This is a genomic window from Hydrogenophaga sp. ANAO-22 (assembly GCF_042466645.1).
In the GTDB taxonomy this organism is placed as follows: Bacteria; Pseudomonadota; Gammaproteobacteria; order Burkholderiales; family Burkholderiaceae_C; genus Hydrogenophaga.
This window is the reverse complement of sequence record NZ_CP159956.1, coordinates 5,561,788-5,669,854: the sequence shown is the minus strand read 5'-3', so window position 1 is coordinate 5,669,854 and position 108,067 is coordinate 5,561,788. Positions and strand designations below refer to the sequence as shown.

At 67.1% G+C, this 108,067-nt stretch carries 113 protein-coding genes, 2 tRNA genes and 1 pseudogene (2 of these 116 running past the window's edge); 57 read left to right on the top strand and 59 right to left on the bottom strand.

The window, feature by feature from the left end:
- On the bottom strand, positions 1-388 hold the start of the coding sequence (locus ABSY19_RS27585; RefSeq protein WP_382157639.1) for a zinc-binding alcohol dehydrogenase. It extends 617 nt beyond the left edge of the window; 388 of the gene's 1,005 nt are visible here — the first part of the coding sequence; its start codon is at positions 386-388; the stop codon falls past the left edge of the window.
- Positions 389-482: 94 nt separating this feature from the next.
- On the opposite strand from ABSY19_RS27585, the gene ABSY19_RS27580 reads away from it, so the two are divergent.
- From ABSY19_RS27580 to ABSY19_RS27550, 7 genes are all read left to right on the top strand, one after another.
- Positions 483-806, top strand: a complete 324-nt coding sequence (locus ABSY19_RS27580; RefSeq protein WP_382157637.1) for an ArsR/SmtB family transcription factor — start codon at positions 483-485, stop codon at positions 804-806.
- Between the two features lie 19 nt (positions 807-825).
- Positions 826-1,329 carry an arsenate reductase ArsC gene (locus ABSY19_RS27575; RefSeq protein ID WP_382157635.1) on the top strand — a complete coding sequence of 168 codons (504 nt, stop codon included), beginning with the start codon at positions 826-828 and terminating at the stop codon, positions 1,327-1,329.
- 6 nt (positions 1,330-1,335) lie between these two features.
- Entirely contained in the window at positions 1,336-2,622 is a 1,287-nt protein-coding gene (locus tag ABSY19_RS27570) for an arsenic transporter (protein WP_382157633.1), read from the top strand.
- A 16-nt stretch (positions 2,623-2,638) separates the two neighbouring features.
- On the top strand, positions 2,639-3,358 hold the full coding sequence (gene arsH, locus ABSY19_RS27565; RefSeq protein ID WP_382157630.1) for an arsenical resistance protein ArsH: 720 nt from the start codon (positions 2,639-2,641) through the stop codon (positions 3,356-3,358).
- A gap of 84 nt (positions 3,359-3,442) precedes the next feature.
- Positions 3,443-4,222 carry a CDP-alcohol phosphatidyltransferase family protein gene (locus ABSY19_RS27560; RefSeq protein WP_382157628.1) on the top strand — a complete coding sequence of 260 codons (780 nt, stop codon included), beginning with the start codon at positions 3,443-3,445 and terminating at the stop codon, positions 4,220-4,222.
- Between the two features lie 3 nt (positions 4,223-4,225).
- Positions 4,226-4,831 carry a YceI family protein gene (locus ABSY19_RS27555; RefSeq protein WP_382157626.1) on the top strand — a complete coding sequence of 202 codons (606 nt, stop codon included), beginning with the start codon at positions 4,226-4,228 and terminating at the stop codon, positions 4,829-4,831.
- Positions 4,828-6,522: a sulfatase-like hydrolase/transferase gene (locus tag ABSY19_RS27550; protein WP_382157624.1), complete on the top strand. Its 1,695-nt coding sequence runs from the start codon at positions 4,828-4,830 to the stop codon at positions 6,520-6,522. Before ABSY19_RS27555 ends, ABSY19_RS27550 begins: the two co-directional genes overlap by 4 nt.
- Positions 6,523-6,528: 6 nt before the next feature.
- Here the strand turns inward: ABSY19_RS27550 and ABSY19_RS27545 are convergent, their stop codons facing one another.
- Positions 6,529-7,287, bottom strand: a complete 759-nt coding sequence (locus ABSY19_RS27545; RefSeq protein WP_382157622.1) for an FkbM family methyltransferase — start codon at positions 7,285-7,287, stop codon at positions 6,529-6,531.
- A 103-nt stretch (positions 7,288-7,390) separates the two neighbouring features.
- Positions 7,391-7,624, bottom strand: a pseudogene (locus ABSY19_RS27540) (OmpA family protein); the annotation flags it as partial.
- Between ABSY19_RS27540 and ABSY19_RS27535 the strand changes: the two are divergent.
- A complete protein-coding gene (locus ABSY19_RS27535; protein ID WP_382157620.1) occupies positions 7,566-7,691 on the top strand; it encodes a hypothetical protein in 126 nt (41 codons plus the stop codon). The pseudogene ABSY19_RS27540 and the gene ABSY19_RS27535 overlap by 59 nt on opposite strands.
- A 647-nt stretch (positions 7,692-8,338) precedes the next feature.
- On the opposite strand, the gene ABSY19_RS27530 is transcribed toward ABSY19_RS27535, so the two are convergent.
- The 9 genes from ABSY19_RS27530 to ABSY19_RS27490 all read right to left on the bottom strand — a co-directional run bounded on the left by ABSY19_RS27530 (position 8,339) and on the right by ABSY19_RS27490 (position 16,632).
- Positions 8,339-8,653, bottom strand: coding sequence for a hypothetical protein (locus ABSY19_RS27530; RefSeq protein ID WP_382157618.1), 315 nt, complete (start codon positions 8,651-8,653; stop codon positions 8,339-8,341).
- Between the two features lie 336 nt (positions 8,654-8,989).
- Positions 8,990-9,493: a GNAT family N-acetyltransferase gene (locus ABSY19_RS27525; RefSeq protein ID WP_291117186.1), complete on the bottom strand. Its 504-nt coding sequence runs from the start codon at positions 9,491-9,493 to the stop codon at positions 8,990-8,992.
- A complete protein-coding gene (locus tag ABSY19_RS27520) occupies positions 9,490-10,698 on the bottom strand; it encodes a PP2C family protein-serine/threonine phosphatase (protein WP_382157616.1) in 1,209 nt (402 codons plus the stop codon). Before ABSY19_RS27520 ends, ABSY19_RS27525 begins: the two co-directional genes overlap by 4 nt.
- Positions 10,679-11,575, bottom strand: a complete 897-nt coding sequence (locus ABSY19_RS27515) for a patatin-like phospholipase family protein (protein WP_382157614.1) — start codon at positions 11,573-11,575, stop codon at positions 10,679-10,681. Before ABSY19_RS27515 ends, ABSY19_RS27520 begins: the two co-directional genes overlap by 20 nt.
- A complete protein-coding gene (locus ABSY19_RS27510; RefSeq protein ID WP_382157612.1) occupies positions 11,572-12,369 on the bottom strand; it encodes an anti-sigma factor antagonist in 798 nt (265 codons plus the stop codon). Before ABSY19_RS27510 ends, ABSY19_RS27515 begins: the two co-directional genes overlap by 4 nt.
- Positions 12,366-13,706 (bottom strand): ATP-binding protein, encoded by a 1,341-nt coding sequence (locus tag ABSY19_RS27505; protein WP_382163964.1) that lies wholly within the window; start codon positions 13,704-13,706, stop codon positions 12,366-12,368. The genes ABSY19_RS27510 and ABSY19_RS27505 overlap by 4 nt, the downstream gene beginning before the upstream one ends.
- A 2-nt stretch (positions 13,707-13,708) precedes the next feature.
- Positions 13,709-14,089: a response regulator gene (locus ABSY19_RS27500; RefSeq protein WP_291117197.1), complete on the bottom strand. Its 381-nt coding sequence runs from the start codon at positions 14,087-14,089 to the stop codon at positions 13,709-13,711.
- A gap of 22 nt (positions 14,090-14,111) precedes the next feature.
- Complete coding sequence (locus tag ABSY19_RS27495) at positions 14,112-15,500, bottom strand: ATP-binding protein (protein ID WP_382157610.1); 1,389 nt, start codon at positions 15,498-15,500, stop codon at positions 14,112-14,114.
- 142 nt (positions 15,501-15,642) lie between these two features.
- Positions 15,643-16,632: a Bug family tripartite tricarboxylate transporter substrate binding protein gene (locus ABSY19_RS27490; RefSeq protein ID WP_382157608.1), complete on the bottom strand. Its 990-nt coding sequence runs from the start codon at positions 16,630-16,632 to the stop codon at positions 15,643-15,645.
- Between the two features lie 50 nt (positions 16,633-16,682).
- Here ABSY19_RS27490 and ABSY19_RS27485 point away from each other — a divergent pair, with 50 nt between their 5' ends.
- Positions 16,683-17,729: a LacI family DNA-binding transcriptional regulator gene (locus ABSY19_RS27485; protein ID WP_382157606.1), complete on the top strand. Its 1,047-nt coding sequence runs from the start codon at positions 16,683-16,685 to the stop codon at positions 17,727-17,729.
- A 13-nt stretch (positions 17,730-17,742) separates the two neighbouring features.
- Here ABSY19_RS27485 and ABSY19_RS27480 read toward each other — a convergent pair whose 3' ends face one another.
- Entirely contained in the window at positions 17,743-18,645 is a 903-nt protein-coding gene (locus tag ABSY19_RS27480) for a LysR substrate-binding domain-containing protein (protein ID WP_382157604.1), read from the bottom strand.
- A gap of 131 nt (positions 18,646-18,776) precedes the next feature.
- Between ABSY19_RS27480 and ABSY19_RS27475 the strand changes: the two genes are divergently transcribed.
- The 4 genes from ABSY19_RS27475 to ABSY19_RS27460 all read left to right on the top strand — a co-directional run bounded on the left by ABSY19_RS27475 (position 18,777) and on the right by ABSY19_RS27460 (position 22,207).
- Positions 18,777-19,763: a Bug family tripartite tricarboxylate transporter substrate binding protein gene (locus ABSY19_RS27475; protein WP_382157602.1), complete on the top strand. Its 987-nt coding sequence runs from the start codon at positions 18,777-18,779 to the stop codon at positions 19,761-19,763.
- The gene (locus ABSY19_RS27470) at positions 19,760-21,049 is read left to right on the top strand and encodes a hypothetical protein (protein ID WP_382157600.1); all 1,290 of its coding nucleotides are present in this window, start codon (positions 19,760-19,762) and stop codon (positions 21,047-21,049) included. Before ABSY19_RS27475 ends, ABSY19_RS27470 begins: the two co-directional genes overlap by 4 nt.
- A gap of 64 nt (positions 21,050-21,113) precedes the next feature.
- A complete protein-coding gene (locus ABSY19_RS27465) occupies positions 21,114-21,650 on the top strand; it encodes a dihydrofolate reductase family protein (RefSeq protein ID WP_382157598.1) in 537 nt (178 codons plus the stop codon).
- Positions 21,647-22,207 carry a TetR/AcrR family transcriptional regulator gene (locus ABSY19_RS27460; protein ID WP_382157596.1) on the top strand — a complete coding sequence of 187 codons (561 nt, stop codon included), beginning with the start codon at positions 21,647-21,649 and terminating at the stop codon, positions 22,205-22,207. The genes ABSY19_RS27465 and ABSY19_RS27460 overlap by 4 nt, the downstream gene beginning before the upstream one ends.
- An 11-nt stretch (positions 22,208-22,218) precedes the next feature.
- On the opposite strand, the gene ABSY19_RS27455 is transcribed toward ABSY19_RS27460, so the two are convergent.
- Positions 22,219-22,998, bottom strand: coding sequence for an IclR family transcriptional regulator C-terminal domain-containing protein (locus ABSY19_RS27455; protein ID WP_382157594.1), 780 nt, complete (start codon positions 22,996-22,998; stop codon positions 22,219-22,221).
- 217 nt (positions 22,999-23,215) lie between these two features.
- Between ABSY19_RS27455 and ABSY19_RS27450 the strand changes: the two genes are divergently transcribed.
- Together ABSY19_RS27450 and ABSY19_RS27445 are read left to right on the top strand one after the other, a co-directional pair.
- A complete protein-coding gene (locus ABSY19_RS27450) occupies positions 23,216-24,100 on the top strand; it encodes a tripartite tricarboxylate transporter substrate binding protein (RefSeq protein ID WP_382157593.1) in 885 nt (294 codons plus the stop codon).
- 11 nt (positions 24,101-24,111) lie between these two features.
- Positions 24,112-25,305: an FAD-dependent monooxygenase gene (locus ABSY19_RS27445; protein WP_382157592.1), complete on the top strand. Its 1,194-nt coding sequence runs from the start codon at positions 24,112-24,114 to the stop codon at positions 25,303-25,305.
- 54 nt (positions 25,306-25,359) lie between these two features.
- On the opposite strand, the gene guaA is transcribed toward ABSY19_RS27445, so the two are convergent.
- Positions 25,360-26,976 (bottom strand): glutamine-hydrolyzing GMP synthase, encoded by a 1,617-nt coding sequence (guaA, locus tag ABSY19_RS27440; RefSeq protein WP_382157590.1) that lies wholly within the window; start codon positions 26,974-26,976, stop codon positions 25,360-25,362.
- A 156-nt stretch (positions 26,977-27,132) separates the two neighbouring features.
- Positions 27,133-28,602 carry an IMP dehydrogenase gene (gene guaB, locus ABSY19_RS27435; protein WP_291115661.1) on the bottom strand — a complete coding sequence of 490 codons (1,470 nt, stop codon included), beginning with the start codon at positions 28,600-28,602 and terminating at the stop codon, positions 27,133-27,135.
- A gap of 172 nt (positions 28,603-28,774) precedes the next feature.
- On the opposite strand from guaB, the gene ABSY19_RS27430 reads away from it, so the two are divergent.
- Positions 28,775-29,347, top strand: coding sequence for a DUF4124 domain-containing protein (locus ABSY19_RS27430; protein WP_382157588.1), 573 nt, complete (start codon positions 28,775-28,777; stop codon positions 29,345-29,347).
- Here the strand turns inward: ABSY19_RS27430 and ABSY19_RS27425 are convergent.
- Positions 29,341-29,670, bottom strand: a complete 330-nt coding sequence (locus tag ABSY19_RS27425) for an RnfH family protein (RefSeq protein ID WP_382157586.1) — start codon at positions 29,668-29,670, stop codon at positions 29,341-29,343. The genes ABSY19_RS27430 and ABSY19_RS27425 overlap by 7 nt on opposite strands.
- Positions 29,671-29,680: 10 nt before the next feature.
- Positions 29,681-30,127, bottom strand: a complete 447-nt coding sequence (locus tag ABSY19_RS27420) for a type II toxin-antitoxin system RatA family toxin (RefSeq protein WP_382157584.1) — start codon at positions 30,125-30,127, stop codon at positions 29,681-29,683.
- Between the two features lie 48 nt (positions 30,128-30,175).
- Here ABSY19_RS27420 and smpB point away from each other — a divergent pair, with 48 nt between their 5' ends.
- The 4 genes from smpB (at position 30,176) to ABSY19_RS27400 (ending at position 32,543) form a co-directional block, all read left to right on the top strand.
- Positions 30,176-30,670 (top strand): SsrA-binding protein SmpB, encoded by a 495-nt coding sequence (gene smpB, locus ABSY19_RS27415; protein ID WP_291115673.1) that lies wholly within the window; start codon positions 30,176-30,178, stop codon positions 30,668-30,670.
- Positions 30,671-30,760: 90 nt separating this feature from the next.
- Entirely contained in the window at positions 30,761-31,138 is a 378-nt protein-coding gene (locus ABSY19_RS27410) for a hypothetical protein (protein WP_382157582.1), read from the top strand.
- 39 nt (positions 31,139-31,177) lie between these two features.
- A complete protein-coding gene (locus ABSY19_RS27405; protein ID WP_382157580.1) occupies positions 31,178-31,711 on the top strand; it encodes a sigma-70 family RNA polymerase sigma factor in 534 nt (177 codons plus the stop codon).
- A gap of 16 nt (positions 31,712-31,727) precedes the next feature.
- Positions 31,728-32,543, top strand: coding sequence for an anti-sigma factor family protein (locus tag ABSY19_RS27400; RefSeq protein ID WP_382157578.1), 816 nt, complete (start codon positions 31,728-31,730; stop codon positions 32,541-32,543).
- Between the two features lie 10 nt (positions 32,544-32,553).
- On the opposite strand, the gene ABSY19_RS27395 is transcribed toward ABSY19_RS27400, so the two are convergent.
- The 14 genes from ABSY19_RS27395 to ABSY19_RS27330 all read right to left on the bottom strand — a co-directional run bounded on the left by ABSY19_RS27395 (position 32,554) and on the right by ABSY19_RS27330 (position 49,699).
- Positions 32,554-33,654, bottom strand: coding sequence for an enoyl-CoA hydratase/isomerase family protein (locus ABSY19_RS27395; RefSeq protein ID WP_382157576.1), 1,101 nt, complete (start codon positions 33,652-33,654; stop codon positions 32,554-32,556).
- Between the two features lie 22 nt (positions 33,655-33,676).
- Positions 33,677-34,684 (bottom strand): DMT family transporter, encoded by a 1,008-nt coding sequence (locus ABSY19_RS27390; RefSeq protein WP_382157574.1) that lies wholly within the window; start codon positions 34,682-34,684, stop codon positions 33,677-33,679.
- A gap of 54 nt (positions 34,685-34,738) precedes the next feature.
- Complete coding sequence (gene typA, locus ABSY19_RS27385; RefSeq protein ID WP_382157572.1) at positions 34,739-36,565, bottom strand: translational GTPase TypA; 1,827 nt, start codon at positions 36,563-36,565, stop codon at positions 34,739-34,741.
- Positions 36,562-37,557 carry a tRNA pseudouridine(55) synthase TruB gene (truB, locus tag ABSY19_RS27380; RefSeq protein ID WP_382157570.1) on the bottom strand — a complete coding sequence of 332 codons (996 nt, stop codon included), beginning with the start codon at positions 37,555-37,557 and terminating at the stop codon, positions 36,562-36,564. Before truB ends, typA begins: the two co-directional genes overlap by 4 nt.
- A gap of 2 nt (positions 37,558-37,559) precedes the next feature.
- The gene (gene rbfA / locus ABSY19_RS27375) at positions 37,560-37,931 is read right to left on the bottom strand and encodes a 30S ribosome-binding factor RbfA (RefSeq protein ID WP_291115695.1); all 372 of its coding nucleotides are present in this window, start codon (positions 37,929-37,931) and stop codon (positions 37,560-37,562) included.
- Positions 37,932-37,934: 3 nt separating this feature from the next.
- The gene (gene infB, locus ABSY19_RS27370; RefSeq protein WP_382157567.1) at positions 37,935-40,802 is read right to left on the bottom strand and encodes a translation initiation factor IF-2; all 2,868 of its coding nucleotides are present in this window, start codon (positions 40,800-40,802) and stop codon (positions 37,935-37,937) included.
- Positions 40,803-40,833: 31 nt separating this feature from the next.
- On the bottom strand, positions 40,834-42,333 hold the full coding sequence (gene nusA, locus ABSY19_RS27365) for a transcription termination factor NusA (protein WP_382157565.1): 1,500 nt from the start codon (positions 42,331-42,333) through the stop codon (positions 40,834-40,836).
- Positions 42,334-42,384: 51 nt separating this feature from the next.
- On the bottom strand, positions 42,385-42,984 hold the full coding sequence (gene rimP, locus ABSY19_RS27360) for a ribosome maturation factor RimP (RefSeq protein ID WP_291115704.1): 600 nt from the start codon (positions 42,982-42,984) through the stop codon (positions 42,385-42,387).
- Positions 42,985-43,131: 147 nt separating this feature from the next.
- Positions 43,132-43,353, bottom strand: coding sequence for a DUF2788 domain-containing protein (locus ABSY19_RS27355; RefSeq protein ID WP_291115707.1), 222 nt, complete (start codon positions 43,351-43,353; stop codon positions 43,132-43,134).
- A 3-nt stretch (positions 43,354-43,356) separates the two neighbouring features.
- Positions 43,357-44,100 (bottom strand): DUF2189 domain-containing protein, encoded by a 744-nt coding sequence (locus ABSY19_RS27350; protein WP_382157563.1) that lies wholly within the window; start codon positions 44,098-44,100, stop codon positions 43,357-43,359.
- Positions 44,101-44,177: 77 nt separating this feature from the next.
- The gene (locus ABSY19_RS27345) at positions 44,178-45,785 is read right to left on the bottom strand and encodes an ABC transporter ATP-binding protein (protein ID WP_382157561.1); all 1,608 of its coding nucleotides are present in this window, start codon (positions 45,783-45,785) and stop codon (positions 44,178-44,180) included.
- Entirely contained in the window at positions 45,782-46,816 is a 1,035-nt protein-coding gene (locus ABSY19_RS27340) for an ABC transporter permease (RefSeq protein ID WP_382157559.1), read from the bottom strand. Before ABSY19_RS27340 ends, ABSY19_RS27345 begins: the two co-directional genes overlap by 4 nt.
- Positions 46,816-47,847, bottom strand: coding sequence for a microcin C ABC transporter permease YejB (locus ABSY19_RS27335; RefSeq protein WP_382157557.1), 1,032 nt, complete (start codon positions 47,845-47,847; stop codon positions 46,816-46,818). Before ABSY19_RS27335 ends, ABSY19_RS27340 begins: the two co-directional genes overlap by 1 nt.
- A gap of 16 nt (positions 47,848-47,863) precedes the next feature.
- Positions 47,864-49,699, bottom strand: coding sequence for an extracellular solute-binding protein (locus ABSY19_RS27330; RefSeq protein WP_382157555.1), 1,836 nt, complete (start codon positions 49,697-49,699; stop codon positions 47,864-47,866).
- Between the two features lie 38 nt (positions 49,700-49,737).
- On the opposite strand from ABSY19_RS27330, the gene fabI reads away from it, so the two are divergent.
- Positions 49,738-50,535, top strand: coding sequence for an enoyl-ACP reductase FabI (gene fabI, locus ABSY19_RS27325; protein ID WP_291115724.1), 798 nt, complete (start codon positions 49,738-49,740; stop codon positions 50,533-50,535).
- Positions 50,536-50,599: 64 nt separating this feature from the next.
- Here the strand turns inward: fabI and ABSY19_RS27320 are convergent, their stop codons facing one another.
- Positions 50,600-52,876, bottom strand: a complete 2,277-nt coding sequence (locus ABSY19_RS27320; RefSeq protein WP_382157553.1) for an Orn/Lys/Arg decarboxylase N-terminal domain-containing protein — start codon at positions 52,874-52,876, stop codon at positions 50,600-50,602.
- A gap of 221 nt (positions 52,877-53,097) precedes the next feature.
- Here ABSY19_RS27320 and ABSY19_RS27315 point away from each other — a divergent pair, with 221 nt between their 5' ends.
- The 6 genes from ABSY19_RS27315 (at position 53,098) to ABSY19_RS27290 (ending at position 56,589) form a co-directional block, all read left to right on the top strand.
- Positions 53,098-53,523 (top strand): NfeD family protein, encoded by a 426-nt coding sequence (locus ABSY19_RS27315; RefSeq protein WP_291115730.1) that lies wholly within the window; start codon positions 53,098-53,100, stop codon positions 53,521-53,523.
- Positions 53,524-53,582: 59 nt separating this feature from the next.
- On the top strand, positions 53,583-54,500 hold the full coding sequence (locus ABSY19_RS27310) for an SPFH domain-containing protein (RefSeq protein WP_382157551.1): 918 nt from the start codon (positions 53,583-53,585) through the stop codon (positions 54,498-54,500).
- Between the two features lie 32 nt (positions 54,501-54,532).
- Entirely contained in the window at positions 54,533-54,925 is a 393-nt protein-coding gene (locus tag ABSY19_RS27305; RefSeq protein WP_382157549.1) for a DUF2237 family protein, read from the top strand.
- Between the two features lie 32 nt (positions 54,926-54,957).
- Positions 54,958-55,047: transfer RNA gene (locus tag ABSY19_RS27300), tRNA-Ser, on the top strand.
- A 127-nt stretch (positions 55,048-55,174) separates the two neighbouring features.
- The gene (locus tag ABSY19_RS27295; protein ID WP_382157547.1) at positions 55,175-55,633 is read left to right on the top strand and encodes a hypothetical protein; all 459 of its coding nucleotides are present in this window, start codon (positions 55,175-55,177) and stop codon (positions 55,631-55,633) included.
- Positions 55,634-55,827: 194 nt separating this feature from the next.
- Positions 55,828-56,589, top strand: a complete 762-nt coding sequence (locus ABSY19_RS27290; RefSeq protein WP_382157545.1) for a hypothetical protein — start codon at positions 55,828-55,830, stop codon at positions 56,587-56,589.
- Between the two features lie 57 nt (positions 56,590-56,646).
- Here ABSY19_RS27290 and ABSY19_RS27285 read toward each other — a convergent pair whose 3' ends face one another.
- From ABSY19_RS27285 to ABSY19_RS27275, 3 genes are all read right to left on the bottom strand, one after another.
- Entirely contained in the window at positions 56,647-58,161 is a 1,515-nt protein-coding gene (locus tag ABSY19_RS27285; RefSeq protein WP_382163701.1) for an IS66 family transposase, read from the bottom strand.
- An 81-nt stretch (positions 58,162-58,242) separates the two neighbouring features.
- Entirely contained in the window at positions 58,243-58,575 is a 333-nt protein-coding gene (gene tnpB, locus ABSY19_RS27280) for an IS66 family insertion sequence element accessory protein TnpB (protein WP_382155582.1), read from the bottom strand.
- Positions 58,572-58,922, bottom strand: coding sequence for a transposase (locus ABSY19_RS27275; RefSeq protein ID WP_382155579.1), 351 nt, complete (start codon positions 58,920-58,922; stop codon positions 58,572-58,574). Before ABSY19_RS27275 ends, tnpB begins: the two co-directional genes overlap by 4 nt.
- Positions 58,923-59,230: 308 nt before the next feature.
- Here ABSY19_RS27275 and ABSY19_RS27270 point away from each other — a divergent pair, with 308 nt between their 5' ends.
- A complete protein-coding gene (locus tag ABSY19_RS27270; protein ID WP_382157543.1) occupies positions 59,231-59,800 on the top strand; it encodes a hypothetical protein in 570 nt (189 codons plus the stop codon).
- Between the two features lie 651 nt (positions 59,801-60,451).
- On the opposite strand, the gene ABSY19_RS27265 is transcribed toward ABSY19_RS27270, so the two are convergent.
- Positions 60,452-60,676 (bottom strand): hypothetical protein, encoded by a 225-nt coding sequence (locus tag ABSY19_RS27265; RefSeq protein WP_382157541.1) that lies wholly within the window; start codon positions 60,674-60,676, stop codon positions 60,452-60,454.
- Between the two features lie 199 nt (positions 60,677-60,875).
- Positions 60,876-61,223 carry a hypothetical protein gene (locus tag ABSY19_RS27260; protein WP_382157539.1) on the bottom strand — a complete coding sequence of 116 codons (348 nt, stop codon included), beginning with the start codon at positions 61,221-61,223 and terminating at the stop codon, positions 60,876-60,878.
- A gap of 112 nt (positions 61,224-61,335) precedes the next feature.
- Here ABSY19_RS27260 and ABSY19_RS27255 point away from each other — a divergent pair, with 112 nt between their 5' ends.
- The 4 genes from ABSY19_RS27255 (at position 61,336) to ABSY19_RS27240 (ending at position 62,849) form a co-directional block, all read left to right on the top strand.
- Complete coding sequence (locus ABSY19_RS27255; protein ID WP_382157537.1) at positions 61,336-61,527, top strand: hypothetical protein; 192 nt, start codon at positions 61,336-61,338, stop codon at positions 61,525-61,527.
- 136 nt (positions 61,528-61,663) lie between these two features.
- Positions 61,664-61,801 (top strand): hypothetical protein, encoded by a 138-nt coding sequence (locus ABSY19_RS27250; protein ID WP_382157535.1) that lies wholly within the window; start codon positions 61,664-61,666, stop codon positions 61,799-61,801.
- Between the two features lie 11 nt (positions 61,802-61,812).
- The gene (locus ABSY19_RS27245; protein WP_382157533.1) at positions 61,813-62,505 is read left to right on the top strand and encodes a hypothetical protein; all 693 of its coding nucleotides are present in this window, start codon (positions 61,813-61,815) and stop codon (positions 62,503-62,505) included.
- Complete coding sequence (locus ABSY19_RS27240; protein ID WP_382157531.1) at positions 62,502-62,849, top strand: hypothetical protein; 348 nt, start codon at positions 62,502-62,504, stop codon at positions 62,847-62,849. The genes ABSY19_RS27245 and ABSY19_RS27240 overlap by 4 nt, the downstream gene beginning before the upstream one ends.
- Before the next feature lie 7 nt (positions 62,850-62,856).
- On the opposite strand, the gene ABSY19_RS27235 is transcribed toward ABSY19_RS27240, so the two are convergent.
- The 6 genes from ABSY19_RS27235 to ABSY19_RS27210 form a co-directional block, all read right to left on the bottom strand.
- Complete coding sequence (locus ABSY19_RS27235; protein ID WP_382157529.1) at positions 62,857-64,089, bottom strand: MFS transporter; 1,233 nt, start codon at positions 64,087-64,089, stop codon at positions 62,857-62,859.
- A gap of 64 nt (positions 64,090-64,153) precedes the next feature.
- The gene (locus ABSY19_RS27230) at positions 64,154-64,603 is read right to left on the bottom strand and encodes a hemerythrin domain-containing protein (protein ID WP_382157527.1); all 450 of its coding nucleotides are present in this window, start codon (positions 64,601-64,603) and stop codon (positions 64,154-64,156) included.
- Between the two features lie 56 nt (positions 64,604-64,659).
- A complete protein-coding gene (locus tag ABSY19_RS27225; RefSeq protein WP_382157525.1) occupies positions 64,660-64,926 on the bottom strand; it encodes a hypothetical protein in 267 nt (88 codons plus the stop codon).
- Positions 64,927-65,138: 212 nt separating this feature from the next.
- A complete protein-coding gene (locus tag ABSY19_RS27220; protein ID WP_382157523.1) occupies positions 65,139-66,323 on the bottom strand; it encodes a branched-chain amino acid ABC transporter substrate-binding protein in 1,185 nt (394 codons plus the stop codon).
- A 200-nt stretch (positions 66,324-66,523) separates the two neighbouring features.
- Positions 66,524-66,958, bottom strand: a complete 435-nt coding sequence (locus ABSY19_RS27215; protein ID WP_382157521.1) for a DNA polymerase III subunit chi — start codon at positions 66,956-66,958, stop codon at positions 66,524-66,526.
- A gap of 14 nt (positions 66,959-66,972) precedes the next feature.
- A complete protein-coding gene (locus ABSY19_RS27210) occupies positions 66,973-68,463 on the bottom strand; it encodes a leucyl aminopeptidase (RefSeq protein ID WP_382157519.1) in 1,491 nt (496 codons plus the stop codon).
- A gap of 25 nt (positions 68,464-68,488) precedes the next feature.
- Here ABSY19_RS27210 and lptF point away from each other — a divergent pair, with 25 nt between their 5' ends.
- From lptF to ABSY19_RS27185, 5 genes are read left to right on the top strand one after another with little or no spacing between them, the layout of a single operon-like run.
- Positions 68,489-69,610 (top strand): LPS export ABC transporter permease LptF, encoded by a 1,122-nt coding sequence (gene lptF / locus ABSY19_RS27205; protein ID WP_382157517.1) that lies wholly within the window; start codon positions 68,489-68,491, stop codon positions 69,608-69,610.
- Positions 69,607-70,725, top strand: coding sequence for an LPS export ABC transporter permease LptG (gene lptG / locus ABSY19_RS27200; RefSeq protein ID WP_382157515.1), 1,119 nt, complete (start codon positions 69,607-69,609; stop codon positions 70,723-70,725). Before lptF ends, lptG begins: the two co-directional genes overlap by 4 nt.
- A 5-nt stretch (positions 70,726-70,730) precedes the next feature.
- Positions 70,731-71,096, top strand: coding sequence for a sirohydrochlorin chelatase (locus ABSY19_RS27195; protein WP_382157513.1), 366 nt, complete (start codon positions 70,731-70,733; stop codon positions 71,094-71,096).
- Positions 71,093-72,037 (top strand): CysB family HTH-type transcriptional regulator, encoded by a 945-nt coding sequence (locus tag ABSY19_RS27190; RefSeq protein WP_204734862.1) that lies wholly within the window; start codon positions 71,093-71,095, stop codon positions 72,035-72,037. Before ABSY19_RS27195 ends, ABSY19_RS27190 begins: the two co-directional genes overlap by 4 nt.
- Positions 72,038-72,041: 4 nt before the next feature.
- Positions 72,042-73,220 (top strand): pyridoxal phosphate-dependent aminotransferase, encoded by a 1,179-nt coding sequence (locus ABSY19_RS27185; RefSeq protein ID WP_382157511.1) that lies wholly within the window; start codon positions 72,042-72,044, stop codon positions 73,218-73,220.
- 3 nt (positions 73,221-73,223) lie between these two features.
- Here ABSY19_RS27185 and ABSY19_RS27180 read toward each other — a convergent pair whose 3' ends face one another.
- A complete protein-coding gene (locus ABSY19_RS27180; RefSeq protein ID WP_382157509.1) occupies positions 73,224-73,940 on the bottom strand; it encodes a (2Fe-2S)-binding protein in 717 nt (238 codons plus the stop codon).
- A gap of 199 nt (positions 73,941-74,139) precedes the next feature.
- On the opposite strand from ABSY19_RS27180, the gene ABSY19_RS27175 reads away from it, so the two are divergent.
- On the top strand, positions 74,140-75,081 hold the full coding sequence (locus ABSY19_RS27175) for a FecR domain-containing protein (protein WP_382157507.1): 942 nt from the start codon (positions 74,140-74,142) through the stop codon (positions 75,079-75,081).
- A gap of 16 nt (positions 75,082-75,097) precedes the next feature.
- Here ABSY19_RS27175 and hrpA read toward each other — a convergent pair whose 3' ends face one another.
- The gene (gene hrpA, locus ABSY19_RS27170; protein ID WP_382157505.1) at positions 75,098-79,030 is read right to left on the bottom strand and encodes an ATP-dependent RNA helicase HrpA; all 3,933 of its coding nucleotides are present in this window, start codon (positions 79,028-79,030) and stop codon (positions 75,098-75,100) included.
- Positions 79,031-79,050: 20 nt separating this feature from the next.
- Here hrpA and argA point away from each other — a divergent pair, with 20 nt between their 5' ends.
- On the top strand, positions 79,051-80,391 hold the full coding sequence (argA, locus tag ABSY19_RS27165; RefSeq protein ID WP_382157503.1) for an amino-acid N-acetyltransferase: 1,341 nt from the start codon (positions 79,051-79,053) through the stop codon (positions 80,389-80,391).
- Positions 80,392-80,415: 24 nt separating this feature from the next.
- On the opposite strand, the gene ABSY19_RS27160 is transcribed toward argA, so the two are convergent.
- Entirely contained in the window at positions 80,416-80,934 is a 519-nt protein-coding gene (locus ABSY19_RS27160; RefSeq protein ID WP_382163962.1) for a disulfide bond formation protein B, read from the bottom strand.
- 91 nt (positions 80,935-81,025) lie between these two features.
- Positions 81,026-81,796 carry a ferredoxin--NADP reductase gene (locus ABSY19_RS27155; RefSeq protein ID WP_291118977.1) on the bottom strand — a complete coding sequence of 257 codons (771 nt, stop codon included), beginning with the start codon at positions 81,794-81,796 and terminating at the stop codon, positions 81,026-81,028.
- 278 nt (positions 81,797-82,074) lie between these two features.
- Between ABSY19_RS27155 and ABSY19_RS27150 the strand changes: the two genes are divergently transcribed.
- Both ABSY19_RS27150 and ABSY19_RS27145 read left to right on the top strand, forming a co-directional pair.
- Positions 82,075-82,356, top strand: coding sequence for an oxidative damage protection protein (locus ABSY19_RS27150; RefSeq protein ID WP_291118974.1), 282 nt, complete (start codon positions 82,075-82,077; stop codon positions 82,354-82,356).
- 14 nt (positions 82,357-82,370) lie between these two features.
- Positions 82,371-83,531, top strand: coding sequence for an FAD-dependent oxidoreductase (locus tag ABSY19_RS27145; protein ID WP_382157501.1), 1,161 nt, complete (start codon positions 82,371-82,373; stop codon positions 83,529-83,531).
- Between the two features lies 1 nt (position 83,532).
- Here the strand turns inward: ABSY19_RS27145 and ABSY19_RS27140 are convergent, their stop codons facing one another.
- Complete coding sequence (locus ABSY19_RS27140) at positions 83,533-84,345, bottom strand: hypothetical protein (RefSeq protein WP_382157499.1); 813 nt, start codon at positions 84,343-84,345, stop codon at positions 83,533-83,535.
- A gap of 166 nt (positions 84,346-84,511) precedes the next feature.
- On the opposite strand from ABSY19_RS27140, the gene ABSY19_RS27135 reads away from it, so the two are divergent.
- The 8 genes from ABSY19_RS27135 to ABSY19_RS27100 all read left to right on the top strand — a co-directional run bounded on the left by ABSY19_RS27135 (position 84,512) and on the right by ABSY19_RS27100 (position 92,166).
- Positions 84,512-85,303, top strand: coding sequence for a sulfite exporter TauE/SafE family protein (locus ABSY19_RS27135; RefSeq protein WP_382157497.1), 792 nt, complete (start codon positions 84,512-84,514; stop codon positions 85,301-85,303).
- Positions 85,304-85,325: 22 nt separating this feature from the next.
- On the top strand, positions 85,326-87,101 hold the full coding sequence (locus tag ABSY19_RS27130; RefSeq protein ID WP_382157495.1) for a nitrite/sulfite reductase: 1,776 nt from the start codon (positions 85,326-85,328) through the stop codon (positions 87,099-87,101).
- Between the two features lie 11 nt (positions 87,102-87,112).
- The gene (locus ABSY19_RS27125) at positions 87,113-87,505 is read left to right on the top strand and encodes a DUF934 domain-containing protein (protein WP_382157493.1); all 393 of its coding nucleotides are present in this window, start codon (positions 87,113-87,115) and stop codon (positions 87,503-87,505) included.
- A 19-nt stretch (positions 87,506-87,524) separates the two neighbouring features.
- A complete protein-coding gene (locus tag ABSY19_RS27120) occupies positions 87,525-88,274 on the top strand; it encodes a phosphoadenylyl-sulfate reductase (protein WP_382157491.1) in 750 nt (249 codons plus the stop codon).
- Positions 88,271-89,230 carry a sulfate adenylyltransferase subunit CysD gene (gene cysD / locus ABSY19_RS27115; RefSeq protein WP_382157489.1) on the top strand — a complete coding sequence of 320 codons (960 nt, stop codon included), beginning with the start codon at positions 88,271-88,273 and terminating at the stop codon, positions 89,228-89,230. Before ABSY19_RS27120 ends, cysD begins: the two co-directional genes overlap by 4 nt.
- Before the next feature lie 112 nt (positions 89,231-89,342).
- Positions 89,343-90,653 carry a sulfate adenylyltransferase subunit 1 gene (locus ABSY19_RS27110; protein WP_382157487.1) on the top strand — a complete coding sequence of 437 codons (1,311 nt, stop codon included), beginning with the start codon at positions 89,343-89,345 and terminating at the stop codon, positions 90,651-90,653.
- 102 nt (positions 90,654-90,755) lie between these two features.
- The gene (gene fdxA / locus ABSY19_RS27105) at positions 90,756-91,085 is read left to right on the top strand and encodes a ferredoxin FdxA (protein WP_382157485.1); all 330 of its coding nucleotides are present in this window, start codon (positions 90,756-90,758) and stop codon (positions 91,083-91,085) included.
- 7 nt (positions 91,086-91,092) lie between these two features.
- The gene (locus ABSY19_RS27100) at positions 91,093-92,166 is read left to right on the top strand and encodes an NAD(P)/FAD-dependent oxidoreductase (protein ID WP_382157483.1); all 1,074 of its coding nucleotides are present in this window, start codon (positions 91,093-91,095) and stop codon (positions 92,164-92,166) included.
- Between the two features lie 80 nt (positions 92,167-92,246).
- Here ABSY19_RS27100 and ABSY19_RS27095 read toward each other — a convergent pair.
- Positions 92,247-92,322 (bottom strand) — tRNA-Asn (locus tag ABSY19_RS27095).
- Positions 92,323-92,360: 38 nt separating this feature from the next.
- On the opposite strand from ABSY19_RS27095, the gene ABSY19_RS27090 reads away from it, so the two are divergent.
- The 4 genes from ABSY19_RS27090 (at position 92,361) to ABSY19_RS27075 (ending at position 95,156) form a co-directional block, all read left to right on the top strand.
- Entirely contained in the window at positions 92,361-92,717 is a 357-nt protein-coding gene (locus ABSY19_RS27090; protein ID WP_382157481.1) for a VanZ family protein, read from the top strand.
- Between the two features lie 30 nt (positions 92,718-92,747).
- On the top strand, positions 92,748-93,518 hold the full coding sequence (gene aat, locus ABSY19_RS27085; RefSeq protein WP_382157479.1) for a leucyl/phenylalanyl-tRNA--protein transferase: 771 nt from the start codon (positions 92,748-92,750) through the stop codon (positions 93,516-93,518).
- Positions 93,515-94,252: an arginyltransferase gene (locus tag ABSY19_RS27080; protein WP_382157477.1), complete on the top strand. Its 738-nt coding sequence runs from the start codon at positions 93,515-93,517 to the stop codon at positions 94,250-94,252. The genes aat and ABSY19_RS27080 overlap by 4 nt, the downstream gene beginning before the upstream one ends.
- A 103-nt stretch (positions 94,253-94,355) precedes the next feature.
- Complete coding sequence (locus tag ABSY19_RS27075; RefSeq protein ID WP_382157475.1) at positions 94,356-95,156, top strand: IclR family transcriptional regulator; 801 nt, start codon at positions 94,356-94,358, stop codon at positions 95,154-95,156.
- A 61-nt stretch (positions 95,157-95,217) separates the two neighbouring features.
- On the opposite strand, the gene ABSY19_RS27070 is transcribed toward ABSY19_RS27075, so the two are convergent.
- From ABSY19_RS27070 to ABSY19_RS27040, 7 genes are all read right to left on the bottom strand, one after another.
- A complete protein-coding gene (locus ABSY19_RS27070; protein ID WP_382157473.1) occupies positions 95,218-96,378 on the bottom strand; it encodes a serine hydrolase in 1,161 nt (386 codons plus the stop codon).
- A gap of 177 nt (positions 96,379-96,555) precedes the next feature.
- Complete coding sequence (locus ABSY19_RS27065; protein WP_382157471.1) at positions 96,556-98,097, bottom strand: 2-isopropylmalate synthase; 1,542 nt, start codon at positions 98,095-98,097, stop codon at positions 96,556-96,558.
- Between the two features lie 44 nt (positions 98,098-98,141).
- Positions 98,142-99,830 (bottom strand): 2-isopropylmalate synthase, encoded by a 1,689-nt coding sequence (gene leuA / locus ABSY19_RS27060; protein WP_382157469.1) that lies wholly within the window; start codon positions 99,828-99,830, stop codon positions 98,142-98,144.
- Positions 99,831-100,003: 173 nt separating this feature from the next.
- Positions 100,004-100,816, bottom strand: coding sequence for a CDP-diacylglycerol--serine O-phosphatidyltransferase (gene pssA / locus ABSY19_RS27055; protein WP_382157467.1), 813 nt, complete (start codon positions 100,814-100,816; stop codon positions 100,004-100,006).
- 165 nt (positions 100,817-100,981) lie between these two features.
- On the bottom strand, positions 100,982-101,998 hold the full coding sequence (ilvC, locus tag ABSY19_RS27050) for a ketol-acid reductoisomerase (RefSeq protein WP_291118923.1): 1,017 nt from the start codon (positions 101,996-101,998) through the stop codon (positions 100,982-100,984).
- Between the two features lie 142 nt (positions 101,999-102,140).
- The gene (gene ilvN / locus ABSY19_RS27045) at positions 102,141-102,632 is read right to left on the bottom strand and encodes an acetolactate synthase small subunit (RefSeq protein WP_291118919.1); all 492 of its coding nucleotides are present in this window, start codon (positions 102,630-102,632) and stop codon (positions 102,141-102,143) included.
- A 117-nt stretch (positions 102,633-102,749) separates the two neighbouring features.
- A complete protein-coding gene (locus tag ABSY19_RS27040; protein WP_382157465.1) occupies positions 102,750-104,525 on the bottom strand; it encodes an acetolactate synthase 3 catalytic subunit in 1,776 nt (591 codons plus the stop codon).
- Between the two features lie 279 nt (positions 104,526-104,804).
- Between ABSY19_RS27040 and ABSY19_RS27035 the strand changes: the two genes are divergently transcribed.
- The 3 genes from ABSY19_RS27035 to ABSY19_RS27025 are packed head-to-tail and all read left to right on the top strand — an operon-like array spanning position 104,805 to position 106,368.
- Positions 104,805-105,359 (top strand): RDD family protein, encoded by a 555-nt coding sequence (locus tag ABSY19_RS27035; protein WP_382157463.1) that lies wholly within the window; start codon positions 104,805-104,807, stop codon positions 105,357-105,359.
- A gap of 12 nt (positions 105,360-105,371) precedes the next feature.
- Positions 105,372-105,761: a diacylglycerol kinase gene (locus tag ABSY19_RS27030; protein ID WP_382157461.1), complete on the top strand. Its 390-nt coding sequence runs from the start codon at positions 105,372-105,374 to the stop codon at positions 105,759-105,761.
- 19 nt (positions 105,762-105,780) lie between these two features.
- Positions 105,781-106,368: a TIGR00730 family Rossman fold protein gene (locus ABSY19_RS27025; protein WP_382157459.1), complete on the top strand. Its 588-nt coding sequence runs from the start codon at positions 105,781-105,783 to the stop codon at positions 106,366-106,368.
- An 18-nt stretch (positions 106,369-106,386) separates the two neighbouring features.
- Here ABSY19_RS27025 and ABSY19_RS27020 read toward each other — a convergent pair whose 3' ends face one another.
- On the bottom strand, positions 106,387-106,725 hold the full coding sequence (locus ABSY19_RS27020) for a P-II family nitrogen regulator (RefSeq protein WP_066265986.1): 339 nt from the start codon (positions 106,723-106,725) through the stop codon (positions 106,387-106,389).
- 104 nt (positions 106,726-106,829) lie between these two features.
- On the opposite strand from ABSY19_RS27020, the gene ABSY19_RS27015 reads away from it, so the two are divergent.
- On the top strand, positions 106,830-107,852 hold the full coding sequence (locus tag ABSY19_RS27015) for an asparaginase (protein ID WP_382157457.1): 1,023 nt from the start codon (positions 106,830-106,832) through the stop codon (positions 107,850-107,852).
- On the opposite strand, the gene ABSY19_RS27010 is transcribed toward ABSY19_RS27015, so the two are convergent.
- A protein-coding gene (locus ABSY19_RS27010; RefSeq protein ID WP_382157455.1) for an NAD+ synthase crosses the window boundary here: on the bottom strand, positions 107,849-108,067 show its 3' portion. 1,461 nt of this gene lie beyond the right edge of the window; the window shows 219 of its 1,680 coding nt (coding positions 1,462-1,680); its start codon lies off the right edge, out of view; it ends in the stop codon at positions 107,849-107,851. The two genes, ABSY19_RS27015 and ABSY19_RS27010, sit on opposite strands and share 4 nt — an antisense overlap.

Genomic DNA, 108,067 nt, shown 5'->3' with positions numbered 1-108,067 from the left:
CGGGCACCCCGGCGGGCAGCGGCACCAGCACGGACGCGGGCACCTGGAACACGGTCTGGTGCGGGTAGAGGCAGAACACCTCGCGCCCGAGCAGCTCGGGTGGCCCGGCTTCGACCACACCCACGTTCACGTAACCGTACTTCACCGGGCCGGGGAACTCGCCCGCCTGGAACGGCGCGCGCATGCGCTGTGCCTCGCTGGCGGGCACCTCGCCCCGGAACACCAGGCCCTCGGTGCCCCGGCTCACGCCGGTGTGCAGGGTGCGCACGCGGGCGAAGCCTTCGGGAAGCGGTGGCAGGGTTTCGTCGCGGATCTCGGCGAGGCCGGGGCTGACCACCCAGCAAGCCTGGGCGGAAACGGCGGCGGACGGATCGGAGGCGATGGGCATGGGCGAAGGGCGGAACGCGGTGTCGGCGGGGTGGGCGTAGTGTGACCCATGGCCAATATTTCCACATTAATCGAAATGTCGTATGATTCAGCGCATGAACGAAACCGATGTCGTCCGCGCGCTCGGCGCCCTGGCCCACCCCCTTCGCCTGCGGGTGTTCCGCGCCCTGGTCGTCAATGGCCAGGCCGGCCTCACACCCGGCGTGATGAGCGAGGCCCTGGAGATCCCCAACACCACCCTGTCGTTCCACTTGAAGGAGCTGACTTCGGCCGGCCTGGTGACGCAGGAGCGGTCCAGCCGGCACCTGGTCTACCGCGCCGCCTACGAGCAGATGAACGGGCTGCTCGGTTACCTCACCGACAACTGCTGCCAGGGTGCGGAATGCGCCGTGGACAGCACCTCCTCCTGCCAATGCTGACCCTTCATTGCCCGCCACCATGACCACCCCAACGCCCCTGAACGTGCTCTTCCTGTGTACCCACAACTCGGCCCGCAGCATCCTGGCCGAAGCCACGCTGAACCACCTGGGCCGAGGCCGCTTCAAGGCCTTCTCCGCCGGCAGCAGCCCGCGCGAGAACCAGCAGCCCCACCCGCTGGCCCTGGAGGTGCTGCAGCGCGCCGGCATGGCCACCGAGGGACTGCGCAGCAAGAACTGGGACGAATTCGGCCAGCCGGACGCGCCCCACATGGACCTGGTCATCACGGTGTGCGACAACGCCGCCGGTGAGACCTGCCCCTACTGGCCCGGCCAGCCCGCCACGGCCCATTGGGGTTATGCCGACCCGTCCGAGGTCAAGGGCACGGCCGAGCAACAGCTGGAGGCTTTCCGCGAAACCCTGCTCGCCATCCGCCGGCGCCTGGAGTTCCTGGTCAGCCTGCCGCCGGCCAGCGTGGATCGGCTGGCGCTCCAGAACATGGCACGCGAACTGGCCCAGCGCTGAGCCGGCATGTTCGCGGCCGTCCTGATCTTTGCGTTCACGCTGCTGCTCGTCATCTGGCAACCCCGGGGGCTGGGGATCGGCTGGAGCGCGCTGCTCGGCGCGGTGGTGGCTCTGCTGGCGGGTGTGGTCCAGCTGTCCGACATCCCGGTGGTCTGGCACATCGTCTGGAACGCCACCGCCACCTTCGTGGCGGTCATCGTCATCAGCCTGGTGCTGGACGAGGCGGGCTTCTTCGAATGGGCCGCCCTGCACTTCGCGCGCTGGGGCGGTGGCCAGGGACCCCGGCTGTTCGCCCTCATCGTGCTGCTGGGCGCGGTGGTCGCCGCGCTCTTCGCCAACGACGGGGCGGCCCTCATCCTCACGCCCATCGTCATGGCCATGCTGGTCGCGCTGGGTTTCTCGCCCGCCACCACGCTGGCCTTCGTCATGGCGGCCGGGTTCATCGCCGACACCGCCAGCCTGCCCCTGGTGGTGTCCAACCTCGTGAACATCGTCTCGGCCGATTTCTTCGGCATCGGCTTCAACCGCTACGCCGCCGTCATGGTGCCGGTGAACCTCGCGTCGGTGGCCGCCAGCCTGGTGGTGCTCTACCTGTACTTCCGCCGCGACCTGCCGGCGACCTACGACCTGCGCCAGCTGAAGGCGCCCGCCGCCGCCATCCGCGACCTGAACACCTTCCGCGCCGGCTGGGCGGTGCTGGGCCTGCTGCTGGTGGGCTTCTTCGGGCTGGAGCCGCTGGGCGTTCCCGTGAGCGCGGTGGCGGCGGCGGGCGCGGTCCTGCTCCTCGCCGTCGCGGCCCGGGGCCACGTCATCGGCACCCGCAAGGTGCTGAAGGAAGCACCCTGGCAGATCGTGGTCTTCTCGCTGGGCATGTACCTGGTGGTCTACGGCCTGCGCAACGCCGGGTTGACGGGCCACCTCGCCGCGCTGCTGGACCGGTTCGCCCAGGGCGGCGTCTGGGGCGCGGCCATGGGCACGGGGTTCCTGGCGGCCGCGCTGTCGTCGGTGATGAACAACATGCCCACGGTGCTGGTCGGTGCGCTGTCGATCGAGCAGTCCACGGCCACCGGCGTGGTGAAGGAGGCCATGGTCTACGCCAACCTCATCGGCTGCGACCTGGGCCCCAAGATCACGCCCATCGGCAGCCTGGCCACGCTGCTGTGGCTCCACGTGCTGGCCCGCAAGGGCACCACCATCGCCTGGGGCTATTACTTCCGGGTCGGCGTCGTGCTGACGCTGCCCGTTCTCGCGGTCACGCTGGCGGCCCTGGCCCTCCGCCTGGGCGCGACTTGACAACCCGCCCCTTCACATGACCCTCGAAATCGATCAGCCCCCGCTCGACCCTGCCGCGTTTCAGCCGCTGGATGTCGAGCGCCTGTTTCCCAGGGAGCGGGTGACCCATGCGCCGCGCATCCTGCTGCTGTACGGCTCGCTCCGAGAGCGGTCCTACAGCCGCCTGCTCACCGAGGAAGCCGCCCGCCTCCTGCAAGCCATGGGCGCCGACACACGCATCTTCAACCCCAGGGACTTGCCGCTGCCCGACGCGGCGCCGGAGGACCACCCGAAGGTGCGCGAGCTGCGCGACCTGGCCCGGTGGTCCGAGGGCATGGTCTGGTGTTCGCCGGAACGCCACGGCGCCATGACCGGCATCCTGAAGGCGCAGATCGACTGGATTCCGCTGTCGGAGGGCTCGGTGCGGCCGACGCAGGGCAAGACCCTGGCGGTGATGCAGGTCTCGGGCGGCTCGCAGTCCTTCAACGCGGTGAACCAGCTGCGCGTGCTGGGCCGCTGGATGCGCATGTTGACGATCCCGAACCAGTCTTCCGTCGCCAAGGCCTATCAGGAGTTCGAGGAGAACGGCCGCATGAAGCCGTCGTCGTACCACGAGCGCGTGGTGGACGTGATGGAAGAGCTGGTGAAGTTCACCGTGCTCACCCGCGACAGCGCGCCCTACCTGGTGGACCGCTACAGCGAGCGGCGGGAGAGCGCCGAAGCCCTGTCCCGGCGGGTCCAGCTGCGCAGCATCTGAAAGCGGCCACCCGGCGCCGGTGAACGAATCGGCGGATGTGGTGTCGGAAGGAGGCGCGTGCCATGATCGCCGGAACCGCCCACCATGAAGACCACCGGAGCCCCCCTCGCCTCAGCCCCGGGCCTTGCCGGCCTGCGGCGTGACGCCGCGCGCGATCTGGCGGTGGTGGCGGCCCTGGTGGGCGTGCTCGCCAGCGCGCTGGGCGCGGCGGGCGACCTGGGCCTGGACTACATGGCCAAGACCTGGCTGGTGTATGGCCTGGGCGCCTGGCTGGTGTGGCGTGCCCTGGCCCACCACCCACATCCGCGCTTCGGCCCCGCCAACCGCGTGACCCTGGTGCGGCTGGGCTCGATGGCCCTGCTCGCGGCCCTGGTGGGCGAGGCCCTGCCCCGCCCGCCCCTGACTTCGATGGCCCCGGCGGCCTGGTGGCTGGTGGTGATCGCCACCGCCACGGCCCTGCTCGACGCGGTGGACGGCGCGCTGGCCCGGCGCAGCGGCCTGGCCAGCGCCTTCGGCGCCCGTTTCGACATGGAGACCGACGCGGCCTTCACCCTCGTGCTGTGCGCACTGGTGCTGCAGGCCGGCCAGGCCGGCCCCTGGGTGCTGGCGTCGGGGCTGATGCGCTACGCCTTCGTGGCCGCCTCGAAGCCCTGGCCCTGGCTGGCCGGTGCCCTGCCGCCGAGCAAGCGCCGCCAGACGGTGTGCGTGGTGCAGATCACCGCGCTCATCATCTGCCTGGGGCCCATCGTGCCGCCCTGGCTGGCGGCCTCGCTGGCCGCCTTCAGCCTGGCCCTGCTGAGCCTTTCGTTCGCCGTCGACATCCGGACCCTGGCGCGGCAGCGCCCCACCCTCACGGAGACCTGAGCCATGCGCACTTCCACCGCCCTTTTCCTTCCGCTGGCGCTTTGCGCCCACCTGCTGGCCAGCTCGCCCGCGCACGCCCAGGCAGCCAAATACGAGCTGGACCCGGACCACATCACCATCGCGTTTCTGGTGGACCACATCGGCTACGCCAAGGTGCTGGGCCTGTTCCGCTCGGCGCGCGGCAGCTACCGCTTCGACGAGGCCACGGCCACGCTGTCGGACGTGCGCATCGAGGTGGAGACGGCCAGCGTCTTCAGCAACCAGCGCAAGCGCGACGAGCATCTGAAGGGCCCGGACTTCCTGAACAGCGGCGAGTTCCCGCGCATGGTGTTCACCGCCAGCAGCGCCAAGCGCACCAGCGAGCGCAACTTCGAGATCAGCGGCCAGCTGGAGCTGCTGGGCAAGTCGCAGCCGCTCACGCTGCAGGCCACCTGGAACAAGAGCGCCGAGTCGCCCATGGGCGGGCCGCTGCGCAAGCCCTACACCATGGGCGTGTCCGCGCGCGGCAGCTTCAAGCGCAGCGCCTACGGCATGAACTACGCGGTGTCCAACGGCTGGGTCGGTGACGAGGTGCCGCTGATCATCGAGTTCGAAGCGGTGCGCCAGTGAGCGCCGCGCCGCCGCGGTGGCTGCCGTGGCTGCTGCGCTTCGGCCTGGCGTTCGCGCTGCTCAACGCGCTGTGGACCTTCGAGAACCGCTGGCCGGGTTTCGGCGTGCGCACCATGCCGCGCCTGTCGTTCGAGCTGTGCCTGGCCGTGGTGGCGCTGATGGGCTGGGTGCGCTGGCGCGGCCGGCTCTCGGCGCGCGCGGCCACCGCGTGGTCCCTCGGCTTCGTCTTTCTCGTTCTGGTGCGCTACGCGGACGTGACGGCCCCGGCCGTGCTGGGCCGGCCGGTCAATGTGTATTGGGACGGGCGCCACGCCGCCGAACTGCTGCGGCTGGCCGCCCAGACCCTGCCCGCCTGGCAGTTGCTGGGCCTGGCGCTGGCGCTGCTGCTGGGCGCGGTGCTGCTGGTGGGCCTGGTGCGCCGCGCGATCGTGGTGCTGGCGCGGTGCCTGGCCTGGGAGCGCCCCCAGCCCTGGCTGCTGGCCGCCGTGGCCGCGTGCACGCTCAGCTTCGCCGCCTACGTGCCCGGTGAGCGCGACACGCGCTGGTTCTTCTCGCTGCCGCTCACACCCACGCTGGTGCACCAGGGCCAGTTGCTGGCGCGCGTGGCCTGGCCGGCCTCGGCCGAGTCGGTGCTGGGCGCGGGCCCGGCCTTCGACGGCGATCTCTCCGGCCTGATCGGGCCACAGGGCCCGGCGGACGTGCTGCTGGTGTTCGCCGAGTCCTACGGCACGGTGAGCTTCGACCGGCCCGAGCAGGCCGCCGGGCTGGTGGCGGCGCGCGCGGCGCTGGACGAGGCCATCCACGCCGGCGGCCGCACCGTGGTCAGCGCCCGCGTGACCGCACCCACCTTCGGCGGTGCCTCGTGGCTGTCGCACGCCGCGCTGCTGGCCGGCGTGGACACCAGCGACCCGGGCGACCACGACCTGCTGCTCGCCAGCGACCGGCCCACGCTGGTGCGCCATTTCGCGCGCCACGGCTACCGCACCGTGGGCTGGATGCCGGGCCTCAAGCGCCCCTGGCCCGAGGGCGCCTTCTACGGCTTCGACCGCCTCGCGAAGGACGCCGACATGGGCTACACGGGCCCCGACTTCGGTTACTGGCGCATCCCCGACCAGGCGGCGCTGGCACTGCTGCACACGCAGGAACTCGCGCCCACCACGGATCGCGCGCCGCGCTTCGTGGTGTTCCCGACCACCAGCACGCACGCCCCCTTTCACCCGCTCGCGCCCTTCGTGCCGGGCGGCTCGCTGCGCACCGGCCCCCAGACCTACAGCGCAGCGCAGGCCACGGCCGCGCAGGCGGCGCCGCTGGCGGTGCGCGAGCCCCTGCCGCCCTACCTGGAGAGCCTGCGCTACCAGCACGCCTGGCTGGCGGACTACCTGAAGCAGCGCTCGGCCCGGCCGCTGGTGATGGTGGTGGTGGGCGACCACCAGCCGCCCGCGCTGGTGAGCGGGCCCGCGGTGTCGTGGGACGTGCCGGTGCACGTGATCAGCGAGGACCGCGCCCTGCTGCAGCGCCTGCTGGGCAGCGGCTTCGCGCCCGGGCTCACGCCACCGGCGGAGGCGCTGGGGCCGATGCAGCGGCTGACCGAGGTGCTGCTGGCGGTGTTCAACGCGCCCGGGGCGCACGAGGTGCAGGGCTTCGAGCACGTGGGCGCGCCCGCGAGCAGCCCGCCGCACACCGGGTCCTGAGGCGGCTCAGGCCACGAGCCAGGCGTGCACGTCGCCCGAGGGCGCGTCCGCCGGCAAGGCGCGCAGCCAGCCGCGCATCGCCTCGGCGCCCTCGCCTTCGGGCTGGAGCAGGTGCTGCCGCTCGCCCAGCGACACCGCATAGCGGTAACGCCCGGGCCCGGCCAGGGCTTCGAGCCGGTCGATGCAACCCAGCGCCACGTCGCGCACGGCCGGCACGAACTCGAAGGACAGCGCCGGCAGGGGCTGGCTCAGGCCCATGAGCACCTCCAGCTCGAAACCCTCCACATCGATCTTCACGAAATCGGGCCGCCCGTGCGTGGCGATCAGCGCGTCCAGCGTGGTCACGGGCACCAGTGGCCCGGCTTCCCAGCGCACACCGCGGAACGACGGTGCCGCGCCCGCGCGCTGCACGAAATCGGTGGAGAGCGTGGCCACGGTGGGCGTGCGCGGGCTGGCCATCAGGCGGGCTTCGCCGGGCGCGCGGCCCAGGGCCTGCGGCAGCAGCGCCACCTGCGCATCGTGGCCGAAGCGTCGCCCCAGCAGCCGCACGAAATCGGGCTGCGGCTCCAGCGCGACCACGCGCGCGCCGAGCTGGCGGAACGCCGCCACGCGGTTGCCGGCGTGGGCGCCGACGTCGAACGCCAGACCACCCACCGGCAGGAAGCGGCGGTAGAAGCGCCGCAACTGCGCGCCGCGCCAGGGGATGGCGCGGTACACGAGGAAGGAGCGCAGCAGGCCGAGCGGACGGTCGATCGCGCGGCTCATCGCGGGCGCTGGGGGGCAAGGGGATGAGGACCATCTGGACGGTCCGGTTGGCCGGGTTCTCGGTGTCCTGCGCCGTCAGCGCCGGCAGGTCCTTCTTCGCCAGCGGGGCCACGAAGATGCGGGCCGCGCCAATGCCGCCCTGCTCGCGCAGCAGCTCGGCCACGCTGCGGGCGCGGCGCATCGCGAGCGCGTCGTTGAGCGCATCGCCCCCGACCGTGTCGGTGTGGGCCACGATCAGGATGCCCACGTCGGGGTGCGCGCGCAGGTGGTCGCGGGCCTTGTCGATGTCCGCCGCGGCCTGCCGCGAGAGCTCGGCCTTGCCGGTCGCGAAGAGCACCGGCGGCAGCACCGGCAAGGGGTCGGCCACCGCCACCGGCGAGGGGCTCGACGGCAGCACCACGTAGACCGTGGGCGCGCTGGCCGTCTCCTTCTTCGGCGCGTTGGAGGCCACCGCGAACACGGCGATGGAGATGATCGCCGCCAGGCCGGCCCAGAAGACGGTGTCGGTACCTCTGGACACGCGCACGTGCAGGCGCGTGAACGCGCTCCAGTGGTTGACGGCCGCCAGCGCGTCGGCCAGGCGGTCGTACTCCTCCTTGCGATCGACCTTCGTGGTGTCGGCCTGGTAGTGCTCCCAGGCCAGGCGCTTCTCTTCGATCAGGCGGCTCACCGAATCGATGCGCGGGCTGTTCGGGTCGTTGGGGTTGCGCTTGGGCAGCAGCTCGTCCTTGCGCCGCGCGAACTCGGCCTGCACGGCGAGGATCTCGGCGTCCTGGGTGGTGTCGATCAGCAGGTTGGTGTACGCCAGATCGGGCGTGAGCACGAACAGCAGGCGGCGCACGGACCAGCCCAGCAGCAGCAGCGACACGAGCAAGGCCAGCGAGGCCACGATCCAGCGCGGGCTGAACAGTTCGAGCGAGCCGTAGCCGGAAAACGGCGCACCGGCCAGCAGCACGCCGGCGATGCCGCCGAACACCGCGATCAGCGTCTTGACGTTGTCGCGCAGGCTGGCCTTGGCGACGACATAGGGATCGGCGGCGGCCATGGCGCCCTACTCCAGCGGATCGTTGTGCCAGAAGCGCAGCACGTCCAGGCCCAGGTCCGGCTCCTTCAGCAGCTTCTGCAGCCGGCCCAGTTCATGGCTGGCGTCGGGCGACGACAGGGTGCCGACGTCCACGTCCAGCACCGTGATCGCGCCGAAGCGCAGGGGCTTCACGCGCGTCACCCGCTGGCGCACCAGGCGCTGCAGGCTCTCCGGATCCAGGCCCTTGAATTCGGCGAGCTTCCAGCGCTCGATGCCGGCGACCTCGACCACGAAGAGTTCGCGGGCGTCAAACGGCTCCTGCGTGCTGGATTCGATGAACATCACCCCCGGCGGCGTGGCCGGTTCGGGTGCGGGCGGTCGGGGCGGTGGTGGCGAGGGGGATGCCACCGGCGAGGGCGCGGGGGCCGGGCTGGCGGCAGGGCTGGGTTTGGCGCTGCCCCGCCATCGCCGCCACCGGGGAGCTTCACTTCGATCCAGTCCCGTCCACACTGGATCTGGATCGTGCCGTACGGTGTGAAGGTGTATTCGATCGACATTCCGCGTCCCTCCTCAGGCACTGGAAGTCACGGGGATCCCGGCCGCCGGGGTCCCCTGACACAGCCTGTCGCAGAATATCACCTTCGTTTGCAAATGCCCATCCAGGGCGGCCGGCAGACCTCAGGTCAGCAGACAGCTGACCCGCTCCACGCCCCGGTCGGGCGGCTCGTCGAAACCGGCCTCCAGGCCGTGCTTGCGCATGAAGGCGAGCATGCGCAGGTTGATGTCGAGCACGTCGCCGTAAAGATGGCGCAGGCCGGCCTCGCGCGCGCCGGCGATGAGGGTGGTCATCAGGCGGCTGGCCACCCCGGAGCCTTGCCAGCCGTCGAGCACGCTCAGGGCCAGCTCGGCGCTGCCTTGTTCGGCATCGACGACGAACCAGCCCGCCTCGCCGATGATTTCCTCGCCGTCCGGGCCCCAGATGCAGGCCACCCAGGCCGCGTGCCGCACGCCGTCGGCGTTGACGAGGTAGGCGATCAGCTTGGGCGAGGCGCCGTTCACGCTGCCGTGGAAGCGGTTGCGGCGCGAGGAGCCGCTGAGCCCCAGCACGAAGCCCTGCATGGTTTGCGAGTCTTCGGTGCGCACGCGGCGCACGAAGACGGGCGGCCGGGCGGTGGGCGTCATGGGCCGACCTCTTCCGTGGTTTCGCGCGCCAAGCCGAACAGCGTCACGTCGTCGTGCGGCTCGAAGCTGCCCACGTGGGCCGCCAGCCGCGCGCGCACGGCATCGACCAAGGCCTGCGCCGAGCCGGTTTCGTGGGCCAGCACCTGCCCCAGAGCCGCTTCGCCCAACGGCCCCGACGCGCCGAGCGCGTCGCTGGCGCCGTCGGTGTACACGAGCAGCCGGGCGCCGGGCCGCAGGGTGAGGGTCTGCACGGTGCAGCGCCGGCCGGCCTCCAGCCCCACGGCCGGGCCGGTGGTGTCGAGGCGCACCGGGGCTTCACCGGGCGCCTGCTGGACATAGGGCGCCTCATGGCCGGCATTGAGGTAGTGCATGCGCCCGCTGCCCGGCTCCAGCAGCGCGAAGAACACGGTGGCGAACATGTTCTCGTGCCCGTGCACGGTGGCGATGTAGTCGTTGACGAAGGCCACGCTGCGCACCAGCGTCTGCGGCAGTGGCTCATCGGGCGCCGCCTGGGTGGCCATGGCGCGCAGCAGCGTGCGAAAGAGCGCCATGTAGAGCGCGGCGCCCACGCCCTTGTCGCACACGTCGGCCACCACGCAGGCGAGCGCGCCGCCGGGCAGCGCGTAGGCGTCGTAGAAGTCGCCGCCGACCTGGCGGGCCGGCGTGCAGCTCGCGCCCAGCGACCAGCCCGGCAGGCTCGGCAATGCCATCGGCAGAAAGCCCAGCTGGATGCGCTGGCCGATCTGCAGCTCGCGCGACAGGGCCTGCAGCAGCTGGCTCCTGTGGTCCTGCAGGCGCTTCTTGGCCAGCGAGGACTCGATGCGCGCCTGCAGCACCACCGGGTTGAAGGGCTTGGGCAGGTAGTCGTCGGCGCCCAGCTCCAGGCAGCGCACGACGCTTTCGGTCTCGTCGATGGCCGAGACCATCACCACGGGCAGTTGCGCCGACTGCGGGCTGGCCCGGATGCGGCTCAGGGTTTCGTAGCCATCCATCTCGGGCATGGTGATGTCCAGCAGCACCAGGTCCCAGTCCTGCCGCTCGAGCTGGTCCAGCGCATCGCGCCCGTTGACGGCGATGCCCGCCTCGTGGCCCAGGCGCTGGATGCGGCGCGCCAGCAGGTCGCGGTTGAGCGCCAGGTCGTCGACCACCAGGATGCGCATGGGCCGCTCCAGCGGCGCCTGCGGCTCAGGCCGCGAGGGGTTCACGGCGTTGGCGCTCCGCGTCGAGCAAGGCATGGAGGTACGGCAGCTGCTGCAAGGCGGCCTGCTCGCCCTCCTCGATCAGGTAGGGCACCTTGGCGGTGTCGAACAGGCCCACGCGCTGCTTGAACTCCGGCAGGATCAGGATCATCTCGGAATGGTGGGCCGCGCTCTGGAAGGCCAGGCGCGACTTGAGCAGGTTGTTCGCGAGGATGGCGCTGAGCTGCGCCGCGAAACGGCCCGCGCTGCGGATGTTGTTCTGGTACGGGCTCTCGAAGCCCACCGCCACGATCACGCGGCCGCCGTTCTTCATCGCCACGCTGACCGGCAGCGGGTCGGCCATGTAGCCGTCGATCAGCAGCCGGTCGCCCAGCTTCACCGGCGCGAACGCCAGCGGCAGCGAGGCGCTCGCGCGGATCGCCTCGACCAGGTCGCCGCGCGTGATGTCCACCAGCTCACCGTTCAGGAAGTCGGTGGCGGTGATGTGCAGCGGGATGGGCGTGTCCTCGATGCGCTGTTGCCCGAAGACGGCGCGAAAGGCGGCGAGCATCGGGGCGTCGTCGCGCAGGCCGAAGCTGTCGGGCCGGAAGCCGAACAGCCGGGGCGCCAGCAGGCGCAGAAAGCCCATGTGGTTGCGCTTGGAAGTGATCTTGCGGGTCCAGGTGCGCACGGTGATGTCGGCCATCTTCGCGGCGTCGAACCCCATGGCCACCCCGGCCGCGAACAGGGCGCCGCCGCTGCAGCCGACCACGCGCTCGATGCCGATGCCGGCATCGGCCAGCGCCTTGACCACGCCGATGGCGGCGGCGCACTTGACGCTGCCCGAACCGATCACCAGCGTGACCACCGGGCCCTGGGTCGATGGCGCGGCGCGCGGCGTCATGCGGCCTCCTTGAAGCTGTCCACCGCGTGGCGCACGTCGGGGAAGATGTTGAGGATGCTGGTGAAGCCGGCGATCTCCAGCACCCGGTTCACCTGGGGCTGCACGGCGGCCACGCGCAGGTCGCCACCGGCGAGGCGGCAAGTTTTCACCGCGCCCAGCAAGGACCTCAGGCCCGCGCTGCTGGTGTAGTTCACCAGCGAGAAGTCGGCCACCAGGCGCACATGGCCCTGGTCCATGGCCTGCGCGAAACGCTGGGTCAGCTCGTCGGCATTGAGGCTGTCGATGCTGCCCGTGATGGCCAGCACGGCAATCGTGTCGTGGGGTGTGAGGGTGATCTGCAAGGGGTTCTCCAGGGGTCGGTGGGGTGCGGGCGGCACCAGGTCTTTTTCGATGGTGAAGACGTTGCCCAGGCGCGGGTGGCGCTGGTAGCGCTGGCGGTGCGAGAGTTGCCGGATCAGGTGCACGCCCAGGCCACCTGGCGCGCGGGCCTCGGCGGCGGCCGTGGTGTCCGGGGGCGCCACCGACAAGGGGTCGAAGGGCCGGCCCTGGTCTTCCAGGGTGAGCACGATGCGGCGGGGAACACCGTCCTGCACGACGCGCGCCTCCAGCGCGAGCGGCCCGGCCTGCCCCGCGGGATAGGCGTGGTGCATGACGTTGACGCAGGCCTCTTCGACGATGAGCTGAAGGTCGTGGCAGGTGGCGTCGTCGATGCGCTCGCGCTGGCACAGGTCCGTCACCAGGGCCAGCAGCGCCGGCAGCTGGGCCGGTTCCGCCGGGCACTCGAGGCGGCTCATGCGCCGTGCTCCGGTGGCGGGACCGGCTGGGGCAGCCAGGCGGTGAAGCACGACCCCTGACCCGGTGTGCTGGTGACCTCGATGTCGCCCCCCATCAGGCGGCACAGGCGGCGGCTGATCACCAGCCCCAGGCCGCTGCCGCCAAAGGCGCGCGTGGTGCCTTCGTCGGCCTGCAGGAAAGGTTGGAACAACTGGCCGATCTCTTCGGCGCTCAGGCCGATGCCGGTGTCTTCCACCTCGAAGCGCAGCACGGGCGCGCCGGGCTCGCGCTCGCGCGTGAAGACGCGCAGCCGAACCTGACCCTGGGCCGTGAACTTCGCGGCGTTGGACACCAGCGCGATCAGCACCTGCCGCAGGCGCAGCGCGTCCGCATGCACCAGCACCAGGCCGGGCTGCACGTCCACCTGCAGTCGGTTGCCGTTGGCGCTCAGCAGCGGCTGCACGGCCGCCTCGACGGAGGACAGCAGGCCGCGCAGATCGGCGTCCTCCAGGTTGAGCCGGATCCGGTTGGCGTCCAGCCGCGTCAGGTCGAGCACCGCGTTGATCATCGCGAGCAGGTCCTTGGCCGACCGCGTGATGCGCCCGAGGTCGGCGCGGGCCTCGGGGGTCGTGCTGTCGGCCAGCTCTTCTTCGAGCAGCTCGGCATAGCCGATCACGGCATTGAGCGGTGTGCGCAGCTCGTGGCTCATGTTCGCCAGAAAGGCGCTCTTGGCCTTGTTGGCCTGTTCGGCTTCCTGCCGCGCCTGTTCGAGGTGCACCGCCTGGGCCTCGATCTCGCGGTTGCGCTCTTCCAGCGCCGCGCGCGTGCGGGCGGTGCGCTGGGATTCGGCGTGGATCGCGTGCCCGAACAGCGAGAGGTAGATCGCCGCGGCCACGGCCGACAGCGCAATCGTCGTCAGCGAGGTGTCGGGGCGGAACTCGAAGCCGTTCGCGGCCGCGCCCGCCGCGATGCCGATCACCATGGCCACCACGCCACGCACCGCGTGGCGACCGCCGCCCGAGCCGAGGTTGGACGCGTGCATGGCGCCACCCAGCGCGACGATGATCCAGGGGTTCAGGCCCGAGAGCCCGCCATAGACACCGATCAGGAAAGAGTCGATCAGCAAGGCGCGCATCTCGCTGCGCCGGCTGTCGCCGGAACGGCAGCTCAGCCAGTAGGCGATGTGGGGCCAGGTCAGCATGACCGCCAGCGCCCACCACAGCGTGGCCGGCGGCTGCATCGCAAAGACCGAACCGAGCAGCAGGCCGGCGGCCAGGTGCGCGCCGATGCGCACCGGGTAGTTCACGCGCACCCCGCCGTACAGGCGCCGGGGCTCGGACAGGCCCGGCAGCGCCATCGTCACAGCGGCCCCTCGATCCGCGCCAGCAGCGCGTCGATCTTGCCCAGCAGGCGGTCGAGTTCGATCGGCTTGGTGTCGAAGTCGTCGCAACCGGCGTCCAGCGCGCGCTGGCGGTCCCCTTCCATGGCGTGCGCGGTGAGCGCAATCACCGGAATCGCGCCCAGCTCGGGGTGGGCCTTGAGGCGGCGCGTGGCCTCCCAACCGTCCATGACGGGCAGGCTCATGTCCATCAGGATCAGCGCTGGCCGGGTGCTCGCGGCGGTGCTCAGGGCATGCGAGCCATCGAAGGCCATCACCACCTCGTGGCCGCGCCGCAGCAGCCGCCGCGACAGCATGTCTCGGTTGAGCTCGTTGTCCTCGACCAGCAGGATCCTGGGCATGGGCGTCTCCAGTGCTTGTGGGTCAATCCGTGGCGGAGGTTTCGGCCAGAGGCAGGCGGGCGACCACGGTCGCGCGGAACAGGCTGCCCTCGCCCGGCGTGCTGGTGGCGGTCACGTCGCCCCCCATCAGCCGGCACAGGCGGCGGCTGATGGCCAGGCCCAGGCCGGTGCCGCCGTACTTGCGCGTGGTCTCGGCATCGGCCTGCACGAAGGGCTGGAACAGGCGGCCCAGTTGCGAAGGGGTCATGCCGATGCCGGTGTCCCGGACCTCGAACACCACCAGGGCGCCGCCCTCTTCGTCCAGCCCGCGGGTGGTTTCGATGAGGATGCGGCCGTCCTGGGTGAACTTGGCCGCGTTCGACACCAGGTTGATCAGCACCTGCCGCAGCTTGGTCAGGTCGGACTGCATGCGGCCCAGGCCCTGCGCGCAATGCACCTGCAAGGTGTTGCGGTTGGTGGCCAGCAGGGGCTGGGTGGTCGAGACCACCTGGTCCAGCAGCTCGGCCAGCTCGAAGGACTCGACGTGCAGTTCGATCTTGCCGGCCTCGATCTTCGAGAGGTCGAGCACGTCGTTGATCATCTGCAGCAGGTGCCGCGCGGCGCCCTTGATGCGGCCCAGGTCGGCGAGCTCGGCGTCGAGTTCACCCCGGTCGGAGAAGTCTTCCTCCAGCATCTCGGTGTAGCCGATGACGGCGTTGAGCGGCGTGCGCAGCTCGTGGCTCATGTTCGCCAGGAACGCGCTCTTGGTGAGGTTGGCGGCTTCGGCCTGCTCCCTCGCCTGCTCGGCCGCCAGCCGCGACTGCTCCAGGTCCCGCTTCTGTTGCTCGATGACCTCGTTGCGCGCGCGAAGCTCGCGTTTGGCGCCGATGGCCTGGCGCGTCTGGAAGTGGGAGGCCAGGCCGAACGCGGCGGTGTAGGCCACCACGGCCAGCGCCGTCATGGCCTGCGCCAGCAGCGACACCGGCAGCACCTCGAAGCCCGCGCCCGCCCCCGCCACCAGCACGCCGAGCACGAAGCACCCGGCGCCCATCAGCCCCAGGCGCAGCCCGCCGATGCTCAGGTTGGCCGCGTTGATGGCGGTGAACGAGACCACGCCGATCCACAGATCGAGGCCGGCGAGCAAGGTGAACACACCCATCAGGAAGCTGTCCACCAGCAGGTTGCGCTGCTCGGCGCCCTTGCTGTCGCGCGAGCGGCTGGCGATCGCATACGCCAGGTGCGGCCACAGCACGGCAATGGTGCAGATCAGCGCGAGGGTGCCGGCGGCGATGGGCCGCAGCTGCAGCACCGACAGCGCCACGGCGGCACAGAAGCCATGCCCGCCGATGCGCAGGCCGTAGTCCAGGCGCACCGTGGGATGCACGCGCTGCGTCGGCTCGGAGATCGGCAGTTCTGGCGAGACGGTGCTCAAGGCGAAGCCCGGTGGTTCATGAAGCGAAACCCTCCCTGCCCTGCGAGAGACAGGGTCGGCCGGGATTGTAATACGTATTATGTCTGGGCTTCAACCGATTGCCCGGCGATCGGTGCGCCGCCCGTTGAAACGGGTTCGACGTTTACAGGGGCTTCACGCGCGCGGCCTGGGCCAGGGCCTGCAACTTCACGGTGTCGGCCGCGTAGAAGCGCGCGGCCTCCGGCAGCGACATGCGGGGTGGCACACGCCCGCCGACGGCCTGCACGGCCTGGCCCACGTCCGCGCTGCCCAGCGCCTCCACGACGACGCGGTGCAGGCGCGCGCTGAGGTCTTCATCCATCTCGGCGGGCACGAGCACGCCCACCCAGATGCTGGGGTGGCCCACGTCGGGCGCCAGCCGGCTTTCGTCGAAGGTCGCGGCGGTGGGGAACCGGTCCAGCCGCTGCGCGGACAACACACCCAGCACCTTCATGCGGCCATCGGCCACCAGGCTGCCCAGCAAGGCGTCCACGGGCAGCACCGTGAAATCGATGGCGCCGCTGCGCAGATCGGCCAGCATGGGCATGCCGCCGCGGTAAGGCACGTGCGTGGCCTGGATGCCGGCGCTGGACAACAGCCGCTCCGTCACGAGGTGGAACAGCGAGCCCTGCCCCGTGCTGCCATAGCTCATGGGCCGCTCGCCACCCTGGCGCGCCAGGGCCACGAGCTCGTCCAGGTTGTTGGCCGGCAGGTCGGTGCGCGCGTACAGCGCCAGCGGCGAATCGTTGACCAGGCCCAGCAGGCGAAAGTCCGTGGGCTTGTAGCGGACGGCGCGCAGCGTGAGCGGCGCCAGCACGGTCTCGGAGGGCGACCCGATGAAGAGCGTGGAGCCGTCGTGCGCGGCCGCCAGCAGGCGGTTGGCGGCGATGGAGCCACTGGCGCCGGTGACGTTCTCCACCACCGCGGCGCGCCCGAGCCCCCGGCCCAGCGCCGGGGCCACGGCGCGGGCGAAGGCATCGGTCACGCCGCCGGCGGGTTGCGCCACCAGCACGGTGAGCGGGTGCGCGCGCGCCTGGGCCACCCGTTGCGGCATCGCGGCGAGCGAAGCCGCCCCCATGCCCGAAAGAGCGAATGCGCGGCGCGAAAGGTTCATGGGGAATGGCGTGCAAAAATGGCAACAAGCATTATGGATGGCAACCCAACATGAAGAAGCCCAAGAACGGCCCGTCAGCGCCTGCGGCTCCCCAGAAACGGCCGACGCAGCGCGACATTGCGCAGGCCACCGGCCTGTCGCAAACCTCCGTGTCCCTGGTGCTCAACGGCGTGGAGCCGTCCACTGTGTCGGCGGAGGCGCGCGAACGCATCCAGGAAGCGGCCAGGCGGCTCGGCTACGTGCCCAACCGCATGGCCCGCAACCTGCAGTCCGCGCGCACGCGCACGCTGGCCTGCATCGTTCCCGACATCACGAACCCGACCTATCCGGCCCTGATCCGCGGCTTCCAGTCCGCCGCCGACGCGGCGGGCTACGACACCATGATCTTCGACACCGACGGCACGCCCGAGCGCGAGCAGCGGGCGCTGCAATGGCTGTCGCAGGGGCATGTGGACGGCGTGATGGCGGTGTTCTTCCACGTGCAGGAAACCGAGCTGCTGAAGGCCACGCGGGGACGCCTGGCCGTGGTGCAGATCGAAAGCCAGGCGCACAAGCCATCGCGCACCATCGACAAGCTCTATATCAACAACGCGGCGGCGGCGCAGGCCATGACGCAGACCCTGATCGACAAGGGCCACCGGCGCATCGCCCTGCTGTCCGCCCCGCTGGGCCCGGGCGCGCAGCGGCAGCGCGGCTTTCGGGCCGCCATGCGGCAGGCGGGGCTGACGGCCCGCATCATCGCCGTCGACGACTTCACCCAGGCCGCCGGTGCGCGCGCGATGGTGGCCGAACTGGCAGGCGGCGACTTCCGCTGCAGCGCCGTCTTCGCCGCCAACGACCTGCTGGCCATCGGCGCCATGTCGGCCCTGCGCGCGGCGGGGCGGCGCATTCCCGAGGACGTGGCCGTGGCGGGCTTCGATGACATTCCCGCGGCCCAGTTGCTGCAGCCGCCCTTGACCACGGTGCGCCGATCCGAGCTGTCGATCGGCCGCATGGCGGCCGAGCTGCTCATCGGCCGGCTGAACGGTGCCGAGGCGGCCGAGGGGGGCCGCAATGTCGAATTGCCTTTCGAACTCGTGCTGCGCGACTCGGCCTGAGGCCGCGGCGGCGTCAACCGCGAGGAAATTTCTGCAGATCGGCCACCATCAGGCCCGTGAACTCTTCGGTCATCCGAGAGCGGCTGACGTGCTGCGGGTAAGCCATGAGCACCTGCACAGGGCAACGCGGCGCGAGGGGCGCCACGTGCAAGTCCCGCGCGAACACCGAAGCCACATAGGGATTCACGATGCCGATGCCCGCCCCCTCGGCGGCCATCAGGCAGATGGTGAACGAGTAGCTGGTGGCCACCCGCGCGGCGACGTCCACCCCGTGCGCCTGCAGCAGGCGCTGGACCTGGACCTGCGATTCGTCGTCGGCGTTCAGGGTGAGCAAGGATTGCCCTTTCAGGTCGCGCACATGCACGCGCGGCCGCTGGGCCAGCGCATGGCCCGGCGGCATCACGCACACCATCGGGGCCTGGTGCAGCACGGTGCCGTCCAGCTCGGGATGGGCCTGGGCGGCCGTGGACAGCACGGCGTCGAAGTTCCCGTGCAGCAAGCCCTCGCGCAGCTGGTGGGCGCTGGTGGTCTGCAGGTCCACATGCGCGTGCGGGTGGCGCCGGCAGAACTCGCCGATGACGCGCGGCAGGACGCTGAGGCCCAGCGCGGGCGTGCAGCCGATGCGCAGCGAACCGGAGCCGGACTTGCGCAGCTGGGCCACATGCTGCTCCACCCGGTCCAGGCCCAGGAACTGGCGCTGCACGAAGTCGAACAGCTCCCTCGCCTCCTTGGTGGGCACCAGCCGGCCCTTGGTGTGGTCGAACAGCTTGAGGCCGGTGGCCATGCCGACCTGGGACAACAGGCGGCTGACCGAAGGCTGGGTGGTGTTGAGCACGGCGGCCGCGGCCGTGGTGGTGCCGGTCTGCATGACGGCGCGGAAGGCTTCGATTTCGCGGAAATTGAGGGGTCTTGGCATGGCGGAGCGTCAGATCCACCCTATACCCACAGCGCATAGGGTGCTCGCAAGAATGAATTATTCGGAATGATGCCCGATCCCTAGACTTTCTCCCAGGCCCCACCCCGAGGGCCCTCACAGGAGCACCACCCATGACCACCCGCATCCCCCGCCGCACCCTCGCCGCCGCCGGCCTGGCGGCCCTGGCCCTCGGCCCGCTGGCCGGCACCGCCGGGGCACAGGACTTCCCGAACCGCCCCATCCGCATCATCGTGCCGTTCACGGCCGGCGGCAGTTCCGACGTGCAGGGGCGGCTGCTCGCCGACCACCTTGGCAAGCTCTACAAGCAGTCCGTGGTCGTGGAAAACCGGCCCGGCGCCGGCGGGCACATCGGCGGCAAGGCGGTGGTTGACGCGCCCCCCGATGGCTACACGCTGATGCTCGGCTCCATTGGCCTGCATGCCACCTATGGCGTGTACAGGAAGCTGCCCTACAACCCCGCCACCGACTTCAAGGTGCTGACCATCCTGGCGGAAATGCCGCATGTGGTGGTGGCCAATGAAGCGCTGGCCGTGACGGACCTGAAGTCGCTGATCGCCCTGGGCCGCAAGTCGCCCGACGCGCTCAACTTCGGCTCGGCGGGCGTGGGGTCGTCCGTGCACATGATCGGCGAGCTGTTCAAGGCCTCGGCCGAGGTGCCCATGACCCACGTCGCCTACAAGGGGAGTTCCGCCGCGTTGAACGACCTGATGGGCGGGCAGATCCAGCTCATGTTCGAAAACCCGCCCACCGTGCTGGCCCATGTGCGCAACGGCCGGCTGAAGGCGCTGGCCGTCACGGGCAAGACCCGTTCCCCGGCCCTGCCCGACGTGCCCACCGTGGCGGAAGCCGCCATCCCGGGGTTTCTCGCGACCTCCTGGACCACGGTGGCCGTCGGTGCCCAGGTGCCGGATGCGCTGGCGAACAGGCTGAGCAACGACATCCGGGCCATCGTCTCCTCGCCGGCGTTCACGCAGGCGCTGGCCGCGCAAGGCATGACGCCCGTGGCCAACACCCGCGAGGCGGCCACCCGCTTCGTCGCGGCCGAAAAACAGCGCTGGGACGGCATCATCGACAAAGCGAAGCTGGTGGCCGAATGACGAGCCATCCGCAGGCACCCTGCGCGGTGCGCCGGGTCGGATCGACCGATCAGCATTACTTTTTCGGCTACTACAACAAGAGCAACTGGCACCGCGGCGGCCGCTACCTGCTGGCGCAGCAGGTGCCGTTCAAGGACGCACCGCTCACGCCCACGCTGGAGGCCGGGATCGGCTATTTCGATCTGCAGGAGGGGGCGCGATTCCGCGAGCTGGATCGCACCCGCGCCTGGAACTGGCAGATGGGCAGCCAGCTGCAATGGCTGGATGGCCTGGGCGGGCGCCAGCTGATCTACAACGTGAGGACCACCGAGGCCGAGGCCCGCTACCCCCACTTCGGCGCGGTCATCCTCGATGCCGACACCGGCGAGCGGCGCAGCCTGCCGCTGCCGGTCTACGTCGTGGCGCCGGACAGCCGCTACGCCCTGTGCGTGGACTACCGCCGGCTCTACCTCACCCACGAGACCATCGGCTACAGCGAGCCGGGCGCCCCCTTCGACCTGCCACGGGCTCCGGCCGAGGATGGCATCCACCGCATGGATCTGGCGACGGGCGAATCGCGCCTGCTGGTGAGCTACCGGCAGCTGCGCGACTTCCATCCGAAGCCATCGATGGACAAGGCCATCCACTGGGTCAGCCACATCGAGGTCAATCCCTCGTCCACGCGCGTGCTCTTCCTGCACCGCTGGACCGAGCGGATCAAGGACGAGACCTGCTTCCTCCACCGCCTGATCACCATGAACCCCGACGGCAGCGGCATGCGGCTGCTGGAATGCTCGGACCACCCGCTGCCGCAACTGGACGAGGCCTTCGACCCCAGCGCCGTGGGCACCTTCGACTATGAGAAGTCCGAGTACCAGATCTCGCACCCGCTGTGGCGCAACGACCGCCAGGTCATCGTGTGGGGGCCGCATGCCGGCGAGATTCACTACCACCTGTACGACGACGCCGAGGGCGGCGCGGTGCAGGTGGTCGGGCGCCACGTGCTGACGGAGAACGGCCACATGACCTTCTCGCCGGTGGACGACCGCTGGTTGTTGAGCGACACCTACCCGGACGCGCGCACGCACGAGCGGATCCTGTTTCTCTACGACATGCGGACGGGCGCCCGCCACGACCTGGGCTCGTTCCACGCGGACCCGGCCCTGAGCAAGGAGAACCGCTGCGACCTGCATCCGCGCTGGAGCCGGGACGGCCGCCAGGTCTGCATCGACTCGGTGCACGGGGAAGGCCGGCAGATGTACATCGTGGACGTCGGTCACCTGACGGGGGTGGGCCCAGACCGGTGAGGGTGTGCCTTGTGTTCGATCCGTGTCCGGACAATAATATACGACGTATAAATAAGGACACCGAATGACCACCGCACACGTTTTCATCGCCACCAGCCTGGACGGCTTCATCGCGCGCCAGGACGGCGACATCGACTGGCTGCTGCAACGCGACGATCCCGCCGAGGACCACGGCTACACCGCGTTCATCGCCGACAAGGAAATGATCGTGATGGGCCGGGGCAGCTTCGAAAAGGCACTGAGCTTCGACACCTGGCCCTACGACCGGCCCGTGATGGTGCTCTCCAGGCAGTTGGCCGACGCGCCCGTGTCCGAGGCGCTGAAGGGCAAGGTCCGCTTCTCCGGCCTCGCGCCCCGGGACGCAATGAAGCACCTGGCCGAACAGAACGTGCGCCGGGTCTATGTGGATGGAGGGCAGGTGGTGCAGTCCTTCCTGCGCGAGGGTTTGATCGCCGACATGGTGGTCACCACGGTCCCTGTGCTGATCGGGTCGGGAAGGCCGCTGTTCGGCGCGTTGGCACAGGACGTGGCCTGGCGCCTGGTGGCCAGCCGCAGCTTTCCTTCCGGCCTGGTGCAATCCACCTACCGGCTCGCCCCATGAACCGACCACGGGGGCGCCCGGCCCAGGGGACGGGGGTGGCCCGCGACGACATCCTGACGGCGGCGCTGGCGCTGCTGGATGAAAGCGGTGGGCAAGGCTTGACGATGCGCGCCCTGGCCACGCGGCTGGGCGTCACGCCGATGAGCCTCTACCACCACGTGGAGAACCACGCCGGGCTGCTGCGGGCGCTGTCGGATCGCGTGTATGCCGAGGTGCTGGAGGGTGCGCCAGGGCTGGCCGCCCCTCGGGCAGAGCTGCAGGCGATCCTGACCCGCTACCACGGCGCCGTGGGCCGCCATCCGCAACTGACGCTGGCCATCTTCGCCACACCGGAGGCCTTTGCCGGGGTGACGCGCCAGATCACCGATCGCCTGGGCCTGCTGCTGGCGCAGATCACGGCCGAGCCCGACCTGTGGCGCGACGTGCTGGTGGACCATGCCCACGGCAGCGGCCTGGCCCTGGCCTCGGCCCACGGCGATCCGAAGCGGGCCCTGGCCCTGCAGGCGGACTACCGGCTGGCCCTCGACCGCCTGCTGGACCGTTTGACGGCGCCCTGACGGCGCCGGGCTCAATCGAAGGTCACTGTCGCCCTCAGCTCGTCCCTGGCTTCCCGGATCGCGGCCAGGTGCGCGGCCCGAAAGGCTTCCATCGACATCCGCTCCGCGCGCACCGACAGGCTCACCGCGGCGATTGTCTTGTCCGAGATGCTGGAGATCGGCACCGCGATGGAGCGCACGCCCAACTCCAGCTCTTCGTCGCACTCGGCCCATCCGAAGGTCCGGCAATGCTCCACCTGGCCCGTCGCGGAGGCGATGTCCTGCACCGTCTTCGGCGTCCAGGGGTCCAGGGGGGTGGTCGCGAGGTAGCTCACCACCTCCTCGCGGGGCAGCGTCGACAGCACCGCCCGGCCCAGCGCGGAGCAGAAAGCCGGCAGGCGCGACCCGATGCCCAGCCCGGTCGACAGCGTGCGCCGGCCCGTGGACCTGGCAATGATGAGGACCTCGTGGTCCAGCAGCAAGCCCAGCGAGGCGGACTGGCGCGTGCGATCGGCCAGCTTGTCGAGCACCGGTTGCGCCACCTGGGGCGCCGGTCTCGACATGAGGTACGACCTGGCCAGCAGCAAGGTGCGCGGCGCCACCCAGAAACGTTTGCCATCGCTGTGCAGGTAGTCGAGTTCGTGCAGCGTCAGCAGAAGCCGGCGCGCCGTGGCCGGTGTGTAACCCGTCAGGCGCGCCACTTCGGACAGGTTCAGCTTGGCGTGCTTGCGCTCGAAGCAGAGCAGGACCTTCAGCCCCTTCTCCAGGGACGCGATGAAATCGCGCGGGTGCGATCGTTGGGCGTCGGTCATGGGCGCATTATTGCGCAATGCGCAAAACCGGATTGCTTCAGAACGGCCCTGTCGACAGAATTCGCTGGCTGTTCCGATGCCTCGCCCGACCCGGTGGGCACCGGGCAGGCTCCCCCAACTTTCAGAGCGCCCAACCATGATCAAGAGACGACAACTTCTAGGCATCGCACCGCTGCTGGCGGTCCCCCTCCTCTCGCGTGCGAACGACTATCCCCGCATGCCCATCAACCTGGTGACGCCGCTGGCCGCGGGCGATGCGGCGGACCGGGCCGCGCGCCTGATGGGGCAGGAGCTTTCGAGGTTGCTGGGCACCGCCGTGACGGTGGCGAACCGCCCCGGTGCCGGTGGCTCCCTAGGCACCCAATCCGTGATCCGCGCGCCCAAGGACGGCTACACCCTGCTCTACGCGCAGAACAGCCCGCTGACCATCCGGCGCGTGATCGAACCGGATGCCGCCAACTACGATCCCTTGAAGGACCTCGTGCCTCTGGCCTTGACCACCCGCAGCCCTTCGGTGCTGGTGACCTACAAGGACGCGCCCTTCAAGACCGTGAAGGAAATGATCGAGCAGGCGCCCAAGAGCGCCCACGGCATCCGCATCGGCAACGCCGGTCCCGGCTCCGTCGGCGAAATCAGCGTGCAGTTGATGAACGCGGCCACCGGCGCCTCGTTGAGCTCCGTGAACTACAAGGGCGCGGCACCCGCCGTCACCGACCTGCTCGGCGGCCACATCGATGCCGTCGTTCTCGCGCTGGGGGCGGTCAGCGCCCACATGCGCACCGGCGCGTTGCGCGCCCTGGCCATCTCTTCGCCCTTCCCCGAGTTCCCCAACGTGCCCACGCTGCGCCAGGCGGGCTACAAGGCCGATCTTCTGGGCGTGTGGTTCGGCTTCTTCATGCCCGCCGGCGTTCCCAAGGACGTGCTGGACAAGATCGTCCCCGCCCTGGAAGAGGTCGCCCGCAACGCCAGCATCTCGGCGCAACTGCTGCCGGCGGGGATCGTGCAGGAATGGGGCTCCGCCAGGGCCCTTTCCGAAGAAATCACCAACGAATACCGGGCCGTCAGCGAGTTGCTCGGCCCGGCTTCCAAGAACACCAAATGAAAGCGGTTGTGATGTCAAAGGGTATTCATGTGGCCATCGTGGGCGGTGGCATCGGCGGTCTCGCCGCCGCGGTCGCGTTGCGCCATCGGGGGATCAGCGTCGCGGTGTACGAACAGTCGGGCGTGTTGCGTGAGGTCGGTGCGGGCATCTTCGTCTACCCCAACAGCCTGAGGCAACTGGAGCGCATGGGCCTGGGCGATGCCCTCGCCCGCGTGGGCGCCAAGGTCGGCGCCGGGTCCGAGTACTACCGCATGGACGGCACGGTCGTGGGCAAGATCCTGACCACCGACTCCAGTGGCTGGAGCGGCATGTACGGCATGCACAGGGCCGACATCCTGAAGGCGCTGGCCGACGCGCTCCCACCCAGCTCGATCCACACCGGCCATCGGTGCGTCGACTTCAGCCAGGACGAGCACGGCGCCCGCCTGGTCTTCGAGAACGGCCATGTGGCGAACGCCGATGTGGTGATCGCTGCCGACGGCATCAACTCGGTCTTGCAGAAGCACGTCGTCGAGCCGTCCGCCCCCGAGTACGCCGGCTTCCGGGCGTACCGGGGCCTGATCTCCGCGGACAAGCTCCCCGAGTGGCGGCGCGAGGCGCACCAGGTCTGGATGGGCGATGGCAAGCACTTCATGGTGTTTCCCGTCCGAGGTGGCGAACTGGTGAACTACGTCGGCTTCGTGCCGACGACCAGCGAGACCGCCGAGTCCTGGTCCGCCATCGGCGACCGCGACGAACTCGCGGCCTCGTTCACCGGCTGGGATCCCCGCGTGACCGGCCTGCTGGACAAGGTGGAAACGTGTTTCTGGTGGGGCCTCTACGACCGCAAGCCGCTGGGACAATGGGTGAACGGACGCCTGGCACTGCTGGGCGATGCCGCCCACCCCATGCTGCCCCACCTGGGCCAGGGCGCGAACCAGGCCATCGAAGACGGCACGGCCTTGGCCGTTCTGCTGCAGACCTGCGCCGAAGGCCGCTCCGTGGAGGACGCGCTCAGGCGCTACGAGGCGCTGCGCCGCCCGCGCACGTCCATGGTGCAGGCGGAAGCCCGCAAGAACGGCATGCGCTACGACTCCAAGTACGCGGACCTGGGCCAGCGCGATCGGGAGATCGCGAACTCCGCCACGCTGCGCAAATCGCTCTACGACCACGACATCGAGAAGGAAGCCCTCGAGTCCCTGAGCCTCGATGGGGTGTCGGCCTGAGCACCCAGGCGTCGCATCGCCGCCTCCATTCGGGGGCGGCGTTGGCGACGACGCTTACTCCCACTCGATGGTCGCTGGCGGTTTGGAGCTCACGTCGTAGGTCACGCGGTTGATGCCGCGCACCTCGTTGATGATGCGGCCGCTGACCTTCTTGAGCAGCGCATAGGGCAGCTCGGCCCAGTCGGCGGTCATGAAGTCGCTGGTCTGCACCGCGCGCAGCGCCACCACGTAGTCGTAGGTGCGGCCATCGCCCATCACGCCCACGCTCTTGACCGGCAGGAACACGGTGAAGGCCTGGCTGGTGAGTTCGTACCAGGTCTTGCCGCTGTGCGGGTCGACGGTGGAGCGCAGTTCCTCGATGAAGATGGCGTCGGCCCGGCGCAGCAGGTCGGCGTAGTCCTTCTTGACCTCGCCCAGGATGCGCACGCCCAGGCCCGGCCCCGGGAACGGGTGGCGGTAGACCATGTCGTGCGGCAGGCCCAGCGCCACGCCCAATTCGCGCACCTCGTCCTTGAACAGGTCGCGCAGGGGTTCGAGCAGTTTCAGGCCCAGTTGCTCGGGCAGGCCACCCACGTTGTGGTGGCTCTTGATGGTCACGGCCTTCTTGCTCTTGGCCCCGCCGGATTCGATCACATCCGGGTAAATAGTGCCTTGTGCCAACCACTTGGCGCCTTTTGTTGAAGCACCACTTGAAATGAGTTTGGCGGCTTCCGCCTTGAACACCTCGACGAATTCGCGGCCGATGATCTTGCGCTTGGCCTCCGGGTCGCTCACGCCGGCGAGGTGGCCGAGGAACTGGTCGGCCGCGTCCACCCGGATCACCTTGGCGTGCAGCTTGCCGACGAACATGTCCATCACCATGTCGCCTTCGTTCAGGCGCAACAGGCCGTGGTCGACGAAGACGCAGGTGAGCTGGTCGCCGATGGCGCGGTGGATCAGGGCGGCCGCCACCGAGGAATCGACCCCGCCGGACAGGCCCAGAATGACCTCTTCATCGCCCACCTGCTGGCGGATCTTCTCCACCGCCTCGGCGATGTGATCGCGCATCACCCAGTCGGGGTTGGTGCCGCAGATCTCGAGCACGAAGCGCTCCAGCAGTGCCCGGCCCTGCACGGTGTGCGTGACCTCGGGGTGGAACTGCACCGCGTAGAAGCGGCGCTCCTCGTCGGCCATGCCGGCGATCGGGCAGCTCGCCGTGCTGGCCATGAGCTTGAAGCCCGGGGGCAGCTCGGTGACCTTGTCGCCGTGGCTCATCCACACCTTGAGCATGCCGTGGCCTTCGGGGGTGGTGAAGTCGGCGATGTTCTTGAGCAGCGCCGTGTGGCCCCGGGCGCGCACTTCGGCGTAGCCGAACTCGCGCGTGTGCGAGCCTTCCACCTTGCCACCCAGCTGCTGCGCCATGGTCTGCATGCCGTAGCAGATGCCCAGCACGGGAATGCCCAGCTCGTACACCGCCTCGGGCGCCTTGTCGTCCACCTCGTACACGCTGGCGTGGCTGCCGGAGAGGATCACGCCCTTGAGCTGGCCGTCGGCGGCGAACTCGCGCACCCACTCGCTGCTGACGTCGCAGGGGTGCACTTCGCAGTACACGTGGGCTTCGCGCACGCGGCGGGCAATCAGCTGGGTGACCTGGGAACCGAAATCTAGGATGAGGATTTTCTGGTGCTGCATGGCTTGACGGGGGACTTCAGAAAAAAACAAAGGTCGCCCCGAAGGACGACCCGTTGAGCAAGCGGCCACCCCGTCCAGGGGCACCGCGGAACCGGCTTTGCCGGGCCGCTGGTGCCGCCCCCCGGGGGGTGACGCCGCAGGCGGCGCGGGGGGAACTCATTCAGCCCGGTAGTTCGGGGCTTCCTTGGTGATCTGCACGTCGTGCACGTGGCTTTCGCGGATGCCGGCCGAGGTGATCTCGACGAATTCGGCCTTGTCGCGCATGTCCTCGATGCTCGGGCAACCGCAGTAGCCCATGGCCGCGCGCAGGCCGCCGGCCATCTGGAAGATGATGGAGACCACCGAGCCCTTGTAGGGCACACGGCCTTCGATGCCCTCGGGCACCAGCTTGTCGGCGTTGGGGTTGCCGGTGCTGCTTTCCTGGAAGTAGCGGTCGGCGCTGCCCTGCTGCATGGCGCCGATCGAGCCCATGCCGCGGTAGCTCTTGTAGCTGCGGCCCTGGTACAGCACGATCTCGCCCGGCGCCTCTTCGGTGCCGGCGAACATGCCGCCCATCATCACGGTGTTGGCGCCGGCCGCGATGGCCTTGGCGATGTCGCCGCTGTAGCGGATGCCGCCGTCGGCGATCATCGGCACGCCGGTGCCCCGCAGCGCGGTGGCCACGTTGTCGATCGCCATGATCTGCGGCACGCCCACGCCGGCCACGATGCGGGTGGTGCAGATCGAGCCCGGGCCGATGCCGACCTTGACCGCGTCGGCACCGGCTTCCACCAGGGCCAGCGCGGCGGCGCCGGTGGCGATGTTGCCGCCGATCACGTCGATCTGCGGGTAGTTCTGCTTGACCCAGCGCACGCGGTCGAGCACGCCCTTGCTGTGGCCGTGGGCGGTGTCGACCACGATGGCGTCCACGCCGGCCTTGACCAGCGCTTCCACACGTTCCTCGGTGCCCTCGCCCACGCCCACCGCCGCGCCCACGCGCAGGCGGCCGGCGGCGTCGCGCGCGGCGTTGGGGAAGTTGAGCTGCTTGGTGATGTCCTTCACCGTGATCAGGCCCTTGAGCTCGAAGGCGTCGTTCACCAGCAGCAGGCGTTCCAGCTTGTGCTTGTTGAGCAGCTTCTTGGCCTCGGCGGGCGTGGTGCCGTCGGGCATGGTGACCAGGCGCTCGCGCGGCGTCATGATCTCGCTCACCGGCAGGTCGTAGCGGGTCTCGAAGCGCAGGTCGCGGCCGGTGACGATGCCCACCACCTTGCCGGCGTCGACCACCGGGAAGCCGGAGACGCCCAGGTCGTCCGAGAGCTTCATGACCTGGCGGATCGTGGTCTGGGGAGAAATCACCACCGGGTCGCGCAGCACGCCCGACTCGTAGCGCTTGACCTTGGCCACGTGGGCCGCCTGCTCCTGCGCCGTGAGGTTCTTGTGCACGATGCCGATGCCGCCTTCCTGGGCGATCGCGATCGCCAGACGGGCTTCGGTGACGGTGTCCATGGCCGCGGAGACCAGGGGCAGGTTCAGCTGGATGTTGCGGGAGAACTGGGTGGCAAGCGAGGCGTCCTTGGGCAGGACCTGGGAGTACGCTGGCACCAGCAACACGTCGTCGAAGGTGAGCGCTTTGCCGAGGAGGCGCATGGGTAAAGCTCCAAAAGCGTCGATTGTAGCCGGCCGACCTTCGGGCAAACCCGCACACCCCGTCCCACCCCGGGTACCGCTCAGGCTCGAAAAGCTACCGCTCCTGCGGCTTGTGGCCGATAAAACCGCAGATGCCACCATGCGCGCAGGGGCCCGCCGCTAAACTCCGCCAATGCCTCAAAAACGCCCTTCGACGCCGTCCTGGCGAGCCCCTCTGGCGGCGGGATTCCTGCTGCTGGCCTGCTCGATCGCCTCCGCGCAATGGGTCTGGAAGGAAGGTGATCGCAAGGTGTTCAGCGACACCGCGCCCCCCGCCAGCGTGCCCGACAAGAACATCCTCAAGCGCCCCGGCGGCGGCAGCGCCCCGATGCCCGCGCCGGCCGCGGTTGCGCCCGCCAGCACCGAGACCGGCGCAGCGTCCCCTGCGGGTGCGGCGCCTCAGGCGGCCGCCCCTCAACTGCCCACGGTCGACAAGGAACTCGAGGCCAAGAAGAAACAGACCGAACAGACCGAGGCCGCTCGCCAGAAGGCCGAGGAGCAGCGCGTCGCGCAGGCGCGCACCGAGAGTTGCAACCGCGCCAAACAGGCCAGGGCCACCCTGGATTCCGGTGTGCGCCTGGCCACCACCAATGCCAAGGGCGAGCGCGAGATCATGGACGACAAGGCCCGCACCGCCGAGGCCAAGCGGCTCGATGACGTGATGCGCGGCAACTGCGGGCCGATGCCCAAGTCCGGCCCTCAGTAACCGGCCTTCGACCCCGGGCGCCGGCGGGCGAAAAGCCCCGTGGAGCGCGCGCCCTGCCCCATGAAGCGTTCGCGGCGCGCCACCTTCGGGTCCACCCGCAACCCACGCACCACCTCCACCCGATCGCCCTCGCGCAACAACCGGTCCCAACCGGCCTTGCGCCCCCAGATGCCGAGCGCCAGCGGTTCGGCCTCGATGTCGGGAAAGCGCTGCAGCCAACCCGCCTGATCGAGTGCCTGGCGCAGCGTGCACCCCTCGGGCACGTCGAGCACCTCTTCCACCACCTCGCGGGGCGCAGGAGCGTGCATCAGTGTGATCTTCATGGGGTGGTGATCAGTCCGCGCCGTATACCTGGTCGGCCCGCTTCACGAAAGCGTCCACCAGGCTGCCGGCGATCTTGTCGAACACCGGGCCGACCAGGGCCGCCAGGGCCGAACTGGCGAAGCCGTAGCTCAGCTTGAAATCGACCTTGCAGGCACGCTGGTCACCCTCACCCAGAGGGGTGAACTCCCACACACCATCGAGCTGGGAGAACGGCCCGTCCACCAGCTCCATGTGCACCTTGCGGTCGGCCTCGTGCGTGTTGCGGGTGGTGAAGCTCTGGCGCAGGCCGCTGATGGCGATGCCCACGCGGGCCACCATGCCCGCTTCGTTTTTTTCCAGCACCTGGCCCTGATCGCACCAGGGCAGGAACTGGGGGTAACGCTCGATGTCGGTGACCAGCGCGAACATTTCGTGTGCGCTGTGCCAGAGCAAAACGGACTTGTGAATGGTTTTCATACAATCCAACTCATTGTATTGGCCTGAAACGGCCGCACCTTCCGCTTCATGTCCACCAAAAGCAGCAAAGAATCTTCCACCAAAGGCGTTGACAGCCGCATCGCCGAGAACCGCAAGGCGCTCTTCAACTACGCGATCGAAGAACGCTTCGAAGCGGGCATGGTGCTGGAAGGCTGGGAGGTCAAGGCCCTGCGCGAGGGCAAGGTGCAGCTCACCGACGGGTATGTGGTGATCCGCGAGGGCGAGATGTTCCTCATCGGCTGCCAGATCAACCCGCTGCACACCGCCTCCTCCCACGTGAGCCCGGACTCGGTGCGGACCAAGAAGCTGCTGCTGCACAAGGAGCAGATCCGCCGCCTTGTCGGCAAGGTCGAACAGAAGGGCTATGCCCTGGTGCCGTTGAACCTGCACTGGAAGACCGGCAAGGTGAAATGCGAGATCGCGCTGGGCAGGGGCAAGGCCGAACACGACAAACGCGACACCATCAAGGACCGCGAAGGCAAGCGCGAGGTCGAGCGTGCGATGAAGTCGCGCAGCCGCTGAGGTTTTTTCGCGGCGCGGGAATAAACCCGCCACAGCCGGCGTTCATCCCTGTGCAGAGCCTGTCTGCCCATACCTTCAACGGAGAACGCCATGAAATTCCTGATTCCCCTGACCCTGGCAGCGGCCCTGCTGGGTGGCTGCGCCTCGATGTCGTCCGCCCCGGCCCCTGCCATGGCCAGCGATGGCGTGCTGGTCGGCCCCAATCGCATGACCCTCTACACCTTCGACCGCGACGTGGCGGGCAGTGGCAAGTCGGTCTGCAACGGGCCCTGCGCCACCAACTGGCCGCCGCTGATGGCCGGTGGGAACGACAAGGGCAACGGCGACTACACCGTCATCACGCGCGATGACGGCCAGAAGCAGTGGGCCCTGAAGGGCAAGCCGCTGTACCACTGGGCCAAGGACACCAAGCCCGGCGACAAGACCGGTGACGGCTTCAACAACGTCTGGCGCGTGGCCAAGCCCTGAGCCGCCTCCAGCCCACCACGGCCACTGCCGCGCCGAGACATGAGACGCGCCGAACTGATCGACCAGATTCCCGGTCTGCGCCGCTATGCGCGCGCGCTCACCGGCGACCCCTGGGCGGCCGATGACCTGGTGCAGGACACGCTGGAGCGGGCCTGCGCCAAGTGGCGGCTCTGGACGGTCGGCACGGATCTGCGGGCCTGGCTCTTCACGCTCATGCACAACCTGCACGTCAGCGGCCTGCGCCGGGTGCAACGCCGCGAAGGCAGCGGCCTGCCGGTGGACCCGGACGACGTGGCGGCCGAGCTGGTGGCGCCCGACGCCGCGCAGGACCTGGCCATGGACCTGCAGCGCTGCCTGCTGCGCCTGCCCGAAGAACAGCGCGTGGTGTTGCTGCTGGTGAGCCTGGAGGACATGAGCTACGAGCAGGTGGCCCGCATCACCGGGAGCCCCATCGGCACCGTCATGTCGCGGCTCTCGCGCGCCCGCACCCGCCTGCAGGCGCTGATGAACGCGGCGGCCCAGAGCGTGCCGCCCGATGCCTACGCTCCTCCCCACCTGAGGCGGCTGAAATAGCACCGCCCGCAAGACCATGGACACCCCCCTCACCCAGCCGCTGACCGACGCCGAGATCAATCGCCTGCTCGATGGCGAGGTGCAAGGCGGCGAGCGGGACGCGCTGTTGCAACGGCTGCAGGGCGATCCGCACGGCCGCGAGCGCCTGGCCCACTGGCAGACCCAGCGCGACGCCATCCGACAGTTGCATGCCGGCCTGCTGCAGGAACCCGTGCCGCCCGGCATGCGGGAAGCCGCGCACCGCACCAGCGATGCACAGGCCCGCGTGTCCGGCTGGTGGCGCTGGGGCGGCATGGCGGCCGGCATCGTGCTGGCCTTCGGCGTCGGTCGTTTGTCGAACCACGAGTGGCCGAGCGGGCCCGCGCCAGGTTCTGCCCCCTTGGCCACCCTGCCCGCCTTCGCGCGCGATGCATCGGTCGCCCACGCGGTGTACTCCCCCGAGAAGCGGCACCCGGTGGAGGTGGGCGCGGTGGATCAGGAGCACCTGGTGCAATGGCTGTCGCGCCGCACCGGCAAGGCGCTCAAGGTGCCGCGCCTCGATGCCTTGGGCTACGAACTCGTCGGTGGCCGCCTGCTGCCGGGCGACGTGGGTGCGCGCGCGCAGTTCATGTTCCAGAACGCCCAGGGCGTGCGCATCACCTTGTACCTGGGCGCCCTCGCCCCCACCACGGAACCTGCCGAGGCCAGCGGCGAAACCGCTTTCCGCTTCGCGCAGGAGGGCCCGGTGCCCGGCTTCTACTGGGTGGACCAGGGGTTCGGCTACGCCCTGAGCGGGCCGCTGAGCCGCGACGCACTCATGGCCCTGGCCGAGGCGGTGTACCGCCAGCTCTAAGCCGCGGCCCTCAGCCCAACCGCCGCAGCGGGTGCTCGTCCACCGGCCAGGGGCTCTCGAAGAAAGCGGCGACCTCCGCTGGCGTCACGTCTTCGATGCGGGCCGGGTTCCACCGGGGCGCATGGTCCTTGTCCACCGCCAGGGCGCGGATGCCTTCCACCGTTTCGCTGGCGGCGCCGGGGCGCAGGTGGAAACAGCGGTGCACCATGTCGCGCTCCATGCGCAGGTCGTCGGCCAGGCCCATGCCGCGCGCCCGTCGAATCTGGTCGAGCACCACGTGCAGCATCAAGGGCGAGCGCTGGCGCAGGGTGGTGGCGGTCTGGCGGGCCCAGTCGCTGTCGGTCGCTTCGAGCGCGGCGATGATCGTCGGGACATCGGGCAGGCCGAAGATCCGGTCCACCTCTTTCGCCGGCCAGGGGGCGGGCGCTGCGGTGGTGCTGAGGTGGCTCGTGCACCAGCGTTCCACCGACGCGCCGTTTTCGAACGGCGTGCGCTCGAGCGAGGCCCACAGGCCGGGCAAGCGGCCGGCGTCGATGAAGCCATCGGCCAGGCCCGCCGTGATGGCCTCGCGGCCGGTCAGCACCAGGCCCGTGAGCGCCAGGTACTCGCCCAGGCGGCCCGCGCAGCGGCTCAGGAAGTAGCCCCCGCCCACGTCGGGAAACAGGCCGATGTTGGTTTCGGGCATGGCCAGCTTGCTGCGCTCGGTGACGATGCGCAGGCTCGCGCCCTGGCTGATGCCCATGCCACCGCCCATCACGATGCCGTCCATCAGGGCGATGTAGGGCTTGGGGTAGGTGTGGATGAGGTGGTTGAGCGCGTACTCCTCGGTGAAGAAGTCTTCCAGCGCTGCATCACGGGCCAGGGCCGCCTGGTGGAAGAAGCGGATGTCGCCGCCCGCGCAGAACGCGCCGAACGGGCCTTCCTTGTTGACCCCGCGCACCACCACCGCGAGCACCGCGTCATCGTCGCGCCAGGCCTGCAAGGTCTGCGTAAGGCTGCGAAGCATGTCGAGCGAGAGCGCGTTGAGGGCCTTGGGCCGGTTCAGGGTGATGCAGCCCACGCGCCCCCGGATTTCGGCAACGACATGGGTTTCGGGTGTCAGAGAAGTCATCTTTGTTCTTCCGGTCAGTCGATCATTGTGGCTGTTTGTCCACCGTCTGGATACGCGGGGTGCCAGCGCGCGAACGCCAGCCAAGCAGTTCGTTGAGCACCAGCGCGCCAATGACCAGCGAGCCGCCGGTCAGCACCTCCGGGCCGGGCACTTCGCCCGCGCCGGCCCACGCCAGCAGGATGCCGAAGATCACCTCCAGCAGCGCGAGCAACGACACCTCGGGCGCCTTGAGCGAACGGGCGCACACAACGGCCAGCGCGCAGGGAATGGCCAGCTGCACCAAGCCAAGCAGGGCCAGCCAGGCCACGTCGGTGCCCGTGGCCTCGAATGGCAGCGCCAGGGGCAGCGTCGCCAGCGAGGACAGGAGGCCACCCAGCAGCACCGAGGGCACGAGGTCGATCTTTTCGCCATGGGTCTGGCCGCGTTGCACCACGGTCCAGTTGATGGCAGCGGCCACCGGCACGCACAGTGCCGCCAGCGAGCCGGCCACCAGGCCACCGGTCTGCGTGGCGGGGTCGCTGAAGGCTTGCAGGAATTGGCTGCCGTACATGTACACGATGCCCGCGCCGGCCGCCACGATGGCCAGCCAGGTGCGCAGCGCGAGCCGCTGGCCGAGCACCGCGCGCGCCACCAGCGCGGTGAACAGCGGGCCCACCGACATGATGATGAGCACGTTGGCCACGGTGGTGAAGGTCAGCGCCAGCATGAACGCGGTGAACATCACGCTCCAGCAGACGCCCGAGACCCAGAACGCCTTCGAGCCCGCCAGCACGCCCCAATGGCGCTCGAGCATTCCCTGCCCGGGGTCGTCGGCGATCTGCCCCGCCGCGCGGTCGGCGGCGCGCCACCAGGGCAGGATCACCAGCAGCGACAGCGTGGTGAAGGCGCTGCGCCAGAACGTGACCTCGAAGCGCGCCGCCGATTCGAGCTGGCGCGAGACCACCCCCGCGATCGACCACATCAGGGTCACCACGATCATCATGAACACCGCCTGGGTGTGCGTCAGGCGACTGAGGGCACGAAAGGGCATGGTCTGTTCGTAAAAAAGGCCGCGTCCCGGGAGACAACGGCCTGTGCGGAGCGATCAGCCTTCGCGGCTGGCGCGCTTGCGGTCGTGCTCCTTCAGGTGGCGCTTGCGCAGGCGGATGCTCTTGGGCGTGATCTCCACCAGCTCGTCGTCCTCGATGAACTCCACGCCGTACTCCAGCGTGCACTCGATGGGCGGCGTGATCTTGATCGCGTCTTCCTTGCCGCTGACGCGGAAGTTGGTCAGCTGCTTGGTGCGCGTGGCGTTCACCACCAGGTCGTTGTCGCGGTTGTGGATGCCGACGATCATGCCTTCGTACACCGGGTCGCCGGCGCGCACGAACATGCGGCCGCGGTCGTCCAGCTTGCCCAGGGCGTAGGTGAAGATTTCACCGTCGTCCATGGAAATCAGCACGCCGTTCTTGCGGCTGGCGATGTCGCCCTTGTGCGGCTCGTAGCCGTCGAAGATGTTGGCGATCAGGCCCGAACCGCGCGTCAGGTTCAGGAACTCGTTGGTGAAACCGATCAGGCCACGGGCCGGGATGCGGTACTCCAGGCGCACGCGGCCGCGGCCATCGGGTTCCATGTTCACCAGCTCGCCCTTGCGCTCGCCCAGGGCCTGCATCACGCCGCCCTGGTGCTGCTCTTCGATGTCGGCCGTCACCATTTCGATCGGCTCGTGGCGCTCGCCGTTGATCTCGCGGAACACCACGCGCGGCTTGGACACGGCCAGTTCGTAGCCTTCGCGGCGCATGTTCTCCAGCAGGATGGTCAGGTGCAGTTCGCCCCGGCCCATCACTTCGAAAATGCCGTCTTCGCTGGTTTCCTTGACGCGCAGCGCGACGTTGCTTTGCAGTTCCTTCTGCAGGCGGTCCCAGACCTGGCGGCTGGTCACGTACTTGCCTTCGCGGCCGGCCAGCGGGCTGGTGTTGACGCAGAAGTTCATGGTCAGCGTCGGCTCATCGATCTTGAGCATGGGCAGCGGCGCCGGGTTGAGCGGGTCGGTGATGGTCACGCCGATGCCGATGTCGGCAATGCCGTTGATCAGCACGATGTCGCCCGGGCCGGCTTCGGTCACCTGCACGCGGTCCAGACCCTGGAAGGTCAGCACCTGGTTGACGCGGCCCTTGATGGTCTTGCCATCGGGGCCTTCCATCACCGCCACGTCCATGCCGGGCTTGACGATGCCGGCGCTGACGCGGCCCACGCCGATGCGGCCCACGAAGGTCGAGAAGTCGAGTGCGGAAATCTGCAGCTGCAGCGGTGCGCTCGGGTCACCCTTCTGCGACGGCACGTGCTTGAGCACGGTGTTGAACAGGGCCGACATGTCCGGGCCCCACTGCTCGCCGGGCGCGCCCTCGACCAGCGAGGTCCAGCCGTTGATGCCCGAGGCGTAGACCACGGGGAAGTCGAGCTGCTCGTCGTTGGCGCCCAGCTTGTCGAACAGGTCGAAGGCGGCGTTGATCACCTTGTCGGGATTGGCGCCCGGCTTGTCCACCTTGTTGACCACCACGATGGGCTTGAGGCCCAGCGCCAGCGCCTTCTTGGTCACGAAGCGCGTCTGCGGCATCGGGCCTTCCTGCGCGTCGATCAGCAGCACCACACCGTCCACCATGGACAGGGCGCGCTCCACCTCACCACCAAAGTCCGCGTGGCCGGGGGTGTCGACGATGTTGATGTGCGTGCCTTCCCAGCTCACCGCGCAGTTCTTGGCCAGGATGGTGATGCCGCGCTCGCGCTCGATGGCGTTGTTGTCCATCACCGTGTCGACCACCTTCTCGTGCTCGGCGAAGGTGCCCGACTGGCGCAGCAGTTGGTCCACCATGGTGGTCTTGCCATGGTCAACGTGGGCAATGATGGCGATGTTGCGGATTTGTTTGCTCATGATGTGAGTTCCGGTGAGGTTTCCAGGATTTGCTGTATTTCGGAGGGGCTCAGCAGTCGCCCCGGGATCAACTCCCCGGCCTGGGTGTGGGCACTGCCCAGCAGCACGGAAGATGGGAGGGAGGATGGGTCGGAAGTCGTGTGGGGCACGGGACCGAAGACCGCCACGCGGGCGCTGTCAGCCCACCCGCCCCGGCGGCGCACGCCGCTGAGAAAGCGCCCGGCATCGTCGGCGCCGAGCGTGACAGGGTCATGACCTTCCAGCAGGGACTGCACCGGGAGCAGCCGCGCCAGCCGGTCCTCTTCGCTCAAGGCTTCCAGCGCATCCAGTGCGATGCATTGCGAGACATCGAACGGGCCGGTGGCGGTGCGCCGCAGCGCGATGAGGTGGCCGCCGCAACCCAGGGCTTCGCCAATGTCTTCACCCAAGGTGCGGATGTAGGTGCCCTTGCTGCAGCGCACCCGCAGGCGCAGTTGCGGGGCCTCGCCCTGCAATTGCATGTCCAGCAGCTCCAGGTCGTGGATGACGACGTGGCGCGCTTCGCGCTCCACCGTCTCGCCGTCCCGCGCGTATTCGTAGAGCGCCTTGCCGTCCTTCTTCAAGGCACTGTGCATGGGCGGCACCTGGGCAATGGGGCCGGTGAAGCGGTCGAGCACCTCGACCACCTGCCCCACCGTGCAGGTCACCGCGCGCGACTCGATGACGTCGCCCTCGGCATCGCCCGTGCGGGTCTTCACACCCAGGCGCACGGTGGTCTCGTAGGTCTTGTCCGCGTCCAGGTGGATCTGGCTGAATTTGGTGGCGGCACCGAAACACAGCGGCAACACCCCACTGGCCAGCGGGTCGAGCGTGCCGGTGTGGCCCGCTTTTTCCGCGCGCAGCAACCACTTGGCCTTCTGCAAAGCCTGGTTGCTGGAGAGACCCAGCGGTTTGTCGAGCAGCAGCACCCCATGCACAGGGCGCCGCTGCACCCGTGTGCGTGGCGCGTGCATGCTCATTCTTCCTTTGAACGAGAAGAAACGGCCTTGGAAATCAAGGCGTTCATGTCGGCCGCGCGCTCGGTGGTGCGGTCGAACACGAAATGCAGCGTCGGCACGGTGTGGATGTGCAGGCGCTTGAACAGGCCATTGCGCAGGAAACCGGCCGCCGCGTTGAGGCCTTGCAGGGTCTCATCGGGGTTGCCGGTCAACAGGCTGAAGAACACCTTGGCGTGCGCGTAGTCGGGCGTGACCTCCACCGCATTGATCGTGACCATGCCCACCCGCGGGTCCTTGAGCTCGCGCGCGATCAGCTCGGCCAGATCCCGCTGGATCTGGTCGGCCACGCGGAAACCGCGGTTGGGGGTGGATGATGCTTTGCGGGGCATGGTTTACAGCGTGCGAGCCACTTCCTTGACTTCGAAGAATTCGAGCTGGTCGCCTTCCTTGATGTCGTTGTAGTTCTTCAGCTTGATACCGCACTCGAAGCCTTCCTTGACTTCGCGCACATCGTCCTTGAGGCGCTTGAGCGTGTCGATCTCGCCGGTGTAGACCACCACGTTGTCGCGCAGCAGGCGGAAATGCGCGCTGCGGGTGACCATGCCGGAAGTGACCATACAGCCTGCGACCGTGCCGATCTTGGAGGCCACGAACACGGTGCGGATCTCGGCCGAGCCGATGACCTCTTCGCGCTTCTCGGGCGCCAGCATGCCGGACATGGCCGCCTTCAGATCGTCCACGGCGTCGTAGATGATGTTGTAGTAGCGCAGGTCCACGTCGTTGCCTTCGGCCAGCTTGCGCGCGCCCACGTCGGCACGCACGTTGAAGCCGATGATCACCGCCTTGGAGGCGATGGCCAGGTTGACGTCCGATTCGCTGATGCCGCCGACCCCGGCGAACACCAGCTGCACCTTGACCTCTTCGGTCGAGAGCTTGAGCAGCGAGGCCGACAGCGCTTCCTGCGAACCCTGCACATCGGCCTTGACGATGATGGGCAGCAGCTTGACCTCGCCCGCCGTCATGTCGGAGAACATGTTCTCCAGCTTGGCGGCCTGTTGCTTGGCCAGCTTGGTGTTGCGGAACTTGCCGGCGCGGTAGGTGGCGATTTCGCGCGCACGGCGCTCGTCGGTCATCACCATGAAGTCGTCGCCAGCCTGAGGCACTTCGGACAGGCCCTGGATTTCCACCGGAATCGACGGGCCGGCCGCCTTGATGGGCTTGCCGTTCTCGTCGAGCATGGCTCGCACGCGGCCCGAGGTCTGGCCGACCAGGATCACGTCGCCGGTCTTGAGCGTGCCGCTCTGCACCAGCACCGTGGCCACGGCGCCGCGGCCCTTGTCCAGGCGCGCTTCGATCACCAGGCCCTTGGCCATGGTGTCCACTGGCGCCTTGAGCTCCAGCACTTCAGCCTGCAGCAGCACCTGTTCGAGCAGCGCGTCCACGCCAGCACCGGTCTTGGCCGACACGCCCACGAACGGGGTGTCACCGCCAAACTCTTCCGGCACCACTTCTTCGGCGATCAGTTCCGAGCGCACCTTCTCGAGGTTGATGCCCGGCTTGTCGATCTTGGTCAAGGCCACGACCATCGGCACACCCGCCGCTTTCGCGTGCTTGATGGCTTCCTTGGTCTGCGGCATGACGCCGTCGTCGGCCGCGCAGACCAGGATCACGATGTCGGTGGCCTGGGCACCACGGGCACGCATGGCGGTGAACGCCTCGTGACCCGGGGTGTCGAGGAACGAGATCATGCCGCGCTCGGTTTCCACGTGGTACGCACCAATGTGCTGCGTGATGCCGCCGGCTTCGCCCGCGGCCACCTTGGCACGGCGGATGTAGTCGAGCAGCGAGGTCTTGCCGTGGTCGACGTGACCCATGACGGTGACCACCGGCGCGCGAGGCAATGCCTCGGCGTCCTGTTGCGCGGCTTCCTCGTCGGTGAAGGCCTCGGGGTCGTCCAGCGCGGCCACGATGGCCTTGTGGCCCAGTTCCTCCACCACGATCATGGCGGTGTCCTGGTCCAGCGGCTGGTTGATGGTGACCATCTGGCCCAGCTTCATCAGTTGCTTGATGACCTCGGACGACTTCAGGCTCATCTTGTGCGCGAGTTCGGCCACGGTGATGGTCTCGGGCACGTGCACTTCGATCACCTTGAACTCGGTCGGTGCCACGAAGCTGCTCTGGCCGGCATCGCGCGAATCGCGGTCGTTGCGGCGGCCACGCGGGCCGCCACGCCAGTTGGAACGCCCGGCGCTGGTGTCGCCACGGGTCTTGATTTCCTTCTTCTTGGCCGCGTCGTCCTTCCAGGTGGAGGACAGGTTTTCGGACTTGACTTCCTTCTTGCCCGCGGCGCCGCCCGGAGCGGCCGCCGTGGCGCCGGCCGTGGCGGGTGCCTTGCCCGGCGTGCCGGCTGGCTTGTGCAGCGTGCCCTTGATGCCCGCCTTCGGGTCGGCGACAGGCGCCGGCTCCGGCTTCTTGGCCACCAGGGTCCTGGCGGGAGCGGACATCATCGCGCGGATGTTCGCGGCTTCGGCCTCGGCCTTGCGGCGGCGCTCCAGCAAGTCCTGCGCGCGCAGTTCCTCGGCCTTCTTGGCCTCGGCGTTCTTGTCGGCCAGCACGCGGGCAGCGGACTCGCGCTCCAGCGAAGCCGTCTTGGCCTGGGCGTCCTTGCTCGCCTTGGCGGCGGCAGCCTCGTCCACCGACACCGGTGCGGCGGCCTCGGCGGCGACGCGCGCGGCCGCCTCAGCGGCCTCGGCCGCGGCGGCACGCTCCTGCTCGGCCTTGGCCTGGCGGGCTTCCTCGGCCTCGCGGGCCTGGCGCTTCTGCGTCAGTTCTTCTTCCTGGCGGCGCAGCAACTCGGCCTGGCGGCGCGCGTCTTCCTCGCGCCGGGCCAGTTCCTCGGTGTCGATCGCGGGTGCGGCCGGCGCGGCTTCGGCCACGGCCTCGGGCACCGCGACCTCGTCGTCGCGCTTGATGAAGGTGCGCTTCTTGCGCACTTCCACCTGGATGGTGCGGGCGCGCCCGGTCGCATCGGCCTGCTTGATCTCGGAGGTCGATTTCTTGACGAGGGTGATCTTCTTGCGTTCACCGCCCGCCGTGCCGTGGCTGGCCTTGAGGTGGCCGAGCAGCGACTGCTTGTCGGATTCGGTGACCGCATCGGTCCCGGAAGTCTTGGGCACTCCGGCTGCTGTGAGTTGCTCCAGCAGGACGGAAGTGGGCTTGTTCAGCTCGGCAGCCAATTCGGCGACGGTGGTACTGGTCATGGGTTCTTTTCTCCGCTGGGGCCTCCGCTGGTCAGTTCGTGGATTGCGCTTCGTCACCGGTGAACCAGTGCGCGCGTGCCAGCATGATCAGCGCCGTGGCCTCTTCAGGCGTCTGTGCGGTGATGTCGGTGAGTTCGTCGGTGGCCAGGTCGGCCAGCTCGTCGCGGGTGTGAACACCGGCGTCGGCCAACTTGGCGATCAGCTCGGGCGTCACGCCTTCGAGGTCGCGCAGGTCCTGCGAGACTTCCTCGACGCTTTCTTCCCGCGCGATTTCCATCGTCAGCAGGGCGTCCTTGGCGCGCGTGCGCAACTCGTTGACGGTGTCTTCGTCGAAAGATTCGATCTCAAGCATTTCCTGCAGCGGCACGTAGGCCACTTCCTCGAGGCTGGTGAAACCTTCCTCGATCAGGATGTCGGCAATTTCCTGGTCCACGTCCAGCTTGGCCATGAACACCTTGCGGATGCCGTCGGCCTCTTCGGCCTGCTTCTGCGCCGATTCGTCGGCGGTCATGATGTTGATGCGCCAGCCGGTCAGTTCCGAAGCCAGGCGCACGTTCTGGCCGCCACGGCCGATCGCGATCGCGAGGTTTTCCTCGTCAACCACCACGTCCATCGCGTGGCGCTCTTCGTCCACCACGATGGAGACCACGTTGGCCGGGGCCAGCGCGCCGATCACGAACTGCGCCGGGTCTTCCGACCACAGCACGATGTCCACGCGCTCGCCGGCGAGTTCGTTGGTCACGCCGTTGACGCGCGAACCGCGCACACCGACGCAGGTGCCGATGGGGTCGATGCGCTTGTCGAAGCTGTGCACGGCGATCTTGGCGCGCGAACCCGGGTCGCGGGCGCAGGTCTTGATCTCCAGCAGGCCTTGCTCGATCTCGGGCACTTCCTGGCGGAAGAGCTCGATCATGAAGGACGGGGCCGAGCGCGACAGCAGGATGGGCGCGCCGCGCAGCGTCAGGTCCACTTCCATGATCATGGCGCGCACGCGGTCGCCGGTGCGGAAGTTTTCCTTGGGGATCATCTCGCCGCGCTTGAGGCGGCCTTCAACCCGGCCGCTCTCGACGATCAGGTCGCCCTTGTCCATGCGCTTGACGGTGCCCACGAAGATCTTGTCGCCGCGCGACATGAAGTCGTTGAGCAGCATCTCGCGCTCGGCGTCGCGGATCTTCTGCAGGATCACCTGCTTGGCGGCCATCGCGCCGATGCGGCCGATCGGCACGCTTTCCACCGGCTTCTCGATGTAGTCACCCTCCTCGATGTCGGCGAGTTCATCGCGCGCATCGCTGAGCATTTCTTCGGCATCCGGGTTCTGCAGGCCGGCCTCATCGGGCACGACCAGCCAGCGGCGGAAGGTTTCGTAGGCACCGGTGTCCGGGTCCATCGCGACGCGGATGTCGACATCGCCTTTGTAGAGTTTCTTGGTGGCCGAGGCCAGTGCGAGCTCCACGGCGCCGAGCACCACGTCGCGCTCGACGTTCTTCTCGCGGGAGATCGCATCGATCAGCATCAACATTTCGCGGTTCATTTCACTCGCCCACCTTTCCGAATAGCTTTTCCGTAATCACAACGTTTTCTCTCATTCATCGCCCGGCGCAGCGGCCGCGCCAGGGGCCTGCCGGCCCTTGAAATTCACGATCGGCGCGAGCCGCGCCTGCTGGACATCCGCCAGCGCAAAAGCCAGGGCCTGCAGCGGCACGGGCGCGCGCTTCTTGCTCACGCGCTGCCCCGGCTTGGGTTCGGGCGCATCGCTCCAGACCACCTGCCACTGCACACCGTCGTCGGCACGTTCGAGCGTGCCGCGAAATTTCTTGCGGTTCGCCGCCACATCGGTCCCCGTGGCGCCGATCGGCGCCTTCAGGGTCAGGTCCACCACGTGGCCTTCAAACCGCACGTAATCGATCTCGCGCTTGAGCGGGCGATCGATGCCCGGCGAGCCCACTTCGAGGCGCCGGTACTCCAGACCTTCCACTTCCAGCAGGTACTGCAGCTGGCGCGTGACCTTCTCGCAATCTTCCACCGTCACAAAGCGCTCGGCGGGCATCGGCTGCCCCTCCACGGGCGCCTGCCAGGGCCAGTCGATCGTCACGCGCAACAGACCGCCAGCGGAGCGTTCGAGTTCCACCAGGTCAAAGCCCAGTCCGGTGACGGTCTGCTCTACGGTGTCTTGCCAAGCCATTGCGTGTGGTGTCTGCCCAGGGTTCGCCCCCCCGGCGGTCCGTGGGGCCAAAAGCGTTCGGCCAAAAAAAATGGGCCGGTAGTTACCCGCCCATTTGGTCGTGAAGCCAGCATTGTAACGCTTCTGTGCGCTATCTGGCAACCTCGCTCAGATGCCCAGCACCCATTGGATGAGGTTCTTGGCCAGAAAGCCCAACATGCCGAAAGAAAGCACCAGGAAGAGGACAAAAGTACCAAATTTCCCCGCCTTGGACTCGCGCGCGAGGTTGAGCACGATGAAGAGCATGTAGAGGATGAAGGCGCCGACACCGAAGGTCAGCCCGAACTGCGCGATCTGGCCCTCGGTGAAGCCCAGGACGGTGGCTTCCATCGCTCAGCCCTGCCCGTCCCCGGCGGTCAGATCGCGGTAGGCGTGCCAGCTGGCGTGGCCCATCAGCGGAATGAGCACGATCAGGCCCAGCAGGCCCGACGCCATGCCCAGGCCGGCGAGCAGCGCGATGCACACCGCCCACAGCGTGGCCGGGCCCGGGTGGCTGGCCACGGCGCGCCAGCTGCGGAACACCGCCGCGCTCACCGCCACCGGCCGATCCACCAGCATGGGCAGCGCCACCAGGGTGGACGCGAAAACCGGGGCGGCCAGCAACGCGCCCAGCAGCAGCCAGACCTCGAACAGGCCGATCTCGCGCACCAGCACCACGTGGCGCAGAAAATCCACCGGCTTGTGAATGGGCACGGGCGACCACAGGGTGATCAGCGCCGCCGAAGTCAGCACCCAGCCGGTGCCCGCCAGCCCCAGCAGCAGACCAAAGCGCACCAGCCGGGCGTCGCCCGAGCGCCAGAGCGCCCACACCTCGGCCATGCCGATGCGCTGCCCGCGTTCCAGCCCCCGGCTGACCGCGTACAGGCCGGTGGCCAGAATGGGCGCGACGATGAGAAAACCCGAGAAGGCGCCGGCCAGCAGCCAGAAGCGATCGCGCGCGATCCACAGCAGCCAGGCGCCGAAGGCGGTGACCAGCAGGCCATGCACCAGACCCGGCACGGGGTTGCGACAGAGGTCGGCCCAGCCCGCCGCCACCCAGCGCGCGGGCGAAGTCAGCGTGACTGGCGACGAAGGCATGCGATCCACATCCATTGAGCGCGTTATAGCCTCAGCACCCGCGCCAGCGGCTGACGCAGATCAAGAACGGTGTGGGTTCAGGCGGCGGCCTGCACCAGCGCGCGCGTGTAGGGGTGCTCGGGCGCCTGCAGGACCCGGTCCACCGGCCCATGCTCCACCACCACACCGTCCTTCATCACCATCACGTCGTGCGCCATGGCGTGGATCACGTCCACGTCGTGCGTGATCAGCAGGTAGCTCAGGCCCCGCTCTCGCTGCAGGCGCTGCAGCAGCGACAGCACCTGCTTCTGCACCGTCACGTCGAGTGCGCTGGTGGGCTCGTCGAGCACCAGCAGTTGCGGATCGACGATCAAGGCGCGGGCGATCGCCAGCCGCTGCCGCTGACCGCCCGAGAACTCGTGCGGGTACCGCTGCAGCCAGTCGCTGCCGTGCTCGGGGTCGTCAACCAGCCCCACGTCGGCCAGCGCGGTCACCACCCGCTCGCGCCGCTGCGCCACCGACAGCCCTGCCTGGTGCACCTGCAGACCCTCGCCCACGATCTGCTCGACGGTCAGGCGCGGCGAGAGCGAGGAAAACGGGTCCTGGAACACCACCTGGATGCGCTGGCGCAGGGCGCGGTCCCGGCCGGCCTTTTTCGCCTGCGCCCAGTCGGTGCCATCGATCTGCAGGCTGCCCTGGTGCGGCAGCAAGCCGAGCGCGGCCAGCGCCAGGGTGGACTTGCCCGAGCCGGACTCGCCGATCACACCCAGCGTCTGCCCCGGGGCGATCACCATGTCGGCGCCGTGCACCGCCACGAACTCGCCCTTTCTGAACCACCCCTTGAAACCTGGCAGCCGCACGGGATAGCTCACGCGCAGACGCTGGGACTTCAACACAGGCGCCGCATCGGCCCGCACCACCGGCTCGGCCACGTCGCGCTCGGGCTTGCTGGCCAGCAGCTTGCGCGTGTAGGGGTGTTCGGGCGCGGCGAACACGTCGCCCACCCCGCCCTGCTCCACCAGGTGGCCACGTTCCATCACGGCCACGCGGTCGGCGAAGCGGCGCACGAGGTTCAGGTCGTGCGTGATCAGCAGCACCGCCATGCCGTGCTGCCGCTGCAGGTCCGCGAGCAGGTCGAGGATCTGCACGCGCAGGGTCACGTCCAGCGCGGTGGTGGGTTCGTCGGCCAACAGCAGCTTGGGCGCGCTGGCCAGGGCCATGGCGATCATGGCGCGCTGTCGCTGGCCGCCGCTGAGCTGGTGCGGGAAGGCGTTGGCGCGGCGCGCCGGCTCGGGAATGCCGGTGGAGGCCAGCAGCTCGTGGGACGCCACCACCGCCTGGCGGAGCGTGAGGCCCTTCTTGAGCTGCAGCACCTCGCGGATCTGATCGCCCACGGTGTAGAGCGGGTTGAGCGCGCTCATGGGCTCCTGGAACACGACCGCCACCTCGTCGCCCCGAACGCCGCGCAGCTGGCGCTCGGTCATGGCGAGCAGGTCCTTGCCCTGCAGCAGCGCACGGCCGGACACGTCCGCGTTGTGCACCAGTCGCAGCAGCGAGAGCGCCGACACCGTCTTGCCCGAACCCGATTCGCCCACCAGCGCGAGCTTCTCGCCGGCCCGGATCGAGAAATCGACGCCATGCACGACCTCCTGGCCGGCGAACGCCACGCGCAGATCCCTGACTTCGAGCAGCATGGGCGCCGTCATTTGTCGGCCTTTCTGGGGTCCAGCGCGTCGCGCAGCGCATCGCCCATGAAGGTGAGCAGCAGCAGTGTGATCACCAGCACGGCGAACGTGGAAAGGGAAATCCACCAGGCGTCGATGCTGTTCTTGCCCTGGCTGAGCAACTCGCCCAGCGATGGCGTGCCCGGCGGCACCCCCAGGCCGAGGAAGTCCAGCGAGGTCAGCGCCAGGATGGCCGCGCTCATGCGGAACGGCAGGAAGGTGACCACGGGCGTCAGGCTGTTGGGCAGCACGTGGCGCCAGATGATCTGCCCGTTCGACAGGCCCATGGCGCGGGCCGCGCGCACGTAGTCGAGCTGGCGGTTGCGCAGGAATTCGGCGCGCACGTAGTCGGACAGGCCCATCCAGCCGAACAGGCTGAGCAGGATCAGCAGCAAGCCCAGGCTGGGCGAGAACACGGCCGAGAAGATGATGAGCAGGTACAGCTCCGGCATGGAGCTCCAGATCTCGATGAAGCGCTGGAAGGCCAGGTCGGTCTTGCCGCCAAAGAAGCCCTGGATCGCGCCGGTGATGACGCCCAGCACCACGCCGATGGCGGTGAGCGCCAGCGCGAACAGCACGCTCACGCGAAAGCCGTAGATCAGCTGCGCCAGCAGGTCGCGCCCCCGGTCGTCGGTGCCCAGCCAGTTGTCCCACGTGGGCGCCGACGGATTGGGCGATTTGGCGAAGTAGTTGATGGTCTGCGCACCATAGGGGTTGGGTGCGTAGAGGGCCCAGTTGTCGCCCCGGGTGATCTGCTCGCGGATGAAGGGGTCGAGGTAGTCGGTGGGTGTCTCGAAGTCGCCCCCGAAGACGGTCTCCGCATGGTCCTGCACCACCGGGAAATAGGTCTTGCCCTCGTAGCGCACGATCAGCGGCCGGTCGTTGGACAGCACCTCGGCGAAGAGGCTGGCCACCACCAGCGCACAGAAAATCACCAGGCTCCAGTAGCCGAGCCGGTTGCGCTTGAAGCGCAGCCAGGCGCGCCGGCTGGGGCTCATGGACACCGTGGCCATCAGTCGAACTTCACGCGGGGGTCCACCCACACGTAGCAAAGGTCGGAGATCAGCTTGGTGACCAGTCCGATCAGGGTGAACAGGAACAGCGTGCCCATGACGACCGGGTAGTCGCGCCGGATCACGCTCTCGTAGCTCAGCAGACCCAGGCCATCCAGCGAGAACAGGGTTTCAATGAGCAGCGCCCCCGTGAAGAAGGCGCCGATGAAGGCCGCCGGAAAACCGGTGACGATGGGGATGAGCGCGTTGCGGAACACGTGTTTCCACAGCACCTGCCGCTCCGACAGCCCCTTGGCCAGCGCCGTCATCACGTACTGCTTGCGGATCTCCTCCAGGAAGGCGTTCTTGGTCAGCATGGACGTGACCGCGAAGCTGCCCAGCACCATGGCCGTGACGGGCAGCGTGATGTGCCAGAGGTAGTCGATGATGCGCGCGCCCCAGCTCAATTCCTCCCAGTTGGCGGAGGTAAGCCCACGCAGCGGGAACCACTGCAGCTGCCCGCCGAAGATCACCAGCAGCGCGACGCCCAGCACGAAGCCCGGAATGGCATAGCCCACGAGCACGAGCAAGGTGCTGACCAGATCGAAGCGCGTGCCGGCCCGCACGGCCTTGGCCACGCCCAGCGGCACGGCCACGCCGTAGCTGATGAGAAAGGTCCACAAACCCAGGCTGATGGACACCGGCAGCTTCTCGGCAATGAGCTGGCTCACCGGCTTGTTCTGGAAGAAGCTGTTGCCCAGGTCGAAGCGCGCGAAACGGCCCAGCATCTCGACGAACCGCGTGTGCGCGGGTTTGTCGAAACCGTAGAGCGCCTTGATCTGCTCCAGGCGCTGCGGGTCCACGCCCTGCGCGCCCCGGTAGGTCATGCCGCTGCCCTCCGCGCCGCCGGGCCCGCCCGCCGCGCGCGCGTCGGCCAGGTACTGCTCCACCGGGCCACCGGGCACGAACTGGATCACCACAAACGTCAGCAGCAGCACGCCGAACAACGTGGGCAGCATGAGCAGCAGGCGTTTGAGGATGTAAGACAACATAGGCGTCAGCGGCAGGTCATTTTCTGGCCCACCAGGTGCTGATGGCCCAGGTCTCGGCCTGGGTGTAGGGCGGCATGCTGGCCGGCTTGTCCAGCCGCGCGGCGTTGTAGGCCATGCGGTGTTCGTTGACCGTCCATTGCGGGATCAGGTAGTGGCTGTGCGCGATCACGCGCTCCAGCGCGTGGCAGGCCGGCAGCAGCTCGGCCTTGGTCCGGGAACTGGTCATGCGGCGCAACAGGGCATCGACCGCCGGGCTCTTGACGCCCGCGAAATTGCCCGAACTCGGCATGTCCGCCGCCTTGCTGCCGAAGATCTCGACGTACTCCTGCCCCGGGTTGTTGGTGCCGGGAAAGGCGATCGAAATCATCTCGTACTCGAAACGATCGACCCGTTGCTGGTAGAGGGCGTAGTCCACGGAACGGAAGTTCAGGCGAATGCCCAATTTCTCCAGGTTGCGGATCCACGGGCCGACGGTTCGCACGCCGCCCTCGCGGCTGTCCAGGTACTCGAGCACCATGGGCTCGCCCTTGGCATTGCGCAGCGCGCCGTCGCGCACCTCCCAGCCCGCCTCGCTCAGGAGGGTGCGGGCCTTGCGCAGGTTCGCCCGCAGCGAAGAGTCCCCATCGGTGCGCGGGGGCACGGTCATGGGGCCGAAGACCGCGTCAGGCACCTTGCCGCGCCAGGGCTCCAGCAGCGCCAGTTCCTCCGCCGTGGGCAGGCCCGTGGTTTCGCAATCGGTGTTGCCGAACAAGCCATTCACACGGTGGTACGAGCTGTAGAACATCTGGCGGTTCATCCACTCGTAGTCAATGGCCAGGCCCAGCGCCTCGCGCACCCGCACATCGGCCAGCTTGGGGTTGCGCGTGTTGAGCACGTAGCTCTGGAAACCCGAGGGCAGCCGATGGGCGAATTCGCCCTTGACCAGCTCACCGCTGTCAAAGCGGCGCCCATTCACGCGGCGGGCCCAGTCTCCCGCGGAAAACACCTGCAGCAGGTCGTATTCGCCGGCCTTGAAGCCCTCGAGGCGAGCCGTGTTGTCCTTGTAGATCTTGACCGTGATGCGGTCGAAGTTGTCCGTGCCGCGCTTGACGTTGAGATCGCGGGCCCAGTAGTTCGGGTCGCGCACGTAGGTGATGTCGCGCCCGAACACCACGGGGCCGATCTTGTAGCGCCCGCTGCCGATCGGCACGTCCATGACCACCTGATCGAACGGCTTGGGCTTGCCGTCCACCACGCCCCACTTGCGGCTGAAGACGGGAATGGTGCCCACCGTCAGCGGCAGTTCGCGGTTCGGCCGCTTGAAGCGGAAGCGCACCGTGCGTTCGTCGATCACGTCCAGCCCCGCCACCTCCTCCAGCAGCGTCTTGTAGGCCGGCATGGTCTGCGGGCTCATCAGCGTGTCGTAGCTGTGGCGCACGTCGGCGGCCAGCACGGGGTCGCCGTTGTGAAAGCGCGCCTCGGCACGCAGCTTGAACGTGGCCGACAGGCCGTCGTCCGCCACCGCGACATCGCTGGCGAGCAGCCCGTAGGCCGACGCAGTCTCGTCCAGCGAGGGTATGAGCAAGGTGTCGAACACCAAGGCGGCGAGGTAGGCCGGTGCCGAACCCCGGATGGTGAACGGGTTGTACTTGTCGAAGGTGGACACCCGCTGGTTGCTCACCAGCCGCAGCTCGCCACCCTGCGGCGCGTTCGGGTTCACGTAGTCGAAGTTCGTGAAACCCGCCGGGTACTTCAGGTCGCCCCACAGCGCATAGCCATGGGCCGCCCAACTGGCCGGGCTCCACGCCACCAGGGCCACGGCCGCGCACAGCGTCGCGAGACGGCTGTGGAGGCAAGGGGCGGAACGACGCATGAGACAATTCTGAAGGATTTTTCTCTGGAGACTGAAAAATGGGTTTTCTCGCTGGCAAGAAACTGCTGATCACGGGCGTGCTGTCCAACCGATCCATCGCCTACGGCATTGCCAAGGCCTGCCACCAACAAGGCGCCGAGCTGGCGTTCAGCTACGTCGGTGACCGCTTCAAGGACCGCATCACCGAGTTCGCGGCCGACTTCGATTCCAAGCTCATCTTCGACTGCGACGTGAGCGACGACGCCCAGATCGACAAGATGTTCGCCGACCTGTCGCAGGCCTGGCCCAAGTTCGACGGCTTCGTGCACAGCATCGGCTTCGCCCCGCGCGAGGCCATCACCGGCGACTTCCTCGAAGGCCTCTCGCGCGAGGCCTTTCGCATCGCGCACGACATCAGCGCCTACAGCTTCCCCGGCATGGCCAAGGCGGCCCTGCCCTACCTGAACGACAAGGCCTCGCTGCTCACGCTGAGCTACATGGGCGCGATCCGCGCGGTGCCCAACTACAACACCATGGGCCTGGCCAAGGCCAGTCTGGAAGCATCGGTGCGCTACCTCGCCGAATCGCTCGGCCCCAAGGGCATGCGCGTCAACGGCATCAGCGCCGGCCCGATCAAGACGCTGGCGGCCAGCGGCATCAAGGACTTCGGCAAACTGCTCAACCTGGTGGCCTCCGCCGCGCCGATCCGCCGCAACATCACCATCGAGGAAGTGGGCAACGTGGCCGCGTTCCTGCTCTCCGACCTCGCCTCGGGCGTGTCGGCCGAGATCACCTACGTGGACGGTGGCTACGCCCAGACCACGGGCGTAAGCCGCGACAGCCAGGCCATGCTCTGAAATGGAAAACGCCCCGCGCCACTGACGTGGCCGGGGCGCCTCGCGGCACGGAAGCCCGCGGGCCTCAGGCCTTCACGCAGTCCGCGAAATAGCTCTTGCGGCCGTCGTCGCCCACCACTTCCACCAGGCCGTGGATGTCGGTCTCGAAGCCCGGGCACTGCAGGTTGAACTCGCGCGCGAACTTCAGGTAGTCCACGATCTTCTTGTTGAACACCTCACCCGGGATCAGCAGCGGGATGCCGGGCGGGTACGGCGTCACCAGGCTGGTGGTGATGCGGCCTTCCAGCGCGTCGATCGGCACCCGCTCGGTGGTGCGTTGCGCGATGTGCGCGAAGGCATCGGTGGGCTTCATCGCCGGCGTCAGGTCGCTCAGGTACATCTCGGTCGTGAGGCGCGCGATGTCGTAGCGGGCATACAGCTCGTGCACGTGCTGGCACAGGTCGCGCAGGCCCATCTGCTCGTAGCGCGGGTGCTTCTGGCAGAACTCCGGCAGGATGCGCCACATCGGCTGGTTCTTGGCGTAGTCGTCCTTGAACTGCTGCAGCGCCGTCAGCAGCGTGTTCCAGCGGCCCTTGGTGATGCCGATGGTGAACATGATGAAGAAGCTGTACAGGCCCGTCTTCTCCACCACCACGCCGTGCTCGGCCAGGAACTTGGTGACGATGGACGCCGGAATGCCGTTGGTTTCGAAACGGCCGTCCAGGTTCAGGCCCGGGGTGACGATGGTCGCCTTGATCGGGTCCAGCATGTTGAAGCCAGGCGCCATGTCGCCGAAGCCGTGCCAGTCCTTCTCGCTGAAAGACACGTCCTTCTGCTTGAGCACCCAGTCGCCGGTCTCGCCCATGCCTTCGTCGGCCAGGTCGTCCGGTCCCCAGACCTTGAACCACCAGTCGTCCTCGCCGAACTCGGCTTCCACCTTGCGCATGGCGCGGCGGAAATCGAGCGCTTCGAAGATGCTCTCTTCCACCAGCGCACGGCCGCCGGGCGGCTCCATCATGGCCGCGGCCACGTCACAGCTCGCGATGATCGCGTACTGCGGGCTGGTGCTGGTGTGCATCAGGTAAGCCTCGTTGAAGAGGTGGCGGTCCAGCTTGACGTTCTGCGAGTCCTGCACCAGCACATGGCTGGCCTGGCTGATGCCGGCGAGCAGCTTGTGAATGGACTGCGTCGCGTACACCACCGACTCCATCGGCCGCGCGCGCTTCTTGCCCATGGCGTGGAAGTTGCCGTAGAACGGGTGGAAGGCCGCGTGCGGCAGCCAGGCTTCGTCGAAATGCAGGTTGGCCACGTAGCCATCCAGCATCTGCTTGATGGCCTCGGTGTTGTAGAGCACGCCGTCGTAGGTGGATTGCGTCAGCGTGAGCACGCGCGGCTTCACGGTGGCGGCGTCCACGCCGGCCAGCAGCGGATTGGCGCGGATCTTGGCCTGGATCGCCTCGATCTCGAACTCGCTCTGCGGGATCGGGCCGATGATGCCGTAGTGGTTGCGCGTGGGCTTGAGGAAGACGGGGATCGCGCCCGTCATGATGATGCTGTGCAGGATGGACTTGTGGCAATTGCGGTCCACCACCACCACGTCGCCCGGCGCCACCGTGTGGTGCCACACCATCTTGTTGGAGGTGGACGTGCCGTTGGTGACGAAGAAGCAATGGTCGGCGTTGAAGATGCGCGCCGCATTGCGCTCGCTCGCGCCGATCGCGCCGTTGTGGTCCAGCAACTGGCCCAGCTCTTCCACCGCGTTGCACACGTCGGCGCGCAGCATGTTCTCGCCGAAGAACTGGTGGAACATCTGGCCCACGGGGCTCTTCAGGAAGGCCACGCCACCCGAGTGCCCCGGGCAGTGCCACGAATAGGAACCGTCTTCCGCGTAGTCCAGCAAAGCCTTGAAGAACGGCGGCTGGATGCCTTCGAGGTAGCTCTTGGCCTCGCGGATGATGTGGCGCGCCACGAACTCCGGCGTGTCCTCGAACATGTGGATGAAGCCATGCAGCTCGCGCAGCACGTCGTTGGGCAGGTGCCGGCTGGTCTTGGTCTCGCCGTAGATGTAGATCGGCACGTCGGCGTTCTTGCGGCGCACCTCGTCGATGAAGCTGCGCAGGTTCAGCACCACGGGGTCGATGTCATCGCCGTGGCTGAACTCCTCGTCGTCGATCGACAGGATGAAGGCACTCGCCCGGCTCTGCTGCTGTGCGAACTGGCTCATGTCGCCATAGCTCGTCACGCCCACCACCTCGAAGCCTTCGACTTCGATGGCCTGTGCCAGCGCGCGGATGCCCAGGCCCGAAGTGTTCTCCGAGCGGAAGTCCTCATCGATGATGACGATGGGAAAGCGGAATTTCATGTGAGATTCTCCAGCCGTGTTCAGCCGGCTACGGGGGAAGGGCACCATCGGCGGGGACCCCAACGGTGGCAAAGCAGGCGCGAAGTGTACGGAAATCGCGTGTCTCCCTGCGGAACGCGCCGGCCTTTTGTCGCAGAATGTGGCGCAAGCCAGACATTCCTTCTGGCCAGACCCTTGGGCCGCGCCCGGGTTCCCTTGGCATTCTGAAGACAGGAGTATTCATGTCGGACTCAACCGTGTGGTGGCTGCTGGCCGGCGCCGCCGTCGCGCTGGAGCTTTTCACAGGCACCTTTTACCTGCTGATGCTCGCCGTGGGCCTGGCCGCGGGCGCGCTCGCGGCACACGCCGGCCTGGGCACCACCGCGCAGCTCATCGCGGCGGCGGTGGTGGGTTCGGCCGCCGTGGTGGGCTGGTACTTCATCAAGAAACGCGGTGCCGGCGACCCCTCGGTGCGCGCCATGCGCAGCGTCAACCTCGACATCGGCGAGGTGCTGCAGATCGACGAATGGCACGCCGACGGCACCGCGAGCGTGAAATACCGTGGCGCGCAATGGACCGTGATCCAGCGCCCGGGCAACCCGCCCACCCCAGGCGCCTACCGCGTGGCCGAGCTCGTGGGCAACCGCCTGCTGGTCGACAAGGTCTGAGCGCGAACACGCATGCGCTACCCTCGCCCCTCCTGAAACCTTTCTGAGAAGCCATTGCCATGGAAATTGCCATCCTCCTCTTCATCATCGCCGTCATCTTCATCACACGGTCCATCAAGGTCGTGCCGCAGCAGAACGCGTGGGTGGTGGAGCGCCTGGGCAAGTACCACGCCTCGCTCGCGCCGGGCCTGAACTTCCTGGTGCCCTTCATCGACAAGGTGGCCTACAAGCACAGCCTGAAGGAAATTCCGCTGGACGTGCCCAGCCAGGTCTGCATCACGCGCGACAACACCCAACTGCAAGTGGACGGCATCCTGTACTTCCAGGTCACCGACCCGATGCGCGCGAGCTACGGCTCGTCCAACTACATCGTGGCCGTGACCCAGCTGGCCCAGACCTCGCTGCGCTCGGTCATCGGCAAGCTGGAACTCGACAAGACCTTCGAAGAGCGCGACATGATCAACGCGCAGGTGGTCTCGGCCATCGACGAAGCCGCGCTGAACTGGGGCGTGAAGGTGCTGCGCTACGAAATCAAGGACCTCACGCCGCCCGAGGCCATCCTGCGCGCCATGCAGTCGCAGATCACCGCCGAGCGCGAGAAGCGCGCCCTGATCGCGGCATCCGAAGGCCGCCGCCAGGAACAGATCAACATCGCCACCGGCGAGCGCGAAGCCTTCATTGCCCGCTCCGAAGGCGAAAAGCAGGCCGAGATCAACAACGCGCAAGGTGAAGCCGCCGCCATCCTCGCGGTGGCCGAAGCCAACGCCGAAGCCATTCGCAAGGTGGCCGAAGCCATCCGCCAGCCGGGTGGCCAGGAAGCCGTGCAGCTCAAGGTGGCCGAGAAAGCCGTGGAGGCCTACGGCAAGGTCGCCGCCGACGCCACCACCACGCTCATCGTGCCCAGCAACATGACCGAGGTCTCGGCGCTGATCACCTCGGCCATGAAGATGGTCGGCGTGGGCAAGACCAACGCCTGACGCAACGCCAGCCTCACCACGGAGCCGCCACCATGACCTTGTCGCGCAATGTGCTGGGCGGTCCGCTGGTGCCCTGCTCCTACGACCCGCTCACCGGCTTCTACCGCGACGGCTGCTGCGAGACCGATGCCGAAGACCACTGCACGCACGTGGTGTGCGCCCGTGTCACGGCGGCGTTTCTGGACTTCTCGCGAGAGCACGGCAACGACCTGAGCACCCCACGCCCGCAATGGCGCTTCGCCGGCCTCAAGCCCGGCGACCGCTGGTGCCTCTGCGTGCAGCGCTGGCTGGAAGCCCTGCGCGCGGGCGTCGCCCCGCCCGTGGTGCTGGACAGCACGCACGCGGCGGCGCTGGAACACGTGTCGCTGGAAGTGCTGCAGCAACACGCCTGGCACAAGACGGCGGATGGAAGCCCGGCGGGATGAGCGAAATCGCCTGCTACAATCGCAGGCTTCGCGGAGAGGTGGATGAGTGGTTTAAGTCGCACGCCTGGAAAGCGTGTGTGGGCTAATCCCCACCGCGGGTTCGAATCCCGCCCTCTCCGCCACGATAGTAAAAAAACGGGCCTTCGGGCCCGTTTTTCATTCCTGTTCCCACAAAAACCCCGCAACCGCAGAATCCCTGAAATCAGCGTCCTCAAGGTACATTTCTCGCACTACACGTGAGGAGCCCAGATGTACGCAGAAATACAAGGCGGCATGACCGCGCTAAAGACAGCGCTGGACCTAGTCAAGGCAGGAAAGGGAGTGATTGATCAAGCCACGATGGCCGCGGCATTGTATGAGATCCAAAAACGTCTGATGGAGACGCAGGGGGCGGCGCTTCAAGCGATGGAGGAAAACACGAAGCTTACTAGGCGCGTACAGGAGCTTGAAGCGGGAATGGCGGTAAAAGAAGACTGGAAGGCTGAAGTAGCAAAGTACGAACGCACCAAGGTTGCAGAAGGAATAGTTGCCTTCACGGAGGTAGGCCGCAGTGATAGGCTCAACGACGCTGTAAAGCTATGTGCCCATTGCTTTGGCGAGGGCTTTAAGTCCATTCTGCAGGTGCAACATGAGGATATGCGACAACGCTCGTTGAACTGCCCTCGCTGCAGGAGCTCGCTGATCTTCCGCCAGTACGCCGACGCCTAGCGCCCCGTTGTCATTTTTGCTCCTACATAAGGGCCTACATGCCATATAGGCCACCATGCTTAACTTCTTGCAAGTGAGGAAACATTCACGTCCTTAGCGCTTGCACCACCATCAACATGTAAGAGAATGCTACCGATGAGCTATACATCCAGCTCATAGCATTCAAAACATTGAGGGGGGCGAAGATGATGGACATGCGGCATCGGACCGTACATTTCTATGACGTAGTGCTGGCCACTGGCACGAGAGCTGAGGGGATCTCTAATCCATCGGGCGGAACAATCACCGCGCTGCTTGAGCGAGTCAAGAGGAGTGCCATTGTTGGCGCTAGGCTGACTGAGAGTAACCGGCTGACTGTAGAGATCTCCGATTGGCACCACGACATCAGTTCAGGCGCTTTTTGCGTATTGATCAATAGAGCCGACGCGAATGTCTCTGATGTCACCTTTAGAGATTTGAAGACACGCGTTGCACGCCGTGCCGGCAAAACGCGCGTTGAGGGCATAGAGCTTTCCGCGCATGTTGTGATTAAGCCTGACGCGGATGGGCGACGCGCCATGGTTCTGCTCACCATGGGCTCGGGCATATCTTCTGACACTCTTGAGAAGCTTTTTCGCGAAGCCGCTCGACTAGTGCTGGGCGACACCAAGAACTCAGATCTGCTGCTTTTCGACCATCCTTCCGGGGAAAAAGACCGCAAGGGAGTTAGCAAAAAGTACCGCGTTCACTACAGCTTTGACTGCTTTGCGCACAAAGGCCAAGTCCTTGATCAGGCGCTGAAGAACGGGAGCTTCTCCTCAATGGAGTTGGTCGCTCACGAGTACTCAGGCTTCGATTCAGGTGGAAACCTTCAGGTAACGCAGCAGACCATAACCGTTACAGCAGCAAATCCTCATTCCGTGACTGCCGCTACATTGGTGCGCGACATCAAGCGCTTCTTTGCAGGAACCCCGTAAGCGCGCGGCCATCCCATCTTGACCGCATGGCGCGGTCGTGTTTTTGAGATTGCTTTGTCAGGCTGGCTGCCAGCGATGTGGCAGCAGCTCGCCGATCTGGCTGGCGCGCTGCATAGGCAGGCGTGCCATCACATCGCGCAGGTAGGCATACGGGTCGTGGCCATTCATTCGCGCTGACTGGATCAGGCTCATGACGGCTGCCGCCCGCTGGCCAGCGCGCAGGCTGCCAGCGAAGAGCCAGTTGTTACGGCCAATGGCAATGGGCCGGATCTGGTTCTCGATCCAGTTGTTGTCCACGGGCAGTTGCCCGTCATCCGCGAACCGGGTCAGTGCCTCCCAGCGCCGCAAACTGTAGTCCAGCGCCTTGGCGCTAGCTGTTCCCTCAGGCACCTTCTGACGTTGCAGCAGCATCCACTGGTGCAAGGCATCGAGCAGCGGCTTCGTTTGTAGTTGCCGGATGGCTTGGCGCTGCTCGGCACTGAGCGCCTTGACCTCGCGCTCGATCTCGTAGACCCGCGCGAACTGCTGCAGCGCGAACTCGGCGATCTGGCTTTGATTGGCCGCGTGCAGATCGAAGAACTTGCGCCGCGCGTGCGCCAGGCAGCCGACCTCGGTCACCCCACTGGCGATCAAGGCCTTGTAGCCGCTGAAGTCGTCACAGGTGAGGCTGCCTCTCCAGTCACCCAGGAAGCGCCGGGCGTGTTCGCCCGAGCGTGATTCGCAGAAGTCGTAGACGACCACCTTGGTGTTCTCGAAGGCACCCGTGGCATAGGCCCAGAGGTAGGCCCGGTGCGTCTTTCCGTTGCCCGGCTTGAGCATGGACACCGGCGTCTCATCGGCATGCAGCACGCGGTGCTGCAGCAGCTCGTTTCTCATGGCATCCACCAGTGGCTGCAACTGCACGCCACAGGCGCCCACCCACTGAGCGAGCGTGGAACGCGGGATCGCGAGACCAGCTCGACCAAAGATCGCTTCCTGGCGGTACAGCGGAAGGTGATCCGCGTACTTGGCCACCAGCACCTGCGCCAGCAGCCCGGTGGTGGGGATGCCCTTGTCGATGATGTGCGGATCGACGGGGACTTGGGTGAGCGTCTCGCACTTCGCACAAGCCCACTTGCCACGGATGTGGCGCTCGACGCTGAAGACGCCAGGCACATAGTCCAGCTTCTCGGCCACGTCCTCGCCCACGCGCTTCATCTGGCAACCGCAGGCACAGGTGGTCGAGTCGGGCTCGTGGCGGATCTCGCGCCGCGGCAGGTTGGCTGGCAGCGGCGCGCGCTTGGGAACCTTCTTCTCTTCAACCTTGGCGGGTGCCTGCGCTTCCTGCAGCGCATCGATCTCCGTGGCCACGGCCGCCAGATCGGCCTCGATCTCGTCTTCGAGCAGGCTCTTCTGCTCGGGGTTGAAGCGTTCGGACTGGGCGGCGAATTTCATGCGCTTCAAGAGCGCGTTCTCGTGCGTGAGTTTGTCCAGCAACGCGCTCTGGTGGCGCAGCTGCGTCATGAGGCGCGTGGTCAGCTCACGCAGCTCTTCTGCGCTCAGGCTCTGCAGGGATTGAGGCTCGACCACCATGGGCATCCACTGTGCCAGCACTGGAATGTGCGCACCATTGGCGCATGCCCCAATTGGCAAGCGCCGGTCAGCGCTTCAGAGTCAGACCACGGTGATGACACCGCCGTCAGCCAGGCGCTGCCAGGGCAGGCCCAGCACCAGCGCATCGAACTGGGCGCGGCTAAGCGAGGCGGTGCTGGCCGCATCACGCGGCCAGACGAACTTGCCGCTGTTCAGGCGACGCGCTGCCAGCCACACACCGATGCCGTCGTGCACCAGCACCTTCATGCGGTTGGCGCGCCGATTGGCGAACAGGTAGGCGTGGTGCGGGCGCGCTGCGCCGAAGACCGACACCACGCGGGCCAGCGCCGTCTCGGTGCCTGCTCGCATGTCCAGCGGCTCGGTGGCAAGCCACAGCGCATCAACCCGGATCACTTGATCAGCTCTCGCATCCACACGGCGCACTGATCGGCCGCATCCAAGGGCCAGGTCACCGAGACGCTGGTGGCGCCACGGCGCAGCTCGACGCGGATGTCTGGTGCAAGTGCAGGCCTTGGTGAACATGCCGCTGGCGGCAGCGGCACTGGAACGAATGCGGGAGCCTGGAGTGCAGGCAGCGCGCCACCCGCTTCGCGGCGCCACTTGTGCACGACATTGGCGTTGATGCCGTGCGACAGGGCAATGCTGGCCACCGAAGCGCCTGGCTTGGCGCACTCGGCAAGGATCTGCTGCTTGAGCTCGGCGTCGTACCGCCGGCGAGTCTTCTTCTTGGCTTCATTCATGGTGTCCACCTATTTCGCTTGGTGGACACCATCGTTGCCGCTTAGACCGATCCCTTCAAGGGTGGGATGGCCGCGCGCTTACGGAACCCCCGTGTATCAATATGACAAGGTGCGGGTGAAGTACAAGAACAAGGCAGGCGACCTTGCTACGGCCACGCTTAGCTCAGCTGACCTAGACGCGGCATTCACTCATCGAGAAGTCTTGGAGTTTGCGACTGACGTCGAGTCCCAGCAAACGACACTCAACTCCACGATTATCCAAGGGATGATGCGACTGCTGTGATTAACTATTCATAGGGAGCGCTCAGATGTTCGGCGATCTTCTGCGACCTTTTGGCTACCTGACCATACGCCACGAGTCCAGCTTGCCAGTTTTTGTGAACTGGGTATTCCCGGGCGTGTTCGCCATAGCGTGCATACTTCTCGGGAAGTGGCCGGGTGTGCAAGTGCAACTCCTTGGGGACACGGGGCTGGTGAACTTGCTGCTGGGATTCATCCAGACATTAACCGGCTTTTACCTTGCAGCCTTGGCCGCAATGGCCACCTTCAACAATGCCGGCATGGATGAGATCATGCCCGGCAAACCTCCAGAAATCACCGTGAAATACAACGGAACGTCAACAAAGGTTCTAGCGACTCGTCGACGATTCCTTTGTTCGATGTTCGCCTATCTAACGGTTTTCAGTTTCCTTTTTACCCTCTTTTCGATCGCAGTCTTAAGCGCGGGAGCCGCGAGCGCTGACCTACTAGTGACTGAAAGCCGGCACTGGTTTCGACTCGTATTTGTGTTCGCTTATCTGTTTGCAGTAGCGCACATGACATTCATAACGATGTGGGGGCTTTTCTACATTGGCGAACGTGTCCACACGCCTGGATAGAACTTTTGCAACTCTCTGCCGAGCTGGCTGGTCAGCTCCAACGGCGCTCGCTACGAGCCGCGCCGTCGCTTCATTCGGCTTTCTGTGAAGTACCAAGGGGAAAGTGATATGGCTGATTTCACGGTACGGGTGGTCCTCCACGACAACGCGACTTGGCAAGACTACCAAAATCTCGCAGCGCATTTGGCAGCGATTGGAGTAGTGGATGTCATTCAGGGGGGCGACGGTAGGCGCTACAAGATGCCACCTGCTGAGTACACATGCTCAGGGGTTGAGGATGGGGAAACAGTGCGCCAAGCCGTCCAAGGCGCAGCAAATCGCGTCGGGAAGCGCAACTCGATTCTGGTGACGAAGTCGGCGGGTAGATACTGGTCTGGCTTAGAACAGGTATAGCGGACTCTTACTATTGTGCGAGTCACCGCGCTGCGGGTGCTCAGCAACTATCAACTCCATGCCATACACGCGCGACCTCCTGACGGTGGGCGGCCATCGATGCGAACCACGGTACCCGGGCCATTTGATCGAAGTCGCGGTCTTTGTGTCTCGGCTACCGTCGTCGCGATAGACGGCCCACGATGGGTACATGCATAACGCTGCTAGATTGGGAACCGTGACGTCAGGCCAAGCTGTATCGCTTGTCGCTCATGGCGCTCAGCGCGTGGCGCTCATTTCCTCGTCGGGCTTGTAGCCATCCCTCGCCCTTACTCGCCTGGCCTCGGCAATCAGAATCTCGTTGGTCTTCCTCTGCTCGCGGATCAACTCACGCAACAGATCCTTGGTGCCGAAGATCGCGAAGGGCATCAAGATCCAGAGGATCGCAATCAAAAGGCACAACAAGCTAATCGCAATGACCACGCCGGCACCAAGCGCTTCCATACCCACCTCCTTGTTAAATCGCCATCCTAGCCATTTCGTCAGTTTTGGCAGTGTCTACCCGGGGTCTACATGAAAAATGCGTGAGGCTTTTGGCGGTTTTGGCAGTGCCACCTCCCTAGCGTTTATAGAAAAACGAGGCTCCATCAGCCTGAGGAGACTTCCTCAATTGGAGGAAGTCTCCCGACCAGACATCGGAGGCCTATTGGCTCAGCCCCTTCGACAGACTGGCCAAGCCATACCCGATTTCATGGCAAAGGTCGTACACGGAGCTACGCCAGCGGTCATTGCTCGGGCTGGTGTTGGTAGGCGAGCGCATCGCAATGTGCGCTTTGCGGAGCGTTCCCGAGAAGGTCGACGAGATCCAAAGATCCAAATGTGCAGCTTCACGGCGCTCGAACTCCTTGAGGCGCAATGCAAGATGTTCCTTGATGGCCTTGTACTCCTCACGGGCCTGCTCGTGGCCTCTACGACCATCCTCTACGCCGAGCTTCCAAAGCGCGTTAGCTCGAACATCAAGATCGCGAAGCTCGTCAAGAAGCGGATGCATGTGGTCTCCTAGTCAAGCCAGCATCGTAGAGGGTGTTGGCCGCCCATCGGGCCATGGTTATCCCTCGTGAAAACTCTTGCATAATTTGATTTTTGGGAATACCATAAATCAAATGGAAAGTAGCAAATCAAGCGGTAGAGGTGGCGCACGCGAAGGCAGCGGCCGCAAGCCCAAAGAAACCAGCGACGCGATGCGGCCGGTCACTATCAAGATGTCCGATGTGCAGCGCGCCAAGCTAGCCAAACTGGGCGGCGCGCCGTGGGTGCGCGAGAGGATCGACAAGGCCAAGGAGCCGAAGGAATAGCGCCGCGCCGCTGGGCGAGGCTTTCCCTGATTTGTCAGGAGAAGCCGATCAGCGGCACAAAAGCGAACGGCCACAGGGGGGCAACCCTGCAGCCGTTCTAACCACAACGTGCAACACCTACGAAGGACCGCACATCATGGCTAAGACCGATTCTAAGACCGCGAGCAATGTCGTCGACATTGCCCAAGCCCGCGCAGCGCGCATCCGTCGCGCCCGCCCCGCGCGCTGCATCCGCCGCGACCCCATTCGCAAAGCCGCCCCTGCGGCGCTGTGAGGGGGTGCGACATGTCAGTCAGCCAACTCCCCTCCTCCATCCAGAAGATCAAGGAGACAAATTTCGACGTGTACATCGGCAAGGCCGAGGACCTGATGGCGGCCGGCCTGGTCAAGCCCGAGCAGTTCCCGCCTGAGGGCAAACGGAGCGTGTCCTACCTGGGCGGCGTGGTGATGTCTCGCCGCTGTCGGATGGATGAGACCTACCTTCGCGTGTGCCAACGCAACGATGCCGACATGCCATGGTTGGTGTGTGTCGGCCTGCCGCGTGGCGAACTTTTGAAGCGCCGGGCTGAGGCCCGCGAGAACCGCCGCATGGAGCAGGCGCGGAGCGTCGCCAGATGCAAGGCCGAACTCGCCAGGCGCGAACTCGAGCGGATGCCCGGCTCAGAGCGGCAGTTCGTGTGTGAAGCCGCCTCCAGCATCCGCGAGTTAGCGGACATCGTTTTCCTCAGGCGTCTGGATGAGGAGAAGAGCTGGCACGGCTACAGGTTCAGCACCGAGGCGAAGGAGTCCGCCTTGATGGCGGTGGACGCGATCGTCGAAGCGCTGGTGCAGGGCGAGGTGATCTTTGACGCCGAGCGGCATGCGCAGATCGTGGAGGCGCACCGGGCGGTCATCCGCGCGGCCGATCCTTCCTTCTACGCCCAGCTCGACAAGCTCAGCACACCCGATGCATCCATCCTCGCGGGAGAAGCGCCATGAGCCGCCGCTGCAAACCGGGGCAGCGCGCCAGAGTGATTGGCGAAAGCAGGAACAAGGGCGCCATCGTCCTGGTCGTCGGCCCGCATTTTCCCAGCGAGGAGTGGGGTGGTTCAGGGCGGTGGGTCGCGGGTCTCTTTCCATGGAAAACCATCTCGCTGGGCGGTCCTCTTCACATTCGAGACGCGGACACCATGGAGCCGCTGCCGCCATCGATGTACTGCGTTTTCGAGGACGAAGACCTGGAGCCCCTGAAGGACGACGACGACGGTCTGACCCGATCCACCGGGAAGGACAGACCGAAACGTGACCCGGCGTGCGGCGTGCTGGAGCAGAACCCGGCCTAGGGGCGGGTCAGGCCTGCGAGGCCGCCACGGGCAGGCGTGGCTTGCCGCCGCGCCGCTGTTGCCAGATCGAGGCGGCAAACACCACCAGCCCGCCCACGGCGAGCAACGCGCCCACCCAGCCTGTCGATGTCCAGCCCAGGCCGCCGGCAATCGCCAGCCCGCCCAGCCACGCGCCCAGGGCGTTGGCGAGGTTGAAGGCGGAGTGGTTGAGCGCGGCGGCCAATGCTTGCGCTTCACCGGCCACATCCATCAGGCGGATCTGCAGCGCCGGTGCCAGCGCCACCACGGTGCCCACCAGCAGCACGTTGAGCGACACGGCGGCGGCGTAAGGCGCGGTCACGAGCATGAGCAGCAGCACCAGCGCCGACCACACCAGGGTGCCGCCGATGGTGGGCAGCAAGGCCTTGTCGGCCAGTCGCGCGCCCACGAGGTTGCCGGCGATCATGCCGACGCCGAACAGCGCGAGCACCAGGGGTATGGCGCCGAGCGAGAGGCCGGTCACTTCGATCAGCGTCGGCTTGATGTAGCTGAACACCGCGAACATGCCGCCAAAGCCGATGGCACCGATGCCCAGCGTGAGCCAGACCTGGGGGTTGCTCAGCGCAGCCAGCTCCCGCAAGGGGCTCGCCCCTTCGGGCGCCGGCAGGTTCGGCAGCGCGCGGTGGATCATCACGCTGGCCAGCAAGGCGATCACGCCCACCAGCACAAAGGCGCTGCGCCAGCCCCAGTGCTGACCCAGCCAGGCCGCCACGGGCACGCCGATGAGCGTGGCGCCGGTCAGGCCCAGCATCATCAGGCCCACGGCCTGGGCCCGGCGCCCCGGCGGCACCAGCGAGGCGGCGACGAGGGAGGCCACACCGAAATAGGTGCCGTGCGGCATGCCCGCCATGAAGCGCAGCAGGTTCAAGCTCCAGTAACCGGGCGCCGCCGCGCTGGCCAGGTTGCCGAGGGCGAACAGCACCATCAGCACGACGAGCAGCAGGCGCCGGGGCCAATGGGCGGTGAGGACGGCCAGCAAAGGCGCCCCGACGACCACGCCCAGGGCGTAGGCGCTGATCACATGGCCGGCCTGGGGGATGCTGACCTGCAGCGTGGTGGCCACTTCGGGCAGCAGGCCCATGATGACGAATTCGCCTGTGCCAATGGCAAAACCGCCAAGCCCAAGGGCCCAGACGGTGGCGCGGAAAGCAGGATGGGTGGCGGCGTCGCCCGTGGGGGCCAGAGAGGAAGTGGCGGACATTCCCGCGATCTTGCTGCAACGCAGCATCCCACGCAGGCCAGGGGTTTTACCCTACGGGATCAGTTCAGGCCACCACGTCGCGCATCCGGTCGAGGTCGGACCGGTACTGCGAGGCCAGGCTGACTTTTTGCCTGGCGCTCAAGATCTTGCCGGAGAGCTGGAAGAACTTGCGCTCTTCTTCCCGCAGGTGGTGGTGCACTTCGTGCGACAGCTTCTTCGCCAGCTCCGGCCAGGCCTCGGGCTTGTTTCGAGCGTCTTCCAGGGCCTCGACGCATTCATCGATCTCGTGGTGCTCGTGCAAGGCGTGGCGCGACGAGTCCAGCCCCATGTCGTCAAACAGGATCTGGGCGTACAGATAGCGCTCTTCGGCGGCCGCGTGGGCCGCGAGTTCGATGCGCAGCGCCTTGAAAATCTCTTGGGCGCGGGGATCCTCGGGCTTGGTGCGCACCAGCCGCCGGCACAGCGTGCGCTGCGTCTCGTGGCTTTCACGGAGGGCTTCGTAGATGTTGTCCATGGGGATCTCCTGCATAAAAAACCCGGCCGGGGCCGGGCATTCCTCGTCTCAGCCGATCAACCGCGTTGCGGGTTGTTGCCGCCTTGTTGCTTGCGCGACGGATCGTTGTTGTCCGCCTGGTTGCTGCCTTGCTGCGGCGACTTGCGGTTGTCATCGCGGCCGGGTTGTGCCTGCTGCTGCTGGCCCGGCTTGTTCTGGCTGCCGGGTTGCTGCTGATTGGGGTTCGGCTGCTGTTGCTGCTGATTGGGGTTGTTCTGGCTGCCAGGCTGTTGCTGGTTCGGGTTCTGCTGTTGCTGCTGGTTGGACTTGCCTTGGTTGCTCATGCGAAATCTCCAGAAAAGAAATGGGTTGCGGGCAGGATCGCCACGCACAACCAGTCTAAAAATCCTTCAGTGGTCCGAGTGTCGGCTGAAGCCCCCCGTCCCTGTAGGACTGCACCCACGCCGGATCCAGACGAAAAAAAGCCACCGCGTGCGGTGGCTTTTTTGTTACAGGAGGCCTCCTGAGAGGCCGTCCCGTCCGGGGAACTGGCCGATCAGCGGATCACGGCCAGGGTGGTGCGGTTGCCGCCCTTGTAGGTCATGAGCGTCAGGGCACCGTTCTTGATGTCGCCCTTTTCGTCGAAGGCGATGTTGCCGGTCACGCCCTTGTAGTTGGTGGCCTTGAGCGCGGGCAGGTAGACCTTGGGGTCGGCCGAGCCGGCGGTGACCATGGCGTTGACCAGCACCTTCGTGGCGTCGTACACGTACGGGGCATAGACCTGCACGTCGGCGTTGAACTTGGCCTTGAAGTCGGCGCGGAACTTCTCCATGCCTTCCTTCTGTTCGCCTTCCACACCACCGGCTTCAGCGCAGAACACCTGGTCGTCGGCCAGGCCGTCGGCGGCCAGCTTCGGCAGCTCGGTCGAGCAGATGCCGTCGCCACCCATGAACTTGGCGTTGATGCCGAGCTGCTTCATCTGCTTGAGCATCGGGCCGGCCACGGCGTCCATGCCGCCGAAGAACACCACGTCGGGCTTCTTGGCCTTCAGGGTGGTCAGGATGGCGTTGAAGTCGGTCGCCTTGTCGTTGGTGAACTCACGGCCCACCACCTTGCCGCCCGCAGCAGCCACGCCCTTTTCGAACTCGTCGGCCACACCCTGGCCGTACGCGGTGCGGTCGTCGATCACGGCCACGCTCTTGGCCTTGAGCGATTCCACGGCGTACTTGCCCAGCGTGCCACCCAGGTGCACGTCGTCAGCCACCACGCGGAACGCGCCAGCGTAACCCTGGCGGGTGTACTTGGGGTTGGTGGCGGAGGGGGAGATCTGGGGAATGCCAGCGTCGTTGTAGATCTGCGAGGCCGGGATGGTCGTGCCGGAGTTCAGGTGGCCGATCACGCCAGCGACCTTGGCATCCACCAGCTTGGTGGCGGCGGCGGTGCCTTGCTTCGGATCCGCTGCGTCGTCTTCCGCCAGCAGTTCGAACTTGACCGGGTTGCCACCGATGGTCAGGCCAGCGGCGTTGAGCTCCTCGATCGCCATGCGGGCGCCGTTCTCGTTGTCCTTGCCGAGGTGGGCGATGGCGCCGCTGGTGGGACCAACGTGACCGATCTTGATGACCTGAGCGGCGGCAGCGGGGGCAGCGGCAGGAGCGGCTGCGGGTGCGGCCTCTTCTTTTTTGCCGCAAGCGGCAAGTGCGACAGCCGCCGCGATGACGGCCAGTTTGGTGTTCAGTTGCATGGTTTTCCTCGGAAAAGGATGGAAGTTGGAATGCGGAGGGAACTTTTTTTCTCCACGCCCATAAAGATACTCCAAAAAACCAGCGGATTTCGCATCGCGCAGCGCCTGTGGGAAGGAACGAGGGTTTTCCCAAAGTCGCATCACGCCGTTGAATGGCCCATAAGGCCGGCGCATGCTGCTCTGGCGCAGGTGCGCGGGCGTCAGTCCTGGGGCGCCAGCTGGAGATCGTGCCGCTGGGGCTCGATGCCCTGTGCCTTGTAAAGCTTCCAGCGGTCGCGCGCGTGTCCGCGGTCTTCCTGATCCCCGGTCACCACCTCGATGACGCGCGCAAAGCCTTCGTAGCCGGCCGGCATGCCCAGGCGCAGGTTCACCAGCACCGTGGCCCCGTTGGCGGCCGAGACCTCGCTGGCGAGGTGGATGGGCGAGCGGGACCTCACATGCGCGGGGTCCATCGGCCCGCTGTGGGGGATGAACTCGCCGTTGGCCATGGTCCAGAGCGCCACATCCAGCGCCGCCCGCTCCCGCTCTTCCACGAGCACCATCACCCGCGCGCCACGCAGGTAGGCCTTGCGCAGCAGGCGACAGGCGTAACCCAGCTTGTCGGGTGCGTTGAAATGGAAGGCCACCTCGGTCATGCTGCGCGCCGTGTTCAGGCCTTGCGGGTTCTGGGGGCCTTCTTCGGCGCCACCGCCGCGGCCTGGTCGATCAGGTACTGCAACAGCAGCGGCACCGGCCGCCCCGTGGAGCCCTTGGCCGCCCCGCTCTTCCACGCGGTGCCGGCGATGTCCAGGTGGGCCCAGGGCAGCTCGGCGGTGAATTTCTGCAGGAACTTGGCGGCGGTGATGGCGCCACCCGCGCGCCCGGCCACGTTGCCCATGTCGGCGAAGTTCGATTTGAGGCCTTCGGCGTACTCATCGTCCAGCGGCAGGCGCCAGCACAGGTCCTGCGCGGTGTCGCCGGCCTTCTGCAAGGCCTGGGCCAGGTCGTCGCGGGTCGAGAACAGCCCCGAGCGCACGCCCCCGAGGGCGATCACGCAGGCACCGGTGAGGGTGGCGATGTCGATCACGCTGTGGGGCTTGAAACGCGCGGCGTAGGTGAGCGCATCGCACAGGATCAGGCGGCCTTCCGCATCGGTGTTGAGGATCTCGATGGTCTGCCCGCTCATGCTGGTAACCACGTCGCCCGGTTTCACGGCCATGCCATCGGGCATGTTCTCGCAGCTGGGGATGAGGCCCACCACGTTGATGGCGGGCTTGAGCTCGGCCAGGGCGGCGAAGGTGCCGAGCACGCTGGCCGCGCCGCCCATGTCGAACTTCATTTCGTCCATCTCCGCCGCCGGCTTGATGGAGATGCCGCCGGTGTCGAAGGTGATGCCTTTGCCCACCAGCACCACGGGGGCGCTGGTCTTGGCCGCACCGTTGTAGTGCAGCACGATGAAGCGCAGCGGTTCGGCCGAGCCCTTGGCCACGGCGAGAAAGGAGCCCATGCCCAGGGCTTCGACCTGCTTCGGGCCGAGCACATCCACCTTGAGGCCGGGCTTGCGGCCCAGCTTGCGGGCCGCCTCGGCCAACATGGTGGGCGTGGCGTGGTTGGCCGGGCGGTTGGCCCATTCCTTGGCGAACTCCACCCCGGTCACCAGCGCGCGGCCGGTCTCGAAACCACCGCGCACGGCCGCCGCGTTCTCCACACCCACGACCACCTGTTGCACCGTGCGGGCCTTGGCCGAGGGCTTGGTGGTGGTGTAGGTGTAGGTCGCGTCCGCACAGGTCTGCACGGCGGCGCGCACGGCGTCGTCGTTCGCATCGAACAGGCTGAGCACCAGGCCCAGCTTCTTGATGCCGGGCTGCTTGAGCGAGCCCATGCCCGCGCCCACGGCCTTGCGCACCGAGGCGGCCGAACCGTCGCCCACCCGCACCAGCACCACCCGCGGGGCCTTGATGCCCACAGGGCGGTAGCAGGCCAGTTGCTTGGCCACACCCGCGTCCAGGTCGCCCAGTTTCGTGGCGCTGGCCACGAGCTCCTGCAGGGCGCCGCCGGCGGCCTTGCCGGGGGCCGCGGTGTCGGGCACCAGCACCAGCAGCGCGTCGGCGCTCAGTTGGGCGGCCTGGGTGGGCGAAAGGGATTTGAGTTCGAAGTCCATAATCGTGTTTTCCTGTTCTCGATCGATGTTATTCCATTCTTCCATCCGCAAAGAGCTGGCACGCAGCTTCGGGGCCACGCTGGTGGTGCTGTTCACCATCGTGTTGACGATGCTGCTGATCCGCACGCTGGGCCTGGCCTCGAAAGGCAGCGTCGACCCGCAGGAGATCGCGCTGGTGCTGGGCTACACCGTCATCGGCCGCATGCCCACCATCCTCACGCTGGCGCTCTTCATCGCCATCGTCTTCACGCTCTCGCGCATGTACCGCGACAGCGAAATGATCATCTGGTTCTCCAGCGGCCGCTCGCTCGGGGGCTTTCTGCGACCGGTGATGCGCTTCTCGTGGCCGATCCTGGTGGTCATCACGCTGATGGTGTTCTTCGTCTGGCCCTGGGCCAATGCACAGACCGACCAGTTGCGCGACCGCTTCGAGCGCCGGGGTGACCTGGAGCGCGTGGCGCCCGGGCAGTTCCAGGAGTCGTCGAGCGGGCGTCGCGTGTTCTTCATCGACAAGGACACGGCGGACGGCACCGAGGGCCGCAACATCTTCATCTCCAGCACCGAAAACGACGGCCGCGAGACCGTGACCTCGGCGCGTTCGGGCCGCATCGAGTGGCTCAACGAGCAGCAGATCCTGATGCTCAACAACGGTCAGCGCCTGGAGACGCCGGCCGACCAGAGCAGCCTGAAGGTGAGCGAATTCGAGGAGTACGGCACCCAGATCGGCTCCTCCGCCATCAGCCAGCGCGGCGAAGCCCTCAAGGCCCGCAACAGCTGGGACCTGATCCGCGACCCCACCCGCGCCAACCTCGGCGAGCTGGGCTGGCGCATCGGCATGGCCTTGACCGCCATGAACTTCGTGCTGATCGCCGTGGCCACCACCACCGGCAACCCGCGCGCCGGTCGCGGCGGCAACCTGTTCTTCACCCTGTTCGCCTTCGTGTTCTATTACAACCTGCTCAACCTGGGCCAGAGCTGGGTGGCCAGCGGCCTCTTCAGCCTGGGCGGCTACATGGTCGGCCTGCATGGCGGCGTGTTCGTGCTGACCGTGCTGTGGTTCTTCAAACGCCACTACAACCTGAGCGTGCGCGGCTGGCTCAGCGCGCGGCGCACGGCGCGCAGCGCCGCCGTGGGAGCGGGCGCATGAAAACCATCCGCCGTCTCATCTATGGCGAAGTGTTCGCGGCCGTGACCTTCGTGCTGCTGGCTTTCCTCTCGCTGTTCTTCTTCTTCGACTTCGTCGACGAGTTGCCCGCGCTGGGCAAGCCCTCGGCGCTCGACCCCTCGCTGGTCTACGAAGTGCCGCATGCCCTGCTCTACGTGGGGTTGCTCATGCCCAGCCGGATCTACGAGCTGCTGCCGATTGCCGTGTTGATCGGCTCCGTCTTCGTGCTCGCGCGCCTGGCGCAGGGCTCGGAATACACCATCCTGCGCACCAGCGGCCTGGGCCCGTGGCGGGCACTGCGAATGCTGCTGGGCCTGGGCGCGGTGTTCGTGGTGCTCACCTTCGCCATCGGCGACTACCTGGCGCCGCTTTCGGACAAGACGGCCCAGCTGCTCAAGGCGCGTTACCAAGGCAACATCAGCCTGGGCCAGACCGGCGCCTGGCTCAAGGAAAAGCAGCCCTACAGCAACTTCTCGGTCAATGTGGGCTCCATGTCGCCGCAAGGCGAATTGGGCAATGTGCGCATCTTCGAGTTCAACAACCAGGGCTTCCTGGTCTCCACGCTGCACGCCCAGACCGGGCAGATCGAGGTGGACGACTCCTGGACCCTGCGGCAGGTGCAGCGCCGCGAATTCGACACCGCCGGGCAGGCCTCCGGCCGCATCCAGCGCGAAGCGCTCGAGACCCTGCGCTGGCCCAGCGGCATCAACGCCGAGATGGTGTCGGTGGCGCTGCTCAAGCCCGAGCGCATGCGCACGGCCGACCTGTTCGGCTACATCCGCCACCTGGAGGCCAACGGTCAGACGGCCCAGCGCTACGAGATCGAGTTCTGGCGCAAGGTGTTCTACCCCTTGAGCTGTCTGGTGATGGTGGTGCTCGCGCTGCCCTTCGCCTACCTGCACTTCCGCTCGGGCAGCATCACCGGCTACGTCTTCGGCGGCGTGATGATCGGCATCAGCTTCTTCCTGCTGAACAACGTGTTCGGCTACATCGGCAACCTCAACCAGTGGCAGCCCTGGCTGGCCGCGGCCTCGCCGGCCCTGATCTACTCCGTGTTCTCGCTCGGCGCCTTCGGGTGGCTGGTGCTTCGGAGGTAGCGGCCATGCTCGGTGTGATCGTTTTCGCCCATGGGTCGCGCGACCCCCTGTGGCGCCAGCCGGTCGAGTCGGTGGCGCAGCAGATCGCGCGCCGCGACGCTTCGGCCGTGGTGTCCTGCGCCTACCTCGAACTCAGCGAGCCCGACATCGCCACGGCGGCGCGCCAGCTGGTGGCCCAGGGTGTGACGCGGGTGCGGGTGCTGCCCCTCTTCTTCGGCATGGGCAAGCACGCCCGTGAAGACCTGCCGGTGCTGATGGCCCAGCTGGCCGCCACACACCCCGCCGTGACCTTCGAACAATTGCCCGCCGCTGGCGAAGACCCTCGCCTGACCGCCCTGCTCGCCCAAATCGCGCTGGAGACCGCCGCATGAACCTGCACCAGTTCCGTTTCGTGCAGGAGGCGGTGCGCCGCAACCTGAACCTCACCGAGGCCGCCAAGGCCCTGCACACCTCGCAGCCCGGCGTCTCCAAGGCCATCATCGAGCTGGAAGACGAGCTCGGCATCGAGATCTTCGCGCGCCACGGCAAGCGCATCAAGCGCGTGACCGAGCCGGGCCAGCAGGTGCTCAAGAGCATCGACATCATCCTGCGCGAGGTCAACAACCTCAAGCGCATCGGCGAGCAGTACTCGGCCCAGGACAGCGGTACGCTGTCCATCGCCACCACCCACACCCAGGCGCGCTACGTGCTGCCCGGGCCCGTGGCCGCGCTGCGCCAGGCCTACCCCAAGGTCGGCATCAGCCTGCACCAGGGCTCGCCCGACCAGGTGGCCAAGATGCTGATGGAGGAAGTGGCCGAGATCGGCATGGCCACCGAATCGCTGGTGAACTACCCCGAGCTGGTCACGCTGCCCTGCTACGAGTGGCAGCACGTGCTGGTGCTGCCGTTCGACCACCCCTTGCTGGAGCGCGAGCGCATCACGCTCGACGACCTGGCCCAGGTGCCGCTGGTGACCTACCACCCCAGCTTCACCGGCCGCACCCGGATCGACCAGGCCTTCGCCCTGCGCCACCTGCAGCCCAACATCGTGCTCGAGGCGATCGACTCGGACGTGATCAAGACCTATGTGAAGCTGGGCATGGGCGTGGGCATCGTGGCCGAGATGGCCATGCAGGGCGAGAACCAGACCCCCGACCTGGTGGCCCGCCCCGCCGCGCAGCTGTTTGGCCACAACCTCGCGCGCGTGGCCTTCAAACGCGGCACCTACCTGCGCCACTTCGTGCTGCGCTTCGCCGAGCTGCTGAGCGACCGCCTCTCGCGCGACCTCATCCTGCGCGCCATGAGCGGCACCCCGGACGACTACGAGTTGTGACCCCATGAGTTCCCTACCGCCCCGCACCCCCGCCCTCGCCTCCCGCCTGCCCAAGGTCGGCACCACCATCTTCACCGTCATGTCCTCGCTCGCCGCCGAGCACGGCGCGGTGAACCTGGGCCAGGGCTTCCCCGATTTCGACTGCGACCCGGCCCTGGTGGAAGCGGTCACGCGGGCCATGCAGGCCGGCCACAACCAGTACCCGCCCATGCCCGGCGCGCTCGCGCTGCGCCAGGCCATGGCCGCCAAGATGCAGGCCCTCTACGGCCTGGCCTGCGACCCGGCCACCGAGATCACCGTGACGGCGGGCGCCACGCAGGCCATCCTGACCGCCATCCTCGCCGTGGTGCAGCCCGGCGACGAAGTGATCGTGCTCGAACCCTGCTACGACAGCTACGTGCCCAACATCGAGCTCGCCGGCGGCGTCGCGGTGCGCGTGCCGCTCACGCCCGGCACCTTCCGGCCCGACTTCGACCGCATCGCCGCCGCCATCACGCCGCGCACGCGCGCCCTGATCATCAACAGCCCGCACAACCCCAGCGGCATGGTCTGGAGCGAGGCCGACATGCTGCGCCTGCAGGCGCTGCTCGCGCCCACCGACGTGCTGCTGATCAGCGACGAGGTGTACGAGCACATGGTGTTCGATGGCCAGGCGCACCAGAGCGCGGCGCGCTTCCCCGGCCTGGCCGCGCGCGCCTTCATCGTCAGCAGCTTCGGCAAGACCTACCATGTGACCGGCTGGAAGGTCGGCACGGTGGTGGCGCCGGCCGCGTTCACGGCCGAGTTCCGCAAGGTGCACCAGTTCAACGTGTTCACGGTGAACACCCCGGTGCAGCACGCGCTGGCCACCTACATGGGCAACCCGGCGCCCTACCTGCAGCTGGCCGCGTTCTACCAGCGCAAGCGCGACCTGTTCCGCGAAGGCCTGGCCGCCACGCGCTTTCGCCTGTTGCCTGGTGAAGGCACCTACTTCCAGTGCGTGGACATTTCGGCCCTGGCCGTGCCCGAGCGCGACCTGCCCGAGGGTGACTTCTGCCAGTGGCTCACGAAGGAGATCGGCGTGGCCGCCATCCCGCTTTCGGCCTTCTATGGCGACGGTTTCGACCAGCGCGTGGTGCGTTTCTGCTTCGCGAAGAAGGACGACACCTTGCGCGAAGCCCTTGCACGCCTGGCGCGCCTGTAAGGCTCAGCACCGCACGGGGTTGCGGCAGTAGCGCTCCAGTTCGACCACCGTGGCCTGGCGGGCCACGGCCTGCTTCGCGTTCGGCCCCACCTCCAGGCTGAGCTTCATCTCGTACTTCTTGAAGAAGTCGTCGAACAGTTCGCCACCCAGAGTGCCGGTGGCGGTGAGCGTGTCACTCTTCGCATCGTGCTCGATCAGCACCGCGCACAGGGGTTGCTCGGCCGGGCCGTTGAGCACCTGGGCACCACGCGCCGGGTCGTACTGGCTGTGGTCGGCGCAGCAGTGGATCAGGTCGTTGCCCTTGCTCGGCGTCTGCGGATTCGTGGCCGCGCCCTTGCGGAAGCTGATGAAGCTCAGCTCCTTGGTCGGGTACACCAGCTTGTGCGCGCAGATGGCCGAGAACGCGACCAGGCTCCTGCGCGGGCCGATGCCCCCCGGCCACTGGTAGCTCTGCTTATCGCGGGTCTGCAGCTGGGTCGCCGCCGCCGGTTTGCCCAGGTCGAGCAGGAACACCGGTGTCGCTTCGAAGGGGTAGTGGAAAACGTAGTTGGTCTGCGGTTTCAGGTTCGACGCCTTGAGCGGTTTGCCCACATCGTCGAGCAATTGAACCCGGCCGTACGAACGTGGTCTGGCATCCGCGGCCCAGGCGGTCTGCGCCAACGCCGCCGCCAGCGAGCCACCGCCGAGCGCGCACACTTCCACGAATTCGCGTCGATCCATCGCCCATCTCCAATGAAAGGCCGTTGCGCCGGCCACCTTGGGGCAGTGAAACGCATGCATCCGCCGGTGTCAACCCGTGTTTTTCTCACATGCCGGCGTCAAGAAGTGCATCCGGCACGCCGATATGGACGTAACTTGGGACACCGAGCGGCCTGTCGGACAGGCTTTTTTTTCGCGCATCGCTGAAGGACCTTTCCCCGTGACCTCCCTCCTCCCTTTCCATCGCCTCAAGAACCTGAGCCGCCGTGCGGTGCTTTGGCAGGCCTGCGCCGCTGTCGCCTGGGGCTTGAGCAGCCCGGCCCACGCCACGCCCAGCACGACCGTGGTCGAAGCCGTTCAACTGCCCGCCTGGGTGGAGCGCAACGGCCAGCGCCGCCCGGCCGAGCCCGGGGCCCAACTGCGCGCCAACGACAAGGCCATCACCGCCAACGGCTCGCGCATGCTGCTGCGCATGGACGACCGCAGCACCATCAAGCTGGGGGAGCAGACCGAGTTCCTGATCCAGTCGCTGGACACCAGCCGCAGCAGCGCCACCGCGCCCAGCGAGCAGAAGAGCGCCTTCAAACTCGTGAGCGGCGTGTTCCGCTACGCCACCGACTACACCAGCAAGGCCCTGGGCAACAAGCGCGAACTCAACGTCGAGCTGGCCACGGCCACGGTGGGCATCCGCGGCACCGACTTCTGGACCATGACCGATGCGGCCCACGACGCCGTGTGCGTGTTCGAGGGCAAGGTCGAGGTGGTGCGCGAGGCCAAGCCGGGCATCGAACTCGACAAACCCGGGGCGTTCTGGGTGGTGTTCACCGGCCAGCCGGAAAAACCGGCCGACCAGGCCACGCCGGCCCAGCTGGCCAAATTCATCGGCCAGGCCGAAATGCAGCCCGGCAGCGGTGTGCTGCTGCAAGGCGGGCGCTGGCGCACCGTGGCGGCCACCTTCAGCAGCGCTACCGATGCCGCCGCGCTGCGCACCCGGCTGCAGACCGCGGGCTACCCGGCTCAAACCCTGGCCAAGGATGGGCGCCACGAGGTGCGCATCAACCAGTTGGCCACGCGCGACGACGCCGAAGCCGTCTTGCAGCGGCTGCGCGCCGACGCCGCCCTGGGCGTGAGCGAAGGCCGCGTGGCGCTCACCGCGAACTGAGCCTTTCGCCTGAGGCTCAGGCGTTGAGCTGGGTCCAGGCCTTCTCCAGCCGCTTCACGCTCACCGGCTGGGGGGTGCGCAGTTCCTGCGCGAAGAAACTCACCCGCAGCTCCTCCAGCAGCCAGCGCAGTTCCTGAAGGCGGGCGTCCTGCACGCCCTTGCGCTCGGCCACCAACCGCCAGAAGCGCTGATCCTGCGGCCGCAGCTCGGCCAGCTTGGCGGCGTCGCGCGCCGGGTCGGCGCGCAGCTTGTCCAGCCGCAACTGCACCGCCTTGAGATACCGCGGCAGGTGCTGCAACTGCGCGTACGGCGTCTGCAGGAGAAAGCGCTTGGGCACCAGGCGTTGCAGCTGCTGCGCGATGTCGGTGGCCGCGTCCGCCGGCGGTTTGCTGTCCTTGAGCTTGCGCGCGGCGGCGGCGTACTCCGTGAGCACGGTGCCGGCCGTGCGGGCGATCTCGTTGGCTATCAGCGTGAGGCGCCCCCGCCCCTCTTCCACGCGCCGCTTGAAGGCGGCTTCGTCGGTGGGCAGCGGGTCGCCGAGGAAGGCGCGGTCCAGCGCGAGTTCCAGGATCTGCGAGCGCAACTCTTCCAGCGTGCCACCACCGCCCGCTTCCTTGCCCACCTGCATGTAGGCCACGCCCATGGCCTGCAGGCCGGGCAGGTTCTTTTCCAGGTACTTCAGCGCGTCGCGGATCTGCAGCGCGCACAGGCGGCGCAGGCCTTCGCGGTGCCGCGCCTGGGCCACCTCGGGCTCGTCGAACACCTCGATGCGCACCGCCTCGCCGTCGTCCACCAGCGCCGGGAAGCCAATCAGGGTCTGCTGGCCCTGGCGGATTTCCATCAGCTCGGGCAGCTCGCCGAAATCCCAGGCGGTGTGGCGCTGGGCCGCGCTCACGGCCGGGGCCTTGGCGGCGGCCGCCTTGGCCGCCACCGGCGCCGGGCCGCCCTTGACGGGCGCGGCGGGCACAGGCGCCGCGCGCAACCCTTCCATCTTGAGCGAGGCCAGGGCCTGGAAGGCCCCGCGCGCCTGCGCGCCCAGCTCGGCCTTGAGCGCCGCGAGATTGCGGCCCTGGCCCAACTGCCGGCCGTGTTCGTCGACCACGCGCAGGTGCATGAAGTGGTGCGCGCTGAGCATGTCGACCTTGATGTCGTTGCGCTGGATATCGAGCTGCGTGGCCTCGCGCACCAGCTTGAGCACCGCGTCCATCAGGTTGCCGGCGCCGAAGGTGGCGGGCTCACACAGCGCCTGCGCGAAACGCTCGGCGGTCGCCGGCAAAGGCACCAGGCGCGAGCGCGGGCGCTGGTGCAGGGTCTTGAGCAAAGCCAGCACCTTTTCCTTGAGCATGCCGGGCACCAGCCAGTCGCAGCGGTCTTCGCTGGCCTGGTTGAGCGCGAAGATCGGCAGCGTGACCGACAGGCCATCGCGCGGGTCGCCAGGCTCGTGCAGGTAGCTGCAGGCGCAGTCCACACCGCCAAGGCGCAGTGTCTTGGGGAAGGTCTGCGTGGTGATGCCGGCGGCCTCGTGCCGCATCAGCTCCTCGCGCGTGAGCAGCAGGAGCTTGGGGTTCTCGCGCACGGCGTCGCGGTACCAGCGCTCCATGGCCGCGCCGTTGCAGATGTGCGCGGGCAATTGCTGGTCGTAGAAGGCGTAGATCAGCTCCTCGTCCACCAGCACGTCCTGCCGGCGCGACTTGTGCTCCAGCTCGGCCACCTGGCGCACCAGCTTCTGGTTCGCGGCCAGGAACGGCAGGCGCGTCTCCCACTCGCCGGCCACCAGGGCTTCGCGAATGAAGATCTCGCGCGCGCCGGCCGGGTCTACCTTGCCGTAGTCGGTGCGGCGGTTGCTGTAGACCACCAGGCCATACAGCGTGGCGCGCTCCAGCGCCGTGACCTGCGCGGCTTTTTTCTCCCAGTGCGGGTCGAGCAGCTGTTTCTTGATCAGGTGCCCACCCACCTGCTCCAGCCACAGCGGCTCGATGCCGGCGATGCCGCGCCCGAACAGGCGCGTGGTCTCCACCAGCTCGGCACACACGATCCAGCGACCGGGGCGCTTGCTCAGGTTCGCGCCCGGGTGGCGGTGGAACTTGATGCCGCGCGCGCCCAGGTACCAGTCTTCGGTTTCGTGCTTCTGACCCACGTTGCCCAGCAGCCCGGCCAGCATGGCCAGGTGCAGTTGCTCGTAGCTGGCGGGCTTGTCGTTGAGCCTCCACTGGTGCTCGGCCACCACGGTGTGCAGCTGGCTGTGGATGTCGCGCCACTCGCGCACGCGCCGCACATTGACGAAGTTCTCGCGCAGCACGCTCTCGTACTGCCGGTGGCTGAGCTTGTGGTCCTTGCCGTGGCCACCCTTGGTGTCCTCCAGCCATTTCCAGAGCTTGAGCGTGCCGCTGAACTCGCTCTTCTCGTCGTCGAACTTGGCGTGCGCCTGGTCCGCCTGCGCCTGTTTGTCCAGCGGGCGGTCGCGCACATCCTGCACGCTCAGGGCCGAGGCGATCACCAGCACCTCGTCGAGCGCGCCGCGCTGCTGCGCCTCCAGAATCATGCGGCCCACGCGCGGGTCCAGCGGCAGGCGCGATAGCGTCTGACCGATGGGCGTGAGTTCGTTGGCCTCGTCCACCGCGTTGAGTTCGGCCAGCAGCTGATAGCCATCGACGATGGCGCGCTTCTGCGGTGCCTCGATGAAGGCGAAGTCTTCCACCGCGCCCAGGCGCAAGGCCTTCATGCGCAGGATCACGCCCGCGAGCGAGCTGCGCAGGATCTCGGGGTCGGTGAACGCCGGGCGCGCGCCGAAGCCGGCTTCGTCGTACAGCCGGATCGCGATCCCGTCGGCGACACGGCCGCAGCGGCCGGCGCGCTGGTTGGCCGCGGCCTGGCTGATGGGCTCCACCATGAGCTGCTCCACCTTCTGGCGGAAGCTGTAGCGCTTCACGCGGGCGGTGCCGGCATCGATCACGAAACGGATGCCGGGCACCGTGAGCGAGGTCTCGGCCACGTTGGTGGAGAGCACGATGCGCCGCCCGCTGTGGTCCTGGAAGATGCGGTCCTGCTCGGCCTGCGACAGGCGCGCGAACAGCGGCAGCACCTCGGCGTTGCGCAGCGTGGGAATGTGGCTCAGGTGTTTGCGCAGGTGGTCGGCCGCCTCGCGGATCTCGCGCTCGCCCGGCAGGAACACCAGGATGTCGCCGCCGGCCGGGCCGCGCCAGAGTTCGTCCACCGCGTCGGCGATGGCGTTGTTCAGGTCGTAGTCGCGGCTTTCCTCGAACGGGCGCCAGCGCACCTCCACCGGAAAGGTGCGGCCCGAGACCATGAGCACCGGCGCCGGGCCCTTGGCCGAGGCGAAGTAGCGCGCGAAACGGTCGGCGTCGATGGTGGCGGAGGTCACGACCACCTTGAGGTCGGGCCGGCGCGGCAGCAGCTGGCGCAGGTAGCCGAGCAGGAAGTCGATGTTCAGGCTGCGCTCGTGCGCCTCGTCGATGATGATGGTGTCGTAGGCGCGCAGGTCGGGGTCGGTCTGCGTTTCGGCGAGCAGGATGCCGTCGGTCATCAGCTTGACGGAGGCGTCCTTGGACAGGCGGTCCTGGAAGCGCACCTTGTAGCCCACCACATCGCCCAGCGGTGTCTTGAGTTCCTCGGCGATGCGCTTGGCCACGCTGGAGGCGGCGATGCGCCGCGGCTGGGTGTGGCCGATCAGCTGGCCGCGCTGGCCCGGTTTCGCGTTGCACTTGCCCCGCCCCATGGCCAGCGCGATCTTGGGCAGCTGCGTGGTCTTGCCCGAGCCTGTTTCGCCGCAGACGATGACGACCTGGTGGTCGCGCATCGCGGCCTCGATCTCATGGCGGCGCGCAGAGACGGGCAGGCTTTCCGGGAATTCGATGTGCAGCGGCGTGGAGGACAAGTGGGAACTTCGGTCAAAATCGGGCAACCGGCCATTATCCGCGCCCGGCCCCATGCCCGCCTGACCACCGCCCCATGTCCACTGTCTTCAACTTCACCTTCGTCCCCTGGTTCCGCTCGGTCGCGCCTTACATCCACAAGCACCGAGGCAACACCATCGTGGTCGGCATCGCGGGCGAGGCCATCGCGGCCGGCAAGCTGGAGAAGCTGGCGCAGGATCTGGCGCTCATTCAAAGCATGGGCGTGGACATCGTGCTGGTGCACGGCTTCCGGCCGCAGGTGAACGAACAGCTGCGGCTCAAAGGCCATGAGGCGAAGTACTCGCACGGCATGCGCATCACCGACGAGGTGGCGCTGGACTGCGCCCAGGAAGCCGCTGGCCAGCTGCGCTACGAGATCGAGGCCGCCTTCAGCCAGGGCCTGCCCAACACGCCCATGGCGGGCGCCACGGTGCGCGTGATCTCCGGCAACTTCATCACCGCGCGGCCCGTGGGCCTGATCGACGGTGTGGATTTCATCCACTCCGGCCTGGTGCGCAAGGTGGACACCGACGGCATCCAGCGCACGCTCGACATGGGCGCGATGGTGCTGCTCTCGCCCTTCGGCTTCTCGCCCACCGGCGAGGCCTTCAATCTGACCATGGAAGACGTGGCGACCTCGGTGGCCGTCGCGCTGCAGGCCGACAAGCTGATGTTCCTGACCGAGGTGCCGGGCATTCGCGTCGATCAGGCCGACCCGGAAAGCGACATCGACACCGAGCTGCCGCTGGCCGACGCGAAGAAGATGCTGGCCGCCCTGCCCTCGGCCACGCAGCCCACCGACACCGCGTTCTACCTGCAGCACTGCATCCGCGCCTGCGAAGGCGGCGTGGACCGCAGCCACATCCTGCCGTTCTCGGTGGACGGAGCGCTGCTGCTGGAGATCTACACCCACGACGGCATCGGCACCATGGTGGTGGACGAAAAGCTGGAGAGCGTGCGCGAGGCCACCATGGACGACGTGAGCGGCATCGTGGCGCTGATCGAGCCGTTCGAGAAGGACGGCACCCTGGTCAAGCGCGACCGCACCGAGATCGAACGCGACGCGGGCAACTACACCATCATCGAGCACGACGGCGTGATCTTCGGCTGCGCGGCGCTCTACCCCTACCCGGAAGAGCGCACCGGTGAAATGGCCGCGCTCACCGTCTCACCTCAGACGCAGAGCCAGGGCGACGGCGAACGGCTGCTCAAGCGCATCGAGACCCGGGCCAAGGCGCAAGGCCTGCAAAGCATCTTCGTGCTCACCACCCGCACCATGCACTGGTTCGTCAAGCGCGGCTTCGTGCAGGTCAGCGCCGATTGGCTGCCGGAGGCGCGCAAGCGCAAGTACAACTGGGACCGCAAGAGCCAGGTGCTGGTGAAGAAGCTGAGCTGAGGGCCGGCGCCGGCCCGGACGGCCTCAGGCGGCGGCCGGGCGCTTCACCCAGAGGGCCACGGCCAGCGCGATGATGGCCGAGAAGCACAGGAAGGACCAGTTCGCGATCGACAGGCCGAGGAAGGTCCAGTCGATCACCGAGCAGTCGCCGCTGCCGCGAAAGATCATGGGAATGGCGCGGCGCAGCGGGAAGGCTTCGATCATGCCGAAGAAGTCGCGCCCGCAGCTCATGATCTCGGGCGGATTCCACTGCAGCCAGCTCTGGCGCGCGGCCGTGAAAGCACCGAAGACCGCGAGCAGGCCCATCAGCGCGATGCCGGCCTGCCGCGCCGCGCGGCCCTTCAACAGGGCCGAGATGCCGGCCACCAGCGCCACCGCCACCAGGGCGTAGCGCTGCACGATGCACATGGGGCAAGGCTCCAGGCCCACGACGTGCTGCAGGTACAGGCCGAAGGCCAGCATGGCGGCGCAGGCGGCGGCCACCAGCCCCAGGATGCGGCGGGGGTGCTGGGTCAGGGGAGACGGTTGGCCAGGGGAAAGGATGGCGATCAAGGGAAATCCTGAAGTTGGGAGAAGGCGGCCGCCGGGCGGGACAGATCACTGAGCCCGGCGATCCACCGCAAGTTCCCCCGCTTCAGCTCACGAAGGCGCGTTCGATGACGAAATCGCCCGGCGTCGTGGTGTTGCCTTCCTTGAAGCCGCGCTTCTCGCACAGGGCCTTGAGGTCGCGCAGCATCTCGGGGCTGCCGCAGATCATCACACGGTCTTCGGCCGGGTTCAGGGGCGGAATACCCAGGTCCTTGGCGATCACGCCGTCGCCCAGCAGCTGGGGAATGCGACCCTGGTGCATGAAGGGCTCGCGCGTGACGGTGGGGTAGTACAGCAGCTTCTGCTGCACGGCCTCGCCCAGGAACTCGTCCTGCTTGAGCTGCTCGGTGATCAGTTCGCGGTAGGCCAGCTCCTTGACCTGGCGCACGCCGTGCACCAGCACGACCTGCTCGAAGCGCTCGTAGGTTTCCGGATCGCGGATGACGCTCATGAAGGGCGCCAGGCCGGTGCCCGTGCCCAGCAGGTACAGGCGCTTGGCCGGCAACAGGTAGTCGATCAGCAGGGTGCCGGTGGGCTTGCGGCCGACGACGATGCTGTCGCCCACCTGGATGTGCTGCAGGCGCGAGGTCAGCGGGCCGTCCTGCACCTTGATGCTGAGGAACTCGAGGTGGTCGGCCCAGTTCGGGCTGACGATGCTGTAGGCGCGCAGCAGGGGCTTGTCGTTCACGCGCAGGCCGATCATGGTGAAGTGGCCGTTGGAAAACCGCAGCGAGGTGTCGCGCGTGGTGGTGAAGCTGAACAGCCGATCGGTCCAATGGTGAACGCTGAGCACGCGCTCTTCCAGAAATGCACTCATGAGAGATCCTGATGGGGTCGAACCCCGTATTGTAAAAAGTCGGGCCGGCCGTGCGGCTGGCGGGGTGATCGGCCGGCCCCACTCGCGGGACGGACACCGAAACCTTGCTACAGTGACGGGCTGCCCGGGATACCCGGGGCCTTGCGCCCACCACGGCGAACTGCGCCGACGAACAAAGAGTCCCGGATCATGCCGACGATTGGCCTGTCCGGGAACGAATTATTTCTTCAGTTCGTTATAACCAATCCATCTAACCCACACCTCCTAGGACGTTTCTCATGGCACGCACCGTTCATTGCATCAAGCTCGGCAAGGAAGCCGAAGGCCTGGACTTTCCGCCCTACCCGGGCGAAATGGGCAAGCGCCTGTACGAGAACGTGAGCAAGGAGGCCTGGGCCGCCTGGCTCAAGCACCAGACCATGCTGCTCAACGAAAACCGCCTGAACCTGGCTGACGCGCGCGCGCGCCAGTATCTCGCGCGCCAGATGGAAAAGCATTTCTTCGGCGAGGGCGCCGACGCCGCCGCCGGTTTCGTGCCGCCGCCGCCCGAAGGCAACTGACCGCCGCCCGGGCCGTGCCCCCACCCCCAGCCCGCCATGCCCTGGTGATCGGCGCCGGCCTGGCGGGCGCCGCGGTCTGCGCGGCGCTGGCTCGGCGCGGCTGGCGGCTCACGCTGGTCGATGCCGCCAGCGGCCCGGCGCAAGGCGCCTCGGCCCTGCCGGTGGGCATGCTGAGCCCCCATGTCACCCGCGCGCCCACCCCGCTGTCGCGGCTGTCCGCACTGGGCGTGGCGACCACCCTGGCCGAGCTGCAGCGGCTGGTTCCACCAGGCCAGGGATGGCAAGCCTGCGAGGTGGACAACCTGGGACCCGATCCGGGCCGCTGGCCCGCCGCGCTGGTGCGCCCGGCCGCCCTGGTGCGGGCCTGGCTCGACGAAGCGGCGAACCTGGGCACGTTGGCGTGCCTTTGGCAAACCCCGGTGCAGACGTTGGCCCCCTCCGCCGTGGGCTGGCACGCGCTGGATGCCCAGGGCCGCTGCGTGGCCGAAGCCCCAGTGGCCGTGATCGCCTCGGCCTATGGCAGCCATGCCCTGCTGGCAGGACCCACCGGCTGGATGGAGCCCGACGCCCTGCCCCTGCGCCCCGTCAAGGGGCAGATGAGCCTGGCCGCCCAGAGCGGCGACCCGCTGGCCGAGCGGCCGCAACGCGACAACGGCGTGTACGTGCCCCTCTATGAAGACACCGGGTTGCCGCCCGCCTGGCCGGCGCGCGTCTGGGCCATGGGCTCCACCTACGAGCGCGGCGAGAACAGCACGCAGCTGAGCGAGCAGGCGCACGAGCGCAACGCCGAGAGCCTGGAGGCCATCTGCCCGCGCGCGGCGCTGGATCTGCGGCAGGCCTGGCAGCGAGGCGAGCTGCTGGGTTGGGCGCAGGTGCGCTGCGCCTCGTTGGACCGCCTGCCGCTGGTGGGTGCGGTGCCCGACGGCGAGGCCCTGAAGGCCCACATGGCGGCGGCCGGTGTCCGGCGGGGCCGTGTGCCCTTGGCGGACACCCCCCGCCGGCCTGGGCTCTACCTGCTGGCCGCGCTGGGCTCGCGCGGCATCACCTTGGCCGCCTGGTGCGCGAACCAGCTGGCCGCCCAGATGGAGGGTGAGCCCACGCCCGACGCGGAAGAGGACCTGCTGCGGGCGATCGATCCCGCGCGCTTCGCCTGGAAACAGGCGCGCCGTCAGTAGCTCAGATCAGGTCCAGCCACTCGGACACCTGGCGCGGCTGGAACGGCCGCTCCAGCAGGGCCGTGATGCCCACGCGGTGCGCGTCGCGCCGCACCCGGCGGCGGCGCCACCAGCCCGCCAGCGGGCCGGCCAGCTCGGTCGTCGCCAAGGTCAGCGCCTGGGGATTGCGGGCGACGAAGTGGCGCATCAGCGCCCACACGTCGATGCGGTGGTCGTCCAGGTTGAACACGCCGCACACGTAGCGGTTGCGCTCCATGAGTTCCAGCGCGGTCTCGGTGTCGACCACCTCGTCCACATGGCCCACGCCCGCCAGGGCCAGGCGGGTGCGCAGGTAGGTGCCTTCCTGATCCTCCGCCCCCACCACCAGCGCGCGCCGGGTCATGTCGGTGGCTTCGGCGGTGTCCATCTCGAGGTCGATGTCCAGCGGCGCCGGTGCGGTCACGTCCAGATCGAGCAGGCCCGAATCGGCCTGCCGGGCGGCGAACACCAGGTCCAGGTCGTGCAGCACGGCGGCCCATTCGATGGGCCGGTCCAGCACCCGCCAGGCGTGTTCGGGGGCGTCCGGGCCGACCCAGATCAGGCGCTGCCCGGGTGGCATCTCCTTGGCGTGCGACAACACGGCCTCCAGGCTTTCGCCATCCACCAACGCCACCTGGGCCACGCCGGAAGGGATCACCGCGCCCGGCGGGGCCATGGGCACCCAGGGGGCGTAAGACAGCTCGCGTTCCTGCGACAGGCGGAACACGGTGTTCAGCGCATGGCGTTCCACGTCGGAAAAACCGACCACGCTGACCAGGATGCGCTGCTTTTGCATGGCGCGGATGTTACGCCCAGCAGACCGATGTGCGGTCGGAGTTGTACGACGAGCGGCCATCTCGTGTGCGATTCGGCACATCGCTCATTTGTTTATTCCCGGGTGGCATATACCCATGAACAAAAAATCGTTTGGGATATATCGATGTCTCTCTACAGTCTCGCCCATGCCTGACATCGCCATCATCCTGGCCGGATTCGCCGTGGGACTCATCGTGGGTCTCACGGGGGTGGGTGGCGGCTCGCTCATGACGCCCATCCTGATCTTCTTTTTCGGCGTCAAACCCTACCTCGCGGTCGGCACCGACCTGCTGTTCGCCGCCTTCACCAAGATGGGCGGCACGGTCAGCCTGGCGCGGCAGAAGCTGGTGCCCTGGCGCGTGGTCGGCCAGCTGAGCGCCGGCAGCCTGCCGGCGGCGCTGTTGACGTTGCTGGTGCTGCGCCAGCTCGGCCCCACGAGCGCAACGGTGCAATCGCTGATGACGAACACCCTGGGCGTGGCGCTGCTGCTGACGGCGGTGGCCATGCTCTACAAGGCGGCGCGCGGCAAACAGCTGCCCCGCCAATTGCCCGAAGGCCAGCTGGCCCAGGCCACGCATGCGCGCCACTGGAGCCTGCCGGTGCTGTTCGGTGCGGTGATCGGCACCCTCGTCACGCTCACCTCGGTCGGTGCGGGCGCCATCGGTGTCTCCGTGCTGCTGTTGCTGTTTCCCCTGTTGCCGCTGCCCCGCATCGTGGCCGCCGACATCGCTTACGCCGTTCCGCTCACGCTGGTCGCCGGCCTGGGCCACGCGAGCCTGGGCTCGGTCGACTGGCCGCTGCTGGCCAAGCTGCTCGCCGGTTCGCTGCCCGGCATCTGGCTGGGCACGCGTCTGATGCGCCATACCCCTGAGCGCCTGGTGCGCTCGGCGCTGTCGCTGCTGCTGGCCTATGCCGGCACGAAGCTGATCGCTTTTTGATTCCTGAAGACCCACGAAGACGATGTACCAATATTCCGACTTTGACCGCCAGTTCGTGCACCTGCGCGCCGCCCAGTACCGGGACCAGCTGACCCGCTGGCAAGCCGGCACGCTGGGCGACGACGAGTTCAAGCCGCTGCGCCTGCAGAACGGCTGGTACGTGCAGCGCTTCGCGCCCATGCTGCGCGTGGCCGTGCCCTACGGCGAGATCTCCGCGCCGCAACTGCGCGTGCTGGCAAAGATCGCGCGCGACTACGACCACAAGGAAGATCACGACGTTTCCAAGGCCAACGCCGGTCTGTCCGAAGTGCCCACTCTGCCCGACCGCTGCGGCCACTTCACCACGCGCCAGAACGTGCAGTACAACTGGATCCCGCTCTCGCGCTCGGCCGATGTGATGGACCTGCTGGCCAGCGTGGGCCTGCACGGCATCCAGACCAGCGGCAACTGCATCCGCAACATCACCACCGACGCGCTTGCCGGCATCGCGATCGACGAGGTCGCCGATCCGCGCCCCTTCGCCGAAATCCTGCGCCAGTGGAGCACGCTGCACCCCGAGTTCGCCTTCCTGCCGCGCAAGTTCAAGGTGGCCATCACCGGCGCGCGCGAAGACCGCGCGGCCACCCCCTGGCACGACGTGGGCTTGCGCCTGCTGCGCAATGTCGACGGCGACCTGGGCTTCCAGGTGCGCGTGGGCGGTGGCATGGGCCGCACGCCCATCATCGGCAGCGTGGTCCGCGAGTTCCTGCCCTGGAACCAGATCCTCAACTACCTCGAAGCCGTGGTGCGCGCCTACAACCGCTTCGGCCGCCGCGACAACATCTACAAGGCCCGCATCAAGATCCTGGTGAAGGCCGAAGGCCAGGCCTTCACCGACCAGGTGGAAGCCGAGTACCAGGACATCCTCGAGAAGGACGGCGCGCCGCACACCATCAGCCAGGCCGAACTGGACCGCGTGAGCGCCTTCTTCGTGCCGCCGCAACTCAACTGCGACCGCAAGAGCGCCGACGCCAAGATCGCGCACATCCTCAAGGCCGCGGCCGAGGACGACCTGGAATTCAGCCGCTGGCTGCAGCAGAACGTCAAGCCGCACCAGAACCCCGACCTGCGCGCCGTCACGCTGTCGTTCAAGCGATTCGGGCAAGCCCCCGGCGATGCCACGGCCGAACAGCTCGAGCGCGCCGCCGAACTGGCCGAGCGCTTCTCGGCCGGCGAAGCCCGCGTGACGCACGAACAGAACCTGCTGCTGCCCTGGGTGCGCTGCGACCAGTTGCCCGAGCTGTGGCGCGAGGCGCGCCGCCTGGGCCTGGCCAAGCCCAACATCGGCCTGCTCACCGACATGATCGCCTGCCCCGGCGGCGACTTCTGCGACCTCGCCAACGCGCGCTCGCTGCCGCTGGCACAGGCCATCCTGGGCCGCTACAAGGACCTCGACGAGCTGCACGACCTGGGCGAGATCGACCTGCACATCAGCGGCTGCATCAACTCCTGCGGCCACCACCACAGCGGCCACATCGGCATCCTGGGCGTCGACAAGGACGGCCAGGAGTGGTACCAGGTCACGCTCGGCGGCTCGGACGGCACGCGCCTCTCCGGCGACGCCACGCCGGGCAAGGTGATCGGCCCGTCCTTCGCCGCCAGCGAAGTGCCCGACGTGATCGAGGCCCTGCTCGACACCTACCGCGCCCAGCGCACGGGCCAGGAGACCTTCGTGAACACCCTGCGCCGCACCGGTGCCGACCCGTTCAAGACCGCCGCCAACGCGGTGCGCACGAGCACGGCCCGCGCCGCCGCCTGAGGAGAGACCGCATGAGCCAGAACCTTCAACTCTTCAGCGCCGACACGTTCACGGCCACCGAAGCCGAGTCGCAACGCCTCTCGATCGCCAACGACGCCGATCCCCGCGAGGCCGACCTGAGCGGCATCGGCGTGGTGGAACTGCACTTCCCCAAGTTCAGCGACGGCCGCGCCTTCAGCCAGGCCTTCCTGCTGCGCCGCCGCCTGGGCTTCACGGGCCAGATCCGCGCCACGGGTGACGTGCTGATCGACCAGCTGGTGCAGATGCAGCGCAGCGGCTTCAGCCAGGCCGTGCTGCGCGCCGACCAGAACCTCGCCCATGGTGAAGCGCTGCTGAAGCACTACCCCGCCTTCTACCAGGGCGATGCGGTGCACACCACGCCGCATTTCGCCGCCACCGCCTGAGCGTCTCACAGCCACAGCCATGACCGCCATCGCTCTCTACAACCGCCCCTCGCCCGACTTCGCCGCCAAGGTCGAGCGCAGCATCGCACTGCTGCGTGAGACGGCCGCCAACCACCCCAGGCTCACGCAAGCCTCCAGCCTGGGCGCGGAAGACATGGTGGTCACGCACCTGATGCACCTGGCCGGCATCGAGGCCAGCGTCTTCGTGCTGGAGACCGGCAAGCTGCACGCCGAGACGCTCGCGCTGATCCCGAAGATCGAGCAGCGCTACGGCCTCAGCGTGCAGGTGTTCCGGCCCAAGCAGGAATCGGTGATCCACTTCGTGCGCAAGAACGGTGAAGAGGCGATGTACCAGAGCATCGAACTGCGCAAGGCCTGCTGCGACATCCGCAAGATGGAGCCCCTGGCGCGCGCCCTGGCCGGCCAGGACGGCTGGATCACCGGCCTGCGCCGCGAGCAATCCAACGCGCGCGCCGAAGTGGGCGAGATCGTGCAGGAGCCCGAGCGCATCAAGGTCAGCCCCATCGTCGAATGGACCTGGGGCGATGTCTGGCACTTCATTGCCGAACACCAGCTCGACTACAACGCGCTGCACGACCAGTTCTTCCCCAGCATCGGCTGCGCGCCCTGCACGCGCGCCATCAGCGTCGGCGAGGACTTCCGCGCCGGCCGCTGGTGGTGGGAGCAGGAAAGCGCCAAGGAATGCGGCCTGCATGTGCAGCCCGCCGCCGAACCCCTCGTATCGCCTCTCGAACGGACCCACGCATGAACGCCCGCACCGAAACCGCCGTGATCCAGACCGCGCTGCAACACGCCAGCGATCACCACCTGAGCAACGCCCACCTGGATGCCCTGGAAGAGGAAACCATCTTCATCCTGCGCGAGGTGGCTGCCGCCTTCGAGCGCCCCGCGCTGCTGTTCTCGGGTGGCAAGGACTCGCTGGTCATGCTCAAGTGCGCCGAGAAGGCCTTCGGCGCCGGCCGCATCCCCTACCCGCTGCTGATGATCGACACCGGCCACAACTTTCCCGAAGTGACCGATTTCCGCGACCTGCGCGCCAAGGAACTCGGCGCCGAACTGATCGTGCGCAGCGTCGAGGACTCGATGGCGCGTGGCACCGTGCGCCTGGCCCATCCAGGCGAGAGCCGCAACGTGCACCAGTCGGTCACGCTGCTGGAAGCCATCGAGGAATTCCGCTTCGATGCGCTGATCGGCGGCGCACGGCGCGACGAGGAGAAAGCCCGCGCCAAGGAGCGCATCTTCAGCCACCGCGACAGCTTCGGTCAGTGGCAACCCAAGGCGCAACGCCCCGAGCTCTGGACGCTGTTCAACACCCGGATCCAGCCCGGCGAGCACTTCCGCGTGTTCCCCATCAGCAACTGGACCGAGCTGGACGTGTGGCAGTACATCGCGCGCGAAAACATCGCCCTACCCTCGATCTACTACACGCACCAGCGCGAAGTGATCGACCGCCGCGGCCTGCTCGTGCCGGTGACCGAACTCACGCCGCCGCGCGACGGCGAAACCGTGGAGGTGCGCGACGTGCGCTTCCGCACCGTGGGCGACATCACCTGCACCTGCCCGGTGGAGAGCCTGGCCGCCACGGCCGACGACATCGTGATCGAGACGCTGGCCGCCGAGGTCAGCGAACGCGGCGCCACGCGCATGGACGACAAGACGTCCGACGCCTCGATGGAGAAGCGCAAGAAAGACGGGTACTTTTGACGCCCCCGCGCCGCGCCCGTGGCGCGTCACCCCCACTGGGGGCGGTGTCTGCGGGCCGGCGAAGCCGGACCCGCGACACCCTTGAACAGATATCTCTCGCAGAAAGATCGCCATGACCACCGCTGAACTCGCTCCCATTGCTCAAGACACCCGCTCCGCCCTGCGCCTCATCACCTGCGGCAGCGTGGACGATGGCAAGAGCACGCTGATCGGCCGCCTGCTGGTCGACAGCAAGGCCGTGCTGCAGGACCACCTGGCCGGCGTGCAGCGCCACGGCCAGACCGACCTCGCCCTGCTGACCGACGGCCTGTCGGCCGAGCGCGAGCAAGGCATCACCATCGACGTGGCCTACCGCTACTTCAGCACCGAAGCGCGCAAGTTCATCATCGGCGACGCACCGGGCCATGAGCAGTACACGCGCAACATGGTCACGGCGGCCTCCAGCGCCGACGCGGCCGTGGTGCTGGTGGACGCCACCAAGCTGAACTGGGCCGACGCCGCGCTGCAACTGCTCCCTCAGACCCGCCGCCACAGCCTGCTGCTCAAGCTGCTGCGCGTGCCCTCGGTGGTGTTCGCCATCAACAAGCTCGACGCCGTCGAGGACAGCCGCACGGCCTTCGCCCACATCGCCGCGGCGCTGCGGCAGTTCGCCGCGCAGGCCGGCATCCCGGTCACGGCCACCGTGCCGGTGTCGGCCCTCAAGGGCTGGAACGTGGTGGACGCCAGCGAGCAGGCCGGCTGGTGCGGCTACAGCGGCCCAACGCTGCTGGAGATCCTCGAAGGCCTGCCCGTCACGCCGGCCGACAACACGCTGCCCTTCGCCTTCGCCGTGCAATGGGTGGAGAAATTCAGCAGCTCGTCCGACACCTCGCAAGGCCGCCGCGTCTTCTGGGGCCGTGTGGCCACGGGTGGCGTGCAGCCGGGCCAGGCGGTGCGCATCATGCCCAACGGTCAGACCGCCGTGGTCGCGCAAGTGCTCAACCACGTGCGCCAGCCCCAGGCCGTGCTGGCCGGCCACAGCGCCGGCATCGTGCTCGACCGCGAGGTTGATGTCTCGCGCGGCGACTGGCTGCTGGCCGTCGAGGACGGTGAAGCGCAGGACACCCTGACGGGCAGCCGCGAGATCCGCGCCACCGTGGCCTGGCTCGACGACGAGACCCTGGTGCCCGGCCGCGTGTACTGGGCGCTGCATGGCCACCGCTGGGTCAAGGCCAAGATCAAGCGCATCGTGCACCGCCTGGACATCCACACACTGGCCGAGGAAGAGGCCAGCCAGCTCGAGCCCAACGCCATCGGCCACATCGAGCTGGCGCTGCAGGAACCGCTGGCCACCCTGCCCTTCGAGCGCTCGCGCACCCTCGGGTCCCTGGTGCTGGTGGACACCGCCAGCCACCGCACCTCGGGCGCCTTGCTGGTGCTCTGAAAGACCCTCCGTCCTTAACGCGTACCCAGGCAAGGGGCTTGCGCCTGCCTGGGGTTCAGGGAAACCCTAAAATCCGGGGTTCTACCGATTCCCATCATCACCATGACCCACGTTGTCACCGAAGCCTGCATCCGCTGCAAATACACCGATTGTGTGGACGTCTGTCCCGTGGACTGTTTCCGCGAAGGCCCGAACTTCCTGACGATCGACCCGGATGAGTGCATCGACTGCGCGGTGTGCATTCCCGAATGCCCGGTGAGTGCGATCTACGCCGAGGAAGACCTGCCCAAGGACCAGCAGCACATGACCGAGCTCAACGCCGAGCTCGCTCGCCTGCCGGGCTGGAAGAGCATCACCAAGCGCAAGGACCCCTTGCCCGACCACGACGAGTGGAAAGACCGCAGCGACAAGTTGTCGGAGCTGATTCGCTGAACCTGGCATGACCTTCGCCAACACGCCCGACGGCCTCATCGAAACCGATGCCGTCATCGTGGGCGCGGGCCCGGTCGGCCTCTTTCAGGTTTTTGAACTGGGCCTGCTGGAGATCAAGGCGCACGTGATCGACTCACTCGCCTACCCCGGCGGCCAGCCGGTCGAGCTGTACCCGGACAAGCCCATCTACGACATCCCCGCCATCCCGGTGTGCACCGGGCAGGAGCTCGTGGATCGCCTGCTCTCACAGATCAAGCCCTTCGGCGCCAGCTTCCACCTCGGCCAGGAAGTCACCAGCGTGCAACAGCAGGCGGATGGCCGCTTCTTTGTCGCCACCTCCAAGGGCACGCGGTTCCTCACCAAGACCTTGTTCATCGCCGCTGGCGTGGGTGCTTTCCAGCCGCGCAAGCTCAATGTCGAGGGGCTGGACCGATTCGAGGACACCCAGCTGTTCTACCGGGTCAGGAGCCCAGCCGATTTCGTGGGCAGGCATCTGGTCATCATTGGTGGTGGTGATTCGGCGCTCGACTGGGCCCTGAACTTCGCGGCCGAAGGTCCGCATAGGGCCGCCAGCGTGATCCTCATCCACCGCCGCGACGGCTTTCAAGCCGCGCCCGCGAACGTGGCGAAGATGCGCGAGCTCTGCGAGCGCCACGAGATGCAGTTCATCGTCGGCCAGACCTCCGGCTTCGAGGAAAGCGATGGCCGCCTCACAGGCCTGAAAGTCACCAGCCCCGACGCCGTGACCCGCGTCGTGCCTCTGGACGCCTTGCTGGTGTTCTTCGGTCTCTCGCCCAAGCTCGGGCCGATCGCAGACTGGGGCCTGGACATCGAACGCAAGCAGCTGGTGGTCGACACCGAAAAGTTCTCCACCAGCGTGCCCGGCATCTTCGCGGTGGGTGACATCAACACCTACCCGGGCAAGAAGAAGCTCATCCTCTCCGGTTTCCATGAGTGCGCCTTGGCCGCCTTCGGCGCCGCGCCCTTCATCTTTCCCGACAAGAAGGTGACGCTGCAATACACCACCAGCAGCACCAAGCTGCACAAGGTGTTGGGCGTGGACTCGCCGGTGCTGGATTGAGCCCAGGCCGTGTTGTGCGCAGTGACAAGACGCAGAAAAGACAAAGGCCTTCCGAAGAAGGCCTTTGTCTTTTGTCTGTCTGGCTCCCCGACCTGGACTCGAACCAGGGACCTGCGGATTAACAGTCCGTCGCTCTACCGACTGAGCTATCAGGGAACAGCCTCGAATTATAGCGTCGTTTTTCGCGTTTTTCTATGACCCGCTTCATCTTCATCATCAAACCGCTTTTCTGGCTCAGTGTCGCGGTGCTCACCGTCGCCTCGCTCGTGCCCGTGGTCCTGCTTCCACCCCAGAGCCTCGACATATGGGACAAGGCCCAGCACGCGTTCGGATTCGCCTGGCTGGCGTTCCTGGGCCTGCTCGCCTATCCACGTCGGCCCAACGCGGTGGCTGCGTCTCTGCTGGCCCATGGCGGCGCCATCGAACTGGCCCAGGCGGCCACGGGGTGGCGCTACGGCGAATGGTCGGATCTCGCGGCCGATGGCGTGGGCATTCTGCTGGGCGCCCTGGCCTGGTGGCTTCTTCGTCGGATCGCCCGCCCCGCCGCTTGAAACCGCGGGGCCGCCGCGCACAATAGTGGCATGTCACACACCCCGCCCAACCGAGCATTGCCGTGGCTCGAGCCCGGCCAGGCGTTTCCGTCCGTGGAAACGGCCTGGAGTGCCACAGACCCCGCGCCCGGTCTGCTCGCCGCAGGCGGGGTGCTGGATGTGCCGACGCTGGTCGCCGCGTACTCCCGTGGCATCTTCCCCTGGTACAGCGCGGGCCAACCCATCCTGTGGTGGAGCACCGACCCTCGCATGGTGCTGGAGACCCGCCAGTTCCGTCTGCACCGCTCGCTGCGCAAGACACTCACCCGGCTGTTGCGCGAGCAGCGGCTGGAAGTGCGCTTCGACCACGACTTCGAACGCGTCATCCGCGCCTGCGCGCACACGCCGCGCGACGGCCAGACTGGCACCTGGATCCTGCCCGCGATGGTGGAAGCCTACGTCCGGCTCCATCACGCAGGCCTCGCACACAGTGTGGAGGCCTGGTTCGACGGCGAGCTGGCCGGTGGGCTGTATTGCGTCAATCTCGGCGCCATGGTGTACGGCGAGTCGATGTTCAGCCGCCGCAGCGATGCCTCCAAGATCGCCCTGGCGGCGCTGATCGCCTTCTGCCGCGCCCACGGCATGCCCCTGATCGACTGCCAGCAGAACACCACGCACCTGGCATCGCTGGGCGGCCAGCTCATGGCCCGCGACGAGTTCTGCCGACACGTTCGAATGGCCCTGCCCCACCCTGCCCCACGCTGGGAATTCGAGCCCGTATACTGGCAACACATCCTCTCTGACGACGGTCCTCGCGCGTGACCCACCTCAAAGAACTCCCGCTTCAGGCGCTGCAGTTTTACGCCACGGCACCTTACCCGTGCAGCTACCTGCCGGACCGTCAGGCGCGTTCGCAAGTCGCCACCCCCAGCCACCTCATCCACAACGACGCGTACTCGGATCTGGTCACGCACGGCTTCCGCCGCAGCGGCATGTTCACCTACCGCCCGTATTGCGATGGCTGCCAGGCCTGCGTGCCGCTGCGCGTGCCGGTCGCCTCGTTCACACCCAACCGGAGCCAGCGACGATCGGCGAAGCAGCACGGCATGCTGCAGACGCGCGTGCTCAAGCTCTGCTTCATCCCCGAGCACTACCAGCTCTACCTGCGCTACCAGAACAGCCGCCACGCCGGCGGCGGCATGGACCACGACAGCATCGACCAGTACACGCAGTTCCTTCTGCAGAGCCGGGTCAATTCGCGGCTGGTGGAGTTCCATCAGCCCGGCACCGACGGTGGCCCTTCCCGGCTCAAGATGGTCTCGATCGTCGACGTGCTGAACGATGGCCTCTCGGCGGTCTACACCTTCTACGAACCCGATGAAAAGGCCAGCTACGGCACGTACAGCGTGCTCTGGCAGATCGATCAGGCCCGCGCGCTGGAGTTGCCCCATGTGTACCTGGGCTACTGGATCGGGCAGAGCAGCAAGATGAACTACAAGGCGGGCTTCCAGCCGCACGAGTTGCTGCTCGAGGGCCGCTGGATCACGGCGCCCTGAGGCGTGGCCTGACCGAGGGCGGCGTTCGCTGCCAGCGTGTTCCGGCACCGGTTGGAGGAAGTGGATTTCATCTTGTAAAATCAAGAACAACCTCTGACCTCTCATGACCAAACGCTCCGAGACCCTTCCCAGCACGCCCACTGTCCAGGTGATCGAACGCATGTTCAACCTGCTGGAAGTGCTGGCATCGCGCGAGGAACCGGTGTCGCTGAAGGAAATCAGCGAGAAGACCGGCCTGCATCCCTCGACCGCGCACCGCATCCTCAACGACCTGACCATCGGCCGGTTTGTCGATCGGCCCGAGGCAGGCAGCTACCGGCTCGGCATGCGGTTGCTGGAACTGGGCAACTTGGTCAAGGCACGGCTGAGCGTGCGGGATGCCGCCCTGCTGCCCATGCGCGAGCTGCACAAGATGATCCAGCAGCCGGTCAACCTGAGCGTGCGCCAGGGCGACGAAATCGTCTATGTGGAGCGGGCGTACAGCGAGCGCTCCGGCATGCAGGTGGTGCGCGCCATTGGTGGCCGCGCGCCCCTGCACCTCACCTCGGTGGGCAAGCTCTTCCTGGCCGATGACGAGCCGCAACGGGTGCGCGCCTACGCCACCCGCACCGGGCTGGCTGGCAACACGCGCAACAGCCTGACCCAGCTCGCGACCCTGGAACGCGAACTGGCGCAGTGCCGGCAAGCCGGCCTCGCACGGGACAACGAGGAACTGGAGCTGGGCGTGAGGTGCATGGCCGCCGGCATCTACGACGACCAGAGCAAGCTGGTGGCTGGGCTGTCGATCTCCGCCCCCGCGGACCGCATCGACGAGAGCTGGGTGCCCAAGCTGCGCTCCACCGCTGCCGAGATTTCATCCGCGCTGGGCTGCCCCAAGGTGCCGATGCCGGCATCCGCCCGCTGAGCGCGTCACCCCCATGAAAAACGGCCCGTCAGGGCCGTTTTTCATGGGGGCTGGGAAAGGGTCAGCCTTGAGGGCGGGGCATCACGCGCGCATCGGTCTGCACTTCGACCCAGCGCCGCACGCGTTCGGCGTCCTGCATGCGCCCCACTTTGCCCGTGGCGTCCAGAAACACCATGATCAACTGGCGGCCCGCCACCTTGGCCTGCATGACGAGGCAACGGCCGGCTTCGGAGATGTAGCCCGTCTTCTGAAGGCCGATGTCCCACGACGGGTTCTTGATCAGGCCATTCGAGTTGTTGTAGTGCAGCGTGCGACGACCGAGGTCGACCTCGTAACTGGGCGACGTGGACAAATCGCGCAGGATGGGGCGCTGGTAGGCCACGGACACCAGGGTCGCGAGATCGCGCGCGCTCGACTGGTTGGAGCTGGACAGGCCGGTGGGCTCGACGTAACGGGTGTCCGCCATGCCCAGTTCCAGCGCCTTCTTGTTCATCAGGCGCACGAACTCGGCAAGGCCACCGGGGTAGGTGCGACCGAGTGCATGGGCGGCCCGGTTTTCGCTGGACATCAGCGCCAGGTGCATCAGCTCGCCCCGGCTGAGCGTGGTACCCACGGCCAGGCGCGAACTACTGCCCTTGTAGGTGTCCACGTCGTCCTGCGTGATGGTGATCATTTCCTGCATGTTCAGGTGGGCGTCTGCCACCACCAGGCCGGTCATGAGCTTGGTCAGCGAGGCGATCGGCAGCACGGCCGCGTCGTTCTTGCTGAACAGCACTTCGTTGGTTTCCTGATCGATCACCAGGGCCACGCTGGAATTGAGTTCGAGCGGATCGTCCATCGAACGCAGGCCCAGGCGCGAGCCTTCGGAAAGTCGGGGCGCCACGGCCGCGCGCATCACCGCCTGGGTGGCTGCGGGTTTGCGTTGAACGGCCACCTTGTGCAGCGAGGTCGTCTTGCCCGCCGCCATCTGAACCTTCACACGGCCCTGGGGCTTGCTGGCCACGCGAACGGTCTTGCGTGCCGGGGCCTGCGCCACCTTGGGTTGGGCCTTCTTCGAGGTGGCCACCGTGCGCTTGGGAGTGGCCTTGGCCGTCACCGTCTTCTTGGCGGTTTTCGCGTTGCTGGCGGCCTGGGCTTGCAAGGGCGCGAAGGAAAGCGCTACCCAACCGGCAACAGCCGCAACCAGCAAAATTTTGCGAAAACGATCGACGCCGATGACCATGACTCCACTCCAGCAACAGGAACTGCGCAGGGGTGAAGTATAGGCATTCGGAAAAAAACTAGCAATATCAAAAGCTTGGGAAACTGTCTTCAGTGATCGGTAGAACAAGTGCTACTTTTGGTGTCTTTTCTGCGCCTCACGAAACACAATTCATCAAGCCTTTGATTTCATTGGGTTTTATCCCTGGGCGGCAACCCGGTCTGATTTGCTGTGCAACTTGTTCAGCGCACTCAGGTACGCCTTGGCCGACGCCACGACGATGTCTGGGTCGGCGCCCACGCCGTTGACGACGCGGCCACCGTGTTGAAGGCGCACCGTCACCTCACCCTGGCTCTCGGTGGAACCACTGGTGATGGCGTTGACCGAGTACAGCAGCAGCTCGGCGCCGCTCTTCACGTGGTTCTCGATCGCTTTCAGGGACGCGTCCACGGGGCCGTTGCCGTCGCTCTCGCCCTGGATTTCCTTGCCGTCCACGGTGAACACCACGCTGGCGTGCGGGCGCTCGCCGGTCTCGCTGCGCTGCTTCAGCGAGACCAGGCCGTACTGCTCCTTCTCGGCGGTCACGCTCTCGTCGCTGCACAGGGCCAGGATGTCCTCGTCGAAGATCTCGCTCTTGCGGTCGGCCAGTTCCTTGAACGCCGCAAACGCAGTGTTGATCTCGCTCTCGGACTCCATCTCGATGCCCAGGTCCTGCAAGCGCTGCTTGAACGCATTGCGGCCGCTGAGCTTGCCCAGCACGATCTTGTTGGCACTCCAGCCCACGTCCTCCGCGCGCATGATTTCATAGGTGTCGCGTGCCTTGAGAACGCCGTCCTGGTGAATCCCGCTGGCATGGGCAAACGCGTTGGCACCCACCACCGCCTTGTTGGGCTGCACCACGAAGCCGGTGGTCTGGCTCACCATGCGGCTGGCCGGCACGATCTGCGTGGCGTCCACGCCCACGTCCAGGCCGAAGTAGTCGCGCCGTGTGCGCACCGCCATCACGATCTCTTCCAGCGAGCAGTTGCCCGCGCGCTCGCCCAGGCCGTTGATGGTGCACTCCACCTGGCGCGCGCCACCAATCTTCACGCCGGCCAGCGAGTTCGCCACGGCCATGCCGAGGTCGTTGTGGCAATGCACCGACCAGATGGCCTTGTCGGAGTTGGGCACGCGCTCGCGCAGCGTGCGGATGAAATCGCCGTAGAGCTCCGGGATCGCGTAGCCCACCGTGTCCGGGATGTTCAGCGTCGTCGCGCCCTCCTTGATCACGGCCTCCAGCACGCGGCAGAGGAAATCAACGTCGCTGCGGTAGCCGTCTTCCGGGCTGAACTCGATGTCGTCCACCAGGTTGCGGGCGAAGCGCACCGATTGCACTGCCTGCTCCAGCACCTGCTCGGGCGTCATGCGCAGCTTCTTCTCCATGTGCAGGGCACTGGTTGCGATGAAGGTGTGGATGCGCGCGCGCTGAGCGCCCTTGAGGGCTTCCGCGGCGCGCGCGATGTCCCGGTCGTTGGCCCGCGCCAGCGAGCACACCGTGGACTCCTTGATGGTGTTGGCGATGGCCTGCACGCAGTCGAAGTCCCCGTTCGAGCTGGCCGCAAAGCCGGCCTCGATCACATCCACCTTCAGGCGCTCCAGCTGGCGCGCAATGCGCAGCTTCTCGTCCTTGGTCATGGACGCACCGGGCGATTGCTCACCGTCGCGCAGGGTGGTATCGAAAATGATCAGTTTGTCGCTCATGGGGAAACTCCATTCAAGGTTGTTTTTATCCACCCAGGTCGGGATCAGACCGCCTGGGCTTCGGATTCGCTGGTGTGGGGCCTCGCCACCCGGTGCAGGCCGGACAGGATGGCCTTGAAGGACGCAGAAACAATGTTGGCGTCGATGCCCACCCCGAACACCGTGCGCGTCTCGTCGATGCGCATCTCCACATAGGCCACGGCGCGCGCCTGCGCGCCCGAGCCGATGGCGTGCTCGTGGTAGTCGAGCACCCGCACCTGGCGGCCGATCGCTGCGTTGAGGCCGTTGACGAAGGCGTCGATGGGGCCGTTGCCCTGCCCGTCCACCACCACCGGCTCACCGCCGATCTCCACCTGGGCCGCCACGCGCACGCTCTGGCCCGAGATGTCCTCCATCACGGGCTGCAGCGGCGCACGGGCCTGGGACAGGCCGTACTCGCGCTCGAAGATGTCCCACAGGTCGGCCGCGGCCAGCTCCTTGCCGTTGGCATCCATGACCTCCTGCACTACCTGGCTGAACTCGATCTGCAAGCGGCGCGGCAATTCCAGGCCGTATTCGTTTTCCAGCAGGTAGGCGATGCCGCCTTTGCCCGACTGGCTGTTGACGCGGATCACAGCCTCATAGCTGCGCCCCAGATCCTTGGGATCCACAGGCAGGTAGGGGATGTTCCAGGCGTCGTCTTCCCGGCGCGCGGCAAACGCCTTGCGGATCGCGTCCTGGTGAGAGCCGGAGAACGAGGTGTAGACCAGGTCGCCCACGTAAGGATGGCGCGGGTGCACCGGCAACTGGTTGCAGTGCTCGACGGTGCGGCGGATCTCGTCGATGTCGGAGAAGTCCAGGCCGGGCGAGACACCTTGTGTGTAGAGGTTGAGCGCAACGTTGACCAGATCGAGGTTGCCAGTGCGCTCGCCGTTGCCGAACAGACAGCCTTCGATGCGATCGGCGCCCGCCATCAAGGCGAACTCGCCCGCAGCCGTGCCGGTGCCGCGGTCGTTGTGCGGATGCACGGACAGCACGATCGCATCGCGCCGCGCGAGATGGCGGTGCATCCACTCGATCATGTCGGCAAAGATGTTGGGCGTGCTGTGCTCCACCGTGGACGGCAGGTTGATGATGCACTTGTGTTCGGCCGTTGGCTGCCAGACCTCGGTGACCGCATCCACCACGCGCTTGGAGAAGGCGAGCTCGGTGCCGGAGAACATTTCGGGCGAGTATTGGAAGGTCCACTGCGTGGCGGGCTGCAAGGCGGCGAGCTCGCTGAAAAGGCGGGCCTGTGAGGTGGCCAGTTCGACGATCTCGTCTTCGTTCATGCCAAGCACCACGCGCCGCATGACGGGGGCCACGGCGTTGTAGAGATGCACGATGGCGCGCGGCGCGCCTTGCAAGGCCTCGAAGGTGCGCCGGATCAGCGGTTCGCGCGCCTGGGTCAGCACCTGGATGGTGACGTCCTCGGGAATGAGGCGCTCGTCAATCAGGCGACGCAGGAAATCGAATTCGGTCTGCGAAGCCGATGGGAATCCGATCTCGATCTCCTTGAAGCCGATCTTCACCAGCAACTCGAACATGCGCAGCTTGCGCTCCACATCCATGGGCTCGATCAGGGCCTGGTTGCCGTCGCGCAGGTCGGTGCTCAGCCAGATGGGGGCCTGGGTGAGGACGGCGTCGGGCCAGGTGCGGTCCTTGAGACCGATCGGCTTGAAGGCAGGGTACTTGCTGGCAGGGTGTTTCAACATGGTGCTCTTTCGATGTTACTGAAACCCGCAGCCCCAAAACACAAACGGCCCGCTGCAGGTGCAAACGGGCCGTTTTGAATGGAATGCGCGCGCGCTACCAAGCCTGCCCGTGTCGGACATCCAGTAGTAGGGCGAAAGCGCGAAAAATCATGGCTCAAACTGTATCACAAAGCTCAATCGTCGTGCAGGCCGCGCTCGTCGGGCTCGTCGGTGGAGGTGCTGATCACGCTGGTCGGTCGGCCCTTGGCCTTGCGCCAGAAGTACACCGCATACCCGGACAGCCCGTACACGACAAAGAGCGCGAACAGCACGGTCGGTGGGTGGATGTTGATGACCGCGATGCCCAGGGCCACCAGCACGATGGCCGCGAACGGCACGCTCTTCTTCAGGCTCAGGTCCTTGAAGCTGTAGAAAGGCACGTTGGTCACCATGGTCAGGCCCGTGTAGAGCGTGATGACGAACATGGGCCAGGTCACGTCCTGCGCGGGAATCTCCAGCTCGGTCATGAGCCAGATGAACCCCGCCACCAGGGCGGCGGCTGCGGGAGACGGCAGGCCCTGGAAATAGCGCTTGTCGACCACGGCGGTGTTGACGTTGAAACGCGCCAGCCTCAAGGCCGCACACGCGCAGTACACGAAGGCCGCGATCCAGCCCCAGCGGCCGATGTCGCGCAAGGTCCATTCGTAGGCGATGAGCGCCGGGGCCGCACCAAAGGACACCATGTCGGACAGCGAGTCCATCTGCTCGCCGAACGCGCTCTGTGTGTTCGTGAGGCGCGCGACGCGGCCATCCAGGCTGTCCAGCACCATGGCCACGAAGATGCCCACGGTGGCCAGGTCGTAGCGGCCGTTCATGGCCATGACGACCGAGTAGAAGCCGCCGAACAGGGCCGCAAGCGTGATCATGTTGGGCACCATGTAGATGCCCTTGGGGCGCCTGGGGCGTTCGTCGCTTGGCGTCATAGTGGTTTCGGTTCCGTCGTGCATTCGGGCCTCCGTGCGTCGCTGCGCTCAGAAACCCTCGGTTCCTGGAGCAGACCTCCTGCACAGAATGCCCCAGTGTAAAGCAGTGTGTCTGTAGGAAAAGACGACAAAGGCCACCGAAGTGGCCTTTGCGGTCGATGCGCGCCGGCAGGCGGCGCGGCTGGACGATCAGTTGCGGGTCTGGTCCACCAGCTTGTTCTTGGCGATCCAGGGCATCATGGCGCGCAGCTGGGCACCCACCACTTCGATGCTGTGGTCGGCGGTGTTGCGGCGGCGAGCCGTCATCGACGGGTAGTTCAGGCGGCCTTCCTGAATGAACATCTTGGCGTAGTCGCCGTTCTGGATGCGCTTGAGCGCGTTGCGCATGGCCACGCGCGACTGCTCGTTGATCACTTCCGGACCGGTCACGTACTCGCCGTATTCGGCGTTGTTCGAGATCGAGTAGTTCATGTTGGCGATGCCGCCTTCGTAGATCAGGTCCACGATGAGCTTGAGCTCGTGCAGGCATTCGAAGTAGGCCATCTCGGGCGCGTAGCCGGCTTCGACCAGGGTTTCGTAGCCCATCTTGATCAGCTCGACGGCACCGCCGCACAGCACGGCCTGTTCACCGAACAGGTCGGTCTCGGTCTCTTCCTTGAAGTTGGTCTCGATGATGCCGGCCTTGCCGCCACCGTTGGCCATGGCGTAGCTCAGCGCCAGATCACGCGCCTTGCCACTCTTGTCCTGGTGCACAGCCACGAGGTGGGGCACGCCGCCGCCCTGGGTGTAGGTGTTGCGCACGGTGTGGCCGGGGGCCTTGGGCGCCACCATCCACACGTCCAGATCCGCGCGGGGCACGACCTGGTTGTAGTGCACGTTGAAACCGTGAGCGAAGGCCAGCGAGCCGCCTTGCTTGATGTTGGGCTCGACGTTGTTCTTGTAGACCTCGCCGATCTGCTCGTCGGGCAGAAGGATCATGACCACGTCGGCGGCCTTGACCGCCTCGTTCACTTCCAGGACGTTCAGGCCGGCCTTGCCGACCTTGTCCCAGGAAGCACCGCCCTTGCGCAGGCCAACCACGACCTTCACGCCGCTGTCGTTGAGGTTCTGTGCGTGTGCGTGGCCCTGGCTGCCGTAACCGATGATGGCCACGGTCTTGCCCTTGATCAGGGACAGGTCACAGTCTTTGTCGTAGAAAACTTTCATGCTTTGCTCCAATGGATTTGATGGGTTTTGCCGTTCTTCGCGAGCCTGTCGAAGGGCTCTCGGTACCCCGGCCCGCCACAAGGGCGGGCCCGGGCTTCGACAGGCTCAGCGCGAACGGGCAAATGGCTGAGCCCCGAAACAGTCAGACGCGCAGGATTCTCTCACCCCGGCCGATGCCGCTGGCGCCCGTGCGCACGGTCTCCAGAATGGACGAGCGATCGATCGCCTCCAGGAAGGCGTCGTTCTTGCCCTGGTCGCCGGTGAGTTCGATGGTGTAGCTCTTCTCGGTCACATCGATGATGCGGCCGCGGAAGATGTCGGCCATGCGCTTCATTTCCTCGCGCTCCTTGCCCACCGCGCGGACCTTCACCATCATGAGCTCGCGCTCGGTGTAGGCCCCCTCGGTGAGGTCGACCACCTTGACGACCTCGATGAGGCGGTTCAGGTGCTTGGTGATTTGCTCGATGACGTCGTCCGACCCTGTGGTCTGGATCGTCATGCGCGAGAGGCTGGGGTCCTCGGTAGGCGCCACCGTGAGCGATTCGATGTTGTAGCCACGGGCCGAGAACAGGCCCACCACGCGCGACAGGGCGCCGGGTTCGTTTTCCAGCAGGACAGCGATGATGTGTTTCATGTGCGATTCCTCTTTTCGCCGCCCTCCCCTGCGCACGGTAATGCGCAGGCTTGGCGGACAATAGATTCGTCTGAGGGGATGAAGCGGCGAAGGCTTTTCGCCGCTTCGCTTCGGGAATTACAGGTCTTCGGAACCCAGCAGCATCTCGGTGATGCCCTTGCCGGCCTGAACCATAGGGAACACGTTCTCGGTGGGGTCGGTGCGGAAGTCCATGAAGACCGTGCGGTCCTTGAGCTTGCGCGCTTCGCGCAACGCCGGTTCGACGTCCTCGGGACGCTCGATCAGCATGCCCACGTGGCCATAGGCCTCGGCAAGCTTGACGAAGTTCGGCAACGCGTCCATGTAGCTGTGGCTGTAGCGACCTTCGTAGTCGATCTCCTGCCACTGCCGGACCATGCCCAGGTAGCGGTTGTTCAAAGCCACGACCTTGATGGGCGTGTTGTACTGCAGGCAGGTGGACAGCTCCTGGATGCACATCTGCACCGAGCCTTCACCGGTCACGCAGAACACCTCGCTGTCGGGCTTGGCCAGCTTGATGCCCATGGCATAGGGAATGCCCACGCCCATGGTGCCCAGGCCACCGGAGTTGATCCAGCGGCGCGGCTCGTCGAAGCGGTAGTACTGGGCCGCCCACATCTGGTGCTGCCCCACGTCCGACGTGATGTAGGTGTCCGCGTCCTTGGTCATGTTCCACAGCGTTTCCAGCACGTACTGCGGCTTGATCACGTCCTTGTTGCCACGGTCGTACTTCAGGCAGTCGCGCGCACGCCAGGCCTCGATCGTCTTCCACCACTCGGCCAGGGCCTTGTCATCGGGCCGCGCGGTGCTCTCGCGCACCATGCTGATCAGCTCGGTCAGCACGTCCTTGACGTCGCCCACGATGGGAATGTCGACCTTGACGCGCTTGGAGATGCTCGACGGGTCGATGTCGATGTGGATGATCTTGCGTTCGTTCTGCGCGAAGTGCTTGGGGTTGCCGATCACGCGGTCGTCGAAACGTGCCCCCACGGCCAGCAGCACGTCGCAGTTCTGCATGGCGTTGTTGGCCTCGATCGTGCCGTGCATGCCCAGCATGCCCAGGAACTTGCGGTCGGAAGCCGGGTAGGCGCCCAAGCCCATCAGCGTGTTGGTGACCGGGTAGCCCAGCATGTCCACCAGCGTGCGCAGCTCGTTGGTGGCGTTGCCCAGCAGCACGCCGCCACCGGTGTAGATGTAGGGCCGCTTGGCCGTCATCAGCAGTTGCAGCGCCTTGCGGATCTGGCCGCCATGGCCCTTGCGCACCGGGTTGTAGGAACGCATCTCCACCGAGTCGGGGTAGCCGTTGTAGGGCACCTTGTTGAAGGACACGTCCTTCGGAATGTCCACCACCACCGGGCCGGGCCGGCCGCTGCGGGCGATGTGGAAGGCCTTCTTCATGACCATCGCCATGTCGCGCGCGTCCTTGACCAGGAAGTTGTGCTTGACGATGGGGCGGGTGATGCCCACGGTGTCGCACTCCTGGAAGGCGTCCAGGCCGATCGCGGCGGTGGGCACCTGACCGGTCACGATGACCATGGGGATGCTGTCCATGTAGGCCGTGGCGATGCCCGTGATGGCATTGGTCACGCCCGGCCCGGAGGTGACCAGGGCCACGCCCACGTCACCGGTGGCGCGCGCGTAGCCGTCGGCCGCGTGCACGGCGGCCTGCTCATGGCGCACCAGCACGTGCTGGATCGTGTTCTGCTTGTAGAAAGCGTCGTAGATGTGCAGCACAGCACCGCCGGGGTAGCCCCAGACGTACTTCACACCTTCGGCCTGGAGGGCCTTGATGAGGATTTCTGCGCCGCGGAGGTCTTGAGGGGCTGCGCCTTTGGCGGCGGCAGCCGAGGCCAGTTCGGCCTTGCTGATTTCCATGATGAACCTTTCGAGAATTTCTCTGACGAAAAACCTTGGGTGCCTCTTGACCCACTCTTGTGGAGCGGTTTCGAGACTTGAGACCAATGGCCATGAGCGGGCACATACCCCGCCGGACCCTGATCCGTTTGCCTTGTTTTGAATTGCAGCCGGCATTATCGCACTGCAACAAGGTTTTTCCAGCCGGGGCGCCAGAAGCCGCCCCAAAAAGGCGCCCACATGTGCCGCAATGCGACAATTCCCGTCTTCCTTGCCGCCTTCGCGCCCGCCGCCTGCCTCATGCCCGCTTCCCCGCCTGCCTCGACGACGCCCCCTTCCAGCGCCGAATCCAACTTGATGGCGCCCTCGCTGCGCCGCCGCATGGCCTGCTGGCTGTATGAGGGCATGCTGATGTTCGGCGTCGTGTTCCTCGCCGGCTACCTGTTTTCCACGCTCACCCAGACCCGGCACGCCCTGGACAACCGGCATGCCCAGCAGGCGTTCCTGTTCGTGGTGTTCGGCATCTACTTCGCCTGGTTCTGGGCCAAGGGCCAGACGCTGGCCATGAAGACCTGGCACATCCGCGTCGTGGACCGCCATGGGCGCGCGCTCACCCAGGCTCGCGCCCTGCTGCGCTACCTGCTGTCCTGGCTGTGGTTGCTGCCACCGCTGGCGGTCTCCGGCCTCATGGGCTTGCCTGGGGGCGAGTTGGCGGTGCTGCTGTGCGGCTGGATCGTCGTCTGGGCCCTGCTCTCGCGCTTCCATCCGCAGCGCCAGTTTCTGCACGATGCGCTCGCGGGCACCCGCCTCGTGCACCAGGCCCCGCCCCCTACACCGCCTCGTGCCAAGCGCTGAAACCAGCCTCCAATGAACAACCAAGAACCCGTTGACGCCCAGAAGCGCCGCACCGGCCTCACGCGCATGGCGCATGCGTTCCGCTATTCCCTGGCCGGCCTGCGCGCCGGCTGGGGCGAAACGGCTTTTCGCCAGGAAGCCCTGGCCGCCCTGGTGATGATTCCCGCAGCGTTCTGGCTCGGCCGAAACTGGGTCGAGACGGCCCTGCTCGCCGCCTCGGTGCTGCTGGTGATGGTGGTCGAACTCCTCAACACCGGCATCGAAACCGCCATTGACCGCATCGGCCCCGAATGGCACGACCTGTCCAAACGCGCCAAGGACATGGGCAGCGCGGCGGTGCTGCTGAGCCTGCTGCTGTGCGCCGGCATCTGGATCGCCGCCCTGTGGACCCGCTGGGCCTGACCATTTTTTCCTCACCCTCATGACTTCTCCCACCTTCTCCCTCTGCGTCTACTGCGGCTCGCGCCCCGGCGCGCACCCAGCCTTCACCGACACCGCCCGCGCCGTGGGCGAATGGATCGGCAGCCGGGCCGGCCAACTCGTCTACGGGGGTGGCCGCAACGGCCTGATGGGCGTGGTCGCCGAAGCCACGCTCGCCGCCGGGGGCCGCGTGGTGGGCATCATCCCGAAGGCGCTGGTGGAAAAGGAGTGGGCACACCACGGCTGCACCGAACTTCACGTGGTGGACACCATGCACGAGCGCAAGCGCATGATGGCCGAGCGCGCCGATGCCTTCGTGGCATTGCCGGGCGGCATCGGTACGTTCGAGGAATTCTTCGAGGTCTGGACCTGGCGCCAGCTGGGCTACCACGACAAGCCCGTGGGCCTGCTCAACGTGGGTGGCTACTACGACGGCCTGGAAACCTTTTTGCGCACCGGCGTCGAGCAGCAGTTCATGAACGCCTGGCAGATGGACCTGATCCGCGTGGGCCGCGATCCGGCCAGCCTGTTGCCAGAGCTGGTGCAATCCGCCGGGCTGGCGCCCGAGCCGCGCATCGAGGCCATCTGAGCCTCGCGGAACCGGGTCTCAGACCGCGGTTTCGTCCTCTTCGCCGGTGCGGATGCGCACCACGCGCTCGACCGAGGTCACGAAGATCTTGCCGTCACCGATCTTGCCGGTGCGGGCGGCGCGGATGATCGCGTCCACACAGCGATCAACGTCGTCGGTCTTGACCACGACTTCCACCTTGACCTTGGGCAGGAAGTCCACCACGTACTCAGCACCGCGGTAGAGCTCGGTGTGGCCCTTCTGCCGGCCAAAACCTTTCACCTCGGTCACGGTCAGGCCGGTCACGCCCTGCTCGGCCAAGGCCTCGCGCACTTCCTCGAGCTTGAACGGTTTGATGACAGCGGTGATTTGTTTCATTCGGAGGCTCCGGGGCGTTGCGGGAAAAGCTTGTCTGCATTTCATTATGCCCAACGCATCGCGCAACGTTCGTACACTGCGGGCTCAACCCTTCGCGCGCCACCATGTCCGCACACGCCCTGCCCCGACACGTTCCTCTCACTGTGGCCTACCGGGGAGGCCATCCCGAGAACGTCCACCATGGCTCCATGGCGGTGGTGGATGCGCAGGGCAGGCTGCTGGCAGCCGTGGGCGATGTGGCGTCCCCGATGTTCACGCGCTCCTCGCTCAAGCCATTCCAGGCCATGCCCTTGATCGCCCAGGCCGCGGAGCGCTATCGGCTGAGCGACGCCGACATTGCGCTGCTCTGCGCCAGCCACAGCGGCGAACCCCTGCACGTCGACGGTGTCGCCGCGCTGCTGGGCAAGCTGGGCGCAGACGAATCGGCGCTGGCCTGCGGCACCCACGTGCCCTTCTTTTTCGGGGCCACGGGCGCCACGCCGGCACCGGGCGCGCGCTTCACCCGGTTGCACCACAACTGCTCGGGCAAGCACACCGGCATGCTGTTGCTCGCCCACGCGCTCCGCGCCTCGTCCGGCAACTACCTTGACATCGACCACCCGGTGCAACAGCAGATTGCGGCCAGCGTGAGCCATTTTTCCGGCGTGCCCGTCGACCACCTGGTGCGCGGCACCGATGGCTGCAGCGCACCCAACTACGCCCTGCCCTTGCGCTCGCTGGCGCACGCGTTCGCCCGCCTGACGCTGGCCGAGCCCGACCCGATCTATGGCCAGGCACCACGGCGCATCGCCCGCGCCATGAGCCGCCACCCCGAACGCGTGAGCGGACAAGGCCGCAACGACCTGGCCCTGATGCAGGCAGGCCGCGGCGACTGGGTGAGCAAGGTCGGCGCCGACGGCGTTCAGGCCTTGGCGAGTTTCAGCCGCGGCATCGGCATCGCCGCCAAAGTCGGCGATGGTCAGTTGGCCCCGTTGATGGTGGCCTTCGTGTCGGCCCTGGAACAACTCGGCTGGCTCGACGAATCCAGCCGGGCCGCCCTCGCCAGCCTGATTCCCCCGCCATTGAAGAACGCGGCGGGCATCGAGGTGGGTGAGATGCGCGCGGTGCTGGCGCTGCGCAGCGTTTAAGCGCGGTACTTGCTGGTGATCGGGTAGCGCCAGTCCTTGCCGAAACTGCGGTGGGTCACGCGGATGCCCACGGGTGCCTGGCGGCGCTTGTATTCGTTGATGCGGATCAGGCGCACCACCTTGTCCACATCGGCCCGCTCGAAGCCGGCGGCCACGATGCTCTCGGGGCTCTGGTCGTTCTCCATGTAGCGCTCGATGATCGCGTCCAGGACCGG

What these genes read in the sequence shown, in the direction of transcription:
- guaA (WP_382157590.1), bottom strand. Translation starts at nt 26,976, where the DNA reads ATGCAGCACCAGAAAATCCTCATCCTAGATTTCGGTTCCCAGGTCACC.
- ABSY19_RS27020 (WP_066265986.1), bottom strand. Translation starts at nt 106,725, where the DNA reads ATGAAACAAATCACCGCTGTCATCAAACCGTTCAAGCTCGAGGAAGTG.
- ABSY19_RS27480 (WP_382157604.1), bottom strand. Translation starts at nt 18,645, where the DNA reads ATGCCAAGACCCCTCAATTTCCGCGAAATCGAAGCCTTCCGCGCCGTC.
- ABSY19_RS27135 (WP_382157497.1), top strand. Translation starts at nt 84,512, where the DNA reads ATGCCTGACATCGCCATCATCCTGGCCGGATTCGCCGTGGGACTCATC.
- guaB (WP_291115661.1), bottom strand. Translation starts at nt 28,602, where the DNA reads ATGCGCCTCCTCGGCAAAGCGCTCACCTTCGACGACGTGTTGCTGGTG.
- ABSY19_RS27515 (WP_382157614.1), bottom strand. Translation starts at nt 11,575, where the DNA reads ATGACGCCGCGCGCCGCGCCATCGACCCAGGGCCCGGTGGTCACGCTG.
- ilvC (WP_291118923.1), bottom strand. Translation starts at nt 101,998, where the DNA reads ATGAAAGTTTTCTACGACAAAGACTGTGACCTGTCCCTGATCAAGGGC.
- ABSY19_RS27265 (WP_382157541.1), bottom strand. Translation starts at nt 60,676, where the DNA reads ATGGAAGCGCTTGGTGCCGGCGTGGTCATTGCGATTAGCTTGTTGTGC.
- rbfA (WP_291115695.1), bottom strand. Translation starts at nt 37,931, where the DNA reads ATGCCCCGCAAAGCATCATCCACCCCCAACCGCGGTTTCCGCGTGGCC.
- ABSY19_RS27395 (WP_382157576.1), bottom strand. Translation starts at nt 33,654, where the DNA reads ATGACTTCTCTGACACCCGAAACCCATGTCGTTGCCGAAATCCGGGGG.
- cysD (WP_382157489.1), top strand. Translation starts at nt 88,271, where the DNA reads ATGAACGCCCGCACCGAAACCGCCGTGATCCAGACCGCGCTGCAACAC.
- ABSY19_RS27210 (WP_382157519.1), bottom strand. Translation starts at nt 68,463, where the DNA reads ATGGACTTCGAACTCAAATCCCTTTCGCCCACCCAGGCCGCCCAACTG.
- ABSY19_RS27555 (WP_382157626.1), top strand. Translation starts at nt 4,226, where the DNA reads ATGCGCACTTCCACCGCCCTTTTCCTTCCGCTGGCGCTTTGCGCCCAC.
- ABSY19_RS27340 (WP_382157559.1), bottom strand. Translation starts at nt 46,816, where the DNA reads ATGGCCACGGTGTCCATGAGCCCCAGCCGGCGCGCCTGGCTGCGCTTC.
- ABSY19_RS27475 (WP_382157602.1), top strand. Translation starts at nt 18,777, where the DNA reads ATGACCACCCGCATCCCCCGCCGCACCCTCGCCGCCGCCGGCCTGGCG.
- ABSY19_RS27040 (WP_382157465.1), bottom strand. Translation starts at nt 104,525, where the DNA reads ATGGAAATCAGCAAGGCCGAACTGGCCTCGGCTGCCGCCGCCAAAGGC.
- ABSY19_RS27255 (WP_382157537.1), top strand. Translation starts at nt 61,336, where the DNA reads ATGGAAAGTAGCAAATCAAGCGGTAGAGGTGGCGCACGCGAAGGCAGC.
- ABSY19_RS27305 (WP_382157549.1), top strand. Translation starts at nt 54,533, where the DNA reads ATGACCTTGTCGCGCAATGTGCTGGGCGGTCCGCTGGTGCCCTGCTCC.
- ABSY19_RS27155 (WP_291118977.1), bottom strand. Translation starts at nt 81,796, where the DNA reads ATGAGTGCATTTCTGGAAGAGCGCGTGCTCAGCGTTCACCATTGGACC.
- ABSY19_RS27015 (WP_382157457.1), top strand. Translation starts at nt 106,830, where the DNA reads ATGTCCGCACACGCCCTGCCCCGACACGTTCCTCTCACTGTGGCCTAC.
- ABSY19_RS27545 (WP_382157622.1), bottom strand. Translation starts at nt 7,287, where the DNA reads ATGAGCCGCGCGATCGACCGTCCGCTCGGCCTGCTGCGCTCCTTCCTC.
- ABSY19_RS27150 (WP_291118974.1), top strand. Translation starts at nt 82,075, where the DNA reads ATGGCACGCACCGTTCATTGCATCAAGCTCGGCAAGGAAGCCGAAGGC.
- ABSY19_RS27275 (WP_382155579.1), bottom strand. Translation starts at nt 58,922, where the DNA reads ATGAATGAAGCCAAGAAGAAGACTCGCCGGCGGTACGACGCCGAGCTC.
- leuA (WP_382157469.1), bottom strand. Translation starts at nt 99,830, where the DNA reads ATGTTGAAACACCCTGCCAGCAAGTACCCTGCCTTCAAGCCGATCGGT.
- ABSY19_RS27270 (WP_382157543.1), top strand. Translation starts at nt 59,231, where the DNA reads ATGTTCGGCGATCTTCTGCGACCTTTTGGCTACCTGACCATACGCCAC.
- ABSY19_RS27295 (WP_382157547.1), top strand. Translation starts at nt 55,175, where the DNA reads ATGTACGCAGAAATACAAGGCGGCATGACCGCGCTAAAGACAGCGCTG.
- fdxA (WP_382157485.1), top strand. Translation starts at nt 90,756, where the DNA reads ATGACCCACGTTGTCACCGAAGCCTGCATCCGCTGCAAATACACCGAT.
- ABSY19_RS27195 (WP_382157513.1), top strand. Translation starts at nt 70,731, where the DNA reads ATGCTCGGTGTGATCGTTTTCGCCCATGGGTCGCGCGACCCCCTGTGG.
- ABSY19_RS27220 (WP_382157523.1), bottom strand. Translation starts at nt 66,323, where the DNA reads ATGCAACTGAACACCAAACTGGCCGTCATCGCGGCGGCTGTCGCACTT.
- ABSY19_RS27355 (WP_291115707.1), bottom strand. Translation starts at nt 43,353, where the DNA reads ATGGAAGCCACCGTCCTGGGCTTCACCGAGGGCCAGATCGCGCAGTTC.
- ilvN (WP_291118919.1), bottom strand. Translation starts at nt 102,632, where the DNA reads ATGAAACACATCATCGCTGTCCTGCTGGAAAACGAACCCGGCGCCCTG.
- ABSY19_RS27335 (WP_382157557.1), bottom strand. Translation starts at nt 47,847, where the DNA reads ATGTTGTCTTACATCCTCAAACGCCTGCTGCTCATGCTGCCCACGTTG.
- ABSY19_RS27580 (WP_382157637.1), top strand. Translation starts at nt 483, where the DNA reads ATGAACGAAACCGATGTCGTCCGCGCGCTCGGCGCCCTGGCCCACCCC.
- ABSY19_RS27030 (WP_382157461.1), top strand. Translation starts at nt 105,372, where the DNA reads ATGAACAACCAAGAACCCGTTGACGCCCAGAAGCGCCGCACCGGCCTC.
- argA (WP_382157503.1), top strand. Translation starts at nt 79,051, where the DNA reads ATGTCCACTGTCTTCAACTTCACCTTCGTCCCCTGGTTCCGCTCGGTC.
- ABSY19_RS27240 (WP_382157531.1), top strand. Translation starts at nt 62,502, where the DNA reads ATGAGCCGCCGCTGCAAACCGGGGCAGCGCGCCAGAGTGATTGGCGAA.
- ABSY19_RS27315 (WP_291115730.1), top strand. Translation starts at nt 53,098, where the DNA reads ATGTCGGACTCAACCGTGTGGTGGCTGCTGGCCGGCGCCGCCGTCGCG.
- ABSY19_RS27530 (WP_382157618.1), bottom strand. Translation starts at nt 8,653, where the DNA reads ATGTTCATCGAATCCAGCACGCAGGAGCCGTTTGACGCCCGCGAACTC.
- ABSY19_RS27125 (WP_382157493.1), top strand. Translation starts at nt 87,113, where the DNA reads ATGAGCCAGAACCTTCAACTCTTCAGCGCCGACACGTTCACGGCCACC.
- smpB (WP_291115673.1), top strand. Translation starts at nt 30,176, where the DNA reads ATGTCCACCAAAAGCAGCAAAGAATCTTCCACCAAAGGCGTTGACAGC.
- truB (WP_382157570.1), bottom strand. Translation starts at nt 37,557, where the DNA reads ATGCACGCGCCACGCACACGGGTGCAGCGGCGCCCTGTGCATGGGGTG.
- ABSY19_RS27330 (WP_382157555.1), bottom strand. Translation starts at nt 49,699, where the DNA reads ATGCGTCGTTCCGCCCCTTGCCTCCACAGCCGTCTCGCGACGCTGTGC.
- ABSY19_RS27090 (WP_382157481.1), top strand. Translation starts at nt 92,361, where the DNA reads ATGACCCGCTTCATCTTCATCATCAAACCGCTTTTCTGGCTCAGTGTC.
- infB (WP_382157567.1), bottom strand. Translation starts at nt 40,802, where the DNA reads ATGACCAGTACCACCGTCGCCGAATTGGCTGCCGAGCTGAACAAGCCC.
- ABSY19_RS27130 (WP_382157495.1), top strand. Translation starts at nt 85,326, where the DNA reads ATGTACCAATATTCCGACTTTGACCGCCAGTTCGTGCACCTGCGCGCC.
- ABSY19_RS27345 (WP_382157561.1), bottom strand. Translation starts at nt 45,785, where the DNA reads ATGACGGCGCCCATGCTGCTCGAAGTCAGGGATCTGCGCGTGGCGTTC.
- ABSY19_RS27035 (WP_382157463.1), top strand. Translation starts at nt 104,805, where the DNA reads ATGCCCGCTTCCCCGCCTGCCTCGACGACGCCCCCTTCCAGCGCCGAA.
- ABSY19_RS27290 (WP_382157545.1), top strand. Translation starts at nt 55,828, where the DNA reads ATGCGGCATCGGACCGTACATTTCTATGACGTAGTGCTGGCCACTGGC.
- ABSY19_RS27390 (WP_382157574.1), bottom strand. Translation starts at nt 34,684, where the DNA reads ATGCCCTTTCGTGCCCTCAGTCGCCTGACGCACACCCAGGCGGTGTTC.
- ABSY19_RS27245 (WP_382157533.1), top strand. Translation starts at nt 61,813, where the DNA reads ATGTCAGTCAGCCAACTCCCCTCCTCCATCCAGAAGATCAAGGAGACA.
- rimP (WP_291115704.1), bottom strand. Translation starts at nt 42,984, where the DNA reads ATGGCTTGGCAAGACACCGTAGAGCAGACCGTCACCGGACTGGGCTTT.
- nusA (WP_382157565.1), bottom strand. Translation starts at nt 42,333, where the DNA reads ATGAACCGCGAAATGTTGATGCTGATCGATGCGATCTCCCGCGAGAAG.
- ABSY19_RS27485 (WP_382157606.1), top strand. Translation starts at nt 16,683, where the DNA reads ATGAAGAAGCCCAAGAACGGCCCGTCAGCGCCTGCGGCTCCCCAGAAA.
- ABSY19_RS27430 (WP_382157588.1), top strand. Translation starts at nt 28,775, where the DNA reads ATGCCTCAAAAACGCCCTTCGACGCCGTCCTGGCGAGCCCCTCTGGCG.
- ABSY19_RS27425 (WP_382157586.1), bottom strand. Translation starts at nt 29,670, where the DNA reads ATGAAGATCACACTGATGCACGCTCCTGCGCCCCGCGAGGTGGTGGAA.
- ABSY19_RS27185 (WP_382157511.1), top strand. Translation starts at nt 72,042, where the DNA reads ATGAGTTCCCTACCGCCCCGCACCCCCGCCCTCGCCTCCCGCCTGCCC.
- ABSY19_RS27180 (WP_382157509.1), bottom strand. Translation starts at nt 73,940, where the DNA reads ATGGATCGACGCGAATTCGTGGAAGTGTGCGCGCTCGGCGGTGGCTCG.
- lptG (WP_382157515.1), top strand. Translation starts at nt 69,607, where the DNA reads ATGAAAACCATCCGCCGTCTCATCTATGGCGAAGTGTTCGCGGCCGTG.
- ABSY19_RS27230 (WP_382157527.1), bottom strand. Translation starts at nt 64,603, where the DNA reads ATGGACAACATCTACGAAGCCCTCCGTGAAAGCCACGAGACGCAGCGC.
- ABSY19_RS27525 (WP_291117186.1), bottom strand. Translation starts at nt 9,493, where the DNA reads ATGACGCCCACCGCCCGGCCGCCCGTCTTCGTGCGCCGCGTGCGCACC.
- ABSY19_RS27350 (WP_382157563.1), bottom strand. Translation starts at nt 44,100, where the DNA reads ATGCCTTCGTCGCCAGTCACGCTGACTTCGCCCGCGCGCTGGGTGGCG.
- ABSY19_RS27025 (WP_382157459.1), top strand. Translation starts at nt 105,781, where the DNA reads ATGACTTCTCCCACCTTCTCCCTCTGCGTCTACTGCGGCTCGCGCCCC.
- lptF (WP_382157517.1), top strand. Translation starts at nt 68,489, where the DNA reads ATGTTATTCCATTCTTCCATCCGCAAAGAGCTGGCACGCAGCTTCGGG.
- ABSY19_RS27405 (WP_382157580.1), top strand. Translation starts at nt 31,178, where the DNA reads ATGAGACGCGCCGAACTGATCGACCAGATTCCCGGTCTGCGCCGCTAT.
- hrpA (WP_382157505.1), bottom strand. Translation starts at nt 79,030, where the DNA reads ATGGGGCCGGGCGCGGATAATGGCCGGTTGCCCGATTTTGACCGAAGT.
- ABSY19_RS27460 (WP_382157596.1), top strand. Translation starts at nt 21,647, where the DNA reads ATGAACCGACCACGGGGGCGCCCGGCCCAGGGGACGGGGGTGGCCCGC.
- arsH (WP_382157630.1), top strand. Translation starts at nt 2,639, where the DNA reads ATGACCCTCGAAATCGATCAGCCCCCGCTCGACCCTGCCGCGTTTCAG.
- ABSY19_RS27225 (WP_382157525.1), bottom strand. Translation starts at nt 64,926, where the DNA reads ATGAGCAACCAAGGCAAGTCCAACCAGCAGCAACAGCAGAACCCGAAC.
- ABSY19_RS27250 (WP_382157535.1), top strand. Translation starts at nt 61,664, where the DNA reads ATGGCTAAGACCGATTCTAAGACCGCGAGCAATGTCGTCGACATTGCC.
- ABSY19_RS27465 (WP_382157598.1), top strand. Translation starts at nt 21,114, where the DNA reads ATGACCACCGCACACGTTTTCATCGCCACCAGCCTGGACGGCTTCATC.
- ABSY19_RS27560 (WP_382157628.1), top strand. Translation starts at nt 3,443, where the DNA reads ATGAAGACCACCGGAGCCCCCCTCGCCTCAGCCCCGGGCCTTGCCGGC.
- ABSY19_RS27490 (WP_382157608.1), bottom strand. Translation starts at nt 16,632, where the DNA reads ATGAACCTTTCGCGCCGCGCATTCGCTCTTTCGGGCATGGGGGCGGCT.
- ABSY19_RS27235 (WP_382157529.1), bottom strand. Translation starts at nt 64,089, where the DNA reads ATGTCCGCCACTTCCTCTCTGGCCCCCACGGGCGACGCCGCCACCCAT.
- ABSY19_RS27570 (WP_382157633.1), top strand. Translation starts at nt 1,336, where the DNA reads ATGTTCGCGGCCGTCCTGATCTTTGCGTTCACGCTGCTGCTCGTCATC.
- ABSY19_RS27215 (WP_382157521.1), bottom strand. Translation starts at nt 66,958, where the DNA reads ATGACCGAGGTGGCCTTCCATTTCAACGCACCCGACAAGCTGGGTTAC.
- ABSY19_RS27320 (WP_382157553.1), bottom strand. Translation starts at nt 52,876, where the DNA reads ATGAAATTCCGCTTTCCCATCGTCATCATCGATGAGGACTTCCGCTCG.
- ABSY19_RS27470 (WP_382157600.1), top strand. Translation starts at nt 19,760, where the DNA reads ATGACGAGCCATCCGCAGGCACCCTGCGCGGTGCGCCGGGTCGGATCG.
- ABSY19_RS27575 (WP_382157635.1), top strand. Translation starts at nt 826, where the DNA reads ATGACCACCCCAACGCCCCTGAACGTGCTCTTCCTGTGTACCCACAAC.
- ABSY19_RS27500 (WP_291117197.1), bottom strand. Translation starts at nt 14,089, where the DNA reads ATGCCCAGGATCCTGCTGGTCGAGGACAACGAGCTCAACCGAGACATG.
- ABSY19_RS27140 (WP_382157499.1), bottom strand. Translation starts at nt 84,345, where the DNA reads ATGCAAAAGCAGCGCATCCTGGTCAGCGTGGTCGGTTTTTCCGACGTG.
- fabI (WP_291115724.1), top strand. Translation starts at nt 49,738, where the DNA reads ATGGGTTTTCTCGCTGGCAAGAAACTGCTGATCACGGGCGTGCTGTCC.
- ABSY19_RS27400 (WP_382157578.1), top strand. Translation starts at nt 31,728, where the DNA reads ATGGACACCCCCCTCACCCAGCCGCTGACCGACGCCGAGATCAATCGC.
- ABSY19_RS27110 (WP_382157487.1), top strand. Translation starts at nt 89,343, where the DNA reads ATGACCACCGCTGAACTCGCTCCCATTGCTCAAGACACCCGCTCCGCC.
- ABSY19_RS27260 (WP_382157539.1), bottom strand. Translation starts at nt 61,223, where the DNA reads ATGCATCCGCTTCTTGACGAGCTTCGCGATCTTGATGTTCGAGCTAAC.
- typA (WP_382157572.1), bottom strand. Translation starts at nt 36,565, where the DNA reads ATGAGCAAACAAATCCGCAACATCGCCATCATTGCCCACGTTGACCAT.
- ABSY19_RS27285 (WP_382163701.1), bottom strand. Translation starts at nt 58,161, where the DNA reads ATGGTGGTCGAGCCTCAATCCCTGCAGAGCCTGAGCGCAGAAGAGCTG.
- ABSY19_RS27410 (WP_382157582.1), top strand. Translation starts at nt 30,761, where the DNA reads ATGAAATTCCTGATTCCCCTGACCCTGGCAGCGGCCCTGCTGGGTGGC.
- ABSY19_RS27310 (WP_382157551.1), top strand. Translation starts at nt 53,583, where the DNA reads ATGGAAATTGCCATCCTCCTCTTCATCATCGCCGTCATCTTCATCACA.
- ABSY19_RS27190 (WP_204734862.1), top strand. Translation starts at nt 71,093, where the DNA reads ATGAACCTGCACCAGTTCCGTTTCGTGCAGGAGGCGGTGCGCCGCAAC.
- ABSY19_RS27450 (WP_382157593.1), top strand. Translation starts at nt 23,216, where the DNA reads ATGCCCATCAACCTGGTGACGCCGCTGGCCGCGGGCGATGCGGCGGAC.
- ABSY19_RS27075 (WP_382157475.1), top strand. Translation starts at nt 94,356, where the DNA reads ATGACCAAACGCTCCGAGACCCTTCCCAGCACGCCCACTGTCCAGGTG.
- ABSY19_RS27070 (WP_382157473.1), bottom strand. Translation starts at nt 96,378, where the DNA reads ATGGTCATCGGCGTCGATCGTTTTCGCAAAATTTTGCTGGTTGCGGCT.
- ABSY19_RS27510 (WP_382157612.1), bottom strand. Translation starts at nt 12,369, where the DNA reads ATGAGCCGCCTCGAGTGCCCGGCGGAACCGGCCCAGCTGCCGGCGCTG.
- aat (WP_382157479.1), top strand. Translation starts at nt 92,748, where the DNA reads ATGTCACACACCCCGCCCAACCGAGCATTGCCGTGGCTCGAGCCCGGC.
- ABSY19_RS27505 (WP_382163964.1), bottom strand. Translation starts at nt 13,706, where the DNA reads ATGGCGCTGCCGGGCCTGTCCGAGCCCCGGCGCCTGTACGGCGGGGTG.
- ABSY19_RS27455 (WP_382157594.1), bottom strand. Translation starts at nt 22,998, where the DNA reads ATGACCGACGCCCAACGATCGCACCCGCGCGATTTCATCGCGTCCCTG.
- pssA (WP_382157467.1), bottom strand. Translation starts at nt 100,816, where the DNA reads ATGCACGACGGAACCGAAACCACTATGACGCCAAGCGACGAACGCCCC.
- ABSY19_RS27445 (WP_382157592.1), top strand. Translation starts at nt 24,112, where the DNA reads ATGTCAAAGGGTATTCATGTGGCCATCGTGGGCGGTGGCATCGGCGGT.
- ABSY19_RS27120 (WP_382157491.1), top strand. Translation starts at nt 87,525, where the DNA reads ATGACCGCCATCGCTCTCTACAACCGCCCCTCGCCCGACTTCGCCGCC.
- ABSY19_RS27420 (WP_382157584.1), bottom strand. Translation starts at nt 30,127, where the DNA reads ATGAAAACCATTCACAAGTCCGTTTTGCTCTGGCACAGCGCACACGAA.
- ABSY19_RS27100 (WP_382157483.1), top strand. Translation starts at nt 91,093, where the DNA reads ATGACCTTCGCCAACACGCCCGACGGCCTCATCGAAACCGATGCCGTC.
- ABSY19_RS27065 (WP_382157471.1), bottom strand. Translation starts at nt 98,097, where the DNA reads ATGAGCGACAAACTGATCATTTTCGATACCACCCTGCGCGACGGTGAG.